Origin of the sequence: Bacillus paralicheniformis, assembly GCF_002993925.1 — a bacterium.
GTDB classification, from domain to species: Bacteria; Bacillota; Bacilli; order Bacillales; family Bacillaceae; genus Bacillus; species Bacillus paralicheniformis.
On the sequence record NZ_CP023665.1, the window covers coordinates 3,081,417 to 3,196,759 of the forward strand.

The 115,343-nt window shown below is 46.3% G+C and carries 111 protein-coding genes, 3 pseudogenes and 2 other annotated features (2 of these 116 cut by a window edge); of the genes and pseudogenes, 24 read left to right on the plus strand and 90 right to left on the minus strand.

The window, feature by feature from the left end; all coding sequences use genetic code 11:
* On the plus strand, positions 1-108 hold the 3' portion of the coding sequence (locus tag CP943_RS15690) for a zinc-dependent metalloprotease (RefSeq protein ID WP_039072906.1). 693 nt of this gene lie to the left of the window's left edge; only the last 108 of its 801 coding nucleotides appear in the window; its start codon lies beyond the left edge, outside the window; the stop codon is at positions 106-108.
* A gap of 81 nt (positions 109-189) precedes the next feature.
* Here CP943_RS15690 and pheT read toward each other — a convergent pair whose 3' ends face one another.
* The 3 genes from pheT to CP943_RS15705 all read right to left on the minus strand — a co-directional run bounded on the left by pheT (position 190) and on the right by CP943_RS15705 (position 4,763).
* Positions 190-2,604, minus strand: a complete 2,415-nt coding sequence (gene pheT, locus CP943_RS15695) for a phenylalanine--tRNA ligase subunit beta (protein ID WP_026579104.1) — start codon at positions 2,602-2,604, stop codon at positions 190-192.
* Positions 2,605-2,619: 15 nt separating this feature from the next.
* On the minus strand, positions 2,620-3,654 hold the full coding sequence (gene pheS / locus CP943_RS15700) for a phenylalanine--tRNA ligase subunit alpha (protein ID WP_003184229.1): 1,035 nt from the start codon (positions 3,652-3,654) through the stop codon (positions 2,620-2,622).
* Positions 3,655-4,016: 362 nt separating this feature from the next.
* Positions 4,017-4,763 (minus strand): TrmH family RNA methyltransferase, encoded by a 747-nt coding sequence (locus CP943_RS15705; RefSeq protein ID WP_023855459.1) that lies wholly within the window; start codon positions 4,761-4,763, stop codon positions 4,017-4,019.
* Between the two features lie 118 nt (positions 4,764-4,881).
* Here CP943_RS15705 and sspI point away from each other — a divergent pair, with 118 nt between their 5' ends.
* On the plus strand, positions 4,882-5,094 hold the full coding sequence (sspI, locus tag CP943_RS15710; protein ID WP_023855460.1) for a small acid-soluble spore protein SspI: 213 nt from the start codon (positions 4,882-4,884) through the stop codon (positions 5,092-5,094).
* A gap of 31 nt (positions 5,095-5,125) precedes the next feature.
* Here the strand turns inward: sspI and cstA are convergent, their stop codons facing one another.
* A complete protein-coding gene (gene cstA / locus CP943_RS15715; RefSeq protein WP_020452513.1) occupies positions 5,126-6,922 on the minus strand; it encodes a carbon starvation protein CstA in 1,797 nt (598 codons plus the stop codon).
* A 199-nt stretch (positions 6,923-7,121) separates the two neighbouring features.
* Here cstA and CP943_RS15720 point away from each other — a divergent pair, with 199 nt between their 5' ends.
* From CP943_RS15720 to CP943_RS15730, 3 genes are read left to right on the plus strand one after another with little or no spacing between them, the layout of a single operon-like run.
* Positions 7,122-7,715, plus strand: coding sequence for a TetR/AcrR family transcriptional regulator (locus CP943_RS15720; protein ID WP_023855462.1), 594 nt, complete (start codon positions 7,122-7,124; stop codon positions 7,713-7,715).
* 10 nt (positions 7,716-7,725) lie between these two features.
* Positions 7,726-8,205, plus strand: a complete 480-nt coding sequence (locus tag CP943_RS15725) for a PH domain-containing protein (protein ID WP_020452515.1) — start codon at positions 7,726-7,728, stop codon at positions 8,203-8,205.
* Complete coding sequence (locus tag CP943_RS15730; RefSeq protein ID WP_105981133.1) at positions 8,192-9,640, plus strand: PH domain-containing protein; 1,449 nt, start codon at positions 8,192-8,194, stop codon at positions 9,638-9,640. The genes CP943_RS15725 and CP943_RS15730 overlap by 14 nt, the downstream gene beginning before the upstream one ends.
* A 126-nt stretch (positions 9,641-9,766) precedes the next feature.
* Here the strand turns inward: CP943_RS15730 and CP943_RS15735 are convergent, their stop codons facing one another.
* From CP943_RS15735 to CP943_RS15785, 11 genes are all read right to left on the minus strand, one after another.
* Positions 9,767-10,045 carry a hypothetical protein gene (locus CP943_RS15735; protein ID WP_020452517.1) on the minus strand — a complete coding sequence of 93 codons (279 nt, stop codon included), beginning with the start codon at positions 10,043-10,045 and terminating at the stop codon, positions 9,767-9,769.
* Between the two features lie 91 nt (positions 10,046-10,136).
* A complete protein-coding gene (gene arfA / locus CP943_RS15740; RefSeq protein WP_105981134.1) occupies positions 10,137-11,645 on the minus strand; it encodes an arabinosylfuranosidase ArfA in 1,509 nt (502 codons plus the stop codon).
* Positions 11,646-11,680: 35 nt separating this feature from the next.
* Positions 11,681-12,523, minus strand: coding sequence for a carbohydrate ABC transporter permease (locus CP943_RS15745; protein WP_020452519.1), 843 nt, complete (start codon positions 12,521-12,523; stop codon positions 11,681-11,683).
* Positions 12,523-13,467 (minus strand): arabinooligosaccharides ABC transporter permease AraP, encoded by a 945-nt coding sequence (locus CP943_RS15750; protein ID WP_020452520.1) that lies wholly within the window; start codon positions 13,465-13,467, stop codon positions 12,523-12,525. The genes CP943_RS15745 and CP943_RS15750 overlap by 1 nt, the downstream gene beginning before the upstream one ends.
* A 30-nt stretch (positions 13,468-13,497) precedes the next feature.
* Entirely contained in the window at positions 13,498-14,775 is a 1,278-nt protein-coding gene (locus tag CP943_RS15755; protein ID WP_105981372.1) for an arabinooligosaccharides ABC transporter substrate-binding protein AraN, read from the minus strand.
* A gap of 23 nt (positions 14,776-14,798) precedes the next feature.
* Complete coding sequence (locus tag CP943_RS15760) at positions 14,799-16,004, minus strand: sn-glycerol-1-phosphate dehydrogenase (RefSeq protein ID WP_095290827.1); 1,206 nt, start codon at positions 16,002-16,004, stop codon at positions 14,799-14,801.
* 16 nt (positions 16,005-16,020) lie between these two features.
* On the minus strand, positions 16,021-16,707 hold the full coding sequence (gene araD / locus CP943_RS15765; RefSeq protein WP_105981135.1) for an L-ribulose-5-phosphate 4-epimerase: 687 nt from the start codon (positions 16,705-16,707) through the stop codon (positions 16,021-16,023).
* 15 nt (positions 16,708-16,722) lie between these two features.
* On the minus strand, positions 16,723-18,414 hold the full coding sequence (gene araB / locus CP943_RS15770; RefSeq protein WP_041817285.1) for a ribulokinase: 1,692 nt from the start codon (positions 18,412-18,414) through the stop codon (positions 16,723-16,725).
* A 14-nt stretch (positions 18,415-18,428) separates the two neighbouring features.
* Positions 18,429-19,910, minus strand: a complete 1,482-nt coding sequence (araA, locus tag CP943_RS15775; RefSeq protein WP_065643641.1) for an L-arabinose isomerase — start codon at positions 19,908-19,910, stop codon at positions 18,429-18,431.
* Between the two features lie 259 nt (positions 19,911-20,169).
* Positions 20,170-21,132, minus strand: coding sequence for an arabinan endo-1,5-alpha-L-arabinosidase AbnA (locus tag CP943_RS15780; protein ID WP_035338196.1), 963 nt, complete (start codon positions 21,130-21,132; stop codon positions 20,170-20,172).
* Positions 21,133-21,283: 151 nt separating this feature from the next.
* Positions 21,284-22,369: a M42 family metallopeptidase gene (locus CP943_RS15785; protein ID WP_020452527.1), complete on the minus strand. Its 1,086-nt coding sequence runs from the start codon at positions 22,367-22,369 to the stop codon at positions 21,284-21,286.
* 173 nt (positions 22,370-22,542) lie between these two features.
* On the opposite strand from CP943_RS15785, the gene CP943_RS15790 reads away from it, so the two are divergent.
* Entirely contained in the window at positions 22,543-22,944 is a 402-nt protein-coding gene (locus CP943_RS15790) for a hypothetical protein (protein ID WP_023855473.1), read from the plus strand.
* Positions 22,945-22,959: 15 nt separating this feature from the next.
* Here CP943_RS15790 and CP943_RS15795 read toward each other — a convergent pair whose 3' ends face one another.
* From CP943_RS15795 to lrgA, 6 genes are all read right to left on the minus strand, one after another.
* Positions 22,960-23,223 carry a DUF1294 domain-containing protein gene (locus CP943_RS15795; RefSeq protein ID WP_105981136.1) on the minus strand — a complete coding sequence of 88 codons (264 nt, stop codon included), beginning with the start codon at positions 23,221-23,223 and terminating at the stop codon, positions 22,960-22,962.
* 123 nt (positions 23,224-23,346) lie between these two features.
* Complete coding sequence (rplT, locus tag CP943_RS15800) at positions 23,347-23,706, minus strand: 50S ribosomal protein L20 (protein ID WP_003184266.1); 360 nt, start codon at positions 23,704-23,706, stop codon at positions 23,347-23,349.
* Between the two features lie 32 nt (positions 23,707-23,738).
* Entirely contained in the window at positions 23,739-23,939 is a 201-nt protein-coding gene (gene rpmI / locus CP943_RS15805; RefSeq protein WP_003184267.1) for a 50S ribosomal protein L35, read from the minus strand.
* A gap of 17 nt (positions 23,940-23,956) precedes the next feature.
* Complete coding sequence (gene infC, locus CP943_RS15810; protein WP_116523372.1) at positions 23,957-24,475, minus strand: translation initiation factor IF-3; 519 nt, start codon at positions 24,473-24,475, stop codon at positions 23,957-23,959.
* 67 nt (positions 24,476-24,542) lie between these two features.
* Positions 24,543-24,675 (minus strand) — a sequence feature (ribosomal protein L20 leader region).
* Between the two features lie 136 nt (positions 24,676-24,811).
* Complete coding sequence (gene lrgB, locus CP943_RS15815; RefSeq protein WP_105981137.1) at positions 24,812-25,495, minus strand: antiholin-like protein LrgB; 684 nt, start codon at positions 25,493-25,495, stop codon at positions 24,812-24,814.
* A 23-nt stretch (positions 25,496-25,518) separates the two neighbouring features.
* Positions 25,519-25,932 carry an antiholin-like murein hydrolase modulator LrgA gene (lrgA, locus tag CP943_RS15820; protein WP_075212767.1) on the minus strand — a complete coding sequence of 138 codons (414 nt, stop codon included), beginning with the start codon at positions 25,930-25,932 and terminating at the stop codon, positions 25,519-25,521.
* A 240-nt stretch (positions 25,933-26,172) separates the two neighbouring features.
* Between lrgA and CP943_RS15825 the strand changes: the two genes are divergently transcribed.
* A complete protein-coding gene (locus CP943_RS15825; RefSeq protein ID WP_105981138.1) occupies positions 26,173-27,723 on the plus strand; it encodes an alkaline phosphatase D family protein in 1,551 nt (516 codons plus the stop codon).
* A gap of 50 nt (positions 27,724-27,773) precedes the next feature.
* On the opposite strand, the gene CP943_RS15830 is transcribed toward CP943_RS15825, so the two are convergent.
* The 3 genes from CP943_RS15830 to CP943_RS15840 form a co-directional block, all read right to left on the minus strand.
* Positions 27,774-28,496 carry a LytR/AlgR family response regulator transcription factor gene (locus CP943_RS15830; protein WP_105981139.1) on the minus strand — a complete coding sequence of 241 codons (723 nt, stop codon included), beginning with the start codon at positions 28,494-28,496 and terminating at the stop codon, positions 27,774-27,776.
* Positions 28,471-30,255 (minus strand): sensor histidine kinase, encoded by a 1,785-nt coding sequence (locus CP943_RS15835; RefSeq protein ID WP_105981140.1) that lies wholly within the window; start codon positions 30,253-30,255, stop codon positions 28,471-28,473. The genes CP943_RS15830 and CP943_RS15835 overlap by 26 nt, the downstream gene beginning before the upstream one ends.
* A 126-nt stretch (positions 30,256-30,381) precedes the next feature.
* Positions 30,382-30,609, minus strand: coding sequence for a DUF3923 family protein (locus CP943_RS15840; protein ID WP_020452536.1), 228 nt, complete (start codon positions 30,607-30,609; stop codon positions 30,382-30,384).
* Between the two features lie 259 nt (positions 30,610-30,868).
* On the opposite strand from CP943_RS15840, the gene CP943_RS15845 reads away from it, so the two are divergent.
* Complete coding sequence (locus CP943_RS15845; protein WP_020452537.1) at positions 30,869-31,681, plus strand: HAD family hydrolase; 813 nt, start codon at positions 30,869-30,871, stop codon at positions 31,679-31,681.
* 31 nt (positions 31,682-31,712) lie between these two features.
* Here the strand turns inward: CP943_RS15845 and thrS are convergent, their stop codons facing one another.
* From thrS to CP943_RS15895, 9 genes are all read right to left on the minus strand, one after another.
* Complete coding sequence (thrS, locus tag CP943_RS15850; protein WP_020452538.1) at positions 31,713-33,644, minus strand: threonine--tRNA ligase; 1,932 nt, start codon at positions 33,642-33,644, stop codon at positions 31,713-31,715.
* Between the two features lie 344 nt (positions 33,645-33,988).
* Complete coding sequence (gene ytxC / locus CP943_RS15855; RefSeq protein WP_050820732.1) at positions 33,989-34,831, minus strand: putative sporulation protein YtxC; 843 nt, start codon at positions 34,829-34,831, stop codon at positions 33,989-33,991.
* 77 nt (positions 34,832-34,908) lie between these two features.
* Positions 34,909-35,541, minus strand: coding sequence for a TVP38/TMEM64 family protein (locus CP943_RS15860; protein ID WP_023855476.1), 633 nt, complete (start codon positions 35,539-35,541; stop codon positions 34,909-34,911).
* Between the two features lie 38 nt (positions 35,542-35,579).
* On the minus strand, positions 35,580-36,512 hold the full coding sequence (gene dnaI, locus CP943_RS15865; RefSeq protein WP_020452541.1) for a primosomal protein DnaI: 933 nt from the start codon (positions 36,510-36,512) through the stop codon (positions 35,580-35,582).
* A gap of 15 nt (positions 36,513-36,527) precedes the next feature.
* The gene (locus CP943_RS15870; protein ID WP_023855478.1) at positions 36,528-37,952 is read right to left on the minus strand and encodes a replicative helicase loading/DNA remodeling protein DnaB; all 1,425 of its coding nucleotides are present in this window, start codon (positions 37,950-37,952) and stop codon (positions 36,528-36,530) included.
* A gap of 116 nt (positions 37,953-38,068) precedes the next feature.
* On the minus strand, positions 38,069-38,527 hold the full coding sequence (gene nrdR, locus CP943_RS15875; protein ID WP_020452543.1) for a transcriptional regulator NrdR: 459 nt from the start codon (positions 38,525-38,527) through the stop codon (positions 38,069-38,071).
* A gap of 16 nt (positions 38,528-38,543) precedes the next feature.
* Positions 38,544-38,936 carry a hypothetical protein gene (locus tag CP943_RS15880; RefSeq protein ID WP_020452544.1) on the minus strand — a complete coding sequence of 131 codons (393 nt, stop codon included), beginning with the start codon at positions 38,934-38,936 and terminating at the stop codon, positions 38,544-38,546.
* A gap of 185 nt (positions 38,937-39,121) precedes the next feature.
* Positions 39,122-39,508: an adenosylmethionine decarboxylase gene (gene speD / locus CP943_RS15890; RefSeq protein ID WP_020452545.1), complete on the minus strand. Its 387-nt coding sequence runs from the start codon at positions 39,506-39,508 to the stop codon at positions 39,122-39,124.
* A 235-nt stretch (positions 39,509-39,743) separates the two neighbouring features.
* Positions 39,744-40,766 (minus strand): glyceraldehyde-3-phosphate dehydrogenase, encoded by a 1,023-nt coding sequence (locus CP943_RS15895; protein WP_020452546.1) that lies wholly within the window; start codon positions 40,764-40,766, stop codon positions 39,744-39,746.
* A gap of 517 nt (positions 40,767-41,283) precedes the next feature.
* On the opposite strand from CP943_RS15895, the gene CP943_RS15900 reads away from it, so the two are divergent.
* Complete coding sequence (locus CP943_RS15900; RefSeq protein WP_234026580.1) at positions 41,284-42,504, plus strand: pectate lyase family protein; 1,221 nt, start codon at positions 41,284-41,286, stop codon at positions 42,502-42,504.
* A gap of 25 nt (positions 42,505-42,529) precedes the next feature.
* Here CP943_RS15900 and coaE read toward each other — a convergent pair whose 3' ends face one another.
* The 9 genes from coaE to citZ all read right to left on the minus strand — a co-directional run bounded on the left by coaE (position 42,530) and on the right by citZ (position 54,079).
* Positions 42,530-43,135 (minus strand): dephospho-CoA kinase, encoded by a 606-nt coding sequence (gene coaE, locus CP943_RS15905; protein WP_035338188.1) that lies wholly within the window; start codon positions 43,133-43,135, stop codon positions 42,530-42,532.
* Between the two features lie 17 nt (positions 43,136-43,152).
* Positions 43,153-43,785: a sporulation membrane protein YtaF gene (gene ytaF, locus CP943_RS15910; RefSeq protein WP_009329359.1), complete on the minus strand. Its 633-nt coding sequence runs from the start codon at positions 43,783-43,785 to the stop codon at positions 43,153-43,155.
* 220 nt (positions 43,786-44,005) lie between these two features.
* Positions 44,006-44,833 carry a DNA-formamidopyrimidine glycosylase gene (gene mutM, locus CP943_RS15915; RefSeq protein ID WP_023855481.1) on the minus strand — a complete coding sequence of 276 codons (828 nt, stop codon included), beginning with the start codon at positions 44,831-44,833 and terminating at the stop codon, positions 44,006-44,008.
* 18 nt (positions 44,834-44,851) lie between these two features.
* Complete coding sequence (polA, locus tag CP943_RS15920) at positions 44,852-47,491, minus strand: DNA polymerase I (protein WP_020452550.1); 2,640 nt, start codon at positions 47,489-47,491, stop codon at positions 44,852-44,854.
* Between the two features lie 255 nt (positions 47,492-47,746).
* Positions 47,747-49,492, minus strand: coding sequence for a two-component system histidine kinase PnpS (gene pnpS / locus CP943_RS15925; RefSeq protein WP_035338186.1), 1,746 nt, complete (start codon positions 49,490-49,492; stop codon positions 47,747-47,749).
* Positions 49,485-50,207, minus strand: a complete 723-nt coding sequence (locus CP943_RS15930) for a response regulator transcription factor (protein WP_020452552.1) — start codon at positions 50,205-50,207, stop codon at positions 49,485-49,487. Before CP943_RS15930 ends, pnpS begins: the two co-directional genes overlap by 8 nt.
* A gap of 329 nt (positions 50,208-50,536) precedes the next feature.
* Entirely contained in the window at positions 50,537-51,475 is a 939-nt protein-coding gene (mdh, locus tag CP943_RS15935; protein ID WP_020452553.1) for a malate dehydrogenase, read from the minus strand.
* A gap of 47 nt (positions 51,476-51,522) precedes the next feature.
* A complete protein-coding gene (icd, locus tag CP943_RS15940) occupies positions 51,523-52,794 on the minus strand; it encodes an NADP-dependent isocitrate dehydrogenase (RefSeq protein ID WP_023855485.1) in 1,272 nt (423 codons plus the stop codon).
* A 166-nt stretch (positions 52,795-52,960) separates the two neighbouring features.
* Positions 52,961-54,079: a citrate synthase gene (gene citZ / locus CP943_RS15945; protein ID WP_020452555.1), complete on the minus strand. Its 1,119-nt coding sequence runs from the start codon at positions 54,077-54,079 to the stop codon at positions 52,961-52,963.
* Positions 54,080-54,705: 626 nt separating this feature from the next.
* On the opposite strand from citZ, the gene bglS reads away from it, so the two are divergent.
* Complete coding sequence (gene bglS, locus CP943_RS15955; RefSeq protein WP_023855487.1) at positions 54,706-55,437, plus strand: beta-glucanase; 732 nt, start codon at positions 54,706-54,708, stop codon at positions 55,435-55,437.
* 256 nt (positions 55,438-55,693) lie between these two features.
* On the opposite strand, the pseudogene CP943_RS15960 reads toward bglS, so the two are convergent.
* Both CP943_RS15960 and CP943_RS15965 read right to left on the minus strand, forming a co-directional pair.
* Positions 55,694-55,841 (minus strand): annotated as a pseudogene (locus CP943_RS15960) (transporter); the annotation flags it as partial.
* A gap of 266 nt (positions 55,842-56,107) precedes the next feature.
* Complete coding sequence (locus CP943_RS15965; protein ID WP_020452557.1) at positions 56,108-56,572, minus strand: DUF441 domain-containing protein; 465 nt, start codon at positions 56,570-56,572, stop codon at positions 56,108-56,110.
* Between the two features lie 101 nt (positions 56,573-56,673).
* Between CP943_RS15965 and ytvI the strand changes: the two genes are divergently transcribed.
* Positions 56,674-57,789 carry a sporulation integral membrane protein YtvI gene (gene ytvI, locus CP943_RS15970; protein ID WP_020452558.1) on the plus strand — a complete coding sequence of 372 codons (1,116 nt, stop codon included), beginning with the start codon at positions 56,674-56,676 and terminating at the stop codon, positions 57,787-57,789.
* 42 nt (positions 57,790-57,831) lie between these two features.
* Here the strand turns inward: ytvI and CP943_RS15975 are convergent, their stop codons facing one another.
* The 7 genes from CP943_RS15975 to dnaE form a co-directional block, all read right to left on the minus strand.
* Positions 57,832-58,218: an FxsA family protein gene (locus CP943_RS15975; RefSeq protein WP_020452559.1), complete on the minus strand. Its 387-nt coding sequence runs from the start codon at positions 58,216-58,218 to the stop codon at positions 57,832-57,834.
* 106 nt (positions 58,219-58,324) lie between these two features.
* Positions 58,325-60,082 (minus strand): pyruvate kinase, encoded by a 1,758-nt coding sequence (pyk, locus tag CP943_RS15980; protein WP_020452560.1) that lies wholly within the window; start codon positions 60,080-60,082, stop codon positions 58,325-58,327.
* Positions 60,083-60,106: 24 nt separating this feature from the next.
* Entirely contained in the window at positions 60,107-61,066 is a 960-nt protein-coding gene (pfkA, locus tag CP943_RS15985; protein ID WP_020452561.1) for a 6-phosphofructokinase, read from the minus strand.
* A gap of 242 nt (positions 61,067-61,308) precedes the next feature.
* Complete coding sequence (gene accA / locus CP943_RS15990) at positions 61,309-62,286, minus strand: acetyl-CoA carboxylase carboxyl transferase subunit alpha (protein ID WP_023855491.1); 978 nt, start codon at positions 62,284-62,286, stop codon at positions 61,309-61,311.
* On the minus strand, positions 62,271-63,146 hold the full coding sequence (gene accD / locus CP943_RS15995; protein WP_020452563.1) for an acetyl-CoA carboxylase, carboxyltransferase subunit beta: 876 nt from the start codon (positions 63,144-63,146) through the stop codon (positions 62,271-62,273). Before accD ends, accA begins: the two co-directional genes overlap by 16 nt.
* Positions 63,147-63,508: 362 nt before the next feature.
* Entirely contained in the window at positions 63,509-64,744 is a 1,236-nt protein-coding gene (locus CP943_RS16000) for an NADP-dependent malic enzyme (protein WP_020452564.1), read from the minus strand.
* 142 nt (positions 64,745-64,886) lie between these two features.
* Entirely contained in the window at positions 64,887-68,231 is a 3,345-nt protein-coding gene (gene dnaE / locus CP943_RS16005) for a DNA polymerase III subunit alpha (protein ID WP_059231775.1), read from the minus strand.
* 139 nt (positions 68,232-68,370) lie between these two features.
* Here dnaE and CP943_RS16010 point away from each other — a divergent pair, with 139 nt between their 5' ends.
* From CP943_RS16010 to CP943_RS16020, 3 genes are all read left to right on the plus strand, one after another.
* Positions 68,371-68,712, plus strand: a complete 342-nt coding sequence (locus tag CP943_RS16010; protein WP_003184343.1) for a sporulation membrane protein YtrH — start codon at positions 68,371-68,373, stop codon at positions 68,710-68,712.
* Positions 68,709-69,212, plus strand: coding sequence for a sporulation membrane protein YtrI (gene ytrI, locus CP943_RS16015; protein ID WP_020452566.1), 504 nt, complete (start codon positions 68,709-68,711; stop codon positions 69,210-69,212). Before CP943_RS16010 ends, ytrI begins: the two co-directional genes overlap by 4 nt.
* 111 nt (positions 69,213-69,323) lie before the next feature.
* On the plus strand, positions 69,324-69,503 hold the full coding sequence (locus tag CP943_RS16020) for a YtzJ family protein (protein WP_020452567.1): 180 nt from the start codon (positions 69,324-69,326) through the stop codon (positions 69,501-69,503).
* Between the two features lie 113 nt (positions 69,504-69,616).
* Here CP943_RS16020 and CP943_RS16025 read toward each other — a convergent pair whose 3' ends face one another.
* Positions 69,617-70,561, minus strand: a complete 945-nt coding sequence (locus CP943_RS16025; RefSeq protein WP_023855493.1) for a DHH family phosphoesterase — start codon at positions 70,559-70,561, stop codon at positions 69,617-69,619.
* A 146-nt stretch (positions 70,562-70,707) separates the two neighbouring features.
* On the opposite strand from CP943_RS16025, the gene CP943_RS16030 reads away from it, so the two are divergent.
* On the plus strand, positions 70,708-71,010 hold the full coding sequence (locus CP943_RS16030) for a YtpI family protein (RefSeq protein ID WP_023855494.1): 303 nt from the start codon (positions 70,708-70,710) through the stop codon (positions 71,008-71,010).
* A 28-nt stretch (positions 71,011-71,038) separates the two neighbouring features.
* Here CP943_RS16030 and CP943_RS16035 read toward each other — a convergent pair whose 3' ends face one another.
* The 15 genes from CP943_RS16035 to sppA form a co-directional block, all read right to left on the minus strand.
* Positions 71,039-72,361: a CBS domain-containing protein gene (locus CP943_RS16035; RefSeq protein ID WP_020452570.1), complete on the minus strand. Its 1,323-nt coding sequence runs from the start codon at positions 72,359-72,361 to the stop codon at positions 71,039-71,041.
* Positions 72,362-72,453: 92 nt separating this feature from the next.
* Positions 72,454-73,011 carry a PadR family transcriptional regulator gene (locus CP943_RS16040; RefSeq protein WP_020452571.1) on the minus strand — a complete coding sequence of 186 codons (558 nt, stop codon included), beginning with the start codon at positions 73,009-73,011 and terminating at the stop codon, positions 72,454-72,456.
* A gap of 117 nt (positions 73,012-73,128) precedes the next feature.
* The gene (locus CP943_RS16045) at positions 73,129-73,815 is read right to left on the minus strand and encodes a metal-dependent hydrolase (protein ID WP_105981142.1); all 687 of its coding nucleotides are present in this window, start codon (positions 73,813-73,815) and stop codon (positions 73,129-73,131) included.
* Between the two features lie 32 nt (positions 73,816-73,847).
* The gene (locus CP943_RS16050; protein ID WP_023855495.1) at positions 73,848-74,609 is read right to left on the minus strand and encodes an SDR family oxidoreductase; all 762 of its coding nucleotides are present in this window, start codon (positions 74,607-74,609) and stop codon (positions 73,848-73,850) included.
* A 165-nt stretch (positions 74,610-74,774) separates the two neighbouring features.
* Positions 74,775-74,918 (minus strand): hypothetical protein, encoded by a 144-nt coding sequence (locus tag CP943_RS22480; RefSeq protein WP_020452574.1) that lies wholly within the window; start codon positions 74,916-74,918, stop codon positions 74,775-74,777.
* 74 nt (positions 74,919-74,992) lie between these two features.
* Positions 74,993-76,372, minus strand: coding sequence for an argininosuccinate lyase (gene argH / locus CP943_RS16055; RefSeq protein WP_020452575.1), 1,380 nt, complete (start codon positions 76,370-76,372; stop codon positions 74,993-74,995).
* Positions 76,369-77,580, minus strand: a complete 1,212-nt coding sequence (locus CP943_RS16060; protein ID WP_020452576.1) for an argininosuccinate synthase — start codon at positions 77,578-77,580, stop codon at positions 76,369-76,371. The genes argH and CP943_RS16060 overlap by 4 nt, the downstream gene beginning before the upstream one ends.
* 194 nt (positions 77,581-77,774) lie before the next feature.
* Complete coding sequence (locus CP943_RS16065; protein ID WP_105981373.1) at positions 77,775-78,293, minus strand: MogA/MoaB family molybdenum cofactor biosynthesis protein; 519 nt, start codon at positions 78,291-78,293, stop codon at positions 77,775-77,777.
* 98 nt (positions 78,294-78,391) lie between these two features.
* Positions 78,392-79,579 carry an acetate kinase gene (locus tag CP943_RS16070; RefSeq protein WP_020452578.1) on the minus strand — a complete coding sequence of 396 codons (1,188 nt, stop codon included), beginning with the start codon at positions 79,577-79,579 and terminating at the stop codon, positions 78,392-78,394.
* A gap of 229 nt (positions 79,580-79,808) precedes the next feature.
* Entirely contained in the window at positions 79,809-80,795 is a 987-nt protein-coding gene (locus tag CP943_RS16075; protein ID WP_105981143.1) for a class I SAM-dependent methyltransferase, read from the minus strand.
* A gap of 85 nt (positions 80,796-80,880) precedes the next feature.
* Positions 80,881-81,384, minus strand: coding sequence for a thiol peroxidase (tpx, locus tag CP943_RS16080; protein ID WP_023855499.1), 504 nt, complete (start codon positions 81,382-81,384; stop codon positions 80,881-80,883).
* Positions 81,385-81,521: 137 nt separating this feature from the next.
* Positions 81,522-81,980 carry a GerW family sporulation protein gene (ytfJ, locus tag CP943_RS16085; protein ID WP_020452581.1) on the minus strand — a complete coding sequence of 153 codons (459 nt, stop codon included), beginning with the start codon at positions 81,978-81,980 and terminating at the stop codon, positions 81,522-81,524.
* A gap of 12 nt (positions 81,981-81,992) precedes the next feature.
* A complete protein-coding gene (locus CP943_RS16090; RefSeq protein ID WP_020452582.1) occupies positions 81,993-82,676 on the minus strand; it encodes a DUF2953 domain-containing protein in 684 nt (227 codons plus the stop codon).
* A gap of 120 nt (positions 82,677-82,796) precedes the next feature.
* A complete protein-coding gene (locus tag CP943_RS16095; protein ID WP_105981144.1) occupies positions 82,797-83,315 on the minus strand; it encodes an RDD family protein in 519 nt (172 codons plus the stop codon).
* A gap of 15 nt (positions 83,316-83,330) precedes the next feature.
* Entirely contained in the window at positions 83,331-84,338 is a 1,008-nt protein-coding gene (gene sppA / locus CP943_RS16100; protein ID WP_026579077.1) for a signal peptide peptidase SppA, read from the minus strand.
* A gap of 193 nt (positions 84,339-84,531) precedes the next feature.
* Between sppA and CP943_RS16105 the strand changes: the two genes are divergently transcribed.
* Positions 84,532-85,329 carry an NAD kinase gene (locus CP943_RS16105; RefSeq protein WP_026579076.1) on the plus strand — a complete coding sequence of 266 codons (798 nt, stop codon included), beginning with the start codon at positions 84,532-84,534 and terminating at the stop codon, positions 85,327-85,329.
* Between the two features lie 272 nt (positions 85,330-85,601).
* On the opposite strand, the gene CP943_RS16110 is transcribed toward CP943_RS16105, so the two are convergent.
* The 5 genes from CP943_RS16110 to CP943_RS16130 all read right to left on the minus strand — a co-directional run bounded on the left by CP943_RS16110 (position 85,602) and on the right by CP943_RS16130 (position 90,470).
* Complete coding sequence (locus CP943_RS16110; protein WP_020452586.1) at positions 85,602-86,030, minus strand: MarR family winged helix-turn-helix transcriptional regulator; 429 nt, start codon at positions 86,028-86,030, stop codon at positions 85,602-85,604.
* Positions 86,031-86,055: 25 nt separating this feature from the next.
* Complete coding sequence (gene mbcS / locus CP943_RS16115; RefSeq protein WP_035339327.1) at positions 86,056-87,654, minus strand: acyl-CoA synthetase MbcS; 1,599 nt, start codon at positions 87,652-87,654, stop codon at positions 86,056-86,058.
* A 133-nt stretch (positions 87,655-87,787) separates the two neighbouring features.
* Positions 87,788-88,000 carry an alpha/beta-type small acid-soluble spore protein gene (locus CP943_RS16120; RefSeq protein ID WP_003184396.1) on the minus strand — a complete coding sequence of 71 codons (213 nt, stop codon included), beginning with the start codon at positions 87,998-88,000 and terminating at the stop codon, positions 87,788-87,790.
* 111 nt (positions 88,001-88,111) lie between these two features.
* Positions 88,112-89,317, minus strand: a complete 1,206-nt coding sequence (gene thiI, locus CP943_RS16125) for a tRNA uracil 4-sulfurtransferase ThiI (RefSeq protein WP_023855502.1) — start codon at positions 89,315-89,317, stop codon at positions 88,112-88,114.
* Between the two features lie 7 nt (positions 89,318-89,324).
* Positions 89,325-90,470 carry a cysteine desulfurase family protein gene (locus CP943_RS16130; protein WP_105981145.1) on the minus strand — a complete coding sequence of 382 codons (1,146 nt, stop codon included), beginning with the start codon at positions 90,468-90,470 and terminating at the stop codon, positions 89,325-89,327.
* 194 nt (positions 90,471-90,664) lie between these two features.
* Here CP943_RS16130 and brnQ point away from each other — a divergent pair, with 194 nt between their 5' ends.
* Positions 90,665-92,002 carry a branched-chain amino acid transport system II carrier protein gene (gene brnQ, locus CP943_RS16135; protein WP_020452590.1) on the plus strand — a complete coding sequence of 446 codons (1,338 nt, stop codon included), beginning with the start codon at positions 90,665-90,667 and terminating at the stop codon, positions 92,000-92,002.
* 107 nt (positions 92,003-92,109) lie between these two features.
* Here brnQ and ezrA read toward each other — a convergent pair whose 3' ends face one another.
* The gene (ezrA, locus tag CP943_RS16140; protein WP_039072913.1) at positions 92,110-93,804 is read right to left on the minus strand and encodes a septation ring formation regulator EzrA; all 1,695 of its coding nucleotides are present in this window, start codon (positions 93,802-93,804) and stop codon (positions 92,110-92,112) included.
* 186 nt (positions 93,805-93,990) lie between these two features.
* Between ezrA and hisJ the strand changes: the two genes are divergently transcribed.
* Positions 93,991-94,803 carry a histidinol-phosphatase HisJ gene (gene hisJ, locus CP943_RS16145; protein ID WP_020452592.1) on the plus strand — a complete coding sequence of 271 codons (813 nt, stop codon included), beginning with the start codon at positions 93,991-93,993 and terminating at the stop codon, positions 94,801-94,803.
* Here hisJ and refZ read toward each other — a convergent pair.
* Positions 94,796-95,434, minus strand: coding sequence for a forespore capture DNA-binding protein RefZ (gene refZ, locus CP943_RS16150; RefSeq protein WP_020452593.1), 639 nt, complete (start codon positions 95,432-95,434; stop codon positions 94,796-94,798). The two genes, hisJ and refZ, sit on opposite strands and share 8 nt — an antisense overlap.
* Before the next feature lie 129 nt (positions 95,435-95,563).
* Here refZ and CP943_RS16155 point away from each other — a divergent pair, with 129 nt between their 5' ends.
* Positions 95,564-96,058: a GAF domain-containing protein gene (locus CP943_RS16155; RefSeq protein WP_020452594.1), complete on the plus strand. Its 495-nt coding sequence runs from the start codon at positions 95,564-95,566 to the stop codon at positions 96,056-96,058.
* A gap of 13 nt (positions 96,059-96,071) precedes the next feature.
* On the opposite strand, the gene CP943_RS16160 is transcribed toward CP943_RS16155, so the two are convergent.
* Positions 96,072-97,772, minus strand: a complete 1,701-nt coding sequence (locus CP943_RS16160; protein WP_023855505.1) for a sensor domain-containing diguanylate cyclase — start codon at positions 97,770-97,772, stop codon at positions 96,072-96,074.
* Between the two features lie 331 nt (positions 97,773-98,103).
* Here CP943_RS16160 and rpsD point away from each other — a divergent pair, with 331 nt between their 5' ends.
* A complete protein-coding gene (rpsD, locus tag CP943_RS16165) occupies positions 98,104-98,706 on the plus strand; it encodes a 30S ribosomal protein S4 (RefSeq protein WP_020452596.1) in 603 nt (200 codons plus the stop codon).
* Between the two features lie 284 nt (positions 98,707-98,990).
* Here rpsD and CP943_RS16170 read toward each other — a convergent pair whose 3' ends face one another.
* Complete coding sequence (locus CP943_RS16170) at positions 98,991-99,422, minus strand: hypothetical protein (protein WP_020452597.1); 432 nt, start codon at positions 99,420-99,422, stop codon at positions 98,991-98,993.
* A gap of 105 nt (positions 99,423-99,527) precedes the next feature.
* A pseudogene (locus tag CP943_RS22725) lies at positions 99,528-100,042 on the minus strand (MBL fold metallo-hydrolase); the annotation flags it as partial.
* Positions 100,043-100,322: 280 nt separating this feature from the next.
* Between CP943_RS22725 and CP943_RS23020 the strand changes: the two are divergent.
* A pseudogene (locus CP943_RS23020) lies at positions 100,323-100,432 on the plus strand (Lrp/AsnC family transcriptional regulator); the annotation flags it as partial.
* Positions 100,433-100,479: 47 nt separating this feature from the next.
* Here CP943_RS23020 and CP943_RS22485 read toward each other — a convergent pair.
* The 3 genes from CP943_RS22485 to acsA all read right to left on the minus strand — a co-directional run bounded on the left by CP943_RS22485 (position 100,480) and on the right by acsA (position 104,084).
* A complete protein-coding gene (locus CP943_RS22485; RefSeq protein ID WP_165395385.1) occupies positions 100,480-100,626 on the minus strand; it encodes a hypothetical protein in 147 nt (48 codons plus the stop codon).
* Positions 100,627-100,757: 131 nt separating this feature from the next.
* On the minus strand, positions 100,758-102,023 hold the full coding sequence (gene tyrS / locus CP943_RS16180) for a tyrosine--tRNA ligase (RefSeq protein ID WP_023855507.1): 1,266 nt from the start codon (positions 102,021-102,023) through the stop codon (positions 100,758-100,760).
* Positions 102,024-102,071: 48 nt separating this feature from the next.
* Positions 102,072-102,312, minus strand: a binding site (T-box leader).
* Between the two features lie 53 nt (positions 102,313-102,365).
* Entirely contained in the window at positions 102,366-104,084 is a 1,719-nt protein-coding gene (acsA, locus tag CP943_RS16185) for an acetate--CoA ligase (RefSeq protein ID WP_105981146.1), read from the minus strand.
* Between the two features lie 155 nt (positions 104,085-104,239).
* Here acsA and CP943_RS16190 point away from each other — a divergent pair, with 155 nt between their 5' ends.
* Genes CP943_RS16190 through CP943_RS16200 form a run of 3 tightly spaced genes read left to right on the plus strand, consistent with a single transcriptional unit; the run spans position 104,240 to position 106,695 of the window.
* Positions 104,240-104,872, plus strand: coding sequence for a GNAT family N-acetyltransferase (locus CP943_RS16190; RefSeq protein ID WP_105981147.1), 633 nt, complete (start codon positions 104,240-104,242; stop codon positions 104,870-104,872).
* Positions 104,873-104,893: 21 nt separating this feature from the next.
* Positions 104,894-105,538, plus strand: coding sequence for an acetoin utilization AcuB family protein (locus CP943_RS16195; protein WP_095323541.1), 645 nt, complete (start codon positions 104,894-104,896; stop codon positions 105,536-105,538).
* Entirely contained in the window at positions 105,535-106,695 is a 1,161-nt protein-coding gene (locus tag CP943_RS16200) for an acetoin utilization protein AcuC (protein ID WP_023855508.1), read from the plus strand. The genes CP943_RS16195 and CP943_RS16200 overlap by 4 nt, the downstream gene beginning before the upstream one ends.
* A gap of 63 nt (positions 106,696-106,758) precedes the next feature.
* Here CP943_RS16200 and motS read toward each other — a convergent pair whose 3' ends face one another.
* From motS to CP943_RS16250, 10 genes are all read right to left on the minus strand, one after another.
* Complete coding sequence (gene motS / locus CP943_RS16205) at positions 106,759-107,451, minus strand: flagellar motor protein MotS (RefSeq protein ID WP_020452603.1); 693 nt, start codon at positions 107,449-107,451, stop codon at positions 106,759-106,761.
* Positions 107,441-108,259: a flagellar motor protein MotP gene (gene motP / locus CP943_RS16210; protein WP_020452604.1), complete on the minus strand. Its 819-nt coding sequence runs from the start codon at positions 108,257-108,259 to the stop codon at positions 107,441-107,443. Before motP ends, motS begins: the two co-directional genes overlap by 11 nt.
* 95 nt (positions 108,260-108,354) lie before the next feature.
* Entirely contained in the window at positions 108,355-109,356 is a 1,002-nt protein-coding gene (gene ccpA, locus CP943_RS16215) for a catabolite control protein A (RefSeq protein WP_020452605.1), read from the minus strand.
* A gap of 315 nt (positions 109,357-109,671) precedes the next feature.
* The gene (locus CP943_RS16220; protein ID WP_003184447.1) at positions 109,672-110,748 is read right to left on the minus strand and encodes a bifunctional 3-deoxy-7-phosphoheptulonate synthase/chorismate mutase; all 1,077 of its coding nucleotides are present in this window, start codon (positions 110,746-110,748) and stop codon (positions 109,672-109,674) included.
* 211 nt (positions 110,749-110,959) lie between these two features.
* On the minus strand, positions 110,960-111,535 hold the full coding sequence (locus CP943_RS22730; protein WP_234026546.1) for a hypothetical protein: 576 nt from the start codon (positions 111,533-111,535) through the stop codon (positions 110,960-110,962).
* 149 nt (positions 111,536-111,684) lie between these two features.
* Positions 111,685-112,011 carry a bacillithiol system redox-active protein YtxJ gene (ytxJ, locus tag CP943_RS16230; RefSeq protein ID WP_020452607.1) on the minus strand — a complete coding sequence of 109 codons (327 nt, stop codon included), beginning with the start codon at positions 112,009-112,011 and terminating at the stop codon, positions 111,685-111,687.
* Positions 112,012-112,031: 20 nt separating this feature from the next.
* Positions 112,032-112,448 carry a YtxH domain-containing protein gene (locus tag CP943_RS16235; RefSeq protein WP_020452608.1) on the minus strand — a complete coding sequence of 139 codons (417 nt, stop codon included), beginning with the start codon at positions 112,446-112,448 and terminating at the stop codon, positions 112,032-112,034.
* Between the two features lie 3 nt (positions 112,449-112,451).
* Positions 112,452-112,874, minus strand: coding sequence for a DUF948 domain-containing protein (locus tag CP943_RS16240; RefSeq protein ID WP_020452609.1), 423 nt, complete (start codon positions 112,872-112,874; stop codon positions 112,452-112,454).
* 167 nt (positions 112,875-113,041) lie between these two features.
* Positions 113,042-114,340, minus strand: a complete 1,299-nt coding sequence (gene murC, locus CP943_RS16245) for a UDP-N-acetylmuramate--L-alanine ligase (protein ID WP_023855512.1) — start codon at positions 114,338-114,340, stop codon at positions 113,042-113,044.
* A gap of 265 nt (positions 114,341-114,605) precedes the next feature.
* Positions 114,606-115,343: the final stretch of a DNA translocase FtsK gene (locus CP943_RS16250; RefSeq protein ID WP_105981148.1), read on the minus strand. Its footprint extends 2,169 nt past the window's final position; 738 of the gene's 2,907 nt are visible here — the last part of the coding sequence; the start codon falls outside the window, past its right edge; its stop codon occupies positions 114,606-114,608.

Here is a 115,343-nt window from a genome sequence, read left to right on the forward strand (position 1 = left end):
GGAAGCGGCATCCGTTGCATTATGAACTACGATTACGCATACACCGTCGATGTCTGGGATGCGGAACACAACAGCCTGATCGAGAAAAATAAAGTTTGGTATCAATAGTTATAAAAAGGCGTCTCCGCATAAAGCGGAGACGCCTTTTTTGTACTGCAGCCGGGCAGCCTCAATTGGGCTGGGAACCGGTTATCCTCTCAATACAGCCTGATACGCATCCTCCAGTGCCTTCAGCACCTGGTCGTGAACTTTTGTCACTTCTTCTTCAGTCAATGTTTGTTCAGGATTCAAATATTGCAGGCTGAAGGCGACAGATTTCTTGCCTTCTTCCATGTGCTCGCCTTCGTAGACGTCAAAGACATGGACTTCTTTGAGCCATTTGCCGCCTGCTGTTTTGATGACGTCCTCAAGCTGACCGGCCGCTGTTTCTTTGTTTACAACAAGCGCGATATCCCGAGTAACAGAAGGATACTTCGGAATTGGTGTATACGTGATCTCCGGTACATCCAATCGAAGGAGCTCGTGCAGGTCCAGTTCAAACACATACGTGTCGCTCAGATCCAGCTCTTTTTCAACTGACGGATGCAGCTGGCCGATGAAGCCGACTAATGAGCCGTTATGCAAAATATTGGCCGTCCGCCCAGGATGAAGCTCTTTTCTTTCAGATTGAGCGAATTCGATGCCTTCGGTGATGCCGAGCTTTTCCAACAGACCCTCGACGATGCCTTTTACGACGAAGAAATCAACCGGCTTTTTCTCGCCCTGCCAGAGGTTTTTATGCCACAGGCCTGTCACGGCTCCGGCGACGTGTTCTTTTTCGACCGGTTTCGTATGTTCTTCGGCTTTCAAGAAAACTGAACCGACCTCATAAAAAGCTGCAGAATCGGACTGCCGTGCCAGGTTGTATGCGACCGAATCAAGCAGATTAGGAAGCAGGCTGTGCCTCAGCACGCTTCTTTCCTCGCTCATCGGCAGCGAAAGGATCGTTTTAAACGATTTTTCCAATGCGTAAGCCGTTGCTTTTTTATCGTTTGTTAGTGAGTATGTGATCGCCTGGGAAAGGCCTGCTCCTTCCAGAAAGCGTCTTACTTTTCTGCGCTTGTCCTGATAAGGTGTCAGTCCGCCCGCAAAGCCTGTTACTTCCGGCAGTGTCGACGGAATGTTGTCATATCCGTACAGTCTTGCGACCTCTTCGATCAAATCTTCTTCAATCGCAATATCGCCTCTTCTTGACGGAACCGTCACGACCAGTTCCCGTTCAGCGTCTTCAACGGCAAAGCCGAGCCTTTCAAAAATGTTGACCATTTCTTCTTTGCTGATGGACATGCCGAGAACCTTCGTCACTTTATCAACAGAAAGGCGGATGACATTCTCTTTGATATCAAGGTGGTTTTCTTCAACCGTACCTTCTAAGACGGTTCCTCCGGCATACCGACTGATCAAATCTGCCGCGCGTTCTGCAGCGAGGCGCACCCGTGCAGGATCGATGCCCTTTTCAAAGCGGACACTTGATTCGCTGCGAAGACCGAGATCCTTTGATGCTTTGCGAACGGTCTGACCGTTAAAATACGCGGCCTCAAGCAGCACTGTCGCCGTATCTTCGCGGACTTCGGAGTCCGCTCCGCCCATTACGCCTGCGACTGCCTGCGGAAGAGAACCGTTTGTGATGACAAGATGCTCAAGCGTCAATGTTCTTTCTTGTTCATCAAGCGTCGTTATCGTTTCATTTTCGTACGCTTTGCGGATGACGACCTCTTTTGAGCCAAAGCGGTCATAGTCAAACGCGTGCAGCGGCTGACCGTATTCGAGCAGAACAAAGTTCGTAATATCGACGACATTGTTGTGCGGTCTGATGCCGGCATTGATCAGCTTCGTCTGCATCCAAAGCGGCGACGGGCCGATTTTGACGTTTTTAATGATTTTTGCCGCGTACAAAGGATTGGCTTCTGTATCTTCAATTTTGACGGAAATATAGTCCGCCGCTTTTTCGGCGCCTGCCTGATAAGCCGTCTCAGGAAGCTTGACTTCGCGGCCGAGAATCGCAGCCACTTCATAGGCAACGCCGAGCATGTTCATGGCGTCGGCGCGGTTTGGCGTCAGTCCCAGTTCGAGAACCGCATCGTCGAGCGCCAGGCTTTGAAGAGCGTCCGCACCGGTTTCTGCATCGCCCGGGAAGACGAAGATGCCTTCCGCATATTCTTTCGGCACAAGCTTGCCTTGAATGCCAAGCTCTTGCAAAGAGCAGATCATGCCGTTAGACACTTCCCCGCGAAGCTTCGCTTTTTTGATTTTAAAATTGCCGGGCAATACCGCACCAACCGTGGCGACGGCTACTTTTTGCCCTCTGTCCACGTTCGGAGCCCCGCAGATGATCTGGACAGGCTCTTCTTCGCCGATATCGACGAGGCATTTATTCAACTTGTCGGCGTTCGGATGCTGTTCGCGCTCCAGCACATGTCCGATGACAACGCCTTTCATTCCTTCTCCCTTATATTCGATGCCTTCCACTTCAATTCCGCTTCTCGTAATCTTTTCAGCGAGAATCTCGGGAGTCATCCCATCTAAATCCACGTATTCCTGCAGCCATTTATATGAAACAAACATCACGCGTCCTCCTCTTTAAGCCTGTTTAAATTGAGATAAAAATCTGACATCGTTCGTATAGAAATGACGAATGTCGTCAATGCCGTATTTCAGCATCGCGATCCGTTCAACACCCATTCCAAATGCAAAACCCTGATATTGTTTGGAATCGAATCCGGCCATTTCAAGCACGTTCGGGTGCACCATTCCGGCGCCGAGAATTTCGATCCAGCCCGTTTGTTTACAAACGGAGCAGCCTTTGCCTCCGCATTTAAAGCAGGAAACATCGACTTCGACAGACGGCTCTGTAAACGGGAAGAAGCTTGGACGCAGTCTGATTTCGCGCTCTTCACCGAACATCTTTTTCGCGACCGTTTCAAGCGTTCCTTTTAAGTCGCTCATGCTGATATCGCGGTCAACGCAGAGACCTTCAATCTGCATAAACTGATGGGAGTGTGTCGCATCATCGTTGTCGCGGCGGTATACCTTGCCGGGGCAGATGATTTTGACAGGGCCTTTGCCTTTATGCTTTTCCATCGTGCGCGTCTGGACGGGAGACGTCTGCGTCCTCATCAGCGTATCTTCCGTAATATAAAAACTGTCTTGCATATCGCGGGCCGGATGCTCTTTCGGAAGGTTGAGCGCTTCGAAGTTATAATAGTCGGTTTCTACTTCAGGACCCTCTTCCACCGAATATCCCATGCTGATAAACAAGTCTTCGATTTCTTCAATAACGATCGTCAGCGGATGCCGCGCTCCTGTTTTTACAGGGCTTCCCGGAAGCGTCACGTCAATCGTCTGTTCTTTCAGCTTCCTTTTCACCTCTTCTTCCTCTAGGCGGGCATTTTTTTCGGCAATCGCCGCGGCGATTTTTTCTCTTACTTCGTTCGCCAAGGCGCCCATTTTCGGCCTTTCTTCAGCGGACAGCTTTCCCATTCCCCGAAGCACTTCCGTGATCGGTCCCTTTTTTCCCAGGTACGCAACGCGGACATCGTTGACTTCTTTTAATGAACCAGCGGCTTCCACTTTTTCAACCGCTTCTTTCTCAAGCCGTTTCAGCTCTTCCTGCATCTTAAAAACTCCTCCTTTTATGTAGCAACCTGTTATTTTAGGCAATAAAAAAAGCCCCTTTCATAATGAAAGGGACGAATCGTGGCCGTGGTACCACCCTTTTTTAAAACAAAGCAAAAAAGCTTTGCTGCTTACTTCATTGGCATAACGGAATGAATCCGGTTCACCTTTACACATCCCTCGAGAGACGCGGTCCCGGTGACAACTCAAGAGGTGAAGCGTTTTTCCGGCCTGCCATAAAAATGCTTGCAGTCTAAGGCATTTTCTCCCTAAATGGCGACATGTGAAAAAACGGAGCCTCTATCACTGTTTTTAAACATATTACATTCATTATAGTGAATTACATGATCCTGTGCAACCGGTTATCCGTGGAGATGATAAAGAAGGACCGCGGTTGCGGCCGCTACATTCAGCGACTCCGCTTTTCCGTAGATCGGAACGTACAGATTTTGGTCGGTCTGTGCGAGGAGAGCCGGATCAACCCCAGATCCTTCGTTTCCGATCAAAAGCGCAAATGACTGCGACGGCTCCGCTTCTCTAAATGGCACGGCATCTTGCAGCGCTGTGCCGTATACCGGGACGCTTTTTCCCTTTAGCTCTTCAATCAGCTCCGAAAGCTCGCGTTTTAAAATCGGAATGTGAAAATGCGAACCTTGAGCCGATCTGAGCGTTTTGGCATTGTAGGGGTCGACAGTGCCTTGTCCGATCACAACGGCATCGATCCCCGCCGCGTCTGCCGTCCGGATGATCGTCCCTAAATTGCCCGGATCTTGCACAGCATCCGCAAGCAGCAGCTTTTCGTATTGAAAAGGTCCGCTTTCAGGCATTCGGCATACAGCGGCGACAGCCTGGGGTGTCTCTGTTTCGGCAATCGCCGAGAAAGCATCGTCGCTCAAAATATAGCGGGCAACAGACTCATCAAGCGCGGCCGGGAAATCCGCTTCGTCTCGGACCATGATTTCTTTCACAACACCCGGTGTCTTCAGCGCTTCCTCAACGAGATGCTCGCCTTCTATTAAGAAAGTATTGGTTTTTGTCCGCTCTTTTTTCGTATGAAGTTTTTTCCAATCCTTCACTTTTTGATTTTTGGCTGATTCAATTCGTTTCAAATCGTTTTGACTCCTTTGTCTCGCAATAGTCACATTATATCTCATCAATGATACATAATAAACCCGAAAGCGAGGCAGAATATAGAAAATCAGATTTGATGAAATGGAGTGAAAAAAGATGGATTTGAATTTGCGCCATGCCGTTATTGCCAATGTATCAGGAAACTCGCAAGAAGAGCTTGAGCACACGATCGTCGATGCGATCCAAAGCGGTGAAGAAAAAATGCTTCCGGGATTAGGTGTGTTGTTCGAGGTCATCTGGCAGCACGCAACTGAATCGGATAAAACTGAAATGCTTGAGACATTGGAACAAGGATTAAAAACGAAATAAACCGGCGGCCTGAAACGGCCCCGGTTTATTTTCATCCTGGAATAGAAGGCTCCATCCGCAATGCCGGATCGCGCCAAATCTCCGTCCACTTTTTAATGGCAGCCGCCATGATCACCAGCCCCAGCAGCAGCATAATAATTGATAAAATGCCGTTTAAAACGCTGAAACCGGCAGCTTCCGCATTAAAATAAACGTTTTTGATCATCCAGTATCCCGCATAGTTGACCGTTACGTACAAATAAGCGAGCGGAATGAGACATGTCAGCATATAACGCCGTTTGTCCGCTATTTTTAAAATGACCGTCGCGCCGATAATTAAACCGACGGATGCCATCAGCTGGTTGGATACGCCAAACAGCGCCCAAATCGAGCTGATGTCGCCTGAATACAGCAAATACCCCCACATGAAACAGGCAACGGCGCTCGCTGCGACCGAACCCGGAAGCCAGTCCGTTTTTTTCAGCGGTTTGTACACTTCTCCGAAAAAGTCTTGAATCAAATAACGCGCCACCCTTGTACCGGCATCGATCGCCGTTAAAATAAAGACGGCTTCAAACATGATGACAAATTGAAAAAAGTAAGAGGCCAAATGGCTGAAAAACGGAATATCCGTAAAAATATAAGCCATGCCGACGGCAAGGGTAACAGCTCCGCCTGTTCTTCCTTCAAGATCGAGACCGATTTCGCGGCTGAGTTCAGGCAGGTGGACGACATTCATGCCAAGCGTCCGAAAGACTTCAGGCGAACTGTTGATGGCAAAATAATCGCCCGGCTGCAATGCCGTTGCCGCGATCAGCGCCATGATGCCGACAAGACACTCAACGAGCATCGCCCCAAAGCCGACGAATTTCATATCGCTCCACTTATCAAGCATTTTCGGCGTCGTGCCTGAACCGACAAACGCATGGAAGCCGGAAATCGCACCGCAGGCGATCGTAATTGAAATAAACGGCCAAACCGGACCAGGTGATACAGGTCCCCCTCCGCCCGTAAACTCGGTAAACGCCGGAAACGGAATCGCCGGATTGACGACGAACACCCCGGCAATCAAAGCGATAAACACCCCGATCTTCATGAAGCTGCTCAAATAATCGCGCGGCGCAAGCAGCAGCCATACAGGGAGCGCAGCTGCAAAAAATGCATAGACAGGAAGTGCGACAGCAAGCGTTTTCGTATCAAGCGTCAAGGCGTCTCCAAGCGGCGTTTCCGCGATGGACGGTCCGATGAAGACACCGGCCATCAGTAAAATAAATCCGCCGGTTGACGCTAATTTTAAGTTGCCTGTCTTTTTATAAAATAAACCAACCCCCATCGCGATCGGAATTGTAATCGCAACGGCGAACGTCCCCCACGGATTGCGTTCAAGCGCATGAAGCACAACCATCGACAGCCCCGCCATCGTGATCGTAATAATAAACAGCATCGCAAGCCCCGTGCAAAATCCCGCAACAGGCCCGAGCTCTTCTTTCGCCACTTCTGAGAGCGACTTTCCCTTCCTCCGCATGGACGCAAATAAAACGACAATATCATGCACGGCTCCCCCGATCACCGCTCCGATCAAGAGCCACAACAGTCCCGGCAAGTAGCCGAACTGCGCCGCCAAGATCGGCCCGACAAGCGGCCCCGCGGCTGCGATGGCCGCAAAGTGGTGGCCGAAAGACACCCATTTGTTCGTCGGCACATAATCTTTGCCGTCTTTCTGGAGATGGGCAGGAGTCGGCTTGTCATCATCAACCTTCAACACTTTCACCATCATAAATGTTCCGTACAAACGATAGGCGATCGCCAAAATACAGATGGAAGCGATCACAATTGTTATTGCATTCATCCAATTCCTCCCCCCTTTGTTTCTTTTTTAACATATCTCATATTTTTTGTAAGCGCAATCATCTTTTTTCGAAAAAAGACACGGCCTCCATCTTCGCTTTTTATGACAGCTTCCTTTTGTTATTGACGAGCACCCGGACCTCTCAGTTTGATTTCATATTCTTATTGACACTTTAGCACGATCGTACTAAAATTGAGTCATGAATACGAAATCACAAAAAAGACGACTGCAAATTATTGAAGACGCTATTCAAGTGCTTGTGGAAGAAGGCTATGCGAATGCCTCGATCGGCAATATCGCAAAAAAGGGGGGAATCAGCAAAGGAGTCGTTACGTATCATTTTCCAAATAAAATGCAGCTTATGAAGGCTGTTGTTGAGTATTGCTACGGACTTGCAGCACCTTATATGGAAAAATTCATGGATGGTTCAGACAGTGCGCCGGCGACACTGCGCGCATACATTGAATCAAATCTCAGATTCATGTATGAACACCGAGCTTACGTGACCGCGATCATTGAGGTGGTATCCAACCTACGAACAGAAACCGGCGAGCTGTTTTACCAGAATGAAGATGAATCAATATATGAGCCGTTAGTTGAAATTTTTAAGTGGGGACAGGAAACAGAAGGGAGTTTCAGGCAGTTTTCCCCGCACATTATGGCCAGAACCGTCCGAAGCGTCATCGATTCTCTTGGGACCAAAATCGCAAATCAAGATATATCAGATAAGGAAGACATGATATCAGAAATTGTCGATACGTTCGATTATGCAACAAGAAAAATAACTAAATAGGGGGGCTATTGTGAACACTGGTGAATTTAAAAAATTGGACGGGAAAATTGTTGCCGTACGGAAGCTTGAAGGTGTGATCACTTTATGTGTGTATGCATCCATGATTCTGGCATTGCTATACTTTACTATCACATTCGGCTGGCCAAAATGGATATTGGCTGTCACATTATGTTTAGCTGTTGCCTCGGTACCGTTTGAACTTTATCTTTTGCCGAAGTGGAAATATCACTTGTGGCGATACCGCCTAAGTGAAGTAAGTATTCAAATCCATAAAGGGATCATTTTCAGACGAAAAGTATTAATTCCTATGGGGAAAGTCCAGCATGTCGAAGCAAAACAAGGTCCTATTTTAAAAAAGTACAATTTATATACAGTGACTTTATCAACGGCAGCCGGCAGCCACGACATTCTGGGATTGGCCGAAGGAACAGCCGATTCGATCCGCAAAGAAATTGAAGCCTATGCGAGGTTAAGCGATGAACAAGTCTGACACATTGATCAAACATCGTCTCCATCCGGTTTCCGTCCTTTACTTTATCGCTACAGCGATCAAAGAATCCTTTTCCTTTATTTGGTTATTCCCACTGCTCGTATTATGTATTCATAAACTGGGCGGTGACATTCCCGCTTTCCTCATCAATATCACTTTAGGCTCATGCCTTATCATGTCGTTTTTCGTGATTGGTGTATTAAAATGGCGGTCATTTACCTACCAAATACATGAGAAAGCGATATATGTTGAATCCGGTTTGCTTGTCGTCAAGAAAAGATGGGTGCAGCCGGATCGTATACAATCAATTGATTCTGCGATTCGTGTATATGATCATTTATTTTCCACCCGGACTTTGACAATTGAACTTGCCGGAGGAGAAGAATCCGGCATCACACTCAGCTGCATTTCAAAAGAAGAAGAACAGCGCATTCGGACGGCTTTAAAAGCAGAAACAAAAGACAGGCCGAGCGAACATGCTGAAGACTCAATGTTTCAATTATCTAAAAGTAACCTCATTTTACACAGTCTGCTATCGCCTAAAGTCGGGATTGTATTTACGCTGTTATTATTCGGATTGCTAAAATATATGGATATATCGAAAGAAGGAGACAGGGACACTTTGTTCACCTCCTTATCCGGCTGGTTCGGCCCCAACTGGATCATGATCACGGTGGTCTTGATGGCTATTCTATCATTCGCGCTTTCGCTATTACTCACATTTGCAAGTGATTTTCAATTCACATTAAGGAAAAATAGCAAAGGAGAAATTGAGATTGAGCAGGGCCTGTTTGAAAAGAAAAAACGAATGATCGGACAAGACCGGATACAGGCCATTCTCATCATTGAGCGTCCGATTCACCGATTCTTGGGGTATGCAGCAATCAAAGCTGTTGTGATTCGCAATCGTTCAAATGAGCAAAGCAGTAAAACCGTCACCCTACTTCCTTTTGTTAAAAAAGAAAAGGCCGAATCCATGCTTGAACCGTTTACCGGTTACCGCAAAGGAGGCCATCTGCAAACGCTCACAAAGGGAGCGAAAATTCACTATATGGTTATGCCATTTATAGCCGGCTGTCTTTTTGCCATACCGATATGGCTGTTTGTACCTTCCGACTATCACAATCTAGCTGCAGTTCTGCCGCTCGGATTATTCAGCCTGGGGTGGATAGGGTATCGGATGATTGGCTGGAATCAAAGCAGCCGTTTTTTAACTTTGCAATACGGAATTTTATCCCGGAAAACGGCAATTATGAAACGCGGACGCATTCAATGGGCATCATTGAGCCAAACATTTATGCAAGAGAGAAAAAACTTAGCGTCAATTAAGCTGGCCGTTGCCTCAGGAAAAGAAAATATGAAGTTTTCGATCAGCCACATTCCAATAGAGAGTGCAGCAGATCTTTATCAACATGTCCTTAAAACAAAGGAATAATTTTCAAAACCACCCAAAACCCAGTTGACTAATAGGAATAATAAGAATAAAATAGACACATGCTTCATCTGCTGCCTTTTTTAAGGCGTAATTGGCGGGTATCATCGGATATCCGCCTTTTTTCTGTCAGCATAACGGAACAATAAAAAAATGAACGGCCATGACTAGACAGAAAGCGGCGATCCCTCCGATTCGATTGATGTTTGTTTTGACAAGTGAAGCTGAGAGATGGTGAGACAGCGAAAAAAACAAAATGGTGCCGATCAAGATGACGCCCGCCTCTAAAAATGAGTGATTGAGAAACCGGGTCCGATCAAGGACCGCCGTGATAAACAGAAGCCAAAGGTATGCTATAAATGCGTACATCAAAAAGCAATATGCAGCCGAAAAAAACGACTTCATCATATCCCCCCTCCTGTTTTATAGTATTCTCCGACATAAATGCGCACACCTTTTCACACCTAAAAAAACCGGCACAGCGGCCGGATTTTTTAGATCATCTTTTTTTCATTCTGATCACATTCCAGGAAAGTTTCGGAAGGTGAGCCGTCAGCCTGCCGTCACATACTTTGGCGTCTCCGCCGCTGTGCGGAACGACGTTGTTGCGGTCTTTTTCATTCGTCGCTTTATGATCTTCGTGTTCCAGAACGATGTGCTCAGAGACACTGTACCCTTCAAAGCTTCTCATATCGGCTTCCATTTCAAGGCCGGCGTCAGTTGCGCGGTTGACGGCAAAAACGGTTAATTCTTCGGCTTCTTCATTGAAAACAGACACGGACTCCAGGTACGGCACATCCGTAAAGTCTTTCGCATCATACTTCGGAGACGATACCGCCGTCTGCAATACCGTTCCTCTGCCGTAGACGGAAGCGTGCATAAACGGATAGAAAATGGTCTGACGCCACGCTTCTCCCCCTTTGTCTGTCATAATCGGCGCGATGACATTGACAAGCTGAGCCAGACAGGCGATTTTCACGCGGTCGGCATGCTTGAGCATCGTAATCAGCATACAGCCGACGAGAAGCGCATCCTCAAAGTTGTAGATGTCTTCAAGAAGGTGCGGCGCTTTCGCCCAGCGTTCAGCTTCTTTGTCTTTTTCATTCGAGTGATACCAGACATTCCACTCATCATATGAAAGGTGAATCGTTTTCTTGCTTTTCTTTTTCGCTTTCATATAGTCGCAGACTGAGATGACCGTTTTGATGAAGTGATCCATATCCAGCGATCTCGCCAAATAGTTTGGAAGATCATTGTCACGGTTGCCGTAATACGAGTGAAGCGAGATGTACTCGACATGTTCGTACGTATGGTCAAGCACGGTCGTTTCCCAGTCGATGAATGTCGGCATTCCGCTTCCCGAACTTCCGCAGGCGACGAGCTCGATCGACGGGTCCGTCCATTTCATCACCTTCGCGGCTTCAGCGGCAAGTCTTCCGTATTCGGCTGCAGTTTTATGGCCGATTTGCCATGGACCGTCCATTTCATTGCCGAGGCACCATGTTTTAATTTTATGCGGTTCCTTATATCCGTGGGATTTTCTCAAGTCGCTGTAGTACGATCCTGACGGATGGTTGCAATATTCTACCAGGTTGCGTGCGGCATCAATTCCTCTCGTTCCGAGGTTGACGGCCATATTCACCTCTGCCCCGACAAGCTTTGCCCAATCCATAAATTCGTTCGTACCGATTAAGTTCGGCTCGGTTGTCGCCCACGCCAAATCAAGTCTTGTCGGCCGCTGTTCGACAGGACCGACCCCGTCCTCCCAGTTATAACCCGAGACAAAATTTCCGCCCGGATACCTGATAAACGGAACCTTCAGTTCACTGACCAATTTAATAACGTCTTTCCGAAAGCCAGATTTGTCAGCTTCAGGATGATCGGGCTCATAAATCCCTTCGTAAACGGCTCTGCCGAGATGCTCGATAAAGGATCCGTAAATTCGCTTATCAACCTCTGCCACCTTATATTCCTTGTCAATCGTCATCTTCGCTTTGTGTGCAGTCATGTTAAATCATTCCTTTCAAGATGATATATAGTGGATCAGCCTTTAATTCCGCCTGCCGTCAAACCTGATATAAAGTACTTCTGGAAGAACAGGAAAATGAGAATCACGGGCAGAATCGCCAGCACAGAACCCGAAATCAACATGTCATAATTGTTCCCGTACGGACTGAGCAAAGCGGACAGTCCGATGGGGAGCGTAAACATTTCTTTCGATCGCAAAACGATCAGCGGCCATAAGAAGTTGTTCCAGCTGTTTAAGGATTGAAGAATGATCATCGCTCCAAATGCCGGCTTCATCAAGGGCGCCATGATCCTGAAGTAAATGCCGAACTCTGTGCAGCCGTCCATTCTCGCGGAATCAAGCAAATCTCTCGGCAGGCCGAGCGCATACTGTCTAAAGAAAAACACGGCGACAGGCGAGACGATAAACGGCAGAATCACACCGGCGTATGTGTCGACAATATGAAGAGAAACCGTCATTTTAAATAAAGGCAGCATGAGAATTTCGATCGGCACCATCATGATCAGGAGCACAGCTACAAACAAGAGATTTTTTCCTTTAAAGTCGTAGACGGCAAGCCCGTATCCGACCATTGAAGAAAACAAGAGCGTCAGCACGGTGGATATCACCACGAGAATCAAGCTGTTCGAAAACCATTGAAAATAAATGCTTCCTCCGTTAAACAAGTATGTGTAATTGTCAAGGCTCAGGATTTCAGGGCTCAGCTTTAAATTCAAGCCGAAGCGCAGCAATTCCGAAGATGGTTTGAGCGAGCCGAGCACAAGGCAGAAAAGCGGAAACACAAACAAAAAGCTTAGTATCGCAAACAGCAGAAACAGAGCAACTTTCGCAATGTTGAGGCCTCTGGCAGGACGCATTAATAGCCCTCCTTTTTAAAAGATCCAGACAGCTTTAATGAAATCAGGCTGCAGATGAAAATGATGATCAAGAGCACGATGCCGAGCGCCGAGCCGTAGCCCATGTTGTTGTAGGCAAGCCCCTGCTGATAAATGTATCCGACCATCGTCAGGCCGATGTTGCCCGGAGAGTTGTTTTGCCACAGCACATAGCTTTCTTCAAACATCCGGAAGCCGCCGATGATGCTGATCGTCAGCACGTAGACGCTGACGGGCTTTAAAAACGGAAGCGTAATATGGTAAAACTTCTTGAACGTGCCTGCGCCGTCGATTTCGGCAGCTTCATATAATTCTTTCGGAACGTTCTGCAAGCCCGCCAAAAAGTACAGGACATTGATTCCCATCCATCTCCAGGATGCGAGCATCACCATTAAAAACATGCCGGTATGTTCGTTGTTCAGCCAGTTGTACGGCGAAGCTCCAAACTTAGCCAATATCGAATTCGCCAGCGATGTATCCATTTCTCCAAAAATCAGCCTGAAAATAATCCCCGCCACAATGGTTGACGTCAGAGCCGGGATGAATAAAGCCGATTTGAACACGTTTTTAAACTTTACGAGTTTAGAATCTAAAAAGACTGCCAGAATAAGAGGAACAGGTATTAAAATCAGCAATGTCCAAAAGGTGTATTTTACGGTGTTGAATAGTGCGGTATAAAATGTAGGATTGTTTAATGCTTGATAGTTCTCCGTCCCGATGAAGCGGACTTCCCCGGGGAGAATGCTTTGAAAGCTCATGATGACGACGCTGATAAGCGGATAAAGAAAAAATATGCAGAAGGAGAGTACAAAAGGTGCTGTGAAAATGTAGGGTGCGGCTTTTGCTGAATATAATAATCGTCTGATCTTTCTTTTTCTGCTCACCGGCGGAAACGAATGCACTGTATCTGTTTTAACAGTCTTCAAGTTATCGCCTCGCTTTACAGTAATGAAAGACTATTGCCCTTTCACTTCAGCTGCTGCTTTGTCCAATGCTTCTTTCGGTGTTTTGCTCTTCGTTTTGAGCGCTTCGTACAGGACGTTTCTGTTGACGAGATCGGAAGTCTTCGCATAATCCTCAGTAAGGTAAAGCGGATTGATCTCATCCTTTATGTCAAGAAGCACGGAAAAGATGTGTTGTCCGTTTTGAAAGTATTCTGTATATTGATTTGGTTTTTTCAATTCGTCCGAGTCCCACACATCCCATCTGAGCGGATCGAATCCGAGCACGGTCCACAGCTTGATGTTGCCTTCTTTCGATGCTTTGGCAAATTTCAAGAAATCCTTGGCCAGATCGACTTCTTTCGTCTGTTTTGGAATCACGGTGGCCGTTCCGCCCATTCCCGCTGAACGGTCTCCCCCTTCTTCCCATGCCGGCAACGGTCTGATCGCGATTTTCCCTTTCAAGTCAGGCATATAATCCAAAAAACGACCCATATACCAGATCGGCATTAAGACAGACGCCGCGCCGCCTTGGTTCATAAACCCGTAGTATTCTTCACTGTGATGATTACCTCCGGGCGTTGTGACGGCAATTTTGTCTTTCTCAATTAAAGTCTTTAAAAATTCGAGCGTTTTTACGTTTGTCTCATTGTTTAATGTCAAACGCCCCTGCTCATCAAAGTAACCGGATCCCTGCTGGGAAACCAGCGGCAGAAATGAATTCGGATCGGTCGTTTCAATCGTTGTCATCGGCTTTCCGAGAGCTTTGACGACCTTTTTGCCCGCTTCCCTGTAATCTTCCCACGTTTTGATGTCGTCAGGATCAACGCCTGCTTTATTCATCATTTCCATGTTGTAATACATCACGGTTGTTCCGACATGTGTGTCAAGTCCGTAAAGCTTGCCGTTCTTGCTGTAGAGCGTCAGCCTCGCTTCAACAAACTTGTCGCGGTCGCCATCCACAAGCGGCGTTAAATCTGTAAGAGGAATGTCAGAGCCCTTCAAAAAGTTCGAATAGCGCCCCAGCTCAACATCGGCAATATCTGGAACCCCTTTCCCGGCTAAAAGCGAGATTGATAAATTGTCATGCATCTGTCCATACGGATACACCACTGTATTTAATTTGATTTTTCGCTCGGGATACTTTTTGTTCCATTCTTTCACCATCTCAGCATAAAACTGTTCATGAAGGCCGTTGAATGTCCAAAATGTCAATTCGGTGCCGTCCGCTTGATCAGAGGCTGGACTTGCCTTGCACCCCGATAAAAGCAGACATGCAGCGACCGTGACCATAAAGATAGATGAAAGGAACCTTTTCACATTTTAACCCCTTTCACGCCTGGTCCTTTGCCTAAAAGCCCCGGCAAAAGGCCGTATTGATTGATGATTTTCAGTCCTGTATACCGGTCTCTGAGCTGATGGGCGTATGCGAGCGCTTCTCTCACCAGCTCTTCTTCAACATCGAGTTCTTTGAAAGATACAGGCCCGCCGATACGCCTCATCCACTCTGCCATTTTCTTACCGTCAGGAAGCTTTTCATAAACGGAGCGAATCGCTTGCTCAGCGTGTTGATCACCCAGGCTTGTACCGATAAGAGATCGGTAAATGTCAGTCAGCATGATGGCGCTGCAGCCGACTTTAGCACCGTGGAGCACTTGCCGCTTATTGTTCTCCAACGCTTTCATTTCAAGGTAGTGGGAAAGATGATGCTCGCCGCCGGAAGCCGGCCTTGAATGGTCGAGAACCAGCATGACAAGACCAGAAAGGATCAGTGATTCCATCAATTTCTTAATCCCATCACGCGTCTTGGCAGCGATGTCATCTTTTCGGTCAAGGCATTGATCAAGCGCTTCCCTCGTGAGCCGGCTGGCGGCCGGGCAATACGGCTCATCGGCAAGCAGGCGGGAAATTTCCCAATCAGCAAGCGACGTCTCCTTGCCGAGCATATCGCCAAAACCTGCGGCTATCATGTTCTGCGGCGCTTGACACAAGAGCTCCAAATCGGCAAAAAGCGCGATCGGCGCTGTCGTTTGAACCGTCTGTTTCTTTCCTTTTAAAATCAGCGGTGCGCCGGCTGAAGTAAAACCGTCAACCGACGGAGCCGTAGGAACTGAAATAAACGGGATGCCGCGCTGATAGGCGCAAAACCTGACGATGTCGTGAATCGTGCCCGCTCCGGCTGCAATTAGTACATCCGCATCAATCGGTACACCGATCAATGCACTCACCAATGTTTGCTCATCCGCCGTCACATCGCCCGCTTCATTAGCTTCCAGCAGAACCTGAACCGTTTCAGCCGTTTCTTCAAGAAGAGCCGCAATCCGCTTACCGGCTATCCGTCCGGTCGTTTCATCATAAATGACAGCGGCTTTTTTATAGGAAGCCGATTTCACGAAAGCGGGCAATTCTTGCTCAACAGCTTTGCCGCCGATCGCGATTTTTTCGACTGTAAGCGGATGATGAACGGCTCCGCATTCGCACGCACCCAAAGTGTCTTTCACATAAGAGATCAAATCTTTCATTGACAGCTTCCCTCCTCTATTGGCCGTAATACGCGTCTGCCCCGTGCTTGCGAAAATAGTGCTTATCCTGCAAAGCGCTCTTAATCGGCTCAAGAGACGGATTCAGCATCAGGGAGCGGTACGCCATCTTCGCGACTTCTTCCAAGACGACAGCATTGTGTACGGCCGCCAAGGCGTCTTTCCCCCAGCAAAACGGCCCGTGATTGTTCACGAGAACGCCGGGCATCGCCAGGGGGTCCAGATGCCGGAACGTCTCGGCAATCACTTTTCCTGTATTCAACTCGTATTGACCTCTGATCTCCTCAGGATTCATTTCTCTTGTACACGGAATGTCACCGTGGTAATAGTCGGCATGAGTCGTTCCGAGTGACGGAATATCCTTCCCTGACTGCGCCCAGCTTGTCGCCCACGGAGAATGCGTATGGACGATCCCGCCGACCGACTGAAACTGCCGGTAAAGATAGAGGTGTGTCGGCGTATCGGAAGACGGCTTCAGATCCCCTTCTACAATCTCGCCGTCCATATTCAGAACCACTAAATCTTCGGCTTTCAAATCGCTGTATTTGACACCGCTCGGTTTGATGACGACCAGCTCATTCTCCCGGTCAATACCGCTGACATTTCCCCATGTAAAGGTGACAAGCCGGTATTCTTCAAGTTGCAAATTCGCTTTTAATACTTGTTCTTTCAAAGATTCCAGCACAGTTTTCTCCTCCCTTTAAGCCATCGCTTTACCGGTGTCAGAACTAATGGACTGGATGTTTTTCAATTTTTTAAGGCGTTTCATCACGTTGTTTTGCTTTCCGAAGTACGTGTAAAGTTCCTTGTATTCCGTATAAAGCCGATCGTATAAGGCAACGTTTTCAGGAATTGGTTTGTACGTTTGATCCTTGATCTTGCCCATATGTGCGACTGCTTCTTCGATATGGTCATAACCGCCGTTCACGCTTCCGGCCGCGAGCGCTCCGAATATCGCGGAACCTAAAGCCGGCGCCTGCGGAGATCCGGATATTTTGATTTCCATGTTGGTGACATCCGCGTAAATCTGCATGATAAACGGATTTTTTTCGGCGATTCCTCCTGCGGCATATAGCTCCTCGATCGGCACGCCGCTTTGTCTAAACGTTTCAATAATGATCCTCGTCCCGTAAGCAGTCGCTTCAACCAATGCACGGTATATCTCTTCAGGCTTAGTGGCAAGCGTCATACCGAGCAGCATGCCTGTCAGATCGGCATCAACGAGTGTTGAACGGTTTCCGTTCCACCAATCCAATGCAAGCAAACCGCTTTCGCCGATTTGGAGACGGTCAGCCTTTTGAGACAGCAGTTCGAATATAGAAATCCCTTCGGCTTCAGCTTCTTTCATATACGCTTCTGGTACAAAGTGTTGAATCAGCCAATGAAAATGGTCGCCGACGCACGATTGGCCCGCTTCATAGCCAACATAGCCTGGCAGAATCCCGTCTTCAACGACGCCGCACATTCCCGGCACCATTCTGACATCTTCACCGAGCAGCATATGGCAGGTAGACGTTCCCATGATCATCAGCATCTTGCCCGGCTCTGTGATGCCGACCGCCGGAACTGACACATGCGCATCAACATTTGCGACAGCGACCGCCGTACCAGCCAGAAGCCCTGTCTTCCCGGCCATTTCTTCAGTCAGTCCGCCCGCTTTTTCACCTACAGAATAAATATCCTCTGTTAATTTTTCGCGAACGATATTTTTCAGCTTCGGATGCAGGCTTGCGAAGAAATCATCGGAAGGATAGCCGCTTTTATTGTTCCAAATCGCTTTATAACCCGCTGTACAATTGTTGCGCTTTCTAGTTCCGCACAGCATATAGACGATCCAGTCGGCCGCTTCCATAATCTCGGCTGCAGCATCATAAATAACAGGCGCTTCTTCCACGATTTGCATCACTTTTGGAACGAGCCACTCGGAAGAAATTTTCCCGCCGTATGTTTGAAGAAAAGGTTCATTTCTTTCTTCCGCGATTTGATTCAAGCGATTCGCCTGCTCCTGTGCAGCATGGTGCTTCCAAAGCTTGACATAGCTGTGCGGTTCTGACGCATACTCTTCCCTCATGCAAAGAGGAGTGCCGTTCTCGTCAACGGGCAAAATCGTGCAAGCCGTGAAATCGATTCCGATGCCGATGATTTCTTTCGGATCCGCTTTCGACTGCTTTAAAAGGCTCGGAATTGTTTCCTCCAGCACTTCAATGTAATCAGCCGGATGCTGGAGCGCCCAGTCCCGCGGAAGTTTCCGCTTTGAGACGGGAAGCTCCCGGTCTATCACCCCGTGTGTGTACTCTTTGACAGCTGTCGCGATTTCCTCACCTGTCCGGACATCGACGAGAACAGCGCGTCCTGACAATGTTCCAAAGTCAACTCCGATTGTGTAAGGGATAAGCCTTCACCCCCTTAAAACTTGCGAAGCCGATATGCAGCTTCACTCCATTTAAGTTCATTGCGAAGATTTAATATCGTCGTATCGCGATTGATCAACACCGCTTCAATGCCTGACATTTCGGCCCAATCGAGCATCTGCTCGGCTGTCAGCTGATACGAAAGGCATGTATGGTGCGCACCGCCAGCCAAAATCCACGCTTCAGCCGATGTTCTCAAAGACGGCTGCGGCTTCCAAAGTACGCGCGCCACCGGAAGATTCGGCATATCATGCGGAACCTTCTCAGCTTCCACTTCATTGATGACAAGCCTGAAACGGCCGCCCAAATCGATGAGAGAGACATTGACCGCAGGGCCTGCAATTCCGTCGAACACGAGCCGCGCCGGATCGTCCTTTGCACCCATTGACAGCGGATGGACTTCAATTCTCGGTTTGTGATCGGCAATCGACGGGCACACTTCAAGCATGTGGGAGCCGAGAATCATTTCATTGCCCGGTTCAAAATGGTACGTGTAATCCTCCATAAATGACGTTTCTTTTCCGCCGGCCATCACTTTCATCATCCTGACGAGCGCAGCCGTTTTCCAATCTCCTTCTCCTCCGAAACCGTAGCCTTCGGCCATCAGGCGCTGAACGGCCAAACCTGGAAGCTGCTTCATACCGTGGAGGTCTTCAAAGGTTGTCGTAAAGGCCGTATAGCCCCCATTCGAAAGAAAGCGCTTTAATCCAAGCTCGATCCGCGCCTGCTCTTTGACGGATTCCCTTGCCTCTTCGCCTTCCGGCCACTCATAAAGCTCCTCATATTCGGAGATGAGCTCGTTCAGACTTTGTTCTGATACAGTATTGATCTCTGTGACGAGGTCGCCGATTCCATATCCGTCGACAGACCAGCCAAGCTGAATCTGCGCTTCAATCTTATCTCCTTCTGTTACCGCCACATTGCGCATGTTGTCCCCAAATCGGGCGACTTTGATATGACGGCTCTCAATATATGCGACCGCTGCGCTCATCCATTTGTCGATCGAGTGTTTGACGTCTCTATCTTCCCAATACCCGGCAATGACTTTTCGCGGAATGCCCAATCTAGCTCCGATAAAGCCGTATTCGCGGTCGCCGTGTGCAGACTGATTAATATTCATGAAATCCATGTCGATTCTATCCCACGGAATGTCCCGGTTAAATTGGGTATGAAAATGGAGCAGCGGCTTATTCAGCTCGGACAGGCCCGGAATCCACATTTTCGCCGGTGAAAACGTATGCATCCAGGTAATGATGCCCGCGCACTCCTCGTCCCGGTTCGCCTCTTCAAACAGTTTTCTGACGCCGTCCAGCGAAGTGGCCACCGCTTTGTACTTGACTTGAAACCTTAAATGTCCGTCATTTAATCCGTTGCAGATTATTTTGGAATGCTCTTCCACCTCTTGTACGGCCTTTTCTCCATATAAATGCTGGCTGCCTGTCACAAACCAAAATACATGCGTCTTTTTTTGAATCAAATAGCTTCCTCCTCTTCTTTAAGGTTTCTGTGTAAAGATTAGCAAACTATTAAAACGCTTACAAAAAAATATGGATATACCTTATTCTCAAACTTATCGCGACTATATGTACGTACAACTAAACTCAAAAACATATTTGTACGAACAACTTCATTATATCATTTTGAAAAAAACTGTCAATTTAATTTCCAGTGTGTTTTTTATTTTTTTTGACAGATTTCAGAACAAAAAAACGGGCGGAAAAATCGCCCGTCATCTGTTAATAAGTCGGCCACCCTTGGGAATCCCAGTACAAGTCGTTGATGAGCAGCTTCGATACACCATTGTCCAACGCGTCATAAGCGTGTCTGACAAGGATCGAGTTGTTCAGAACATCCTGATGTCCCGGCCCTTTCCAGCGGTCATTGCCGGAATCCAGGATCGTCCCTCCGCCGTTCATCATATTTTTGCCGCTTTTATCATAATAGGGTCCCGTAATGCTCGTTGAACGGCCGTACGCTATTTTATATGTGCTGTTCACCCCTTTACAGCAGCTGTCAAACGAGACAAATAAGTAATAGTAGCCGTCTTTGTAGGTAATGTTCGGCGCTTCAACCGCTCCGCCGTTATTCGGCCTTGAGGCGATCGAATACAGACTTCCCGTCGGCTTCATCGTGTTTTTATCAAGCCTTGTCAGCTTGATGCCGGTCCAAAAGGAACCGAATGAGAGCCATGGATTCCCGTCTTTGTCAATAACCAGATCAGGGTCAATGGCATTAAACTGATCACCGGATGTCGATCTGATGACCAGCCCGTCATCCCGCCATTTGCCGGATGAAATCCGGTCTGTCGATGCGAGTCCTATCGCTGATGTGTTTGAACCGAAAGACGATACAGAGTAATACAGCCAATACCGGCCGTTATAGTAGCTGATATCCGGCGCCCACTGATGCGGTTCATGATTTGGTACGTACATCTTCCACCAGGACAATGGAGCTGGAAAAATACTCGGGGCAGCACTCCAGTTTCTGCCGTCGGTTGACTTAATGACACGCAGCCCTGTACCGAGCCCGGTTCCAAATGTATACCACGTATTTCCCTCTTTAATGATGGAAGGGTCATGGATGAAATTGTCCCCCTTTGTGTCCCAAAACGCAGCCTTGCCTGATTCAGGCATCAAAAAAGCCAGCAGCAGTCCGAACATCAATCCTGTCAAAGACATTCTCCGCAACACTTTTTTCATTCAGTTCACACTCCTGTTCTTGTAAATGAAAAAACAATGCCTCCCTTTCTTTGTCAATTTTTCGAACAATGTTTATATATGTAAACGCTGTCTTTGACATTACAAAAAAAGCTGACAGCTTATAAAATAAGCCTGTCAGCCCCATCTTTCATCAGTCAAACGTAATATTTTGAACCGTCTCTTTATCCAATCGTTTAATCACTTCGGTAATTAATTTTACCGCATGTTCATAGTCATCCCGGTGAAGCATGGCCGCGTGCGTATGGATATACCTTGTCGCGATCGTGATCGACAGAGCAGGCACTCCGTTCGCGGTAAGGTGGATCGAGCCCGAATCTGTTCCTCCGCCTGAGAGGGCGTCAAATTGATACGGAATGCCGGCTTCATCTGCTACATTCGTGACAAAGTCGCGAAGCCCTTTATGAGACACCATTGAAGCGTCATAAAGGATGATCTGCGGGCCTTTTCCCATTTTGCTTGTCGACTCTTTTTCCGTAATACCCGGCGTATCACCCGCGATTCCCACGTCAACACCGAAAGCAATATCAGGCTTGATCGTATGCGCGGCGGTTTTCGCGCCTCTCAGTCCGACTTCTTCCTGTACGGTTCCGACGCCGTAGACGACATTCGGGTGATCCGCTCCTTTCAGGTTTTTCAGCACATCGATCGCGATCGCGCAGCCGATACGGTTGTCCCATGCTTTGGCAAGCAGCATTTTTTCATTATTCATCACCGTAAATTCAAAGTAAGGAACGACCTGGTCTCCCGGAAGAACGCCCCACTCCATCGCTTCCTCTCTGTTCGACGCTCCGATATCGATAAACATATCTTTAATATCCACCGATTTTTTTCTTGCCTCCTGAGACAGGACATGAGGAGGTTTTGAACCGATGATACCGGTGATGTCGCCTTTCTTCGTCACGACCGTCACACGCTGCGCCAGCATGACCTGGCTCCACCAGCCTCCAACCGTCTGAAAGCGGAGATAACCCCTGTCATCGATCCGCGTAACCATAAAACCGACCTCATCAAGATGGCCGGCAATCATAATCTTCGGTCCGTCAGCCTGTCCGGTCTTTTTAGCGATTAAGCTTCCCAGTCTGTCTGTCGTAACCTCGTCGGCAAACGGTTCTATGTACGATTTCATGACTTGTCTGGGCTCTTTTTCATTTGCAGGAATTCCTTTTGCATCTGTTAATTCCTTTAGCATCGTCAATGTTTCATCAAGCTTTGCCATCTCTATACAGCCTCCTTAATTAACCCTCATTTACTATTATACAGAAACATCCCTTTTCAATACGACCAATATTCTGTACAGCTTTTTTGGTTAAAAAATGAAACCTTGCGGGAACTGGTTCGTATATATTGGGATATACTCAAAATTACGTTCAAGGGAGGTTCTGTTTTAACATGATTGTCATCATATTGAGACTGGCTTTGCTGGCGCTTTTGGTTTACGTCGTGTACAGGGCCGTTCAATTTTTGGGGAGTCCGGACAGAAGGCTGAAATCAGCACAGGCCAAAAAACACTTTTATTTTTTGGACGAACAGAAAAATGCACGCAAAAATCTCAAGCTGACATTTAAAGGCGTGCTTTTCGAAGGAGAAAAACACATTCCTTCAAAAGACCATCCGCTGTTCATCCATACGATTTTTGTATGGACGGAAGCGCCTGAAGAAAAGCTCAGCTCTTTCACGGAAGAAGACTTCGCAGAATTGGAAGAAAACATTAAAGCCCACTATCCCGATTGCAAAATCGACTGGGATTCGAACATTCAAAAGTGGAGAAACAAAAAAGCAGAAGAGCAATAAGCCTCATCTGCTTTTTTAATTCATCATATAAAAATAGGTCAAAACGGCTTGCACGGCCAGCAAAAAAGGAATGCCAAGCCTGAAGGAAAGGTGTTTTGTCTTATGTCTGAACTGCATCATCCCGAACCAGACGCCTGCGGATCCGAAAGCGGCCGCAACGAGCCAGATGCGGCGCTCAGATACCCTCCATTTCCCAGTGACCGCTTTTTGCTTGTCTGCTTTCATTAAGAAAAAGCCGTATCCGTTTATGAGGATCGCGTAAATCCATATGAGAGTCATATTGTTCATTTCTCCTTGTTTCGCGGTTGGGGCTTGCGGCGGCCGGTCTCACGAACCGTTTCACATCCCGCGCGAGTAGCTTCTAACAACAAAAGAAAAAGGCCGGGTTCCGGCCTTTTTCAATTATTTATTCAATTGCGCTTTAGCAGCGTCTGCAAGCTGATTGAATGCGTTCAAATCATTTACAGCAAGGTCAGCAAGCATTTTGCGGTTTACTTCGATACCGGAAAGCTTAAGACCGTGCATCAAACGGCTGTAAGAAAGACCGTTCATGCGTGCTGCAGCATTGATACGAGTGATCCACAGTTTGCGGAAATCGCGTTTTTTCTGACGACGGTCACGGAAAGCGTAGTTTCCTGATTTCATAACCTGCTGGTTAGCTACTTTATATAATGTATGTTTTGAACCAAAATAACCTTTTGCTAATTTGAGAACCTTTTTACGACGTTTGCGTGTAACAGTTCCGCCTTTTACTCTTGGCATTAGATTTCCCTCCTAATTATACCTTTTCCGAATTACTTAATGTTGGCAAGCTGCTGCTTGATGCGTTTGAAATCGCCAGCGCTTACGACTGCGCTTTTGCGAAGCTTGCGCTTTTGTTTTTGAGATTTATTTGCGAACAAGTGACTTGTATATGCATGAGAACGTTTCAGTTTCCCGGAACCTGTCTTTTTAAAACGTTTCGCAGATCCGCGGTGAGTTTTCATTTTTGGCATGGATGTTTCCTCCTTAATTACTTTTCAGTTTTAGGCGCGAGCACCAAGAACATGCTGCGGCCGTCCATTTTCGGCTTCGTTTCAACAGTCGCCACTTCCGCGCAGGCTTCTGAGAAACGGTCCAGCACGCGCTGTCCGATTTCTTTGTGCGTGATCGCACGGCCTTTAAAGCGGATGGACGCTTTCACTTTGTCCCCTTTTTCCAGGAACTTGATGGCGTTGCGAAGCTTTGTATTGAAATCATGTTCTTCAATACCAGGGCTCAGCCGAACTTCTTTTAAGTTAATGATTTTTTGATTTTTGCGTGCTTCCTTTTCCTTCTTCTGCTGCTCGAATCTGTACTTTCCGTAGTCCATGATCCGGCATACAGGCGGTTTTGCATTCGCTGCAACCAACACAAGGTCAAGATTTGCGCGACCCGCAATTTCCAGTGCTTCCTGGCGGGATTTGATCCCAAGCTGATCGCCATTTTGTCCGATCAAACGAACTTCACGCGCACGGATACCCTCATTAACCAATTGATCTTTGCTAATAATGAGCCACCTCCATAGAATCTTTGAATTGATTTCACAACTCATTTTGACCGTTTCTTTGCATTCCACAGGCAAACAAAAAGTGCGGGCATCGAAACACCCACACTGCGAACATTGCATAGAAAAATAAGAAATGTACGTTTAACCTGCCAACTACAAGAATGTGTCAATCAGGTGAGAAGCGGGTGCTTCTGCTTGTTGATATATATTCAATTCATTATCCATCTTACATAAACAAATCCTGCAAGTCAAGATATAAAATTTATCACAACATTTGCTATTATATCAGGACACATTTGAAATAGCAATGGCTATTTTTTTATTTTTCTTTCACCGGCTCTATCCGCCGATCATTTGGACACATAACGGAACGACAAACACGGTCACGACGCCGACGACGACAACTGCAATACTCGCCATTGCCGCTTCGACTTCCCCCATTTCAATTCCGACGGCGACGCCGAGGGCATGTCCTGATGTTCCGAGCGCCAACCCTTTGGCGATCGGATGCTGCACTTTGAAGATCTTCAAAAAAAGCGCGCCAAGCGCATAGACGATCACTGCGTTAAAGATGACGGCGAAGGCCGTGATATCTTGAATGCCGCCGATTCCTTTTGATAAAGGAAGCGCAATCGCGGTCGTGGCGGCCTGAGGCAGCATGCTTTTCATGACGGCTCCGTCAAGATGGAGCGCGTTTGCGATCAGATAGACGACAGCAACCGAGCAGACAGAGCCCGCAATAATGGCGCCAAGGATTTGCAGCCAATATTTTTTCAAGCTTTCCACCTGTTTGTATAAAGGAATGGCGAACGCAATCGTGGCGGGCTCCAAAAAGAACTTAATGATGTCTCCGCCGCTCTTGTAGTCCTCATATGAAAAACCGCCGATTTTTAAAAATGCAATCCCAAGAATCATCGCGACAAACAGAGGCGTGAACAAGAAAAAACCATTTGATTTTTTAAATAAAAAAATGCCGATGCCAAATGCGGCCAGTGAAACGACGATACCGAAATAAGGTGTCATAGCGTTAATAACCTCCTATTGATTCAAGAAGCTGTTTTTTTGGCTGATTCAACCCGGTTGTCCTGACGGTCCTTTTTGCTTGCAGACAGGATGAACTGTGAAAACAAGCCTGTCGCTGCAAGCAGAATGACGGTGGCCAGGAAAATCACGAGGACGATCGGCAGCCCGTATTTCTCCATGACACCGAGCGAGTTCATCACTGATATACCCGACGGAACGAATAAAAAACCGATCAGCGAAGTGAGCGCCGTGCCAAGCGATTCGACTTGTTCCAGCTTCAGCACGTTCGCACACAGCAATGCAAACAACATCACCAAGCCGATGACAGACGGAGGAATCGGGATGGGCAGAATCGCGGCGATTCCGTTTGAAACAAACATAATAACAGCAAAAATAAATGCCTGAGTTAAAAAGCCATATTCTTTTTTCCCCTTCATTTCGTTCACCTCTTTGGCTGTGTTGGGTTCATTATATAAAAAGGCCCCGGCCAAAAAAGCGTTTTCAAAATAACTTGCCGGATACCGCCCTTCAATTGCAGAAACGGGACGCTGAAATGCAAATTATTCTTCCGGCTTTGCACATTCTTCACAATTATTTAAATTCCAGAATGTGCTAATGGAGCAAAACAGATCGTATAGTGGTTAATGAGAAAACGATTGATGAGGAGGCTCTGACTCATGAACCATTCAAGAGGAGGGCGCTTTGTTCCGGCTGGCGAATTCGCATCTTTAGCAAGACGCGGCCTGATGCCTGAAGACGCTTCGATCGCCGCCGGCGCGCCCCGATTTGCAGATTATCCATTCAAGCTTGGAGTGGCTTCAGGTGACCCGCATCCCGACGGGGTTGTCATTTGGACGAGGCTTGCCCCCGCTCCGCTTGCCGAAGACGGTTTAGGGGGAATGCCCGGCAGAGCCGTCCCTGTTCAGTGGGAAGTAGCCGAAGATGAACATTTCCGCAAAGTGGTGAAGCGCGGGACCGTCTCAGCGCTCGCTGAGCTCGCCCACTCCGTTCATGTTGAAGTGAACGGCTTAAAGCCGGGAAGCTATTATTGGTACCGGTTTAAAGCGGGACGGGAAATCAGCCGGACAGGCCGTACAAAAACAGCGCCTTCCCCGCACGCCGACATCAAGGGAATGTCGTTCGCTCTCGCCTCGTGCCAAGCTTGGTACCACGGATATTTTACAGCTTACCGGCATATGGCCGAAGACCATCCGGACGTTGTTTTTTTCCTCGGAGACTATATTTACGAATATGCCATTAATGCTAAAAATCTTTTCCGCGATGTGACTTTATCTGCTGCCCATAACGCAAAAACCGTCACGCTCAGCCAATACAGACTCAGATATTCTCTTTTTAAGACAGACCCGGACCTCCAGGCCATTCATGCGCTGGCTCCCTGGGTTGTGACGATGGATGACCATGAGGTCGAAAACAATTATGCCGGCATCCATTCCCAATACAACACATCTCCGGACGATTTTCTCCGGCAGCGCGCAGCGGCGTACCAAGCTTTCTACGAAAATATCCCGATCCGCAGCACATCGATTCCAAATGGGCCTGACATGCTGATGTACAGGCGGTTCCGCTATGGAAACCTGGCTGAATTCAATGTTCTGGACACCCGGCAGTACCGCAATAATTTTCCGGCAAATGAGGCCGAACGGCTTGAGCCGTCACGCTCCATACTCGGATTTGACCAGGAGCGCTGGCTTTTTAACGGCTTGAGCCGGTCTGACACGGTGTGGAACTTTTTAGTCCAGCAAGTCGTCCTGGCTCAAATCGACCGCGATACAGGCCCCGGAGTTGAGTACAGCACAGACCAGTGGGACGGTTTTCCCGCTTGCCGCGACAGGCTTTTTTCCGCATACAAGGCATACGGCATCCAAAACCCCGTTGTGCTGACAGGAGATATTCACAGACATGCCGCTGCCGACTTAAAGGAGAACTTCGACGATGCGGGCTCAGCGACAATCGGAACCGAGCTGATCACAACTTCGATATCTTCAGACGCTGACGGCAGCGAGACCGATTCATTGGCGCCGATCTGGCTCGGAAACCCGCATGTCAAACTGTACAATGCGCAGCGCGGCTACGTTCGCTGCCGCTTGACGCCCCGGCAGCTTGAAGCCGACTTTCAGGTTCTTCCTTATATCACACGGCCCGGCGCCCCAGTCTCAACTTATGCCACATTCTCCATAGAAGCGGGACGGCCCGGGCTTCAGCGCTAAAAAACGGCGGTGAATGACGAATTCAGTCTTTCACCGCCGCTGATCATTTTTCACACCATATGCAGCCGTTTTTTCAGCTCTTTCGCGTATGTACGGCTGACAGGAATCGTGGAGCCGTCTTTCATCAGGAGGTTGTATGTCGAATTGAACCAGGGTTTGACTTCTTTAATATGATCCATATTTGCGAGAAAGCTTCTATGCACCCTGATCAACGCCGTCTGTGAAAGCTTTTGTTCGAGAACGACTAATGTATCGTGAACCGTGTATGCCTGATCAAAGGTTCTCACTGTGACGTGTCCGTCTTCTAACCCGGCGTATACGATTTCGTCCGGATCGAGAATGACGATCGCTTCGTCAATGCTGAGAGCCAGCCTGTGGCGGCCCGCAAGCTGCTGCCCCTCCTGATGGCCGGGACGCATCCTTTTATATTTTTGGATCGTCTGTCTGATTCGCTCCTCATCAAACGGCTTTGTCAAATAATCGACCGCATCCACTTCAAATGCTTTCAGCGCATATTCATCATAAGCGGTCGCAAAAACGACAGCCGGAGGCACCGACATTTTTTTCAGCCGCTTCGCAATGTCAAAACCGTTCTCCCCAGACAAATCGATGTCCAAGAAAAGAATATCAGGTTTGTGATCCGCCATTTTGTCAAACGCTTCTTCGATATGTTCAGCTTCATCGACCGCAACCACTTCTTCGGTCTGCTCTAATAAATATTTCAGCTCGTCTCGCGCAAACATTTCATCATCCACGATTAATACCTTGAGCATCTCTGTTCCCCTCTCTTTCGGTTTGAAAAGGAATCTTAAAGGATATCTCTGTTCCTCTATCAGGTTCGCTGGCAAGCTCGAGGGCAGCCTGGTGCCCGAACAAACCGGTAAGCCGCTGATTCACATTGTAAAGCGCCGTCCCGTTCCCTTCTTTTGAAGGTGCGGGCGCCTGTCCCAGCTGTCCAAACAGCTCGGGATCAATTCCCCTGCCGTTGTCTGACACCTTCATCAAAACGCCGTCCTGCTCTCTCACAGCGCATACTTTTACCGTGCATACCTTTTGTTTTCTCGGGAATGCATGGCGAAGCGCGTTTTCAACAAGCAGCTGCAATATAAATGGAGGAATTTCCATGCTTTCAAGACCGTCCTCGATATGAAAATCAATATGATACTTGCCAGGGAACCGGGCCTGCTCCAATGATAAATAGGCTTCCAGGTGGTTCAGCTCTTTTGAGAGCGGAATCATCAGCTGCCTGGCTCCCTGCAGATTGGAACGAAAATAAACGCTCAACTGCAGGAGGAGTTTCCGCGTTTTTTCGGGATCTGTCCTGCACAGAGCAGAAATCGTATGGATGGCATTAAATAAAAAGTGCGGATTGACCTGCGCTTGAAGCGCCTTGATTTCGGCATCTTTCAAAAGCTTGCTTTGCAGCTCAGCCTCACCGAGTTCTAGCTGAGTGGAAAAAAGCATGGCAAGCCCTTCGGCGAGCTCTTCCGTCACACGGTTAAGACCGGATGGATGCTTAAAGTACAGCTTCAGCGTGCCGATTGTTTCGCGGTTGGAGAAGAGCGGCAGTACGATCGCCGCCTGCAGCGGACAGGAACGGTGCGCACACTCGATTTCATCGCGCGACTTCACTTTCATGACCTTTCCGGTTTGAATGACTTTTTTCGATAAACCGGTGATCAGATTTTTCGAAGGAATATGATGATCTGCTCCATCTCCGACATGAGCGAGAATGTTCTCTCTGTCCGTAATCGATACGGCATCCGTCCCCGTCATCCGGTGAATAATGAGAGCGGCGCTTTTGCAGGAATCCTCATTCAGTCCCCGACGGAAAAAAGGAAGCGTCTGATCCGCTATCGAAAACACCTTATGGGTCTGAACGGCCCGCGCCTGTTCCTCTTTGCGGATAATAGACTGAATGATCGATAGAAAAATAAAGCTGCCCGTCCCGTTGACAATCATCATCGGAATGCCGATCATCTGAACAAGCGCAATAGCCTCAGCCTGCGGTTTTGCAAGTACGAGAATCATCAGCATTTGCAGACCCTCCATACAAATACCCGCCAGAGCGGCTACCCTTGGTGTCACCATCTGATGCCGTTTCCTGAAAAAGCTGCCGATATAACCGGCGATGACGCCAGCCAGCAGTGAAGAAACCGCACAGCTCAAAGCTGTCGTCCCTCCCAGTGAAAAACGGTGAATGCCTGACAATAGCCCGACACCCGCTCCGACAAACGGCCCTCCGATCAGACCGCCGATTTCGACACCGAGAATTCTCGTATTGGCAATCGAGCTTGACGGATCGATCGCAAAAATCCAATCATTGTTCAAAATCTTATGTTCCCGGATTTCAATGCCTGTATAGTTGCTGATGATGCTGAACAGGGAAAAAATGAAGATGAGAACCCCTTTTCCCTTATACCCTTCCGGATGCTGGAGGTGCTGACGGAACACCTTCATATGGGCCAACATAAAGCCCAGGATAACGATGATCCCCACTCTCTCCAGCATCATGATCATGAGTTGAATCATGTACTTCCCCTTGCTTTCTTTCTGTATCGGAATTTGCTCTTATTCTATCATACCTCTTTTTATTCACACTTTGACGCGGCATGCTTTACAAAATAAAAAAGGCAGCAAACAATTGCTGCCTTTACCTTATTTGCTGCTACCCGTTTTCAAATTAACAATCAGCCACACAACTTGAATAATGAATGGAAATATAAATGCAATCAATAAAACGATAAACGCTATTAATTTAAGCTCAGGCGTTTGAGTAACACCGGCGCCATCAACATCTCTCAGCCACACGAGAGCCGTCCCCATTACAAAAACGGCCATCCAAAATATGTTGCAAATCCACCAAAATATCCATCGTTTTTTCACAAAACCATTCCTTCCATTTCTACACTGTATCTGCTTCTTCTGTCCGCATGTGAGCCCGTTATCACGAACATAAGATGCATCTTAAAAATCCCCTGCATTTCCAAACAATAGAAATCCGTTTCATTCTATCATATTCGAGAAGCTTTCACACTTTGACACTGCATTACATCACATTCTTAAATTCATTTCTTTCACATCCATTTAATCTATTGTAAAATAAATAAGAGAATTCTATAAATTAATGGCAGAGGAGAAGATCATGAAAGCCGTATTTTTTGATTTAGACGATACATTGCTCTGGGATGAAAAAAGCGTCAGCACAGCATTTTCCAAAACGTGTCTTAAAGCTGAAGAAAAATACGGAATCCATGCGGAAGAATTTGAAGCAGCGGTCCGCGAAGCAGCGCGAAAGCTTTACACGTCTTATGAAACATATCCATACACCGTCATGATCGGCATCAACCCATTTGAAGGCCTGTGGTCAAACTTCAGCGAGCCGATCAGCGAAGGCTTTCAAAAACTGAACAAAATTGTTCCTGAATACAGAAAAAACGCATGGACAAACGGATTGAAGGCGTTTGGCATCGACGATCCCGCCTTCGGGGAAGAACTCGGCGAATATTTCGCCGCAGTGCGCCGAAAGAGCCCTTTCGTGTATGAAGAAACATTTGCCGTTTTAGATGAACTGAAAGGAAAAGTAGAGCTTCTTTTGCTGACAAACGGCGATCCGAGCCTGCAGAAAGAAAAGTTGGCAGGCGTACCGGAACTTGCTCCTTATTTTAATGAAATCGTCATTTCTGGTGAATTCGGAAAAGGAAAGCCTGATCCAAGCATATTTGAACACTGCCTCAGCCTCCTCGGCATGACAAAGGATGATGCCGTGATGGTCGGAGACAACTTGAACACCGACATTCTCGGGGCTTCCAGAGCGGGCATTCAAACCGTCTGGGTCAACCGCAAAGGCAAAAAGAATGAAACTGACCTTACACCCGATCACGAAATCAGCCATTTGAGCGAACTGTTCGATATCCTCCGCGGAAAAACAGCCGACAAACTAAGCAAAAAAGCATGACTCCCGAGCGGGAATCATGCTTTTTTCTCGTTTATTTCTTTGCTTCTGCAACGGCTTTTTTAATGAAGTCTGCAAAGGCAACTGTTTCTGATTTTTGCTCTCCGTATTTGCGGACGTTGACGGCTTCGTTTTCAACTTCCTGGTCGCCGACGACAAGCATGTACGGGATTTTTTGCATCTGTGCTTCACGGATTTTATAGCCGATTTTCTCGTCACGGATATCGACTTCAACGCGAAGTCCTTCACGCTGCAGGCGCTCTTGAACTTTTTTGGCGTAGTCAAGATGCACGGACGGCGATACAGGGATGACCTGGAACTGAACAGGGGCAAGCCATGTCGGCAATGCGCCTTTATGCTCCTCAATTAAGAAAGCGACAAACCGTTCCATTGTGGAAACGACACCTCTGTGAATGACGACCGGACGATGAGGTTTTCCGTCTTCTCCGACATATGTCAGATCAAATTTTTCAGGAAGAAGGAAGTCCAGCTGTACAGTTGACAGTGTTTCCTCTTTTCCGATTGCTGTTTTGACCTGAACGTCAAGCTTCGGTCCGTAGAACGCCGCTTCCCCTTCGGCTTCGTAATAATCGTGGCCGATCTCGTCCATCGCTTCCTTCAGCATCGATTGCGCTCTGTTCCACATTTCATCGTCATCGTAATATTTCTCTGTATCTTCAGGGTCGCGGTAAGACAAGCGGAATGAGTACTGCTCAAGGCCAAAGTCTTCATACACTTCCTGAATCAGGCGGACAGTGCGGATGAACTCTTCCTTAATTTGATCGGGACGGACGAAAATGTGCGCGTCATTCAAAGTCATCCCGCGAACACGCTGCAGACCTGAGAGAGCGCCTGACATTTCGTAGCGGTGCATCGTTCCGAGCTCCGCGATCCGGATCGGCAGTTCACGGTAGCTGTGAATGTCGTTTTTATAAATCATCATATGATGCGGACAGTTCATCGGTCGAAGCGTCAATGTTTCATTGTCCATTTCAATCGGAGGGAACATTGTGTCTTGATAATGATCCCAATGCCCTGACGTTTCGTAAAGTTCTTTGCTGCCAAGGACAGGTGTATACACGTGCTCATAGCCGAGCGCAAGCTCTTTGTCAACGATATAGCGCTCGATGACGCGTCTGATGGTTGCACCCTTTGGCAGCCAAAGCGGCAGCCCTTGCCCTACCTTTTGCGAAATCGCAAACAGCTTCAGTTCTTTTCCGAGCTTTCTATGGTCGCGTTCTTTTGCTTCCTCAAGGAGGCGAAGATGCTCATCAAGCTCCGCTTTTTTGAAGAAAGCCGTACCATAAATGCGCTGGAGCATCTTGTTGTTGCTGTCTCCGCGCCAGTATGCTCCCGCAAGGCTCAGCAGTTTGAACTCCTTGATTTTTCCTGTCGAAGGAACGTGAACACCGCGGCACAGATCGAAGAATTCGCCCTGCTCATAGATCGATACCGTTTCACCTTCCGGAATCGCATCAAGCAGTTCCAATTTCAAATCATCGCCGATTTCGGCAAACCGGGCTCTGGCTTCCTCACGGCTGACTTCTTTTCTTACGATCGGCAGATTTTCGCCAACGATTTTTTTCATTTCCTTCTCAATCTTCGGAAGGTCTTCCGGAGTCAGCGCTTCTTCCATATCCACATCGTAGTAGAAGCCGTTTTCAATGACCGGACCCACGCCGAGCTTCACGTTTTTATACAGGCGCTTGATCGCCTGGGCCATTAAGTGTGCAGTACTGTGGCGCATGATTTCAAGCGCTTCTTCGCTGCCTTCTGTAATGATTTCGATGGCGCCGTCCTCAAGGATCGGTGCGCGCAGATCGATTTCTTTGCCGTTTAATTTCCCCGCTATTGATTTTTTCTTTAAGCCGGGACTGATTGATGCCGCGATATCTTCTGTTGTCGTCGTTTTTGCAAACTCCTTAACCGCTCCGTCAGGAAATTTGATTTTTACCATATCTGACATCCTAGTCACTCCTTTTTTTTTACAAAATAAAAAATCCCCGTCCCCCTATGAAAGGGACGAGGATTAATAAACGGAATTCGTGGTTCCACCCTTTTTCCCGAAAACGCAAAAAACCCGTCGCGCTCTCGGCTTTCGGTTCTGTAACGGGAAGTCCCGTCAGTCATTACTAGACACATTGTCGTTCACAACTGATGTTCAAAGGCGGTAAAAAAATGCTCCTTGGCTTAAGAGACTTTCAGCCGTGGTCTCCCTCTCTGTCAAACCGGTGTTCATCTTTTCATGTCCTTATCGATACATAATATCTTTAAGTTTACATCGTATTATAAATCGTTTTTCACACAAAATCAAGAATGCTCTTCCAAAATGTTTTCTCGCGGATGAAAGGCGTCAAGCGAAAGAATCCGTACGCGCTCCTGAAAAATATTTTGAATGGTCTGAACCATGGCGTGTTCCCGGTCTTCTGTATAGAGGTCTATTTTTTCCGGCGCAATCGATACGAGCGGAGCCAGGAGATGGGAATCAATATACATCGGGTGTTCTCTTACGAACCGCCTGTCTATGTATTTTTTTTGTTCCCGTTCAGAAATATACTTTAATTCCCACAATACAAAATAACCGTCGTGCACAATGTGGACATGGTCAAGCATCGGCTCTTTCGACATGACGTAGTCTCTCAGCGATTGAATGAATGTCTGATATTCCTGTTCCATTTTATACTCGTCGATTGCCGCCTCCACATAAGACCTGAGGCGTTCATAATACCTCCCGAGGCGAAATGTCATAAAGGACCGAATGGAAAAGACGTTTTCCTCAAGACAAATCGTTTGGAGCTCCTGAATGATGTAATGTTCGCGAGGGGTGTCGTCCTTGTTGAGAGGAAGCCCTTCAAGTTCGCCCTCCATAATGCTGTGGGCCAGTTGAAGAATCTGCTGCTGTTCATCCCGGTCCAAAAAGTAATAATCGCCTTCAATAACCGAAAGCATGTATTCGTCTTCTTTGCATTCTGTAAAAAATCTCGTCAGAACCGGCTCAATATAGGCCTGAATACTGACAGAGGAATGGGTCTTTTCAATTCCGATCTTCCCTGGTGCTTCGTGAATCTTGATATGCCGGTTCGCATCCGCATTGCGAAGGAGATGCAAAAACGCGGCTGTATCATAATCATCTTCAAATGTAATTTCAAGCATGTTTGTCCCCCCTAACAACATCTGATACATGTATATGGGGGTGACAAATAAAATAGACGTAAAAAAAGGATGAGCCCTTAATCGAGGAGCGCCTGCACTTTTTTTCTGAACAAAAGAGGCACGGTAATGAATATCAAGTAAATTGCCGCTGCAGCTGCAATTGCTATGATGTCGCCGGTCAAGAGGCTTGACCCGAGCACATTTAAAATAACGGTGCCCGGAATGATGCCCGCAGCCGTCGCCAGGGCAAACGACAGGGGCTTCACTTTTGACACGCCTGCCGCATAGCTAACCGCGTCAAAATGAATCGGCGCGAGCCTCAAGAGCAGAATGCAGAAAAAGCCGTTTTTCCGCAAAAGCGTCCGCAGGCTGTCAAGCTTCAGCGGCATGTGCTGAAGGTTTCCGCCGAGCCTGTATGCAACAGCGAATGACAAAAATGCACCGCCCGCCGCACCGATAAAAGAATACAAAGAGCCAAACAGCGGACCGAATGCGAGGCCCCCGCTGACGGCGAAAACGGAAGCAGGTAGCAGCAAAAACGGCCGGATCATCAATAATCCGATATAGATGAGCGGGGCGAAAATCCCGAAGGATAAGACGCCTTCTCTTATATGAGCGGGGCTCAGATTCAGATATTTCGCATTCAACCATAGTCCGGCCGCCGCGATTACGGCGATAACCGTCCATTTGGCCAAGGTTCTTTTTTGCATCTTCTTCATCTCCGTAATTGAAGCTCGGGATCATGTGATTACTGACGCCGGTTTTTCCCGTCCAGCCGGACAGGCGTCGCTAAATACAGCACCCTCTCCATCAGCCTTGCCGCTTTCACCTCTTCTTTTTCGCCCCTTTGCGAATAGGTGAAATGGTGTTTCAGTTCATCAGGGTCAAAGTTGGAAGAGAAAAACGTCGGCAGCTGATGAGACATTCTGTGCTGAAGGATGGCGCCAAGCACCTCATCCCTCACCCAGCTTGACATGGACTCCGCACCGATATCATCGAGCATTAGAATCGGCGTAGACTTGACCATCTCAAGCTTTTCTTCAAGCGACTGATCGTGTATCGCATTTTTCAGTTCCCTGACAAATTCGGGGACATAGACGAGAATGGATGGATGGTCCTTTGCCGCAAGCTCGTTGGCGATGGCGGCCAGCATAAAGGTTTTTCCGACCCCGAACTTCCCGTAGACGTAGATGCCTTTTCCCTTTCCCGTTTCGTTATAGTCATGCAAAAAGCCCGTCACAAGCTGAAGGACCTTTAATCTGCTCGGATCATCTCCGTCAATATCGGCAAACGTAGCATTCAAGAGATCCTGTTGAATATAGATGCTTTTAATCAGCGACCGCTGTCTTTCCCTCTCGTCCGCTGCCTTTTTTTCCGGACACCTGTCATATTGAACATCGATCGTTTTTCCGTTCATCACAAGCTTTGGATGATAACCTTGAATCAGGTTTTTGCACTCTTTCAGACTCGGGCAGTCTTGGCATGCTTTGCTTTGCTGTGTAAATTCATAAAGCTTGTTTAGGCTCCTGTCGATCATTCCTTGATCCACTTCTGACTGACGGCTGTTTAAAAACTCCTGAACATCCTTGTCAGAGAGCACTTTTTCTTTCATATCTTCAAGGCGTTTTTGAAAATCGGGTCTCGTTGTCACGCCTTGCAAAGCGCGTTTAATCGGCTCCATCATCTTCACCTCACATTAAAGAGCGGAATGGTTTTTCAGTTTTTTTATTTCTTCGAGCAGCTTCTGCTTCTGTTGGTCAAAGCCTTCTCTCGTTACGGAACCGGCCGGCTCTGTTTCGAGCGGTTTGCTGTCGGCTTCGTCACTTTCCCGAAGCCAGTCAGGCAGCTTTTCTTCCCTGATGACTTTCTTGTTCCGGGAAGGCTTTTTCTTCCCTTCCGCCCATTCAAGATATTGGCGGTTTTCTTCTTTCGCAAGCTTCATGGCCTCTCTAACCGTGCGAACGTTTTTTCTGGCCCAGTGAGAAGCTATTTTTTGGGTGTAATTTTTCGAAAGCTTCATATCGGTTTTCAGCATGACATAATAAATCAGAACATTGATGACGCCGGGCTCTAATTTTTGGTCAAGCATTATTTCTTCTATAATTTTCAGATCGGCTTTGGATGGTTCCGCTCCGCCGCCGATATCCTGCAGCAGCTTTTTCGGCGATACCTGCTCAAGCAAAGCAATCAAATTGTCTTCCTTGGCATTCGTTGACGACTGTTGATTCGGCTGTTCGCGGAGATTCATCGGCTGCACTTTGTCGACGAGTTCCGGAAGCGGGCCGCTGCGCTCGATCTGATACCAGTCGCTCGCCGCTTTTCTGAGCGCTTCTGTCGTGATCGTATCGTGCTCATCAACGGCTGACATGACGACGTTTTGCATCTGAAGCGGTTCGATCCCGTAGAGAAAGGCGAGCTTTTTAATCGTTTCCTTCACTTGGTCTGACAGCGCTTTTCTCGGAATAAGCGTGTCGGATAAACCGGCGAGAAACAGTTGAAAGTCAAAGGCGTCGTCTGTGACCGCCGCCGGTTTGCCATTCCCTTCTTTCATCCATTCACGATCTTCGCGAAGCTCCATCGCTTCGATCATATCGTCAGACATCTTCCATTCGCTCGGCTGGACAGATGCAAAAACTTCGTTGAAAGAACGGGTGATATCCCGTGCTTCTTCGGGAACAGACGGGTGGGAAAAGTATTCTTTCAGCTGCTGAAACCTCGCTTTTCCGACGCGGTTGTACAAGAAGACATTCAGCATGCCGTCCTGAAAGAACTCATCCGGTCTGAGCGGCGGAATCAATTCATATATAAACAAACGCTCGTCTTCCGTTTCTTTCATATAAGTTTTCAACAGTCCGATTCCCTCAAGCTTTTCCTTCTCTGAGTGAATCGTCTTCAGGTTGGTCTGCATCGCCGCCATCAGCTGTCTGTGAGTCGAGCTTTTCCCCCAGACTCTGTTTTGCTCCAGTTCCCCCCACAGCGTGAGAAACAAGCTGAATGAAAAAGAGCCGATTAGTGGCTGATACAATAGCGTGACAATTTGCCGGTCCAAGTCCTGAAGCAATCCGCAGCTTTTGACAACGTACGGATCGACAGGAAGCAAGTCTTTCCAATAATTACTCATATCTTTTGTCAACCTTCCACTTTGTTTCTTGTCCTCATTTTACACCTTTTTCAGGCCTTCATGTCACACGACCGTGGTTTTATCATGAGAAAAGAGCTGGATTAATTTACAGCTCTTTACCGTTCTTTCTTTATTAAGTCTTTCAGCTCGTCGATAAATACGTTAATATCTTTAAATTGGCGGTATACTGAAGCAAACCGGACGTATGCGACTTCGTCGATTTTCGCAAGCCGGTCCATCACCATTTCTCCGATCATATCGCTTTTCACTTCAGCAACGCCTTGATTTCTAAGCTCTTTTTCAATTTCAAAGCAAATATCCTCAAGTTGCTTTAAGGCGACAGGGCGTTTTTCGCACGCTTTGATCAAACCGCGGAGCATCTTCTCGCGGCTGAATTCTTCCCGGATTCCTTCTTTTTTTACGACGATGAGCGGAATTTCTTCCACTTTTTCAAATGTAGTAAATCGATAGTTGCATGATTCGCATTCGCGTCTTCTGCGAATCGATCTGCCTTCGTCAACGGGACGGGAGTCCAAAACCCTCGTCCCGTTATGCTGACATGCTGGACATTTCATTTTTTCAGCTCCCTATTCAATTGTTTGAATGTACAGATTTCTGCAGCTTTCCGTCCAGTTCGCTGTATAGCGTCGAGACAAGCCCGCGGCTGTAGCCAAAATCGGTCGGCAAAAACGTTTCCGTTGACACATTAAAATCCACCGCTGTATCAAAAGGGCGAATCGACACGACTGTCGCCACCACAAAAGCTTTTCTCGTTTTTTTCACCTCGGCGCTGATTTCTCCTCTTTCTTCCGACACCGATGTCACCTTACAGCCGTCAAGGCCTTCCAGCACTTCCTTTACAGCATTGAGCGCTTCTTTTGACGCCGCTTTATAATAGCGGCTCTTCAGCTTGTCCGAAGGATGGCGGTCAGACGTTTCGGCGTGTGTAGAAAAAAACCGGTGAATGTTTTGAAAAAGACTCATATCCCCTGTCCCCTTTGTCTTTCTTCTCTATATTTTATTAAAAAAATGGTTGATTTCCAAGGGAAAACAAATTAGGGCAAGAGAATGCCGGGGAGAATATGTTTCGGGGATTGTCGTGAGAGGAAAGAAAAAGGAGCGGATTTTAAAAGCGGTGTCCGCTTTTTCATCCAGCTCCTCTATCGGCATTAAAGTGCCTGTGCTTTGGCGTTGGCCTGTTTCACCTGAACAGGTCCCATGCCTCTCGGTATTTCAATGTTCTCTCTTGTTTCTGCTCTTAATTCTTCTGCGATATAATCGGCAGCTACGTTCGGATCTAAATCTCCGCAAGTATAAACATCAATGCTGGCATATCCGTGTTCAGGAAAACTGTGAATGGTCAAGTGAGATTCAGAAATGATCACAACCCCGCTTACACCTTGAGGTGCAAACTTATGAAAGGCTACCTCACGTACCTCAGCACCTGACTTCAGTGCCGCATTTACAAACGTTTTTTCAATAAAATCCATGTCATTCAGCTTATCAAAATCGCATCCCCACAGTTCGGAGATAACGTGACGCCCCATTGTTTCCATAGCATGGACCCCCCTTAACAAGAATTAGAAAAGTGAATTTCCAAGCAACTGAACCGGTCATTTACCACGGGGGAAAGTTAGTCCGGAGAGGTCCTAACCCTTTAAGTAATGCCGAAGCGCTCACGAACTAGAAGTTCACGAAAAATAGTATACTTTGTTTGAATATTTTTTGCAAGGCGGTTTTATCATTTGATGGTTAAGGGGTATTTATTTTTTATCCGTCCATGCTCTTATTTTATACAGCCGAAGGGTGTTTCATTCTTGAAGCCACGTATCTGATTAAATCGACAACCCTGCACGAATATCCCCATTCGTTGTCATACCATGCGAGCACTTTCACCTTTCTGTTCTCAAGCACCATTGTTGAAAGGCTGTCGATCACCGCCGAGTATGGATTCGTATTAAAATCGGATGAGACAAGCGGTTCATCGCATACATCGAGGATCCCGGACATCGAGCCTGCCGCCGCCATTCGGAACGCTTCATTAATATCTTCTGCCGTCGCATCGCTTTTTAAATCAGCCACAAGGTCAACGAGTGACACATTTGAGACGGGAACGCGCAGGGCCAGGCCGTGCATTCTTCCTTTTAAATGCGGCATGACAAGTGACAGCGCTTTCGCGGCGCCTGTCGTTGTCGGAATGATCGAAGAACCGCAGGCGCGCGCCCTTCTCAAGTCTTTGTGCGGATTATCAATATTTTTTTGATCATTTGTAAATGCGTGAACAGTGGTCACCAGGCCGTTTTCAATGCCAAATGCATCATCAAGCACTTTTGCGACAGGAGCGAGACAATTCGTCGTACAGGAAGCGTTTGAAATAATCGTATGACGCTCCGCATCAAATTCGCGTTCATTGACGCCCATCACGATTGTGATGTCTTCATTTTTCCCCGGCGCTGTCAAAATAACTTTTTTCGCGCCGGCTTCAATATGAGCTTCCGCTTTTTCCTTCGCGTTAAATTTCCCCGTCGCTTCTACGACGATGTCGATCCCGTATTGCGCCCACGGAAGAAGTTTAGGGTCCCTCTGATTGGTCAGCATGACCTTTTTACCGTTAACGAACAGGCAATCGTCTCCAGCGTTTACATCAAGCTCATATCGGCCGTGATTTGTGTCATACTTTATTAAATGAGCGAGCGTTTCCGGAGGGTAGCTCGCATTGATCACTGCAATGTCAATCTGTTCATCAAGCATCGCTTTTCTAAACACCATTCTGCCGATCCGGCCGAATCCGTTTATCGCAACTTTCACTTTCATCAAATATGCACCCCTTATTTTATGTCATTCCACATCATGATTTATTCAAAATAAGTATAACACATTATTTTTAATTAGCCATACCATTTGTTTCTTTTACAGCAAATTTACGCGGTTTTTGTGAAACAATGAACAAAGAACTAGAAAAAATCGGCATTAAAGCATATATTTCAAATACATCTTTAGTGCTACAATTTCCAACGGCGCCAAATTTTCACACGACAGAAGGCAGTGTCTTCAAGAAAGGACAACCATGAAACTGACCAAAAACATATATTTTATCATTTCTTTTTTGGCTGCGGCCGGCATTTATTTTTTTATAGGAACAGCAGCCGCTTCCGCGGCGAACGAAGATTATCCGAAACAGATGATCAGGCTGGAAAGCTTATCAGGCATAAACATCACGCCCGCCGGGAATCAAGATAATGCACCGCTAACAGCAAAACAGATGAGCGGGGAAAAAGCAGAAAGATGGAGGCTGGATACGTCTGACGGCAAACAGTTCAAAATCAGAAATATGGATAACGGCAAAATTATCATCCCTTCCCATTACGCGTTGTCAAACAATAATCCCGCTGTAGTCTACTATGACAATTCACGAAAAGAAGAGTTGTGGAATATTATCGGGGCTGACAAAGACGGAAACGGAGACTTTATCACGTATAAAATCGTCAGTGCGCAAAACAACAGCCTTGCCCTGACACTGGACGGCAACGGAGTGAAGCTTGCCAAATATACAGGCAGCTCCGTCCAAAAGTGGAAGCTTCCAAGCGACGGTCTCGAAGGTTTCGCGGGCTATGCAAAGGAATCGAATGGCAAGCAGAAAACAGGCACAACCGGCGGCCTGTTTGGAAAAGTCGTCTATGTCAACAATCTGGGCGAACTGAAAGCCAATATTGGAGGTTCAACGCCCCGCACCATTGTCGTCTCCAGCAATATCGGCGCTTCAGCCAAAACGGTATTGACGGTGGGTGCCAATAAAACAATCATCGGCTCGTATGAAAAACATAAGCTGAACAACATTTACTTTAAAACAAAAACGGACTCAGGCAACGTGATTTTCAAAAATCTGATCATTGCACATGATGCATTCATAAATGAAAACAACGACATCCCTGTTTACATTACAGATTCGAGGAATTACTGGATTGACCATGTCACATTCCAGGGCCACAGCTATTCAGCAAACGGTCACGATCTCGACAAGCTCTTATACATCGGCGCTAAAGCCGATTACGTCACACTGTCTCACAGCACATTCACAGACCACAGGTACGGCTTGATTCTCGGCTGGCCTCAAGATGACAAGCAATACCACAGTATATATAATGGATATCCGCGGATGACAATCAGCCACAACCGCTTTGAGAATCTCTATGTCAGGGCGCCCGGGTTGATGCGTTACGGCCATTTTCATGTGAAAAACAATTATATCAACAATTACCATCTAGGCTTCACGATAACGACATTGGCCAAAATTTATTCTGAAGCCAATTACTTCGGTACGGGCAGCGAGAAAGGCATACTTGATGATTACGGAGACGGCTCATTTAAAGATGTCGGATCATATCCGGCGATAAAAGGACAGAAATCGCCTGAAACAAGCTGGAAACCTTCATCCAACTACAGCTATCGGACGATGAAGGCAGGCAATGCCAAAGCTTTTGCCGAACGGTATGCAGGTGCACAACGCACCGCGCTGTATTATGCGAATTACAGCCAGTTTAAAAACGACTAATAAAAAAGTGAGCGCAATTTCGCGCTCACTTTTCAATATTTGACCATGTATCAAGCAGCTGATGAAGCTGCCCTTCTGTATCTTTCAGACTGCCGCTGTTATCGATCACCGCGTCTGCCTTTTTCTTTTTTTCGTCAAGAGAATGCTGGGCGTGAATTCTGTTCAGCGCCTCGTCTTCAGTGAGCCGGTTTCTTTTCATCAGCCGCTCAAGCTGAAGCTCCATCGGCACCCAGACGACGATCACTTTATCTGTCAAATGTTCAAGCCCGCTTTCATATAAAAGCGGAATATCGAGAACAACAAACCGTTCACCGGCCCGGATGGCTTCGTCGCGCTGTTTGATCATCATTTTTCTCACTTCCGGATGGACGATCGCATTTAACTGCATCCTCTTTTCTTCGTTAGTAAAAACAATTTCTCCAAGTTTTCTCCGGTCGATACCGCCTGTTTCAAGCAGCACGCCTTGACCAAATGTCTCTGCGATTTTCTGATAAGCGGGCATCCCTTGTTCAACGGCCTCTTTCGCGATCACGTCCGCATCGACGACTGTGATGCCGCACTGCTGGAACATTTGCGCGACAGTACTTTTGCCGCTGGCAATCCCTCCGGTCAACCCGATGACCAATGTCAAAGGCCTGCACCTCCTTCTTACAGTTTCCAGATGCCGATCATAATCAGCAATATACCGGGAAGAAAGGTCAGTTTATCCATCCAGTTCCATTTCGATAAAAATCGCCCCGCCTGTATTCCGCAAAATACGAACAATGAGCTCATGATGCCTACCGTAATGCTCATCGGTACAGGGGAAAAGCCGAGCGCAGCCGCGCCGATCCCTGCTCCGAACGCGTCAATAGAGAGGGCGAAACCGAGAAGGAAAGCTTCTATACCGGTAATGATTCCTGATTTATCAATGTCGGCGCTTGTCGGTTTTCTTAAAATGTGTATCACGATTCCGAGCGATTTCAATTCAAGGTTGATGAGCGTTTTTTCAGAGAAGACGAGATCCTGTTCTTTCTCCGGCCTGAAAAACTGATACAGCACCCATGCGCCGATCCCCATTAATATGACGGCTCCGAGCCTTTCTGTTACGACAACGGGCAGGAATTTCGCCAAAAGGGTTCCGATCATCATGGCAATATACATCACGGCACCAGAGCAAAAAGCAATAATCAAAATCGCTTTAAATGGGATTTTCAACTTTCGCAATCCGTAAGTAAATCCGACTGAAAAACTGTCCAAGCTGACGGCAAATGCCAGCAGCAAGAAAGATGCAAACATCATATCAGGCTCTTCCTTTCTGTTGATGCGAGCAGTTAAGTCATGCAGCCTAAAGGCAGCTTTCTAGGCTTCTTATATATATGAAAGAAGAAAACCATCCGTGTGTTGTTTACCCGAAAAAGAAACATCACACCTTAAAGCTTGCTTTTAACAGCTATATGGAGCGTATGCATCGACAGCTTGAACCATGATACGGCTTGCTGTTGTCACTTTTATGCGATTGTCATTTTTTCTGGCACTTTATGCAAAAATGCGTGCCCCTTCCGCCAACGACTGTTTTTTCAATTGGAGATCCGCACTTTTTACAAGGTTCATCTTTCCGGCCGTAAACGAAAAGTTTGAGCTGGAACATGCCGATTTCACCTTGTGAATTGATGTAAGATCTGACTGTGCTTCCCCCTGCTTCAACAGCTTCCTTTAAGGTTTGAACGATCTCTTCATGAAGAAGAACCGTCTGTTTTTTTGTGAGCTTGTTCGCTGTTGTCTCGGGATGGATACCGGCTCTGAACAAAGCCTCATCGACATAAATATTGCCCAGCCCGACCACTGTCCGCTGATCGAGCAGTGCGGTTTTCACTGAGCGGTTTGTTTTCTTCAGGCGCTCTCTTAAGTAACCGGCTGTAAATTCCTCGCTGAAAGGTTCGGGACCGAGCTGCCTGAGAGGCAGCTCCGTCAGTTCTTCTCCCGGCTTAAACAAATGCATCGTGCCGAACTTTCTGACATCCCGGTAGCGCAGCTCGCTTCCGTCCGTGAACCTGAAAATGACGTGCACATGTTTATCAAGAGGTTCATCGTTTTGATGAAGCCCGTACTTTCCTTCCATTCTCAAATGGGAAACCATGACACAATCATCAAGATGAAACAACAGGAATTTTCCCCTTCTTCCGATCGACTGAATCGTCTGACCGGCCAGGAGCCTTGCGAATTCCTCAGGCTCCTCCGGACGTTTTATGATTTTTGTCCATCTGACATCAACCGCATCGATCGTTTTCCCTCTTACAAGCCCGGCAAGAGTGCGCCGGACCGTTTCGACTTCTGGTAATTCCGGCACATCATCACTTCCTTTTCTCTATTTTGCATCGTACCATGAAGGCCCTGAAGCGCAGTCCACTTTCAGCGGAACATCGAGCTCCAATGCATGTTCCATTACTTCCGGAACCAGTTTTTCAAGCACTTTGATTTCATCTTCAGGCGCTTCAAAAATCAATTCGTCGTGAACCTGCAGCAGCAGTTTGGCTTGGAGATTTTTTTCTTTCAGCTTGTCCGCCATGTCGATCATCGCTTTTTTAATGATATCTGCGGCGCTTCCCTGGATCGGCGTGTTCATTGCCGTCCGTTCGGCAAAGCTGCGCAGATTGAAATTCCGACTCGTCAATTCCGGTATATACCGCCTCCGGCTTAAAAGAGTCGTCACATAGCCCCTCTGTTTCGCTTCTTGAACGGTTTCTTCCATGTATTCTTTAACTCCCTGGAAGCTGTGGAAATAGCGCTCAATAAACGCGGCCGCTTCCTTTCTTGTAATTCCCAGGTTTTGCGACAAGCCGTAGTCGCTGATTCCGTAGACGATTCCGAAATTGACGGCTTTCGCCTGCCTCCTCATCGCAGGGGTGACTTCTTCTTCTGATACATGAAAAACATCCATCGCCGTTTTCGTGTGAACGTCCATATCGTTCGTGAACGCTTCAATCAAATTTTTATCCTTTGAAATGTGGGCGAGAACCCTCAATTCGATTTGGGAGTAATCCGCAGCGAATATGAGCCAGCCTTTTTGCGAAGGGACAAACGCCTGCCGGATTTTGCGGCCTTCCTCAAGACGGATCGGTATATTTTGCAGATTGGGATCGGTTGAGCTGAGCCTTCCCGTCTGTGTTAAAGCTTGATTAAAGCGGGTATGCACTTTATGGCTGTCTTTTTTGATTACTTTTAAAAGTCCTTCGACGTATGTGGACTGGAGCTTGCCGATCTGTCTGTAGTGCAGAATATCTTCGATAATGACGTGTTTGTCGCGCAGTTTTTCAAGCACATCGGCTGAAGTCGAATAGCCCGTTTTTGTTTTTTTGACGGCAGGCAGCCCGAGTTTTTCAAACAAAATCACACCGAGCTGCTTTGGTGAATTGATATTGAACGTTTCACCTGCTGACTCGTGGATTTTCTTCTCGTATTCCGCTAATTTGGCGGACAGTTCTTCCCCCATTTTTTTCAATCTGTCGACATCGACTTGGACACCGATCGATTCCATCTCACCGAGAATGTGGGCGAGGGGCATTTCGAGCGCTTCAAACAGATCGAGCTGCTCGTTTTTCTCCAATTCATCAAGGAGCTTTTCGCGGAGCAGCGATATCGCCTTCGCTTTTCTGGCTAAATGGTCGGCAAGCTCCTTCTCATCCGGCACCGCCTGTTTCGCGCCTTTTCCGTAGACCGCTTCATCTGCCGCGACAATGTGTAATTGGTGTTCTTTCGCAACGCTTGCAACATCGTCGTAAGAGTGTCCCGGATTGATGATATAGGCCGCAAGGAGAACGTCAAATTCTGCGCCTTTCAGTTCGATGCCCCGCCAGCGCAAAGCGACCGCCGCGCGTTTTGCATCAAACACCCATTTCTTTTTCGACTCGTCTTCGGCCCACTCTTTAAAACGGTCCGACTGAACGGCTGTCTCTTCCGGGATGAAGAAAGCGCCATGTTCGTTGACGATCGAAAAACCGAGGATCGGCGCCTCATGATAATTGTCGCCGAGCTGTTCGACAACGAGTGAAGCCGGTGACGCAAACAAATCATCCGTGATGTCTGTTTTGATCGTGACGTTGATCTCTTCAAACTGTTCTTCTTCTTTTTCTCCCGGCTCTTCGCCAATCCTTTCGAGCAAAGAGTTAAAACCGAGATCTTTAAAAATCTTGACGACCGCTTCCCTGTCAAAACCTTCGTATCCGAGGGAATCGAGGGTGACTTCAAGCGGCGCTTCTGTCGTAATTGTCGCAAGCTCTTTGCTCATCAATGCCTGTTCTTTAAATTCTTCAAGCTTTTCTTTCAGTTTTTTTCCGCTGACTTCGTCTATTGACGACAGCAGCTCCTCTACTGTATGGAACTGTTTCAAAAGCTTGATCGCCGTCTTTTCGCCGACGCCCGGCACACCTGGAATGTTGTCTGATGAGTCTCCCATCAGCCCTTTCATGTCAATGATTTGTTCAGGTGTAAGTCCGTACTTTTCCCGGACATGTTCCGGCGTATAGTATTCAACATCTGTAATGCCCTTTTTCGTGATGGCGACCGTCGTTCCTTCTGTAGCCAGCTGTGTCAGGTCTTTGTCGCCTGAAAAAATCTTCACTTCAAATCCGTCTTTTTCCGCTGACTTGGCAAGGGTGCCGATAATATCATCGGCCTCGTAGTTTTCAAGCTCATACCTTGAGATTTGATAGGCGTCGAGGAGCTCGCGGATAAACGGCAGCTGTTCGGACAGCTCGGGCGGCGTTTTTTGTCTGCCGCCTTTATATTCTTTAAACGTTTTATGTCTGAATGTCGTTTTCCCCGCATCAAAAGCAACGAGCATGTGGGTCGGTTTTTCTTCTTCAAGCATCTTCATTAAGATCGTGGTAAAACCGTACACAGCGTTTGTATGTATCCCTTTTTCATTGCTGAGAAGAGGCAGAGCGAAAAACGCGCGGTAAGCCAGGCTGTTTCCGTCAACCAATACTAGTTTTTTTCTTTCAGTCATCTTTATCCTCCTAAGGAGCCGATTCGTCAGCTTCCATTCAACTTCGTGATCATATTTGCTTATTTTATTTTAGCAAAGTTCATTTTGAAAGGAAAATGAGAGTGATTTCGCAGAAAAATAAAAAAAGGGACGCGCTGTTGATCGCGTCCGTCCATATGGCTCCTTGGATGAAGGGGTTCACTAATGATCCTATCAGCCAAGTTTTAACCATATATATAAAAGTTGTTAAGCCTTTGTAAAGTTTGCTAAATGAAGCTACTCGGATGCGCGTTTTAAGCGGACCGTGAATTCGGTGCCTTTCCCCCGCTCGCTTTCGACGTCGATTTCACCGTCGTGGGCTTCGACTAAATGCTTGACGATCGCAAGGCCGAGACCGGTTCCTCCTGAATTTCTGCTCCTGTCTTTATCGATCCGGTAGAAGCGTTCGAATATTCTCGGGATTTCGGACCGCTTGATCCCGATGCCCGTATCCTTCACTTTGACTTGCACTGCATTTTCCAGTACATCAGCCGAAATCGTTACGTTTCCATCTTCAGGCGTATATGTGAGGGCATTGTTCACCAAATTTAAAAAGATCTGCTTTAGTCTGTGCGGATCCCCAGAAGCAACGGCTGGCATCTCCGGCTTTTCCAGGGTCAAGGTGATTCCTTTTTCCTCCGCTTTATTCTTCAAAAGCATCTCAATTTCAGCGAGGATTTCACCAATATTGCAATTTTGAATATTCAAGGTGAAGTTCTGCTGTTCGATTTTCGACAGATCCAACAGGTCCTGGATCAACGTTTGCAGACGGCTGCTCTCTTTTAAGATGATCGATAGAAATTGCAGCAGCGTCTCCCTTTCGTTCATCGCTCCGTCTAAAAGCGTCTCGGTGAACCCTTTGATCGATGTAATCGGCGTTTTCAGCTCATGGGAGACATTGGCGACAAAGTCCTTCCTCATTTCTTCAAGCTGCTTTCTTTCCGTCATATCATGGAACACGAGAACGATGCCTTTCCACTCATCATTGATGCCGATAATTGGAACTCCGTCGACTTCAAAATACCTTCTTTCAATTTTGATCGGCAGTTTAAACATTTTGCGGACCTTTGTTTCCGTCATAAAAATTTCTTCGATGAGATTAATGATTTCTTCGTGTTCGAGCACTTCGTGATAGAAATGGTAAAGAAGCTGATCGGCTTCTACGTGAAATTGCTTTTGATAAGCGCGGTTCACAAGGTGAATATAACCCTTTCCATCGATTAAGATCAGACCGGAGTCGATATTTTCGATGACGGTTTGCAGACGGTCGCGCTGCATTTCCTGTGCTCTTGTCATGTCCTGCAGGTTCTGCGCCAGCATATTGATGGACTGGCTTAGCATCGTTTCATCTTCGTTGAAAGTTCTTGCTTTATAGTTTCCTTTGGCAAGCTCAATCGCTACTTGTGTCGCAGACTCAATCGGATTCGTATATTGAGAGGTTATTCTCGCCCCAAGCCCGGCGATGATTAAAAAGGCCGTTCCAAGGCTCACGCCGAGGAGAATCCAGATCTTTTGATTGATATCTTGCAATGAATCGACAGGAGTGCTGATCAGAATATATCCATTCACATTCCCGTCTTCTTTCAGCGGCTGCACGTAACGGTAAACGGACTCGTCATCTGGATTGATTCTGAAGCCTCCTCCTTCACCGTTTAAATCCGACTCAAGCGCTTCTTTGATAACGGATTGATCTTCTGCACGGCTCCCAAAATGAAAAAGAACCTGACCTTTTGTATCAACCAGCGATACATGACTGTCCAGTTCACGGCTTGCCTTCTCTAAAATGGCTCCTTGCTCCGAAGACTTCATGTTTTCACGATTTGCCAATGAAGCGACCAAAGCGGCTTCTTTTTCAATATGGCTGCTCAGTTTGGCATCGTATGAGGAGTGAAACAAGTGAACGAGCAGAAAACCGAGTGAAGCAAATACGAGAATCAAAAGCGTCAGCAGGGCAGCTAAAAGCCGGGTCCGGAATTTAATCATTCAGCTTCGGCTCCTCCATTTTGTAGCCAAGACCTCTGATTGTTTTAATGTATTCCGGTTTTTTCGTATTTTTTTCGATCTTATCGCGAAGATGGCTGATATGGACATCGACGATGCGCGTATCGCCCGCGAAGTCGTAGTTCCAGACAGCGTTGAGGAGAAGGTCTCTCGTCAGCACCCTCCCTTTATGCCTTCCCAAATATAAAAGGAGTTCGAATTCCTTAGGCGTTAGCTCGAGGCGTTCGTTTTGAAAGTAAACCTCATAATGTTCTGGCAGTATTTTCAATTCGCCTATGATCAGCTCGCCTGCATCCGGTTCTTCCGTCTCCTCCGGATGAACGGACAGCGTCTGTGTTCTTCTTAAAATCGCTTTGACCCTTGCCGTCACCTCTCTCGGGCTGAACGGCTTCGTCATATAGTCATCGGCACCCAGCTCGAGACCGAGCACCTTATCAAATTCATCATCCTTAGCGGTCAGCATCAAAATCGGATACATCAGCTTCTTCTGTCTGAGTTCCTTGCATACTTCAATGCCGTCCATTTTAGGAAGCATCAGATCGAGCACGATCAGATCCGGCTTCTCTTCAATCGCCTTTAATAAGCCGGCCTCTCCGTCCATGGCCGTCACCACATGATAGCCCGACCGTTCAAGGTTATATTTTAGAAGGGTAACAATCGATTCCTCATCATCTACAACTAATATCTTTTTGCTCATGACATGCCTCCAGGCTTCAGATTTCCCCGACATCTCTTTCTCTATCTTTTGTTAAATAAACGTTTTCACTCCTATTTTAACGAAAGCCTATCCGTTCGACAATTTGATTTTTCAGTGTTTTGCATAAAATCTCTCTTTTTCGGCAATAAACCGCTGTTTTAAGCGATGGAATGCTTCCAGAAAAAAGAATGAAAATGTCCGGGCAGATGATTATGATTAGGTATATGCTGACAGCCCGTGTTTATGTCTTGATTTTCATATGGTTTTATGTAAAAAAAGATCGCATTCAAAAACAGGAAGGCTTGTATAAAGCCTTCCTGCTGTTTTCATTATGATAATACTTTCATGACGTTTTTGACTGATTCAACGGATCGATCAAGCTGACTTCTTTCTGTTTCAGTCAGTTCAAGTTCAATGATCTGTTCAAGACCGTTTCCGCCGATAATCGTCGGAACGCCGAGGTAAATGCCTTCATAGCCGTATTCGCCTTCAAGGTAGGCAATAGTCGGCAGCACGCGGCGCTGGTCTTTTAAGATTGCTTCAACCATTTCTGTCAGGGAAGCGGCAGGCGCATAATACGCACTTCCGTTTCCTAACAGGTTGACAATTTCTCCCCCGCCTTTTCTCGTTCTTTCAACAATCGCATCGATCCGGTCTTTCGGAAGAAGCGTTTCAAGCGGAATGCCGCCTGCATAAGAGTAGCGAACGAGCGGAACCATATCGTCCCCGTGTCCGCCCAGTACAAAACCTGTAATGTCTTTGACGGAAAGGTTGAGCTCCTGAGCGACAAACGTTCTGAATCTTGCCGTATCCAAAACTCCCGACTGGCCGATGACCCGCTCTTTCGGGAAGCCCGATTCTTTATAGACGGCGTATGTCATCGCATCCACAGGGTTTGTCAGAACGACGATGATACAATCAGGTGAGTATTTAACAACTTCCTTCGTTACGCTCCTCATGATCTTTTCATTTGTAGCCACGAGGTCGTCCCGGCTCATTCCCGGCTTTCTTGCGATTCCCGCCGTGATGACGACGATATCTGAGCCGGCCGTATCTTCGTAGTTTGCCGTTCCTGTAATATTCGCGTCAAATCCTTGGACAGGGCTCGCTTCCAGCATATCGAGCGCTTTCCCTTTTGTAGGGTTTTCAAGCTGCGGAATGTCGACTAGCACGACGTCAGCCAATTCTTTTTGAGCCGTTAAAAACGCAGTTGTTGCACCTGTAAAGCCCGCTCCGATGACAGATACTTTATTTCGCTTCTTTCCCATGTTTTCTACCCCTTTTAATTGTTGTTGTTTTACCCCAAAACAGCCGTTTAAGACATATTTTTGATAAGCTCATCACCGAATTCAGAGCATTTAACTTCAGTCGCGCCGTCCATCAAACGAGCGAAATCGTATGTGACGACTTTGGATGCGATTGTTTTCTCCATAGATTTAATCACAAGGTCGGCAGCTTCATTCCAGCCCAAATGCTCAAGAAGCAGCACGCCGGATAGGATGACTGAAGACGGGTTTACTTTGTCTAGGCCAGCATATTTTGGAGCTGTACCATGTGTCGCTTCAAAGATGGCGTGTCCTGTCTCATAGTTGATGTTTGCTCCAGGAGCGATGCCGATTCCGCCGACTTGGGCAGCAAGCGCATCTGAAATGTAGTCCCCGTTCAGGTTCATTGTCGCCACAACATCAAACTCGGCAGGGCGGGTCAGGATCTGCTGAAGGAAGATGTCAGCGATGCTGTCTTTGATGATGATTTTGCCGGCCGCTTCAGCTTCGCTTTGCGCTTTGTTTGCAGCGTCTTTGCCGTCTTTTTCAGCGATGCGGTCGTATTCGGCCCATGTGAATACTTTATCGCCGAATTCTTTTTCAGCCACTTCATAGCCCCAGTTTTTAAAGGCGCCTTCCGTGAATTTCATGATGTTTCCTTTATGGACGAGCGTTACAGATTTGCGGCCGTGCTCGATTGCATACTCGATCGCAGCTCTGACAAGCCTTGACGTTCCTTCTTCAGAAACCGGCTTGATACCGATGCCTGATGTTTCAGGGAAACGGATTTTGTTAACGCCAAGCTCGTTTTTCAGGAATGAAATCAGCTTTTGAACTTCTTCAGAGCCTTTCGCGTATTCGATGCCGGCATAGATATCTTCAGTATTTTCGCGGAAGATGACCATATCCGTATCTTCAGGGCGCTTAACCGGTGAAGGAACGCCTGTGAAATAGCGGACAGGACGCAGGCATGTAAACAGGTCAAGCTCTTGTCTTAGCGCTACGTTTAATGAGCGGATTCCGCCGCCTACAGGAGTTGTTAAAGGACCTTTAATCGCGATCAGGTATTCGCGGATCGTATCAAGCGTTTCTTCAGGAAGCCATTCGCCTGTTTTGTTGTACGCTTTTTCCCCGGCGTAGACTTCTTTCCAAGTGATTTCCTTTTCGCCGTTATACGCTTTCTCCACAGCCGCTTCAAGAACCCTTGAAGCCGCTCTCCAAATATCAGGACCTGTTCCGTCCCCTTCAATAAACGGGATAACCGGGTTGTTTGGAACGTTTAATACTCCGCCGGAGACTGTAATTTTTTCGCCTTGTGCCACAATAAAACCTCCCATAATATGTAATTCTTCAATATAGAAAAACATTTGTTTCCCCCGTTTGGCGGGGGACAAACATGTTTTTTCATAGATTCATGAAATCGTTGTTTCCTAAGAAAGCCGTTAAGAGGCCGGCCGAACAAAGCTCGAACAGCCTCCTTTCAAACGGTCAGCTTCTGTCTTCAATCGGAATGAACGTCTGCATGTCAGGGCCGGTGTAATCAGCCCGCGGACGAATCAGTCGGTTATTTTCATACTGTTCGAGAATGTGAGCGAGCCAGCCTGATACCCTGCTGATCGCAAAAATCGGCGTGAACAGATCATGGTCGATTCCTAAGCTATGATAAACCGACGCAGAATAAAAGTCTACGTTTGGCGGCAGCTTTTTCTGAGACGTGACGATTTCCTCAGTCCGCTCTGAAATCTCATACCATTTGCTTTCACCCGTTAAATTCGTCAAACGTCTGCTCATTTCCTTCAAATGTTTTGCGCGGGGATCGCCCTGGCGGTATACGCGGTGGCCGAACCCCATGATCTTTTCTTTCTTTTCAAGCTTGGCGTGAATATATGAATCTACGTTTTCAACCTCGCCAATCTCTGAAAGCATTTTCATAACTGCTTCGTTTGCTCCGCCGTGAAGCGGACCTTTCAAGGCCCCGATTGCGGCCGTGATCCCTGAGTAGACGTCTGAAAGCGTCGCGACGCATACTCTGGCTGTGAACGTAGATGCGTTCAGCTCATGATCCGCATGCAGAATCAAGGCTTTGTCAAACGCTTCCACTTCAACAGGTGAAGGTTCTTTTCCATTCAGCATGTAGAGAAAGTTGGCGGCAAAACCGAGTTCCGGATTCGGCTCAATCGGCTCGAGCCCTTTGCGGATTCTTGAAAAAGCAGCGACAAGCGCAGGCATCTTCGCTTGGAGACGCACCGCTTTTCTGTAGTTTGCTTCCGCATCCATTTGATCTGCTTCTTCGTCAAACAGTCCGAGTAAAGAAACGGCTGTCCGAAGAGCTGCCATCGGGTGGACTTTTCCATTCGAGTAGGATTTGAAATGGTCAATCACTTCTTTGGGGATACCGGCATTTTCAGAAAGCTGTTTTTTAAGCTCTGCGAGCTCCTCTTTGTTCGGCAGCTTTAAATGCCAAAGCAGATAAACAACTTCTTCAAAGCTAGCTTTTTCTGTCAAATCATCGATGTTATACCCTACATATGTAAGAGTATCATCAATAATTGAACTTACTGATGATGTAGTGGCGACTACCCCTTCAAGGCCGCGTGTTGCTGTCATACTCATCTCTCCCTTTTTTTAAAAATTTCCCCTTTTAAAATTAAACCAAAACCTAGGAGCAAAAACAACGCATGTTGTATACATCTTCTTCAACCCAAAAAGAAAATGCTTACATTAAATCGTTTTTCAAATAAAACAATCGTGCGTTTCTATATACCGTTCGATACTCCGATATGCTTAATAAAGATTAAGCATATTTATATTATAAACAATAATCTGATAAATTTGTAGGTTTTTGATCAAAAATGCTTTCAAAGCCTTATAAATCAAGGGTTCGTAGTTATTTATTATCAATCGACAGCTTTGTAGAATCATGTATTCTTCTGTATCTATTTGAGGGAGGTTTTGGGAAGGGATTTTTATTAAAAGTGGACAGACGTATTCCTCCAGTTCTTTCATACTAATCGGTTTATGATTTTCACCTATAATAAATTTATAAACAAAAGAAAAAGAGATAAAATCTTTTACTTGTTACTTTACAGCAAATCCCCTTCATCCGTTTTAAAACAAACGGGGGGAGTTTTTATGAATGAAAAGTTATTATCATTATTTTGACTGATGTTCCCTTTTAAAAGAATCAGGTATGATCGATAAAGAAAACGTTTTCAAAGAAAGGGGAATGCCACATGCCTTATCGTATGAAACGAGTGTTGCTGCTTCTTGTCACCGGATTGTTTTTGAGTTTGTCTGCAGTCACTTCTACTGCCTCGGCTCAAGCAGGCGGATCGTTTTTTGACCCTTTTAACAGCTATAACTCCGGTGTATGGCAGAAAGCAAATGGTTATTCGAATGGAGGTGTGTTCAACTGCACTTGGCGTGCAAATAACGTATCAATGACATCATTAGGTGAAATGCGTTTGGGGCTAACAAGTCCATCTTATAACAAGTTTGACTGCGGGGAAAATCGCTCTGTTCAAACATATGGATATGGACTTTATGAAGTCAGAATGAAACCAGCTAAAAACGTAGGGATCGTTTCATCGTTCTTCACTTACACAGGTCCAACGGATGGAACTCCTTGGGATGAGATTGATATCGAATTTTTAGGAAAAGACACAACAAAGGTTCAGTTTAACTACTATACGAATGGTGTAGGAAACCATGAGAAGCTTGTGGATCTCGGATTTGATGCATCCAATTCCTATCATACGTATGCGTTCGATTGGCAGCCAAACTCGATTAAATGGTATGTCGATGGGCAATTAAAACATACCGCGACGAGCCAAATTCCGACTACGCCAGGAAAGATCATGATGAACTTGTGGAATGGTATTGGTGTCGATGACTGGCTCGGTTCCTACAACGGTGTAACACCTCTATACGCTCATTACGACTGGGTGCGTTATACAAAAAAATAATGTCAAAAATGATAAGAGCCTGCAGCCTCAACCTAAGCAGGCTCTTATGATTGTAATGAGAAGTTGTTGGCATGATTAGTCTTTTATACAATCTTATCGAGATGATGACAGCCCTCTTTCTGGGTTTGCTTTTTTTGCTTCTTTAGTTCTCTTTCTTTTGTGAAAATGACATCTTCATATCCTTCAATTTTTTGATGGTTTCTTCAATTTCTTTCTGTTTTCTAGCAATTTTTCTCTTTCGTTCACTAAAATCACTTGCTGCCGTCCGCGCCGCAATCATATCCGACGTCTCAGTTAGCAGAAAAAATAAACTCTCCGGCACTGAACAGAACTCCCAATTCGACAGCCATCATAATAAAGGATGCGATAACTGATGCAAGCGTTTCAGCCCGAAAGAGACGATAGATCATTTTTTCTTTTTATCCAAGCTTACCTGCTGAAGACTCCACAAATAAAAACCCACAAATTCGAAATAAACGGTCATATTTCCCCACACAGGTTTTTGACAAACTGAGCCCTCTTTTATAGAGGGCCTTATTTTTTTGCACCAGCTGACTTCTATTTACAAATTTTCAGGAGTTTTAACTGCGTTATGTATGTTTATTTTTAGTTGCGAACGTTTTTTTAAAACTAAAAAACCCCCTGAAACAGGGGGAGCTGGCCCGCATTTCTAAGATGTAAAATGCTGGACGGCCTGCATGACAAGATAGGCGATCCCGGCACCGATGAGCGGGCCGACGGCAACACCTTTGAATAAAGCGACCGCTAAAATCGTTCCAAATACAAGAGCGGTGGTGATATGCGGGTCTTCCGCGAGCAATGTGATCCCGTTTTTGGCGATCAATGCTACGAGAATACCCGCCCCGAGTGCGATCCATGCGTAATATGATTTCATCGCTTCGCCAAGCTGTTTAAAGCCGATCTCTCCAGTGGCAATCGGCACAAGGACCGCTATTGTAATAACGGTAACTCCCCAGTTAATCCCTTTGGATTGGATGGCCGGAAACAGCTTTTGATCGAGGCCGGTCAGCTTGATCAAAAGCAGGACGGATACCGCGATGATCAACGACTGATTTTTCGCGATTAATGCGATGGCCAAAAGCAGGATCAAAAATAAATTAGCTTGAGTAAACATGCTGTATTCAACTCCATTTTTTTATGACCTTTCTCATAATAACAGGACTCAAGAATAAAATGAAATAAGGACATGCTTTCTAATATCAGGAGGATGCAGAATTGAATCAATCCTATCTCACAGCTGCGCTTCGGGCAGTGTATGTGCTGTTTTTGACCGCTGCTTGCGGAGCGGTCGGCTACTACTCTTTTCCGTTAACCTATCCTTTTGTGATTGCGCTTATTCTCGCCATCATGATCAACCCTTTTGTGGAATGGCTCGATAAGCGGACCGGGCTCCCGAGAGGCGTTAATGTCGGCATCGTGCTATGCGGCTTTTTGATCGCCGGAGCCGGCTTTTTGACCCTGGTCGTTGCCGAGATTGTCTCTGGAACGGCTCATTTGGCTAAAATACTCCCCGTCCAGTTTAATAAAGCCGCTCTTTATATCGAATCTTTTTTTACGAATCAAATCATGCCGCTGTATAATCAGCTTGCCGCTTTTTTTGACGGGCTCGAAGCCGCCCAGCAGGAATCGATCATTACACAGGTCCAAAATTTGGGCAGTGAACTCGCATCAGGCACCGCTTTGTTTCTTTCAAAAATTCTTGAGATGGTGCCCCTCTTTTTCGCCTTTCTGCCGAATATGGCGGCCGTGCTGATCTTTTCGCTCCTAGCCACTTTTTTTATCAGCAAAGATTTGCATAAAATACAAAACAAGGCGCGGTCTGTTCTTCCTGATCGGCTGATCTCGGGTGCAGCGGCTGTCTATGCGGAATTGAAAAGAGCGCTGGCAGGCTTTGTGAAGGCCCAGCTTACCCTTGTGGCGATGACGATGGTGCTGGTGTTGATCGGGCTTTCTGTGTTGAAGGTTAATCATGCTGTCGCCATCGCTTTTCTCATCGGGCTGGTCGACCTGCTGCCGTATTTGGGAGCGGGGTCTGTATTTGTGCCGTGGATCGTCTATTTAGCAGCATCCAAGCAGCTGCCGCTCGCGATCGGCCTCGGAGTCCTGTACATCGTCGTGCTCGTCTTCAGGCAGCTGGCCGAACCGAAGATTTTGAGCCGGTCAATCGGACTTCACCCTTTGGGAACATTGATCGCGCTGTTTGCCGGTTTCAAATTGTTTGGCTTTCTCGGATTGATCATGGGTCCCGCCCTTCTCGTTCTCATTCAGGCTCTCTTTACAACAGGTATTTTTAAAGACGTATGGCAGTTTATTAAAGGAAATGAAAAATAAGCGGCAGCCTGCTTTTTCCAATGCGGGCCGCCGCTTATCGGGTTATTTGATGATGTTAATCCGCCTGCCTTCAGACATCCTCTTCAGCTTGCGGGATATGAACGGTTTGAAACGGCTGCGCGTTGCCGGCAGCAGCAGCAGTAAACCGATGATATCCGATAAAAAGCCGGGCAGCAAAAGCAGCATGCCGCCTATGAAAATACAAAGCCCGTCCAAAATCGCATCCCCAGGCATTTTTCCGTACTGAAGATCGCGCTGAACTTTGTAGTAAACTTCGATTCCTTGTTTTTTGGCGAGAGCGGCCCCGAGAAATCCCGTCAAGATGATCAGCAAAACGGTCGGCAAGACACCGATCCAATTAGCGGACAAGAGGAACAGACCGATTTCACTCGCTGGAAAAATGACGAGAAATAATAAGAAAAACTTCATTGTCTTCACCTCATAATTCTAATATGGAAGCGAACGGCCGCCCTGTTTTGCTTGTGCCGCCTGCAAAAAAAGAAGGGAAAAGCTTCCCTTCTTCTTCAATAAGCGATTAAAGTACGCTTGCACGTCCTTTGTAAACAGCTCCGCGGGCGGAGTCGACCGTAATGTCTTCTCCCTCTTTGAGAATGGAAGTCGCATTTTCCATTCCGACGATGACAGGGATGCCGAGGCTCAAGCCTACGACTGCCGCGTGGCTGGTTAAACCGCCTTCTTCAGTAATCAGCGCAGCCGCTTTTTCAAGGGACGCCATCATGTCACGATCCGTGCTTTTTGTAACCAAAACGGCGCCATCTTTCATTTTTTTATCCGCTTCTTGTGCATTTTGAGCGATGACCACTTCACCAAACGCGGATTTGCGTCCGATTCCCTGGCCTTTTGCGACCACGTCTCCGACAACATACACTTTCATCAAGTTTGTTGTGCCGGCTTCACCGACAGCTCCGGCCGTGATAACGATCAAGTCGCCGTGGCGTACGATGCCTGTGTCGAGAGATTTTTGCACTGCTTTTTCAAGCATTTCGTCAGTGGAGCTGTGGTTTTGTCCGCTTGTTGCGAAAACACCGAAGACTAGAGACAGTTTTCTTGAAACCGCATCATTTACCGTAACTGCGACAATCGGCGCCTGCGGGCGATATTTGGAAATCATTCTCGCCGTATGACCGCTTTCTGTCGGTGTGACGATGGCATTCACGTCAAGGTTGATTGCCGTATGCGCCACAGACTGGCCGATGGCATCTGTAATTGACATGCTGACTTGCTTGCTTCGTGCAGAAAGGATCTTTTTATGGTTGAGCGCTTCTTCTGAACGGGAAGCGATATTGTGCATCGTCTGAACGGCTTCAACAGGGTAATTTCCCGCAGCAGTTTCACCTGAAAGCATAATCGCGTCAGTTCCGTCAAAGATCGCATTGGCAACGTCGCTCGCTTCCGCGCGTGTCGGACGCGGATTGCGCTGCATGCTGTCGAGCATTTGGGTAGCCGTGATAACAGGCTTGCCAAGCGCATTGCATTTTTTGATCAGTTCTTTTTGAACGAGCGGCACTTCTTCAGCAGGGATTTCAACACCAAGGTCTCCACGTGCGACCATCAGACCGTCTGATACTTCAAGAATGGCATCGATGTTGTCAACGCCTTCCTGGTTTTCGATTTTTGGAATGATTTGAATATCTGCCGCATTGTGCTCTTCAAGAAGTTCGCGGATTTCAAGAACATCCGACGGACGGCGCACAAAAGATGCCGCGATAAAATCAACACCCTGCTCGATACCGAACACAATGTCGTTAGCGTCTTTTTCCGTAATTCCCGGAAGATTGACGCTGACGCCCGGCACATTCACGCCTTTTTTGTTTTTCAGCGTTCCGCTGTTCATTACTTTCGTGACGATTTCACGCTTGTCCTTGTTGACATCTGTGACTTCAAGTCCGATCAGTCCATCGTCAAGCAAAATCGTTGAACCAATTGATACATCGTGAATCAACCCATCATATGTAACTGAGATTTTTTCAGGCGTACCGATGACTTCTTCCATTGACACGATCAGCTGAGAACCCGCTTCCAGTTCGATTGAACCGCCTTCCATTGTGTGCGTGCGGATTTCCGGACCTTTCGTATCAAGAAGGATACCGATATCTTTTCCCAGCTTGCCGGCTGCTTCGCGAATGTTTTTAATTCTTGCGCCGTGCTCTTCGAAATCTCCATGGGAAAAGTTCAAGCGCGCCACGTTCATTCCGGCTTCCATCAGCTGGGTGAGCTTTTCAACAGTTTCGCTGGCCGGCCCAATTGTACAAACTATTTTAGTCTTTCTCATATTGCTTCCTCCTCGGGTTTTACACTAGATTGACAGTTCTTGAGACAAGCGGTACATGCTTTGATCAATTGTATGTTTATGATCGAGTATTTCAATGATATCATGATGCACAAGCTGGTTATTTTGAATTCCGACACAGCGTCCGCCTTTTCCTTCAAGAAGCAGTTCAACCGCAAATGCCCCTAGACGGCTTGCCAATACACGGTCTGCTGCAGTCGGAGAACCGCCGCGCTGGATATGTCCAAGCACCGATACTCTAGTTTCGAGATTTGTGGCTTCTTCAATTCTTTTGCCGAATTCAACGCCGCTTCCGACGCCTTCCGCCACAATGATGATGCTGTGTTTTTTGCCGCGCTCATGCCCTCTTTTCAGCCTCGCAATAATTTCTTCCATATCGTAGTCAGCTTCAGGGATCAAAATGGATTCCGCGCCTCCTGCCAAACCTGACCATAAAGCAATGTCCCCGGCATGGCGGCCCATTACTTCAATCACGTATGTACGTTCGTGGGATGTAGCTGTATCCCTGATTTTATCGATGGCATCGATAACGGTATTTAACGCCGTATCAAATCCGATCGTCAAATCTGTTCCAGGGATGTCATTGTCGATTGTTCCCGGCACTCCGACACAAGGAAAACCGTGTTCTGTCAGCTTTTTCGCTCCCATATAAGAACCGTCTCCGCCAATGACGACTAATCCTTCTATACCATATTTTTTTAAATTCGCTATTCCTTTTTCCCGTCCTTCTACCGTTTTAAACTCAGGACACCTTGCTGTATATAGCTTCGTTCCTCCGCGGTGAATGATATCTCCGACAGAACCGATTTCAAGCTTTTCTATTTTTCCGCTGATTAAACCTGAATACCCGTTGTAAATTCCGTATACTTCTACGTCATGGTAGATCGCTTTCCTGACAACCGCGCGGACCGCCGCGTTCATTCCCGGGGAATCTCCGCCGCTCGTCAATACTCCGATACGTTTCATCTTTTTCACCTCGAAAACATATATAATTTACCTTAACACGTTCATTGCCGCTAAAACAATGAAAAAGGGATGAAAATTTTCCGAAAATCCCTATAAAACCTTACTCATTATACAATTAAACAAAAAGTTTTTAAATAAATTTTAAGCAAACTCTTTGAAAAATCGCGGGTGAAAGACACAATCCTTTCACTTTTCACCTTTATCCATAAAAAATAAACGTGAGCCAAAGGCCTCACGTTTATTTATTTTATCCCAACAAATTGGTTTTCAGTCGAAATTTTTCCAATTGATTTATACTTGTTATATCTTTGTTGAATCAGCTCGTTCTTATCCAGTTTCAGCAAGGATTTAAGCTCGCTTTTCAGCGCTTCATCGATGTAGGCGGCCTGCTGCTCTACATCGCGGTGTGCTCCGCCTCTTACTTCTTTTATAACATGATCTATAATATCCAATTCTTTAAGGTCCGGAGCGGTGATTTTCATTGTTTCTGCCGCTTTTTTCGCGAGTCCTGAATCCTTCCAGAGGATAGCAGCCGCTCCCTCGGGAGAGATTACCGAATAAGTTGAGTTTTCCAGCATCAATAAGCGGTTTGCGACGCCGAGCGCAAGCGCTCCCCCGCTGCCGCCTTCCCCGATGACGATCGAGATGACCGGCACAGAGAGTCCCGCCATTTCAAAAAGATTCTTGGCAATTGCTTCGCTTTGCCCCCGCTCTTCAGCTGCTTTTCCAGGGTATGCTCCTTTTGTATCAATAAAGCAGATGATCGGCCTGTTAAATTTATCGGCCTGCTTCATCAGCCTGAGCGCTTTGCGGTAGCCTTCCGGATGCGGCATTCCGAAGTTGCGGCGGATGTTTTCTTTTGTATCCTTGCCGCGCTGTTGGCCGATCACTGTCACAGGAAGGCCCCGGAACTTGGCAATTCCGCCGACAATCGCTTCATCATCACCGAAATATCGATCTCCGTGGCATTCAAAAAAATCGGTAAAAAGATGTTCGATATAATCGAGCGTTGTCGGACGGTTCGGATGCCTTGCAATCTGGACTCTGTCCCAGGCTTTCAGATTTGTATAAATGTCTTCTTCAAGCCTTTCAAGACGAGCTTCAAGCTTCGTAATTTCAGAGCTTAAATCCATATCGGAATCCTGTGTGAACCTTTTCAATTCGGCGATCTTTTCACGCAGTTCGACCACCGGTTTTTCAAATTCTAATTCTCCAGCCACTCGAGATCACCTCCAGTTTGGTGCATTTTCAAAATGCTGCCGAGCGTTTTTTTCATGTCTGCTCTGTGAACGACGGAATCAAGCTGTCCGTGCTTTAACAGAAATTCCGCAGTCTGAAAATCCTCAGGCAGTTCTTCACGGATGGTTTGTTCGATAATTCTTCTTCCGGCAAAGCCAATCAGCGCGCCCGGCTCGGCAAGGTTGTAATCGCCGAGAGATGCAAAGCTTGCGGATACACCGCCTGTTGTCGGATGTGTCATCACCGAAATGATCAAGCCCTGCTCTTCACTGAACAGCTTTAAAGCGGAGCTTGTTTTAGCCATTTGCATCAAGCTGAGAAGGCCTTCCTGCATTCTCGCACCGCCTGATGCGGTAAAAATAATGAAAGGCACTTTTTCTTCTCTTGCCTTTTCGATCGCCAGCGTAATTTTTTCACCTACGACAGACCCCATGCTTCCCATTCTGAAAGATGAATCCATCACGGCAACGACTGCCGGAGATCCGTCAACCGTCCCTTTTCCGGTGACAACCGCTTCATTCAGCGATGTTTTTTCCCGGTCTTTTTGCAGTTTCTCAAGGTATCCTGGGAATTCCAGCGGGTTTTCAGACATCATATCCTGATTGAATTCTTCAAAGGAGCCATCGTCCAGCAGGCTTTTTATACGCTGCTTCGCGTTCATTTGAAGATGGTAACCGCAGTTCATGCAGACCCTTAAGTTTTTATCCAGCTCTTTTGTGAGCATGATTTTTTTGCAATCCGGGCATTTTGTCATGATCCCTTCCGGTACATCTTGCTTTGCTGATTCCGCGGGAACGGAAGCGTATTTTTTTTTCTTTTTGCTGAATATATCTTTTAACAAAAGATTACCTCCCTTTTCTGAAGGGTTTTCTTCATGTATGCCTGTCCTGTTTATAGACTAGAACATCACTATACCGAAACTATTGTACTTTTTTTGTCAAACGGTGTCATCCTCAATTCGACATTTTTGACCGTCAAACAGCCGAATCGCACTTGATGCGGTTAGAGACTGACAAATTGATATATCAGCCTTGAGAGCGGATACAAAAGTCTGGAAAAGCGATTTGAAAAAATTTTTTACAGCCCGCATATTCCCTTACAAGTGTCCCCAATAAGAGGAAAAACTGTACATCATATTCGAGAAACAGCGCGTGACGGCTCTTTAGGCCAGAGCAATCACGCGCTGATCACAAAAATGGAGTTTTATTTTCCTTCAATTACTGCAAGCTTTCTTGTCTTTTCAGCGACTTCTTCAGGATCGACATCGATTCGTGCAACACCTGTTTCCATCGCGGCTTTCGCTACCGCTTTGGCAACGGCCGGTGCGACCCTTGGATCGAACGGAGCCGGAATGACATATTCGGGGCTCAGCTCTTCGTCGGAAACGAGTGATGCGATCGCCTCAACCGCGGCGATTTTCATTTCTTCGTTAATATGTGTCGCGCGGACGTCGAGCGCCCCGCGGAAGATGCCGGGGAATGCGAGAACGTTGTTCACTTGGTTAGGGAAGTCAGAGCGTCCCGTTCCAACGACGCTTGCTCCGGCTTCATGCGCTTCAGCAGGCATGATTTCTGGATTTGGATTCGCCATGGCGAAGATGATCGGTTTGTCAGCCATGCTTTCAACCATTTCTTTTGTCAAAGCGCCTTCGACGGAAACTCCGATAAAGACATCGGCGTCTTTGATCACATCTTTGAGCGATCCGTCTATGCGGTTTTTGTTCGTATATTTTGCGACTTCATCTTTAACAGCGTTCATGCCGTTCGGACGGCCTTCGTAAATCGCACCTTTCGTGTCGCACATGATGATATCGCGCACGCCGAAATGATAAAGAAGCTTGATAATGGCAATTCCCGCTGCCCCGGCGCCGTTTGCCACGACTTTGACGGAAGACATCGATTTGCCGGACAGCTTAAGCGCATTGACGAGACCGGCTACCGTAACGATTGCAGTACCGTGCTGGTCATCGTGAAACACCGGGATTTTTGTTTCTTTTTTGAGGCGTTCTTCAATGACAAAACAGTTCGGCGCTGCAATGTCTTCAAGATTGACGCCGCCGAATGTCGGCTCAAGCAGCTTGACCGTCTCAACAATTTTGTCGACATCAGATGTATTTAAACAGATTGGGAATGCGTCCACACCGGCAAAGCTTTTGAAAAGAACCGCTTTTCCTTCCATAACCGGAAGGGCGGCTTCAGGGCCGATATTGCCGAGGCCGAGCACTGCCGTTCCGTCCGAGACGACTGCTACCATGTTTCCCTTCATTGTATAATCGTATACTTTGCTGTTATCATCGTAAATCGCTTTGCAGGGCTCAGCCACACCCGGAGAATATGCAAGGCTTAAATCATCCGCATTGCGAACCTGCACTTTTGATTTTGATTCCAATTTGCCCTGGTTTACTTTGTGCATATGCAGCGCTTTTTCTTTCAATGACATGTTAACAAACACTCCTTCAAGGGAATTTTGCCAAAAACTTTGCTTCGTTTTCTGCTTAAGATTCTTGTAAGACGAACCCTAGAATCTTAAAAATGATAACACAATTGACCGCTTTTTTGATCAATAATGCTCAAAATACCTGCTATCTGAGCACGACATTTTTCTCACCTACAACGCTTTTCAGCCTGTAGAGGGCAGCGTGGTCAGCCTTGATGTTGTAGCTTTCCGGCAGCTGCATCGTTTGTTTCCGTTTTTCATAATAGACGCAGACCGGCGTTTCCCCTTTGTGTTCAAGCAGGATGCTGCTGATTTTCTTAAAGATATCGTGGGTGTGCTGACTTTCCTCCACTTTAATATAGACGGACGGCTGCTTTTTAGCATGAAGCGATTCGACAAGCGATGCCCCGGCGATGATCAGCTGGCGCTTTTCATTCCTTGTCTCAAGACGTCCTTCTGCAAAAAGCGATACGCCTTCTTCCAGGATCGGGGAAAGCTGTCTGAACTGTTCAGGAAAAACAACCGCTTCGATTTCCCCGCTTTCATCGCTCAGCTCCAGAAAAGCCATCGTCTGTCCCGTTTTTGTACGGATCGTCTTCATCTTCGTCAAAAGTCCGCCCAAAGCCGCCTTTTTACGGCTGGAGGCGAGCAGCTGAATAATCGGCAGCGCACCTGCACGGTCCAGCTTCTTGCGGTGAACGCTCAGCGGATGGTCAGAAAAGTAAATGCCGAGCGTCTCCTTCTCGTGTGCCAGCAGGTCGACGAGCGGCATTTCTTCCGTCTCGGCGTACTTCGGCTTAATTGTCAAGCCTTCATCGAGAAAGAAGCCGAGCTGATCATTGTCTCCTGCAAACAATTCGGCATGCTCCAGCGCGACATCGACAGAAGCGAGCAAAGTGGCCCGGTTTTCACCGAATTCATCCATTGCTCCGGCAAAAATTAAAGCTTCAATCGTTTTCCGGTTCACGCTTTTCACAGAAGTCCTGACACAAAAGTCAAACAAATCTGCGAACGGCTTTTCTTTTCTCGCCCTGTAGATTTCTTTCACAGCCGAAATACCGACGCCTTTAACAGCCCTTAAACTGTAGCGCAGCGCCCCGTTTTCCACGACGAACGGATAGCCGCTCTTATTAATGGAAGGACCTAAAACATGCAGCCCTTTCCCTTTCGCTTCATAGATGTACTGAGCAAGCTTTTCCTCATTTCCGATCGCACTCGTCAAGAGGCCGCACATAAAGTAGAGGGGGTAATGCGCTTTTAAATAAGCGAGCTGGTAGCCGATCATGCTGTATGCAACCGCATGACTCCGGTTAAAACCGTAATTGGCGAATTTTACAATCAGATCGTATACTTCATTAGCCGCTTGTACGGAATACCCTTTTTTCAAGCATCCACTAATAAAATGATTTCTCTCTGTATCGAGAATTTCCTTGTTTTTTTTGCCGACCGCCCTTCGCAAAAGATCGGCTTCTCCAAGCCTGAAACCCGCCATCCGCGATGCGATCATCATGATCTGTTCCTGATAAACGATCACGCCGTATGTATCTTTCAAAATCTCGGCCAAATCCTCGTGCGGATAAGACACGGCAACCCGTCCGTGCTTTCGTTCGATATACAGCGGGATATTTTCCATCGGGCCCGGGCGGTACAAGGCATTGACAGCGACAATGTCTTCAAGGCTTGATGGCTTGAGCCTTTTTAAAACGTTTCTCATGCCGGCTGATTCGAGCTGGAAAATACCTGTCGTATCTCCTTCTGACAGCAGCTTAAACGTCTGTTCATCTTCATAGGGAATCGCCGAAAAATCGATGGTGACCCGCTCGCTTTTTTCGATCAGCGTTTTGATCGATTCAATGAGCGTTAAATTGCGCAAGCCGAGAAAATCCATTTTCAATAGTCCCAAGTCTTCGAGATAGCCCATCGAATATTGCGTTAAATATACACCGTCATGTCCTTCCTGTATCGGTATGATATTCGTCAGCGGCTCCTCGCTCAACACGACGCCCGCCGCATGAATGGACGTATGCCGCGGAAGCCCTTCGATTTTCTGAGCCGTTTTAAATATGTCCTGAAGCTTCTTGGACCCGTTCAAGCGCTTGTCCAGTTCAACAGAAAGAGCTCTCGCCTCTTTCAGCGTCACTCCAGGTTTGGACGGAATCAATTTCGCCAGCTGGTCGGCTTCTTTCGGACTGATGCCCATCACCCTGCCGACGTCCCGGAGCGCCGCTTTTGCGGCCAATGTACCAAACGTGATAATTTGCGCTACGTGCAGTGCCCCGTATTTATTTTTCACGTATTGGATGACTTCATCCCTTCTCGTATCGGGAAAATCGATATCGATATCGGGCATGCTGATGCGCTCCGGATTTAAAAACCGTTCAAACAGCAATTTGTGCTTGATCGGATCGACATCTGTGATAAACAGCGTATAAGCGACGAGAGAGCCGGCCGCCGACCCCCGCCCCGGCCCTGTGATAATGCCGTTGTCGTGGGCGAACTTCATGAAATCCCAGACGATCAAAAAATAGTCGCTGAACGCCATGTCGCGAATCACTTTCAGCTCATACTCAAGCCGTTCGACATACTCCCTCGGAGCGGCATCGAACCGTTTTTCCAGTCCGAGAAAGCAAAGCTCAGCCAAATAATCGTCAGCATTCTTGCCGGAAGGCGCCGGATATTTCGGCAGGCGCGTCTGGCCAAGGCTCAGGTCCACCTGGCACAGATCCGCGATTTTGACTGTATTCTCCAACGCGTCCGGACGATCCCTGTAAATGTCAAGCATTTCAGCGGGCGGCTTGAGCTCAAGATGCAGATCTCCTTTGGCCTTCATGTCTTCGTTCAGCTTCTCGCCCGCTTTAATCGCTTTTAAACACGTATAAGCTGCCGCATCCTCTTTTTCGATGTAGCGTACATCGCCGGTTGCGGCAATCGGAATTCCCGTATGTTCGCTGAGCTCCAGAATGCGTTCAGAAAGAAGCGGGTCGCCCTTGTACGGCTGATACGACAAATAAAAGCTGCCCTCTCCGAAGATCGAAAGACAGCGGAGGGCGGCGTTCTTCGCCTCTTCGATCAGCCCTTCTTTCAACAGCGCTTCAACATGGCTTGTCCCGCCCGTTGTCAGCGCAATGAGCCCTTCATGATAACTTTTGAGCCATTTTTCTTTGATGCCGGTTTTTGATTTCGACTGCAACACGCTGCTGATTTTCAGCAGGTTTTGGTAGCCTTTGTTTGTTTTCGCCAAAAGAACGAGCGGATATGAAAGCTGTTCTTTTTCATCTGTTAAAACTGAGGCTGTAAGCCCGATAATCGGCTTGATGCCGCGTTTTTTGCATGATTTATAAAATTCCACCGCCCCGTACATGACCTCATCATCCGTCAGCGCCATTGCGCTGTAGCCCAGCTCTTTGGCTTTGGCCGTGAGGTCCTCTACGGAAGCGGCGCTGTTTAATAAGCTGTAACCGCTGTGTACTTGCAGGTGAACAAAAGGCATTTCTGTCACCCCTTCCTTTTTCGAGCCGTCTCTTTTCATTATATGATGGGATCGAATGAGAAACAAATGTTCTTTCTTTGATCAACAATCATACTTGTCTTTCTTTATCCATATAGTGTGATAAGGTGAGGTGATCGGAATGGATCCTGAACAGCCCTTTTTTCCAAACTTTATCAGCTGTTATTTTATTGCGCTAGGAGTGCTTCTCGGCGGTTGCTTAATCGGAGGGATCGGCGCCTATCTGTCGGGACAGCCGCCTTTAACGATTATTACAAGCCTCGCAAACCGTCTAAAAATCTGGGCGCTGGTTGCGGCAATCGGCGGCACGTTTGACGCGGTCTACAGCTTTGAAAGGGGCATTATCGAAGGCAATACGAGAGACATCGTAAAACAGCTTCTCCTGATTCTTTCGGCGATGGGAGGAGCGCAGACCGGTTATCTGATCATCAATTGGCTCACACAGGAGCATATTTCCTCATGAGAATCCCTCCTTATTATAAAAAACCGGGTTGGCAGCGTTTTTTTGCGGGAATGATGTGCGGAGCCATCATCAGCTGGGTCGTGTTCCTGTTTACATACGGCACCTTTCAGGAGAAGCAGGTCGTCTTGATAAGAGAACAGAAAGAGCGCATCAATGATTTAAATGACCAGATCACCATTTACCGGGAGGACCTTCATAAGCTGAATGAAGACAATAAAAGAAAACTGCTGATTCAAAGCGTCGACGTCAAGCTGATCAACGGCAAGCAATACAAATTGTCACAGCCCGACATGATGAACTTTGAAGAGCGTATCCGGGATAATATTTCGGATGTCATCACAAAGGATATCGAAAGCGTCTACCGGACGAAGGAGCTTTTAAAGCGGACGATTGAAAATAAAGAGTATACGATAAACGATAAAACGTACAAAGCGAAAGTCACCGAACTGACGATTTATACACGGCTTTCCGTTGAAATCAAAATCTCTTTTTCCGAATAAAATTATGGATTTTTTTTTACGATTTACATGCATTCGTCGCTTTTTTCCATATTTTAATTTAAACTGACAGTAAGCGATATGTAAGTTTTTTTAAAAAGGGAGGAAAGCAGAATGTACATTTACAGTTACCATCAGCTGGCAAGAGATAAAGTCAACCGGATCAAGCTGGGCTACTCGGCTTATGCGGAAACCGAAAGTCTCGCGTCCCTTATCAAAAGAGAGTTAAGAGCCCAAAACATCCATGTTTATGAGGATGTAACAGATATCGGATCATGGTTTATACCTGAATAAGCAGCAGCTGTGATGCGTAAAATGATCTGCTTACACTTTGCTGCTTACTTTTTCGCAAAATATAATGCAAACGCTTGCAGTTGAACTGCACAAAAAAAGAGGGACTTCCCCTCTTATTTGTTTTCTTTGCATATGCGCTCCAAGTCAGCGATGACAAGATCGGTGTCTTTCCAGTCATAGATGGAAGCACCGGCTGCGAGCGGATGGCCTCCGCCGTTGTATTTTTTAGCGACTTCATTGACAATCGGTCCCTTTGAACGAAGCCTAACCCTGATCTGGTCGGCTTCCTCCACAAAAAACACCCATGCTTTGATTCCTGAAATATTGCCGAGCGTGCTGACAAGCTGTGAAGCTTCAGACGGCGTAATATTGTATTGATGCAAAATGTCACGGGTGATGAATACCGACGCCACACCGTTTTCGGACAGAGAAACATTCTGGTAAATGTAACCATTCAGCCGCACAACATTTAATTTCGTCTCATACAATTGATTAAAAAGCGCCTGAGAATTAAAAGGATACTCAATCAGCTCTCCGGCATATTTCAATGTCTTTTTTGTCGTGTTCGGAAATAAGAAGCGCCCTGTATCCCCCACAATGCCGGCATAGATCAGTTCGGCACCCTTTGTCGGAAGCGTCCATCCCGCTTGTTCTTTACCCGCTAAATACAGTTCGTAAATCATCTCGCTCGTCGAGCTCGCATTCGTATCCACCCATAAAAGGTCGCCGTATTGGTCTTCATTCGGATGATGGTCGATTTTGATCAGCTTGTCGCCCATGTTGTAGCGCGAATCGGAAATTCTCGCTTGATTGGCCGTGTCACAGACGATGACAAGTGCATTTTCATACACCGGGTCTTCAATCACATCCGGGGTGTACAAAAAAGCGAGGGAAGGCTCGGGCGTTCCGACCGCGAAAATATTTTTTTCAGGATAGGTTGCCCTCAGGATTTCCGCAAGGCCGCATTGGGATCCGTAGGCATCGGGATCCGGTCTCACATGTCTATGTATAATGATCGTGTCATATAATGATATGGTTCTGATGATTTCTTTTTTCATGACGCGCCCCTTCTTTACTTTGTTTTTAACCATTAAATCATAATCTGTTGTTGGTGGAAAGTGAAAGTTATGACTTTTTATTGTAGAAAGCGAACCCGATTATGTATACAATGGGTTTGTAAAACTTACAATGGAGGATGTCGATTATGCCGTTTTTTGTTTTTTTCATTGTGGTTTCAGCGATAGCTTATGGGTACTTCAAAGTAAGGTATGTGCGCACCAAAAAAGCGATTGAACGGGAATACTATTCGGCCAAGTCAAGCATGAGTCTGGGCCTGTTTATCATGTTCTTCGGCGCCAATCAGCTGCTTTTAAACCGCGGCACGCTTGCTGTCGTCATCGGCGTTATTTTTATGCTGACCGGGCTCGGGAGCATGTGGGCCGGCTACAGAGCCTATAAGCACTATGTCCCTTTGCTTGCGAAAGAAAACGAACGGGAAAACGCATAAGCGAAAAGAGGGACACTGGCCGCGTCCCTTAGCTTCTTTCCATCAGCTGAACCATCATCATCGCTTTGCCGACGAGAGCACCCTGGTGAAAAACTTCTATATCCATTTTTCCGAACTTTCTCCCGGCTTCGAGAATGTTCGGTTTTATTTCAATGACAGACTCCATTTGCACAGGCTTTAAAAAATAAATCGTCATGCTCTCTATCACGAGTTCGCCTTTTTTGTGCGACCGCAAAAAACGGTTTGCAGCTTCGGTCAAAATCGTCGTAAACACGCCGTAGGAAATCGTTCCCAAGTGGTTTGTCATTTGCGGCGTTACTTCGTATTGATAAACCGGATCCGGCTTGTTTTTGTCATTGTCCGATTCTTTGAAACCGCCTGTCACAATGTCATCGAGTTTTTCGCCGACCTGAGGCTGCTTCTGAATCATTTGAAGCGCCTTTAATACGTCCTGCCTGCTGATCATGCCGATCAGCTTTTGCCGCTCGTCAACGACGGGAAGCACTTCGATTCCTTCCCAGACCATCATCTGCGCCGCTGAAGCGACTGACGTTTTGCCGATTACTGTAATCGGGTTTTTCGTCATGACTTTTTCAATCAATACAGAGCGGTCATATCCGGCAACATCTTTTGAAGTTAAAATGCCGTGGATTTTCATCTGCTCGTCAACGATGGGAAAACGTCCGTGCCCCGTTTCAAAGTTTTTCTCATACCATCTTTCGAGCTTTTCATGAGGGGATAAGCAGACCGTTTTTTCCAAAGGGGTCAAAATATCCTCGACAAGCACGACCTCTTTTTTGATGAGCTGGTCATAAATCGCCCTGTTGATCATCGCGGCTACAGTAAACGTGTCATAGCTTGTAGAAATGACCGGGAGCTCGAGCCTGTCGGCAAGCTCAATAATCTCCGGCTCCGTATCAAAACCGCCGGTCACCAGCACGGCAGCACCCGCTTCCAAAGCCTGGCGGTGCGCATCGATTCGGTTGCCGACAATCAGCAGGTTGCCCGCCCCGGTATATCTCATCATCGCATCAAGCTTCATCGCTCCGATGACGAATTTGTTGAGCGTTTTATGAAGCCCTGCTTTTCCGCCAAGCACATGGCCGTCAATGACATTGACCACTTCAGCGTATGTCAGTTTTTCAATATTCTCTTTTTTCTTTTGCTCGATCCTGATCGTTCCGACCCTTTCGATCGTGCTGACAAACCCTTTATTCTCGGCTTCTTTTATCGCTCTGTAAGCAGTTCCTTCACTGACTTTCATTTCCTTCGCAATCCGCCTGACGGAGATTTTTTCGCCGACGGACAAAGAATCAATATATTTTAAAATCTGTTCGTGTTTTGTCGCCAATCGTTTCACCTTCATCCTCTGACTGCTAGATATATTTATTATAAATGGTTGTGCAATTGAACCGCAATCCGCCTTCGCAACATCATGTCCGTCTAAGAGCGATCATTCTCCATCAGAAGAAGCGCTTTTTCAAGCCATGAGCAATAGCCGTTTTCCCGCTCCAGCGCCCGGGTCAATACAAGGTAATGGCCGAAATGAGGCGAGCGGAAAGTTATCGATTCACCCGCTTCGCGCTTCAATTCTTCGAGCTTATTTTTTAAAAAAACGGCTTTCTCCTCCCGCTTTTGAAGCTGATCGGCAAAAAGCCTTTTCGCTTCATCACGTTCCATCGAAGAGATAAAATAAGCTTTCAGCATAAATTCATCTTTTACCGTATCGGGGACCGGTTTGAATTCCGTAAGCCATCCGTGAAGTTCACGCTTTCCGGCCTCTGTGATGGAATACATTTTCTTTTCTAATTTTGAGCCTTGGATCACCGTTTCATATTCGATAAATCCTTCATCCGTCAGCTTTTTCAGCTCGGGATAAATCTGACTGTGCTTGGCGCTCCAAAATTGGCCCAATTCGGCTTTAAAGCGGCTTGTCATATCGTAGCCGCTCAAACTCCCGTGATCAAGGAGCCCCAAAATCGCGTATTTCAATACCCTCATAATATCCTCCCAAGAACAATCCGATTCCTATATTATATCATCATTAACATGTTTTGATAGACATATAACCGGTTCAACCGAAAAAAGGACCCGGATTCGGGTCCTCTAAAAACAAGTTTATTTAAATTCGATTGACTCACCGACCTCAAGCACTTTTCCGACGCCGCCGGGAAGGCTGTCCGCAAATGCATGCGGGTCCTGTTCGATGACGGGGAACGTCGAGTAGTGAACCGGTACAACCTGTTTCGCCCTGAGCCATTCTGCGGCCAGTTTGGCGTCCTCCGGGCCCATCGTAAAATTATCGCCGATCGGCAGGAAAGCGAGGTCGATATGATTTAATTCACCGATCAGCTTCATATCTGAGAAAAGCCCGGTGTCTCCTGCATGAAAAATCGTCCTTCCTTCCACAGTCAAGAGGATCCCCGCCGGCATGCCGGTATAGACGATCTTTTGGCTGTCTTCTTCCGTATAAGCCGATCCGTGGAAAGCCTGCGTCAGCTTGACTTGGCCAAAATCGAACTGATGGGAGCCGCCGATATGCATCGGATGGACATTCAGGCCTTTCCATCCCAGATAGACCGCGAGTTCATTCGGAGCTACAACGAGCGAATGATTTCGCTTGGCGATTTCGACGGTATCGCCGACATGATCGTTATGACCGTGGGTCAGCAAAATAACATCCGCTTTAACCTCTTCCGGCTTTATATCGGTTAAAGAATTTCCTGTAATAAACGGATCGAAGATCAACTGATGATTTCCCGTTTCAACTGTTACCACTGAATGACCATGATATGTCACTTTCATCATATCCACCCCTGTTTTTTAATTTCGCACGTCTAAAGAGAATGACGGTTAATCACATTCAAGCCGCCTGTCGCTTCAATGACTGTTCCCGTAATGTAGTCGGAATGTTCATCGCATAGAAAAGTGATGATCCTTGCGATATCTTCACCGGTTCCCGACCTGCCGATCGGCGTTTCCTCATCAAGTGACGCCCTCGCTTCTGAAATCGAGGCCTCTTTCATATCCCCGACGATGTTGCCTGGACAAACCATGTTGGCTGTGATGCCGGAGCCCGCTTCTTCAATGGCGATCGTTTTTGTTAAAGAAGCCAGCCCCACTTTCGCCGCTCCAAAAGCGGAACGATGCAGCCAGCCCGGCGCATGGTCGGCCCCCTGAAATCCGTATGTGATGATGCGGCCGAACCGCTGGCGCCTCATCACCGGAACAACCGCTTTAAACAGATGGAAGACAGAGCTTAAGTTGCCTTCAAGCATGTCATACCATTCATCATCAGTATAATCTGCAAGCTTTTTTCGTTCAAATATGTATGGGCCGGCATTATTGATCAGAAGATCAATTTTTCCAAATCGCTCAAGTGCGGCATTCACCATCCGGAGCAGGTCTTCTTTCTTGGTGACATCTCCCTTTACAAACTGTAAACGGTCAAGGGATGACCGCCATTTTTCTTTGAGGCGGCTGACAGCTTCTTCGTCCTGCCTGTAATTCACCGTCACTGAGTAGCCTTTTTCAAGCAGGGCTTCCGTCACTTTACGCCCCAAACCTTTTGAACCGGCAGTAATTAACGCATGGCGCACATCTTTCCCTCCCAGGCATTGGTTCTCGGTATTCGCAAATGATTGCATGTATCTACCTATACTTTACTACAAAAGCCAGAGTATATCACATGTGGAGCATCGGGAAATTTGCAATCGCCGCTGGACAGAAGAAAGCTGAAGCCCGCTGTTACGGGCTCCAGCTTTCTATTGTTTATCTGCATCAGCTAACGGCTGTGCGTCATCGTGCGCGACAAATCCGCTGAAATAGGCATCAGAGATTTGCTGAACGGTTTCTTTATCGCCGTCGGCATCATACATGTATGCGTGTTTTGACTGATCTTGTTTCATTGCCACACCCCTTTTCGATTCACAAATCTATTTTGCGTATGAAGCCGCACAGTTATGAATCGAATCGGGAAGTGTTAAAAATTGTTCAAACAATGCTTCGCCTTTTGAATGGCTTCTTCCACCTTTTTGAATCCCGTCCCGCCTTCACTCATCCTTTTTTCGACGGCATGGTGCGGGTCGAGCACGATGTAGACGTCTTCTTCAAACAGTTCGCTTGCCTTTTCGAACTCTTCAAACGGCAGGCCGCTGAGATAAATGCCTTTTTCGATACAAGTGTAGACAAGCTTTCCGACGACTTCGTGCGCCTCTCTGAACGGCATGCCCTTTTTAGCCAGATAGTCGGCAAGTTCGGTGGCATTTGAAAAATCCTGCTCCGTTGCTTTTTTCATCATATTTTTGTTCACTGTCATCGTTTTCGTCATGCCGGCAAAAATCTCAAGGCTTCCTTCGACCGTTTTCACAGTATCAAACATACCTTCTTTGTCTTCCTGCAAATCTTTATTGTACGCTAACGGGAGCCCTTTCATAATCGTCAGGAGGCCGATCAGATCACCGTATACGCGTCCGGTTTTCCCGCGGATAAGCTCTGCCATGTCCGGGTTTTTCTTTTGCGGCATCATGCTGCTCCCCGTAGCATAAGTGTCATCAAGCTCAATGAATTTAAATTCCTGCGAACACCAAAGAATGATTTCTTCGGAGAATCTTGACAGATGCATCATCAAAATGCTGCTCGCGCTTAAAAATTCAAGGATGAAATCCCTGTCGCTGACGCCGTCCAAGCTGTTTTCATATATCGAGTCAAACCCGAGCAGACCTGCTGAATATTCTCGGTCGATCGGAAATGTCGTTCCGGCGAGCGCCCCGCATCCAAGGGGGGACTTGTTAATCCGCTTGAATGAATCATGATAGCGTTCTTTATCGCGCTCAAGCATCCAGAAGTAAGCGAGCAAATGATGCGCGAACGAGATCGGCTGCGCCCGCTGCAGATGGGTGTATCCCGGCAGTATCGTCTCCACATGTTCTTCCGCTTTTTCGATAAGCACGTGTTGAAAAGCCGTAATCAGCTCGATGATATGCTCTGTGTGCCCTTTTAAATACAGGTGCATATCCGTCGCCACCTGGTCGTTTCGGCTTCTGGCCGTATGAAGCTTTCCGCCGAGCGGCCCGATTTCGTCAATGAGCATTTTTTCAAGGTTGAGGTGAATGTCTTCGTAATCGACTGAAAAATCGAGTTCGTTTTTTTCCGCTTTGTGCAAAAGGGATGTCAGGCCTTCTTTTATTTTGACCGCTTCTGCTTCGGTTAAAATGCCGCATTTTTCAAGCATGGAAGCATGAGCGAGAGACCCTGCGATATCTTCTTTCACGAGCGTTTTGTCAAAGTGGATCGATGCTCCGAACTCATCGACCCATTTTTCCGGTGTTTTTTGGAACCGGCCTCCCCACAGCTTTTTCATGCTTTAATCTGCTCCTTTTTTTGGACGATGCTGTTTACTTTCGTCGGCAGTCCCCACAGCTCGATAAAGCCGACGGCAGCGTGATGATCGAACGCATCGTCTTTTGTATACGTCGCCAGTTTTTCATCATACAGGGAGTATTCGGATTTACGCCCTTCAACGATCGCATGGCCTTTGAACAGCTTGACGCGGACGACGCCCGTGACATGCTTCTGCGTTTCTTTCAGGAAACCGGAAAGCGCGTCTTTAAGCGGAGAAAACCACAGGCCGTTATAGATCACTTCAGCCATTTTTTGTTCGATCAGAGGTTTGAAATGCGCCACTTCTTTTACTAATGTCAAATCTTCAAGCTCTTTGTGCGCCTTAATCAAAGTCATCGCGCCCGGGCATTCGTACACTTCGCGTGATTTGATGCCGACAAGGCGGTTTTCAACATGGTCGATGCGCCCCACTCCATGCGCGCCCGCCAGTTCATTCAGCTTTAAAATCAAGTCTGACAGTGAGTAATGAGCGCCGTCAATGGAAACCGGAATGCCCTCTTCAAAAGCGATTTCGATCACATCGGGGGTATCCGGTGTTTTTTCAAGCGGCTTCGTCAAATCATAAGCCCCTTCAGGAGGCGCCGCCCATGGATCTTCCAGAACTCCGCATTCATTGCTTCTGCCCCACAGGTTCTGGTCAATTGAATACGGGCTGTCAAGATTGATCGGAATCGGAATGCCGTGCTTTTCTGCATACGCGATCTCTTCGTCGCGCGACCATTTCCATTCGCGGACAGGTGCCAGCACCTCTAAATCCGGATTGAGCGATTTAATGGACACCTCGAAGCGCACTTGGTCATTTCCTTTGCCTGTGCAGCCGTGAGCCACGGCTTGGGCGTTCTCTTTTTCAGCCACTTCGACCAGCTTTTTGGCGATCAGCGGTCTGGACAGAGCTGATACAAGCGGGTACTTTCCTTCATAAAGCGTATGGGCCTGGAGGGCGGTCAGTGCAAACTCTTTCGCAAATTCTTCTTTTGCATCGATAACATATGAATTAGAAGCCCCGACTTGAAGCGCTTTTTGCTGAACAAATGCGAGATCTTTTCCCTCCCCGACGTCAAGGCAGCAAGCCACTACATCATATCCCTGTTCCTGCAGCCATTTTATCGCGACAGAAGTATCAAGTCCTCCTGAATATGCTAAAACCACTTTTTTCTTTTGCGTCATTTTGAAAAACTCCTCTCATCTCGGTGCTCTTTTTTGTATAAAAATAAGTTTTATTTAATAAAAATACATTTAATATGTATACACTTTAACAAGGAAGTCTGGTTTTTTCAACCTTTTTATAAAAAAAACTTCATTCATTTTTTATGAATGAAGTTCAGTGCATATTCAGCGTTCAGCCGGAGGGCTTTCCGGCTTTATTTTTTCATATCTTTTCTCAGTTCTCTGATGACATGGGCAAGCTCAGGCACAATCAGCTTTGACATTGCAAGCTTAACCGCCCCGCTTGAACCCGGTGTTGCAAACACGGCTTTGTTTTGAATAACACCCGCTGCAGCTCTTGAAAGGATCGCAGCCGCTCCGATATCCTCTGTATAACTCAGCATGCGGAATATCTCCCCAAATCCCGGAATTTCTTTCGAAAAAAGAGGAACGATCGACTCGATTGTTACATCTCTAGAGGCAATGCCCGTCCCTCCGTTTAATAGGATGGCATCGATCCGGTCATCAAGACAGCCTTCCAGCACAGCTTTTTGAATCATTTCCTTTTCATCCTTTACAATCTCATAGGAAACGATCTCATGACCGTCTTCCGCTAAAAACTCTTTCGTAAGCCGGCCGCTTTTATCTGTGTCTTCCGTTCTTGTATCGCTGACAGTAATAACTTTGCAGTTGACGCGGTCCGGCGCTTCTTTTTTATGTTCCTCAACACTCATGGCTAAATAGCCTCCTTTATACAGTCTTTTTTCATTATAAAGGGGAAGATGCATAAAAAAACAGCCTTCCTTGTAAAGAGAAGGCTGTTTTTTTATTTTTAGTGAGCCAGTCTAACGACGTCTCTTGCAATCATCACTTCTTCATTCGTCGGGATGACGAGGACTTTTACAGGTGAATGCGGATAGCTGATAAACGCTTCTTTTCCACGGACGTTATTCAACGCAGGATCCCAATAGACACCCATGAATTCCAAACCATGAAGAACGCGCTCTCTGACTTCAACGCTGTTTTCCCCGATGCCGGCAGTGAAAATGATCGCGTCTACTCCGCTCATTCTCGCTGCATAAGAACCGATGTATTTATGAATTCTGCTTGCGAATACTTCAAGGGCTGTTTCCGCACGTTCATTGCCTTCTTTAGTTGCTTCGACAATATCGCGCAAATCGCTTGAGAATCCGGAAATACCTAAAAGACCGCTCTTTTTATTGAGTGTGTTCAGGACTTCGTCGGCTGTTTGACCCGTTTTTTCCATAATGAACGGGATAAGCGCAGGATCGATGTTTCCTGAACGCGTACCCATCGCCACACCTGCAAGCGGTGTGAAGCCCATTGATGTATCGATTGATTTGCCGCCTTCAACAGCTGCGATGCTCGCGCCGTTTCCAAGGTGGCAGGAAATCAGGCGAAGTTCTTCAATCGGACGGCCGAGCAGCTCTGCCGCGCGTTCAGTCACATATTTATGAGATGTGCCATGGAAACCGTATTTACGGATGCCGAATTTCTCATAGTATTCGTATGGCAGACTGTACAGATAAGATTGTTCCGGCATTGTTTGGTGGAATGCCGTATCAAAAACAGCCACGGCAGGAACATTTGGAAGTACTTCTTTAAACGCTTTAATTCCGACAATATTAGCCGGGTTATGAAGCGGTGCGAGTTCTGAAATCTCCTCGATCTCATGGATCATTTCATCCGTCAATAAAACGGAGTCGCTGAACTTTTCGCCGCCGTGTACGACGCGGTGTCCGATTCCGTCGATTTCATTTAAATCTTTGATAATGCCGAATTTTGTAAGTTTATCCAGCAGCATTTTTACGGCTACGGAGTGGTCCGGGATATCTGTTGTTTCGGTCTTTTTTTCGTCGTTGACGGAAATCGTGAAGATGCCGTTATCCAGCCCGATTCGCTCAACAAGGCCTTTTGTTAGTACTTTTTCGCTGGGCATTTCGAACAGTTGAAATTTCAATGATGAGCTTCCAGCATTGATTGCAATAATTTTGGACATAAAATGACGCTCCTTTTTACCTATAGTCCGGTGACATTATGTTCAACCCGGATCATAAAAAATATGTATAAAATCGTTCTTAGTAAATTCAAAAAATATCTGCCTTTCTCATTTAAACACTCAAAAGAGTGCATTTCAAGTCACGATCCGACATGTTAACGCTTTCACAAAGAAATTATTATTTTCTGAATATAAAAACAGATCAGAGAATATATCTTCTCTGATCTGCTTATCTTTTTTCAGCTTGAAACCAGTTGTCGAGTTTGGCTGTCATTTTCAGCATCGCATCCTGATTGGCGAATGACGGAACTTGTGCAAGCAGAACTTGTTTAGGCGCTTTCGCCTGTTCGCCATGCTTTTGTAAAACCAAAATGCTCTTCGCGTGTGCCTCATCTTTGAAAATCGACAGCGGAAGCTGAAGCACTGCATTAATATACGCATTGTCCTTTAAAAAGGTACGCAGCTTTTCGCTTTGGCTGCTTTCGAACAATTGGTTGGGAATCATAAAAAATAAATAGCCGCCCGGTTTCGTATAGGTCAAGCTTTGTTCAATAAACAAATGGTGTGAAAAAGAATGGCCTTCATCTGCCTTTAATTCGAAAGCGCGCGCGCTATCGTCATCAGGATAATATCCGACGGGAAGATCGCAAATGACCGCATCGGCAGGCTCCATAAAAATCGGCTGCAGGCTGTCCTGGTTAAAAAGCTCGATTTCCTTTTCCTGCAGGTTTGCCTGGACATAGGCGAGCTTGATCAGAACGTCATCAATCTCTGAGCCGAACGCTTTTCCGGCTTCACCGGCCAGCTGGTTCAAGACGGCAAGCAGCAGGTTTCCAGTGCCGACCGCCGGATCAAACAGCGTCAATTCTTTTTTGGGTCCGATGAATTTGTTCACCAGATATCCGATAAATAAACCGATTGTATCGGGCGTCATCTGCCGGTTCGGATGGGGAATATCTTTCTGGCCTTTCAGGATGGCAAGCTGGAAGGCTTTTCGGATCGCCTCATGGCTGCATTCTGAAAAACGCGCACGGCCGAGCAGATCCTTCACCTTTTGTTCGGCTTTTTCGGAAAGCCCGCGGTCCGCGGACCCTGTAAAGAATGCCTCTCCTGCTTCCGCCAATCCTTCTATGTAAGGGATCTGCAGGTCACGTGCGATGATTTCCGCTCCTTTGTCAAGCCATTCATAAATCGTTTCGACTGGATAGTTTTGCATGATGATGTCTCTCCTTATCAAAAAATCAAAGCCATGAAAAGAGCTCCGGCAAGATGATCACCTGGAGCCCTTTTATGAGTTGAATTTACTTAACGAGTGATTTGGCAGCTTCGATGGCTTTGTCATAGTCCGGGTGGTTTGTCGCTTCGCTGACGTATTCAGTGTAGACGACTTTTCCGTTTTCATCTAACACAAATACGGCGCGGGCAAGCAATCTCAATTCTTTAATGTAAAGCCCGAATGCTTCCCCAAAAGACATTTCCCTATGATCTGACAATGTTTCCACATTTTCAATTCCGTTTGCTCCGCACCAGCGAGCCTGTGCAAACGGCAGATCCGCGCTGATCGTATACACTTTCACTGAACCGAGGCCTGCGGCTTCTTCGTTAAAGCGGCGGGTCTGCGCGTCACAAACACCTGTATCGATAGACGGAATCACCGAAATAACGGCTGGTTTGCCTTTAATGTCTTGAAGCGTGACTTCCTCAAGCGAATTGGACAAAACAGTGAAATCAGGCGCCTGGTCTCCGACTTTCACTTCTGAACCTACCAGTGTCACCGGGTTTCCTTTAAATGTAATTGAAGCCATCATCATTCCTCCTTCATTTATGTATGACTCTACTATAAAAGAGTTTAGGACAAACTGCAAAGCTTAAGTCCGGCCGAGACAAAAAAAGTTAACTGCTGCAGGAACAGTTAACTTCTGTGGCCGGAAAGCCGAAGCTTTTAAAATGGAGGCGTCTGGTTTTGGCGGTTCATATTTTGCTTTTGCTTATCGTTTTTCTTAAACATATGCTGAATCCGTTCGATCGTTTGCGGGGCTGCGTCTAAAATCTTATCGATGACGTGCGTGTTTTCATCCAAATGCAGGATTTTAACGCCTGATGATCCGACAATCAAAAAAGCAATCGGCGTAATCGATACGCCTCCCCCGCTTCCCCCGCCAAACGGGAGCTTCGATTCTTTTCGTTCACGATCTCCATCGCTCGCTTTGGATTCGGCCGGTTTATTTCCGCCGAACTCGCTTCCGCCAGCCGCAAAACCGAATCCCACTCTGGAGACGGTTAGGATGACGCTGCCGTCAGGTGTTTCTACAGGATCTCCGATAATGGTATTGACATCGATCATTTCCTTTAAATTTTCCATTGCGGTTTTCATCAAACCTTGAATTGGATGTTCAGCCATATTCCATTCCTCCTATACTGATGAATCATTCTTTGTTGAACCTGACAGATTTTTTGGCAGCTTAAATAAGCCGCGCATTTTCCCTTTCCAGTTCATCACGATTCTAAATGCTGCGGTTATAGCATGGCCAACGCGAAAATGGAATATACATGTCAGATGCGTTTTAGAGGAGCGGCTGTTAAAGACTGGAATCACTTCGTATTCCGGCTGGCTGTCAAAGCAAAAAATCTGATGCAAGAGAGCCATCGTGCCGGCTTTCAGAGACCAGGCGCCTCCCGTGACGATTCCGGTTAAAGCGGCATCAGGAAAGCCGAGGACTGAGGTCCATTCGAGCTTCGTGATGTGAATCCGCTTCATAAATCGGCGGATAAGCGGCTGCAGATTGATGACCTGTTCCACCAATTTTTTGATTTGCTTCGTATTATCGAACACTTCCCGATAGCCGACTTTTCTCCTCTTTTTATCGTTTTTTAGAGCCGTATTCGTCTGTTCTTTTACATCAACGGTCATATCCTGCTGATTGATTTTAATCACCGGAATTTCCTTTTTGAAGCGCAGAAGCCCAAAACCTGTTCGAACTTTAAAGGTCAGCCGGTCGTCATCGTCTGTATGAAGATATTCGATCGCGATGCGGATTTTCATCATCATTAACGCTGCCAAAAGAAGGAATACTCCCGCAATCCATATGTAAATCATGATTTCACTTCCTCTTATACTAATCATTATAGGAAGAAATTTGAAAAAATAAACATAGACGGAGCTTATTCCAGGCAGCAAAAAAACCCGGCTGTCTTTCAGCAGCCGGGTTTGATACACTCAGTCTTTTTTTCGATACAGCTTTTCATGAATAACCGCCGTGTCCGCAAAGAAATCGTGAATCCCCTGTTTCTTTGGCGAAAATGCAGCAACGAGATACGTAATATACAAACTGTTGATATAGCGGCCGATAAGCTCCCTAAACAAGATCACATCCCATGTCAGCCCTTTTTCCGGGGCAAGCGACACGACCTTCAGTCCGAATACCATCTTGCCCAACGTCTGTCTGAAATACTTCGTCATCAGGACGAAATAAGCGAAAAATACTGCCGCCGTTACAAAAGAATAAAGCGAAAAGGTGAAAAACCCTGATTCTTTAGGGAGATTCAGCAGGCTGAAAACAGGTGAAACCGCTAATTTGTTGATGCTGCCGACAACAATCCCGTCGAGCAGAAAGGCAAACAGCCTGATCCAAAAACCGGCATATGCATGCTCTACATGCGGGGCCGATTCTTCCCTGGAAACACCGGCGTCCGGTGATAATTCATTATGATCCTTTCCATCATAAGTCACATCCATTTTTTCGGTCCCCTCCTATTTAGCGTATAAATACATGAGTCTCGGTGCGCCGGATTGAGAAATTGCTTCTTTAATGTTTAAGAAATCGGCTTCGCTTTTAAACATCTTATTTGCAGTCATCGAAAAGAGCGACGCAAGGCCGGCCGATTCTTCATAGCTGACAACAGACGCTCCGGCAAGGTTTTTGTGGTCTTTTTTCATCGCTTTGACCGCATCCTCATAGTAGCCGAGCTCATCAATGAGATGGTTCTGTTTCGCCTGGCGGCCGTCATAAACGCGTCCGTCGGCAATTTTTTTCACGTCATTTTCGGACATGCTGCGTCCTTCGGCTATAACATCGACAAATCCTTCGTACGCGTCATCGACCATTGACTGCATGATTTCTCTTTCTTTTTTCGTCATATCGCGCGTCGGTGACATGATGTCTTTAAACTCACCGCTTTTGATCGTTTCCGTTTTCAATCCAAGCTTTTCTGCAAGCTTGCTGTAGTTAAGGCTTTCCATGATGACCCCTAGTGAACCCGTCAGCGTGTCCGGCGCTGCAAAGATTTTGTCGGCAGGCGTTGAAATGTAATAGCCTCCAGATGCAGCCATCGAGCCCATTGATACGTAAATCGGTTTTTTCGTATCTTTTTTGATCTCTTCAAGCTTCTTATGTATTTCGGCGCTTTCGTATACTCCGCCACCCGGAGAATTGACGCGCAGAATAATGCCCTTTACAGCAGAGTCGTCTTTTGCTTTTTCAAGCATTTGCAAAAACGATCTGTGGTTATAGCCTTCAGAGCTGAACAAGCCAGAAGCGCCGCCATTGTCGGAAATCGTTCCGTTCACTTCAAGCACGGCGATTTTTCTTGAGCTGTTTCCTTCTTCAAGCACCGTTTCTTCCTGGGTGTCATTAAGGCCAAACTGCATCTTTCCGTCATTCCCCATCGTGTCAAATACTGCTAGCAAAAGGCTCACCACCGCAGATAACGCAAAAACGCCCAGCGCGATGACAAGTGCGATCCATCTTTTCGCATTCATTTTGTCTGTTCTCCTCCTTTGAATAAAAAAAGCTGCATGTCTTAGTACGTATATGAAGAGAAAAAGTTCAGTATGATGCCGCTTCATATACAAGAAGTTTTTGGACATGGTAAACTAAGGGTCACAGGTCATTTTAACATACATGTTAGATGGCAGAAAAATCTAAACTTAACAGACAAAGGGGAGAATGATTGTGACAGACCGCCGGAACATTTATTTCTTTTACAAAAAAAGCGAAGAAACCGACGAGCAGTGCAAAAAACTGAAACACCTTGCAGAAGAACACGGATTTCGCGTCGTTCACCATCACAATGAAGCCAATATTATCGCAAGCATCGGCGGCGACGGGACATTTTTGCAGGCGGTTCGAAAGACGAATTTCAGGGATGACTGCCTGTACGTAGGCGTGGCCAAAAAGGGGAAAGCTCATTTGTATGCGGATTTTAATATACATGATACCGATAAAATGATTGAAGCGACAAACTCTGAACAAATCGAGGTCAGAAAATATCCGCTGATCGATGTAACCGTTGACGGGACAAGCTTTCGATGTCTGAATGAGGTATCCATCCGTTCAAGCATTATTAAAACATTTGTGATGGACGTCTATATTGATGATCTTCACTTTGAAACATTCCGCGGGGACGGAATGATCGTGTCCACTCCGACCGGAAGCACCGCGTATAACAAATCGGTTGAAGGGGCAGTCGTTGATCCGCTGCTTCCATGCATACAGGTGACAGAGCTCGCTTCATTGAACAACAACACATACAGAACACTCGGATCTCCGTTTATTTTAAGTGCGGATCGAAAGCTGACATTAAAAATCGTCCAAGACGGGAACGACTATCCGATCATCGGCCTTGATAACGAAGCCTTCAGTACGATGCATGTAAAAGAAGTCGAAGTCAGCCTCTCGGGCAAGATGATCAAAACCATTAAATTAAAAGACAATTCATTTTGGGAAAAAGTAAGGCGCACATTTCTATAATTTTGAAAACCCTTTCATTAAAAAGAGCGGGATGTTCCTCCTGCTCTTTTTTGCGGATGCTTATCACGAAATTTTCACTTCCGCATTCATGCCGGGCAGCAAGCACTTTGGCGGACGAATTTAATATCGACACATCGGATTGCCTCAAAAGTGCTCCTCCTTCCGGTTTTTATATATCGTATTACAAGTTGTATTACGCATCCTTTTTTCTATAAATCAACAGATTAAAAAGAAAAAGGCTGGTGATCGTCTGACCAACAGCCTTTAGCCGATTATTTGCTCCACTTTTTAAAATCCTGATTCAGTCTGATCAAATGAGTTTCCAATGTGCTCAGTTCTTCTTTTGTCCAGTCTTGAAGAACCTCCGTGTATACATGATAGCGAGCCTTTTGCACTTTTTTCAGAGTATCAATGCCCTCCGAAGTCATTTCTACAAGGCTGATCCGGCCGTTGTTGGGATCGGGAAAACGCCTGATGAGCTTTTTCCGTTCCAATGCTGCAACCTGTCTGCTCGCTGTCGAAAGATTCAGCATTAAGGTTTCAGCCAGCGAGTTGATGGCAAGAGGACTTTGCTTATCAAGCTCGCTTAACAGCAGATATTCCGAGCGGTCCAGACTTCCGAACCGCGGACTGTAGGCCGTCGTCAGACGGACTAAAAGCGCGATTTCCTTCTCGATGTTTCGGAGTGAGTCATGCCCCAAAGGATATTCCCCCCCTCTTGTGTGGTTATTCAGCTTTTGTTTTAAGAACGATTTCCCGTTGTCTTAGTTCAAAGCGCTTAATTTTCGCCGATGGCGTTTTCGGCAGTTCTTCGATGAATTCTATCTCCCGGGGGTATTTATAAGGGGCCGTCATGGCTTTTACATGGTTTTGCAATTCCTTTGTCAGTTGTTCATTTCCGCGGGATCGATCCTTTAAGACAACATATGCTTTCACGATCGATCCCCTGATTTCGTCAGGGCTTGCCACCACAGCACATTCTTTGACCTCAGGATGCTTGATCAGTGCATCTTCAACTTCAAACGGGCCGATTGTATATCCTGAACTGATGATCACATCGTCATTGCGGCTTTCAAACCAGAAATAGCCGTCTTCATCCTTTCGCGCCTTATCCCCTGTTATAAAGTAATCTCCTCTTCTTTGGCGGAGCGTTCGTTCTTGATCTTTGTAATATTCTTTAAAGAGTGCCGGCGTGCTTAAGTGGACGGCGATATCGCCCGTTACGCCCGGCGGACAGCTCTTTCCATTCCCGTCTATAATATCAACCAGGTTTCCAGGCGTCGGTTTTCCCATGCTTCCAGGCTTGATTTTCATTCCTTTTAAAATCCCCACCAACAGCGTGCTTTCCGTTTGTCCGTATCCGTCCCGCACATCAATATGAAAATGCTTTTTAAATGTATCAATGACTTCCCTGTTCAACGGCTCCCCGGCCGAAACAGCGCTGTGCAGAGAAGACAGGTCAAAGCGGGACAAATCATTTACTTTCGCCATGAATCGATATTCTGTCGGCGTACAGCATAGCACATTGATTTGATGGCGCTCAATCAGCTGCAAATACGTTTCCGGCGTAAATTTCCCGTGATAGATAAAGCCGGCTGCACCGCTGCCGAGCACTGCTAAAAACGGGCTCCATACCCATTTTTGCCAGCCCGGCCCCGCTGTTGCCCAGACGAGATCCCCTTCTGAAATGTCAAGCCATGCGGAAGCTGTCGTTCTTAAGTGAGCATAAGCCCAGCCGTGTGTATGTACAACTCCTTTTGGCTGACCGGTCGTGCCTGATGTGTAAGATAAAAATGCGATGTCATCGCGAGAGGTATCAGCCGCTTGAAAATCCGCGGCAACGGCCTGATTCATTTCTTCAAGCAGGTTGATCCACCCTTCTCTGCTTTCTCCGACGGCAAATAACGACAGCTCATCTTTTGCTTGAACATCTAGAAAAGCATCAAGAAATGCTGAATATACGACGGCTCCTTTGACGCCGGCATGCTTGATCCTGTAATCCAAGTCTTTCGCCCGGAGCATTTCGGAACATGGGATGACCACCATTCCGGCTTTTAAAATGGCCATGTAGACGGCATACGTCTCCGGGATCCGCGGCATCATCACGATAAGCTTGTCACCTTTTTTCAGTCCAGAACGGGTCAATATGCTGCCGATTTTGTAAGCCCTTTCAATTAATTTTTCATAAGTCCAAGACACTTGACGTCCTGATTCATCTTCCCAGATCAAAGCGGTTTTATCACGGGAAGATTTAAATTTTTCAATTTCATCAACCGCGTTATACTTCTCCGGCGCAATCAAATCTTCTCTTCTCAACCCATCCATCTCCTTGTCTTGTGCCATCTTTTTATTATACATAATCCTTTCATACAATTGTATTCCGAAATGCCTATTTTGCAGAACATAAAAAAGAGTGGGGATTAAACCCCACCCATTATCCATTGCTTTTTAATTTTAATTATTGTTGTGTTCCACCCATTTGCTGTTGAGCGAAAGAAACTAAACGCTTAGTGATTTCTCCTCCAACTGAACCGTTTGCACGAGAAGTAGTTTCTGCTCCAAGGTTAACGCCAAATTCAGAAGCGATTTCGAATTTCATTTGGTCGATAGCTTGAGCAGCACCAGGAACCAATAGTTGGTTAGAACTGCTTTGTCTGTTGTTTTGAGCCATGTGTTCTCACCTCCTTGTGAGTATAGATTGTGTAAAAACACATGACTTCATACAAAGAATGTTTGGTAATTGTATGCAAAAACAGACAAAGGCGTTTGATCGAATATTCCTTTAGAAAAAGTCCGCAAATTGATCTTTCGTTTCCGCTTTGCTGCTCAAAACAATCGTTTCTGTGTTCTCTACAGCTTCGTTGATGAGCGGTTCGAAATCTGTGTAGCTTTCAAAGTGTTCGATTTTTTCTTTTTTCGGACGCGTTTTCGGCGCAGAAGGCGTGAAGATCGTGCAGCAGTCTTCGTACGGACGTATGCTGATATCGTACGTATCGATTTCCTTCGCTTTTTCGATGATTTCCGTCTTATCCATGCCGATTAAAGGGCGCAAAACCGGCGTGCTCGTGACCGCGTTGATGGCATACATGCTTTCGAGCGTCTGGCTTGCCACCTGGCCGAGGCTTTCTCCTGTAAAAACGGCAAGCGCGTTATGTCGTTCGCGCAGTTTGTCGGCGATCTGCAGCATCAGCCTTCTGGTCGCCGTCATGGAATAGTTTTCGGGAATCTGCTTTTGAATGAGCTCTTGGGTTTTCGTAAACGGAACGATATGAAGCTTGATGTCTCCGCCGAAAGCCGTAAGGCGTTTAGTGAGATCAATCACTTTTTGCTTGGCCCGTTCGCTTGTATATGGCGGGCTGAAAAAGTGAACAGCTTCGATCTCAAGCCCGCGCTTCATGGCATAGAACCCGGCAACAGGGCTGTCAATTCCGCCGGATATCATAAGCATCGCTTTTCCTCCGCTTCCGACCGGCAGTCCGCCCGCACCTTTTTCATCCCGGAATGTCAAATACGTAGCATCTTCCCGAATTTCGATCCGCAAATGGATGTCCGGGGAATGAACGTCAACGGTAAGATCATCGGTGTTGCGCAAAATGTGTCCGCCGATTTCGGCATTCATCTCATTTGTATTTAATTCAAACTGCTTGTAAGCCCTTTTCGTCGATACTTTAAAGGTATCTCCGGGCTTGTATTGTTCTTGAACAGACGCGAGCGCCGTCTCTTTAATGCTTTCCAGATCTGTCCGGCACTTCACGGCAAGACTGAACGATTGGATGCCGAAAACGTTTTTCAGACGGGCCATTACGGCTTCCGCGTCTTCTCCGTTTAATACGAGAGTCATTCTGTCACGTGTTGACTCATAACGGACGTTGCGGAAATCGCGCAAGACCATTTTGATATTTCTTTTCAGGCGATCGACAAAAAGCTTTCTGTTCTTTCCTTTTGTTGAAATTTCGCCAAATCTGATTAAAATATAGTCTTCATTCATTGTGTCTCTACCTCATAATTCCTTTTAGTTTGTGTAAACTTTCTTTTAAGGCCGTCATAAACGGGTCGACAATCTCCTGATTGTCCCGGTATGTCATACTGATTCTGATGCTGCTTGCCGCTGCATCTTCACCTTTTCCCATTGCTAAAAGCACCTTGCTCGGCTTATGCTGTTTTGAAGAGCATGCTGATGTCGTCGATACGAAAATACCCCGCTCTTCTAGCATATGCAAAAGGACCTCGGCCTTCAATCCCGGCACGGAAAAATTAATGATATGCGGCGCGCTGTTTTCTTCCGGCGTATTTAATATAACACCTTTTAGCTCTTTTAGCTCCTTGATAAAAGCCAATTTTGCCGCCTTTATTTCTTCTATATAATGGTTATAATCCTGTTTTGACATATTGATCGCTTTTGCAAGCGTAACAGCGCCGGCGGTATTTTCAGTTCCGGCACGCCTGTTGTTCTGCTGTTCTCCTCCGGAAATCAAAGGAAAAAGCGAAATCCGTTCGTTCAGAATGAGCGCTCCTGTTCCTTTTAAGCCGTGAAATTTATGGCCCGATATCGTACAAAGGTCAATGTCCGCCCCGGAGATGTCCAGCGGAACCTTGTTAATGCCTTGAACGTGATCAACGTGAAAGTATGCCCTTGTGTTTTCTTTTACGATTTTGCCGATGTCTTCCACAGGCTGGATGACACCTGTTTCATTGTTGACGTGCATGATGCTCACCAGAATCGTGTCTTTGCGGAACGCTTGTTTCAGATCTTCAAGCGAAACAAATCCGCGGCTGTCGACAGGAAGATATGTAACCTCAAAGCCGAAGGCTGTCTTCAGCTGCTCCAAAGATTCCGTCACAGACGGGTGTTCAATGGAGGAAGCAATAATATGTTTTCCTTTTTGCATATGTGCCAAAGCAATGCCTTTCAGCGCCATGTTGTTGGCTTCTGAAGCCCCGGACGTAAACACGATATCATGACTTTTTAGCGAAAGCGCCGTTTTGATCTGTTTCCTTGCTTCTGAAAGCAATTGATCCGCTTCAATGCCGTGGCGGTGCAACGACGAAGGGTTGCCGAAGAAGCGCTGATTTACTTGTTCATAAATTTGTAATAATTCAGGATATGGTTTTGTTGTTGAACTATTATCAAGATAAATCATGATCTACTCCTTTAAAAATGAACGTTCTTTTTCATGACTGTATATGTTATCATATCAACTTGTAATTGAAAATTAAAAATAAATGTTTGACTTCTCTGATTTTTAAAATATAATAGTCTTTGGACTTTTGTCATATTATATCACGAAAATAAATTGACAGAAAATTTAAACAACAAACCAGGAGGTTCTTTTTAATGAAAACTTCACTATCCGCTAAGGAAACGACGGCGATTGGACTTATGCTGTTCGCCCTCTTTTTCGGAGCGGGAAATATGATTTTTCCTCCCCAGCTCGGTCAAGCTGCCGGAGAGAATGTTTGGCCGGCTATCATCGGATTCTTGCTGACAGGCGTCGGTCTTCCGCTGCTCGGCGTCATCGCGGTTGCTCTAAAAGGGAGTGCAAAAGGCCTAGCTGACAAAGCCCATCCGGTCTTCGGCACGATATTAATCGTCAGCATTTATTTGACGATCGGACCTTTGTTTGCTATTCCAAGGACAGGAAATGTTTCATACGTGATAGCGGTGGAGCCGTTTTTAGGGAAACATTCATCAAGTCTTTATCTGTTTATCTTTACCCTGATATTTTTCGGAATCACTTATTTCCTGGCTTTAAACCCAAGCAAGCTTGTTGACCGCATCGGTAAAATTTTAACACCGATATTATTGACTGTAATCGCAATATTAGTCATCAAAGCGTTTATCACCCCGATGGGCAGCATCGGCTCTGTGACAGAGGCCTATCAATCCGCACCTCTGTTTGTCGGATTTTTAGAAGGATATAAAACGATGGATGCGATCGCTTCAATCGTATTTGGAATTGTCGTTATTACCGCGATTAAAGACCGCGGCGTTACAAATCCAAAGTCAATCGCCGCTTCATGCATCAAAGCGGGGATCGTCGCTGCAGTCGGTCTCGGACTCGTTTATGTTTCTCTCGCTTATTTAGGGGCGACAAGTGTTGAAACCGTCGGTTCGCTCAACAACGGCGGCGAAATATTGTCCAAAGCTTCCGCGTATTTATTCGGCTCGCTTGGAAATGCCGTGCTCGGTATCGCGATCTTGTTCGCCTGCCTGACGACGAGCGTCGGACTCGTTTCCTCTTGCGGAGAGTATTTTTCAAAGCTGATTCCGAAGCTCTCTTACAAAGCTGTTGTCATCATCGTGACGCTTTTCAGCCTTGTGATTGCCAATTTCGGACTGACAGAAATCATCTCGTTTTCAGTTCCGATTCTGTCGGCGATTTATCCGCTTGCGATCGTCGTCGTTTTGCTCTCTTTCATTGACAAGCTGTTTGCTGAACGACGCGAAGTCTATATCGGTGCCCTTATCCCGACTGGAATTTTAAGCATCATCGACGGATTAAACGCGGCGAAAATTCCGCTGGGTCCGGTAAACGATATCTTAAAAGCGAACATCCCGCTGTTCAGCATGGGTGTCGGCTGGGTCATTCCGGCTGTTATCGGCGCGGTGATCGGTTACATTGTGACATTTTTCATCGCTTCGCCGAAAGACAAATTAAAGAAAGTCAGCTGATCTTTGAAAAACCGGCTCTGTTTTTAAACAGGGCCGGTTTTTTTATTTTTCATTGCAGCTATAGACAAAAAAACCCGACACGCCTTTTCACGTGCCGGGTTTTTGCTCTATTCAGGCTGCTTCGCGTCCGCTGCAAGCCGGGCAACTGCTCCCGGCGACGCTTTTTCGACCGCTCTGGCGGCAATGTCGTAAGCCTCTTCATACTGATATGCATAAAAACTTTTCTCTGCTTCTTTGAGCTGTTCGGAAAGAATCCGGTCCTGGCTTCTGAAGCGGTTGCCATATTGGATGATGCGTTCGATCAGCAAAACCAGTTCAACCAGTTCATCCGTCTTTGTTTTCACTTCTGTGACAAGCTGTTCCGCCTCTTGAAGGCGTTCGTTCACCGCATCCATGTTCAGCGGCAGCTCATTCAGCTGTTCTGTCACTTTCTGCACAGTCGTCTGCGACTGCCGGATCTTTTCGGTTATGGCTTCCGGAATCCCTGGAACATTGCTTTTCTCCAGGCTCCGCGCCGTATCCTTGATCGTCTGCTTTAATTGCTTGAGAAGCTCTCTTGCCTGAAGCTCTTCTTTTCTCAGCATTTGCAGCATGTCTCTGTATTCGTCATGCTCCCGTTGAGCGGCTTCCATCTGCTTTTCGATATCCGCAAGCTCTTCTTTTAACAGCGAGTAGGCGACATGTTTCTGATCAAGCCTTTCTTTCACTTGTTCGAACTGCTTTTCGATCATTTCAAGGCGTTTTTCGTATGACTGCTGTTTCTCCAGTTCTCCGGTTGTCAGTCTGTAGCCTTTCTTGACGAGTTCGGTTTCAGCTTCGGTATCCTTTTTGGAGGCTTCAAGCTTTTCCAATGCAGCGGCAAGCTCAGGCACTTTCCCCAAAATTTCCTGCCCTGCTTCGACTTCATGCTCCAGCTGGTTATACAGCGTCTGGATCGTTTCATCAATCATCTGCACGATTGCGGCGGCTTCTTCTAAATCAAGTTCGTCCAAAAGCGCACCTTCAGCACGCTTCAATTCTTTCAAAAGGTTTTCGAGCTCCTTCTCCACTTGAATATGATCGAGCTTGTACCCTTTATCGATCATTTCCTGATAGCCGGCTTTCAATTTGGCGAGTTCCTGCGGAACGGTCTGCTTGCAGCTTGCAAGCAGTTTCGGCACATCGTCTATGTATGATTGAAGCTCTTCAAGCAAACGGTCTTGGGCGAGCAGCACCTTTCTGGCTTCTATATAATTTCCGCCTTCTGTTTCCTCTTCAAACTGTTTAATGCCTTCCCACACGGTATCGAGGTCGGTTTCAATTTTCTCATAGAGGTCTCCGTACAGGTGACTGTATGCCAAAAGGTTTTTCCGCACTTTTGTATACCGTTCTTTTACCTCTTCGATTTCTTTGCGGTTCTGCTCTTCGCTCGAGACAAGATCGGCGATTTCCTTTAAGATGTCTTCAATGTTGGATTCAGCCGCTGATAAAAGATTCTCAATATGCGCGAGCACCTGTTTCGATTTTTGAAAACGGTATTTGTCGGCGCAATCCTCGGCTTCAAACAGAAGCTCTTCGACTTTGGGCATATGCGAGGTGACGATTTCATCCCATTCCCGGCGCCACCTTTCAAAGAATTCCTCAGTCTGCCCCGTCATTTTCAGATGCTTGATTTTTGACATCTCTTCCACGATCGATCGGTTCATGATTTCGATTTTCCAAGCTTCTAAACGGTCGATCTCTTTATATATATTTTTTCTGAATAAGTAGCCCGTAGCGAATAAGATTAAAAATAACGCCAGTAAGCCAATGACAAACTCCATAATGAGCCCCCTTGCTGTTTATCTGTTCTGTCAGGGTATGTATTTGAAATTGTTATGTAAAAATGAAGTTAAACTATCGTTTTCATTGTTCTTATGATACCATGTAACCAACATTTTTTGAGCAGAATTTTTAATTTTTTTACATCAAAGTGACAACATCTGACTATTTTTTTACGGGGTGACATCATGCTGAAACGAGACGGTCATGTTCATTCTCCCTTTTGTCCGCACGGATCAAAAGACGAATTCAGATATTATATAGAAGAATTATGCAAAAAAGGCTTCCGATCCGTATCCTTCACCGAGCATGCGCCGCTTCCGCCTTCATTCATGGATCCGACCCCGGAGAAAGACAGCGCCATGCCGATCTCCGAGCTGGACCGCTATATTGAACGGCTGACCGAACTGAAGGAAGAGTACAAAGGACAGCTCGACGTTTTAATCGGTCTTGAAGTCGATTATATCCGCACCTTTGAACACGAAACGAAAGCTTTTCTCGATCAATACGGCACGCATCTTGACGACAGCATTCTTTCCGTTCATTTTTTGCCGGCCGGATCATCGCACATCTGCCTTGACTACGATGAAAAAGCGTTTCAGCAGCTGATCGGCTGCTACGGCAGCACAGAACAGGTCTATCTCGCCTATTATGACGAAATTTATTCTTCCATTGTATCACCGCTGGGAGCATTTAAGCCAAAACGAATCGGCCACATTACGCTTGCGAAAAAATTTGTGAAGCTGTTTCCGTATTCGATGTCAGAAAGCGTCAGAAAATCGGTCTCCTCCTGTTTGGATGAAGCCGCAAAGCGCGGATACGAACTTGACTTTAATACGTCCGGCCTCCGCAAGCCTTATGCAGGCGACGTCTATATGGAAGAATGGATGATAAAAGAAGCGGAACAAAAAAACATCCCGCTTGTCTTTGGGTCTGATGCCCACCAAGCAGAGGATGCCGGATTTGGTTACGAACATTTTGAGAGCCGCTTGGCTAAATAACGGCGGCTTGCCGACCTTCTCTGTACAACAGACTGAGAAGCCATGTTTTGACTTCCTTGTAATACGCCTGATAAAAGTACGGCTCGTGCGGCTGTACATACAGCACTTCTGAAATATATTGAGGCTGCAGATAAGGCATCATTAAAAGCGACTTCAGCTGAATCATAAAATGGGAAAGGGGAAAACGGGAAAATTCATTGTCCTCATTTCCCTTTTCAATGATCAGGTGGAGAATGTACTTTTCTTTTGTTAAATATGTCGACATCACTTCGCGATTCAGTGTGGAATCAATCGTGACTTCGCGATAAACAAACCGAGTTAATTGACGGTGCTCATGCTGATACGATAGAATATCAAAAACCAATTGAAGAAGGCAATCCGTTGCACCTGCATCCGGAAGGCGTTCATAACCCTTTTCAAGGACTCTTAAATAGCCTTCATAAAAACGGGATATCAAATGCTCCATTAAACCGCCTTTTCCATTAAAATAATAGGAGATGTGGGCGACATTGACATTGGCTGCTCGGGCAATTTCGCGGACGGATGTTCCTGAAAAACCTTTTTGGTTGAACAGCTCCACGGCAGATTCGATGATCCTGTCCTTCGTGGTTGAAATAGCGTTTGATCCCATCTTGTTTCACCCCTTCTTACTTAAAACAATTCCACTTCAAGCGGAATTGTTCCTGTAAAAAGTGCTCGACAAATAGCATCACGGCAAGCGTGTTTTTGCCATTTCAAAGAAAAAGCGAGGGAAATTATCATGTTTCATGTCGAAAAAACAGAAGGCAGCAAAGAAAAAAAATACGAGCTTCTCCTCAAACAGATCGATGCGCTGACAGAAGGCGAACCTGATATGATCGCCAATACAGCAAACGCCTCCGCTCTTTTATATCAATCATTGGAAGACATCAACTGGGCGGGTTTCTATTTTGCCAAAGACGGCGAGCTTGTGCTCGGGCCGTTCCAGGGACTTCCTGCATGCGTAAGAATCCCGTTCGGGAAAGGCGTCTGCGGCACCGCTTATACAAACGGCCGGGTCGAGCGCGTTGAAGATGTGAACGCGTTCCCCGGACACATTGCGTGTGATGCGGCATCCCAATCCGAAATCGTAGTTCCGCTTGAAGTGGACGGGAACATCATCGGAGTGCTCGATATCGACAGCCCGATTAAAAACCGCTTCGATGAAACAGATGAGTATTATTTGAAAAAGTTCACAGAGATGCTTGGAGAGCGTTTAAGCGAAAAGAGCCGGTAAATCCGGCTCTTTTTTAATGTGTCATAAACCTGTTTTTCCCGTTTCGCTTTGCATTGTACAGCGCGACATCCGCCTCTTTAAAAAGGCAGGTTAAAGATTTCGGACGATCTTGAGACCAATTGGATACCCCGCACGAAATCGTCACCTTTGGATCAGTGCATTCCCTGACAAGCGTAATCAGCCTCTCAGCAAGCATTTCACCGGTGTTCAGCCCTGCTTTCGGCAAGTATACCGCAAGCTCTTCTCCTCCCCACCTTGCTGCGACGTCCTGGTCGCGGATGTTTCGCTGGATCACCCTGGCGACTTGAATGAGAATATCATCGCCTTTCTGATGGCCGTACGTATCGTTAATCTGTTTAAAATCATCGATATCAATCAATACGAGTACGCCGCTCTCATCCGCTTTCATACTGTACCCGATTTTTTCATCGAAATAGCTTCTCGAGTAAAGCTCTGTCAAACGGTCTGTTTGAACAAGATACTTCAGCCGGTCACGCAGCATCAAATTCGACACGGCGAGCGTGGAATGCCTGATCAGCGTCTGAAACAACTTAAACATTTCAAATGAAAAAGAGCAGACGTTTTTTTTCAATACGATGACAAATCCTTTGTTTTCATTATTCTCCAGCATCGGAACGCCCATTAATGAAGCATAACCTTCATTTCCAAAAAACGAAGAACCGTTTCCGACAAATACCCCGTTTTCCTCTGAAATCTTTTCTTTAACATAGCGGATGTATAGAAGGGCCGCATCCGTCTGAAAAAAACCTGTGCTTCCCGGCAGCAGGGTTTCCTCGTCCAAATGATTTTTATAAAAAAAGCCCACCTCTTCGGCGCCAAATGAACTGATCAGCCTTTCGGACAAACTCTTCATCATATCAGGGAGGCGTTTCGTCCGGTTCAGCTGATGCGATGTTTCATTAATCAGCTCCAAATTTGAAATCATATTCTGCGACTGTTCGTAAAGCCGGGAATTTTCAAATGCTTTCCCTGCCGCATTCGAAATAATGCATATATCCGCTGCCGTATCGGCAGCCCCTGGTCCAAAAGCCTTCAAAACGCCATACGTTCCCTGCCGGCCTTTAATCGGAATGTAAACTTCCGATTCATTTTTGCTCTTCGCCTGTCCTGATAAGTATGCCTCTAAGGCGAAAGAATCGGTCGATTCGCTTTGCACATCTAACTCTATCGCAGGAAGGCTGATGTATTGGTCCTCGTCGTATGACAAGAAAAGACAATATGCCAAAAAAGGAAAAACATCCCTCAAACTTTCAACCATTGTCTTGAGCACCTGCTCCTGATCCATCAGCTCATGCAGCAGCGCCGTCTTTTCATAAATCTTTGTTTTATTGAGCTCCTCATGAAATAATGCATCAAGTTTCAGACAATGCATTAAAAATAGGAGGATGGATTCAGCAAGACGTTCTGGTACTTTATGATTCTTTTGACACAAAAGTTCTATATATTTGCTGTTTTCTTCTATTGTTATAATGATATAATAATCATTAACTCGGCTGATCTGGCCGCTTTGGCCGTTCGCTCCCTGCGGACTTGAAGAAGGACGCAATGTAAGAGATATAAACGAAAAAAATGACTCTGCTGCCGCTTTTAGCCAGGCAACAGAGTCATCGTACGAGACGGCCGGCTTTTTTAAAAGAAATTGGAACAGCTTCTGATGAAAAGACAGATATAGGTCTTCAGTTTGTTTGTTCATGGTCATCACCTTAAAAAAATCCGTTTTATGTATTTTATTTTCCTGATTATATCATAAAAAACAGGACTTTATACTTATTAACGATTCAGGCTCTTTGGGACAGTCCATGAATGGTTGACTTTGCACAGCGGACATTATATAATCTTCTTTGTGTGAAATAATGCAGCCTTTTTGTTCTGCTTCTGTGTTTCATTTTGTTCCTTATCTATTAAGGTGTATCGTGTAACTCTTTGCTGCTGGAGCGAGGATACATGAAAACAAAATGGACATGGCTGAATTGAACAGATGGGTTTTATTTTCACAAAAATAAAACCAAAGGAGGAGTCACATTATGGCTCGCTATACAGGTCCAAGCTGGAAATTATCCCGCCGTTTAGGCATCTCTTTGAGCGGTACGGGTAAAGAATTAGAAAAACGTCCTTACGCACCAGGTCCTCACGGTCCGGGACAGCGTAAAAAACTATCAGAATATGGTTTGCAATTGCAAGAAAAGCAAAAGCTTCGCCATATGTACGGTGTGAACGAACGCCAATTCCGCAACCTTTTTGACAAAGCTGCGAAAATGGCTGGTAAACACGGTGAAAACTTCATGATTCTTCTTGAAGCACGTCTTGACAACATCGTTTACCGTCTTGGCCTAGCGCGCACTCGCCGCCAAGCACGCCAATTGGTAAACCACGGTCACATTCTTGTTGACGGAAGCCGCGTTGACATTCCGTCTTACCAAGTTAAACCTGGCCAAACGATTTCACTTCGTGAAAAATCTCAAAACCTTTCTGCAGTTAAAGAAGCGGTTGAAGTGAACAACTTCGTTCCTGAATACCTGACTTTTGACGCTGAAAAGCTTGAAGGTTCACTAACTCGCCTTCCAGAGCGTTCTGAGCTTCCTGCTGAGATCAACGAAGCATTGATCGTTGAGTTCTACTCTCGTTAATAGAAAATGCTCTTTGAAGAGCATTTCTCGAAACCCAAGAAACGTTGTTTTCTTGGGTTTTTTATACCTGCTGCAATACAGTGTTTTAGCTCCTGCTTTTTAGTCTCCGGGGATTTTAAGTTAAAGAAGGTATGAAAAAGTGAAGAAGCTTTTAAAAAGCCAGACCAAGGAGGAAGAAACAAACACATAAAGATCTTTTTAATGTAGAGTTACAGCTCAAAAGAGGAGTAACCGTTAACTGTCAAAAAATAAAGCTCTCCTTTTATAAGAGAGCCTTACTTAACTTATCGAGTCCACTTGCTTGAATACACTGTTTGCATTAATTCTGAATGCTTCCAATTATTATAAAGTTTAACCTTTACCCGGGTAGAGGCAGACTTTTTGGCGATATTCGAAAATGTAACGTTTAGTTTTTTACCATATTCTGCATCACCAGAAGCGGTATCAATCGTTTTCCAAGAGCCACCTGTGTAGCGTTGCAGATATAATTTGCAATATGCTGCAGTACCCCAAGTGCCAACTCTACCTAACTCAACTGTAGCATATACGTTTATATAATTTTCAGATGTATGGATATAAGACTTTGCATCCCCAATACCCGAATGATATGTAAAGCTCGTTGTTTTGCTTACAGCCTCTGCCGTCTTGCCAGTTCCCATAAAAATAAATCCAAATACCATGATACCGACAAAAGCTAATAACGTAATTTTTTTCATAAATGTACCCCTCCATTAAATATAAATATTGTAAAATAAAAGATATATATCCATCCTAAACCATCGAAACTACTATTTCAAGGGTTATATTTTGATTGTCTCCTGTACTATGATGTCCGGCTGATGTGCAGCGATTTTTTCCAGGACACCTTCACACCAAACCGTACCCCCCTTTTACAAACAGCGTTTTCTCTTTTGAGTGCTTAAAGACAACGCCGCACACTTCTCCGGCAAATTTAATATCTCTCCTCTCCCATGCTTGCCTTTTGCCTTCTTGAATCGATCAAACACTGTTCTTTTGTTAGAACCTCTATATTTTGAAAACCGGCTTTTCTCACTTCCTCAGCATCTGCTTCATTTCAGACAAACAGTTTAATTTCTATCGGCAACAGATCCTAGATCTTTGGCAGCATCGTCAAAGTGATCTAAATGCAGATAAGGGACGATAACTGCGTCTGTATTCTTGGACGAGTTCGTCGGTTGGCACAGGCAGAGTGACCAAAGTGTGGTTTTGATCTTGTTTTGCTGAATCCGGAAAAGGAGGGCAAATGCCTTTCTCAGCCCAACATCAGAGCTATTAGTAATGTTTTGCCGGTTATACCTTTCCTTTTATTTACGATCAGTTTATACTATGACCGATCATCATTTAAATAGATATAATCAAGTATTTTTAGCGTTTGATTTGAAAAACATCAAGAGGATTTAGGGTAATCTGTAAATATAGGAAAATAATAGAGATGATTCAAGAACAACCGGATAACCATGAAAGAGTGATTGAAGGTATACCATAAGAGGATGAATCAAGTTAAACTCGAGTGTTTTATTCACGCTTTTTTTAATATCTATACAAAAGGCGCTTATCATAACGTCCTGTCATTCAAAACTAGAAAATCAGCGGGGACTCTCGAATGCAAGTTTCCTTCAAATCAACTGTTGGATCAATTTTTACAATTTTAAACCATCATGCAAATTATAAACTGTCGATCGTGACTCATCAAACGGACGTGTGAAGAATTTGCCGTCCGCTTTTTTATAAAAAAAGGGCCCTAAAGACCCTCTACTTCAGCCACTTTGCTGCATTTTCCGTCTGATTCAATTGATTGTATCCGTCAGCTGACTGCTGCGCCTCTTGTTTTCGTTCCGTTTCCAGCTGCTTGTTGTAATCTTCCATAAACTTTTCTTTCGCCGCAATGAACAGGTTCATGCTACATTCCTCCCTCTTCAACGATGAAAATGCTCTACCTATTACATCTATATTTTTGACATTTCCTGAATGAACATACATGAAACATACGGACACAAAAAAACCCTTGCCGTTTGGCAAGAGCTTTTTGATTATTTATAAGTCAGCAGGAAGTATTTCTTTTTACCGCGGCGAATGACGGTAAACTGTCCTTCGATGCGGTCGTCGCCGGTGAGGACGTCCGCAACATCGGTGCGGCGCTCGCCGTTAACGTATACCGCGCCGTTTGTGATATCTTCGCGCGCCTGGCGTTTAGACGGAGACAGCTTGGATTGGACGAGCACCTCAACAAGAGGCAGTTCATCCGCTTTCTCAAGTTCCATGGAAGGAACCCCTTTAAAGCCGACCTTCACTTCTTCAGCAGTCAGCTGTTTAATATCTCCGCTGAAGAGTGCTTTTGAGATGTTGACAGCCTGCTCAAACGCTTCACGGCCGTGTACAAGAACGGTCACTTCTTCGGCGAGGCGCTTTTGCGCTTCGCGTTTTTCAGGCGCCGTCTCTGCTTTTTCAGCGAGATCTTCAATTTCTTCTTTGGACAAGAAAGTGAAGTATTTTAAGTATTTCACGACATCCCTGTCGTCGGTATTGATCCAGAACTGATAAAACTCATATGCCGATGTCTTCTCTTTATCAAGCCAGATCGCGCCGCCTTCCGTTTTTCCGAACTTCGTGCCGTCTGCTTTTGTCACAAGGGGAATCGTCAATCCGAAAGCTTTTGCATTCTCTTCAGATTTGCGGATAAGCTCGAGGCCTGACGTGATATTGCCCCACTGGTCGCTTCCGCCGATCTGCAGCTTGCATTCCTGGTTTCTGTACAAATTCAAGAAATCGAGAGACTGTAGGATCATGTAGCTGAATTCAGTATAAGATATGCCCGTCTCGATTCTGGAGCTTACCGTATCTTTGGCAAGCATGTAATTGATTCCAAAGTTTTTGCCGACATCGCGCAGGAAATCAATGACGTTCATTTTGCCGATCCAGTCATAGTTGTTCGCCATAATCGCCGGATTTTTTTCAGCTTCAAAATCCAGGAAACGCGAAAGCTGGTTTTTGATTTTCTGCGACCATTCGCGGACGATTTCTTCATTGTTCAGCGTGCGCTCCGCTTTCTTTCCGCTCGGATCGCCGATCAGGCCCGTCGCTCCGCCTACGAGCGCAATCGGACGATGTCCGGCCAGCTGAAAGCGGCGAAGCATTAAAATCGGCAACAGGTGTCCGATATGCAGACTGTCAGCTGTCGGATCAAATCCGGAGTATAAGCTGATTTTTTCTTTATCCAGCAGTTCTCTCAAGCCTGCTTCATCGGTTTGCTGCTGAATCAGTCCCCTGAAGGACAAATCATCAAGTAAGTGTGTCATCATCATTTAGCTCCTTTTTTCCAAAAATAAAACGCCCCTTCGCAAAAACGAAGGGACGATAAAAATCGCGGTACCACCCTGCTTAAAAGAACGCATGGCCGCGCTCTTTTCACTCTCAATGATAACGGAAAAGCTTCCGTTCTTCTGCTACACAAAGCCCGGGAGGCTTTTTTCGCAAAAGCGGTTCGTGAGTGTAATTCAAACCATCCATATGTGCTGATTTTCACCGGCCATCAGCTCTCTAAGACAGGGAAGGATGCGTTTTACTGATCTCAGTCTTCACCTTTTGAATATTCGACTAAATCTTTTTTAACATAATATTTTTGCATTGTCAATGAGACATCAGTCTTCCATCGATGAGAGATCGCCTGCCGGAAGGTTCAGCTCCCAAGCTTTCAGGACGCGTCTCATGATCTTTCCGCTTCTTGTTTTCGGCAGTTTATCCTTGAATTCGATTTCCCTTGGCGCGGCGTGTGCGGCCAAACCTTGTTTCACGAACTGCCTGATTTCTTCTTTTAACGAATCTGACGGTTCATAACCGTCCCTCAAGGCGATAAATGCTTTAATAATTTCACCGCGGACGGGATCCGGTTTACCGATGACGCCTGCTTCAGCGACAGCTTGATGTTCAACAAGCTTGCTTTCGACTTCAAACGGGCCGACGCGCTCGCCCGATGTCATGATGACATCGTCGATCCTTCCCTGGAACCAGAAGTATCCGTCTTCATCCATGTAGGCGGAATCTCCTGACACATACCAATCCCCCGGCATAAAATAGGAGCTGTATTTTTCAGGATTGTTCCAGATTGAATGCATCATCGACGGCCAGCCTTTTTTAATGGCGAGATTTCCCATTCTGTAAGGAGGCAGTTCATTTCCCTGGTGATCGACGATTGCAGCCTCTACGCCTGGAATCGGCTTGCCCATCGATCCCGGTTTAATTTCCATGCACGGGTAATTGCAGATGAGCTGCGCTCCTGTTTCGGTCATCCACCATGTATCATGAATCCGGTTGCTGAAGACTTTATGCCCCCATCTGATGACTTCAGGATTTAACGGCTCCCCTACGCTTAAAATATGCCGTAATGAGCTCAGATTATATTTGTTTACGAGATCGTCGCCAGCACCCATCAGCATCCGAAAAGCCGTTGGCGCGCTGTACCATACCGTCACTTCCATTTTTTCAATCGTTTCGTACCATGCTTCGGGACTGAATCTGCCGCCTACGACAACATTCGTTGCTCCATTCAGCCACGGACCGAAGATCCCGTAGACCGTTCCGGTAACCCAGCCTGGATCAGCCGTGCACCAATAAATGTCATCGTCGTGCAGATCAAGAACCCATTTGGCTGTTTGATAATGCTGAATCATTGCTTTGTGGACGTGGAGAACCCCTTTTGGCGCGCCGGTCGAACCCGATGTATAGTGAAGCAGCATCCCGTCTTCCTGATCCATCCATTCAATCTCAAGATCAGTATCTGCTTCAGCCGCTTTCGCGTAATAATCGATGACAGCCCCTTCTTCCTTTACGCCTTCTCCAACGACAATGATTGATTCAAGATCCGGAAGTTCGCCGGCCGGCACCCGTTCAAGCAATTCCGGCGTCGTCACGATAACCTTCGCTCCGCTGTTTAAAAGCCTGTCTTTGACAGCGCCTTCCATAAATGCTTCAAACAACGGCCCGACGATCGCTCCCAATTTGACAGCGCCGAGAAGAATAAAATAAAGCTCGGGTGATCTCGGCATAAAAACAAACACACGGTCTCCCTTTCCCACATTGGCATGCTGCTTTAAGACATTCCCGGCTTTATTCGTTTCATTTTTCATCTCTCTGAAGGTGTACTTTTCTTCGCGGACCAGATCTTTGTAGTAAAATGCCACTTTATTTTTCAAATTTGACTCAGCGTGGCGGTCGATCGCTTCATAAGCTGCATTGATTTTTCCCGTTTTGTGCCATGAAAAATGTTTTTCGGCATCCTTCCAGTCAAATGTCCGGTATGCTTCATCATAGTCTTTCAAGTTGTAGTTTCCCTTTTCTGCTGGCAACGCTTTCAATTCCATGCCCATCCCCCTTTGTTCGCTCATCAAAATATATTATAGTATAGATTTTTTATTTTCTCAATTTTTAAAAAATACTCTTCCATCCTATGAAAACGCTTAATATTTTGGTATGTTATGTATAAAAGACTTCAACTAAGATGTAAGGCGGTGGATACGTGGAGCATCACAAAACTTATCATGACAAAGAATTGCAGACCGAGAAAGGCTCCGTGCTGATAGAGGGCCCTATCAGTCCCGAAAAACTCGCACAATATGAATTTCACAACGAGCTTACAGCCTTTCGCCCATCTCAAAAACAACATGAAGCATTAATCGAAATCGCAGGGCTTCCCGAAGGACGGATCATCATCGCCCGTTTCCGGCAAACCATTGTCGGCTATGTGACATATGTTTATCCAGACCCGCTTGAAAGATGGTCTGAAGGAAACATGGAAAATTTAATTGAGCTTGGAGCCATCGAAGTCATTCCGGCGTTCAGGGGTCACTCTGTCGGGAAGACGCTGCTTGCGGTCAGCATGATGGATCCACAGATGGAAAAATATATCATCATCACGACTGAATATTACTGGCATTGGGATCTAAAGGGGACTAATAAAGATGTTTGGGAATACAGAAAGATGATGGAGAAAATGATGAATGCCGGAGGGCTTGTCTGGTTTGCGACAGACGATCCGGAAATCAGCTCCCATCCCGCCAACTGTTTAATGGCCCGCATCGGAAAAGAGGTCAGTCAGGAGTCGATCGAGCGTTTTGACAGACTCAGATTCCACAATCGTTTTATGTATTAAGGGAGCAAAGGGGACCTGAATATGATTGTTGAAAAAATCATGAAACGGGATGTTGTGACACTTTCCAGAACGGATACGATTGAAGAAGCGATCAAACGCATGCGAACATTTCATATTAAACACCTTCCCGTCATCAATGAACGGGGAACGGTCATAGGCATTGTCACGGACAGGGACGTCAAAACAGCAAGTCCGAGTATTTTTGCCCAAAACAGATCTCACGAAGATTTAAAAAAGCCGGTGGAACTGATTATGTCAAAAGAAGTGATCACCGGTCACCCGCTTGATTTTGCCGAAGAAATATCAGCTGTTTTTTTCGAACACGAAATCGGCTGCCTCCCGATCGTAAAAAACGGGAAGCTTGTCGGCATTGTGACAAAATCCGATTTGCTGCATACGTTCGTCCAGCTGACAGGAGCCCATTTTCCAGGCTCCCAAATCGAAATCAAAACCGATCATATCGCCCGTAGCCTCGCTGATATCAGCGCCATTTTCAGCAGGCGCCAAATCGCCATATTGAGCGTGCTCGTATATCCCGGTGATGAAGATGATTCGAAAATACTCGTGTTTCGCGTTCAAACGATGAATCCCGCCTCTATCATCAAAGACGTGAAGTCCAAAGGGTATCAGGTTCTTTGGCCGGCTGTTCAAAGGGATTTGCCATGAAGGACAGCGTATTTATTTTTTCTCCCTCTTACCAAACCTATCAATTTCATCAAGATCACCCGTTTAATCAGCTGCGAGTCTATGTAACATACGATCTTTTGAATACGGTCGGCGCATTTGAACCGGGAGAAACGATTGCTCCGCGCATAGCGACAGAAGCCGAGCTCGGCCTTGTTCACACAGGCGATTATATCAAGGCTGTCCAGCTTGCAGGGGCGGGAAAACTCCTGGCAGCCGAAAGCGAAAACTACGGGCTTGGAACAGAAGATACCCCTGTCTTTGCCGGGATGCACGAAGCCGCCTCCCTTTTGGTGGGCGGAACACTGACAGCTGCAGACTATGTCATGACGGGCAAAGCAAGACACGCCCTCAATCTCGGAGGCGGGCTTCACCACGGATTCAGAGGAAGAGCTTCAGGATTTTGCGTCTATAACGACAGTTCAGTTGTGATACGATATTTGCAGAAAAAATATCATGCGAAGGTTTTATATATTGATACGGACGCCCATCACGGCGACGGGGTGCAGTTTACGTTCTATGATGATCCTTCCGTGTGTACCGTCTCGATTCATGAAACCGGCCGCTACCTTTTCCCGGGAACGGGGCAAGTACAGGAAAGAGGCCATGGCGAAGGCTACGGCTACGCTTTTAATATCCCGCTCGATGCCTTCACAGAAGATGAGTCTTTTCTTGAATCCTACCGGACGGCTGTTTCTGAAATAGCTGAGTTTTTCAAACCGGACGTTATTTTGTCGCAAAACGGAGCTGACGCGCATTACTACGATCCTCTGACACACTTGTGCACGACGATGAAGATTTACGAAGAGATTCCAAAGCTCGCTCACGAACTTGCACACACCTATTGCAACGGAAGATGGATTGCTGTCGGGGGAGGAGGGTACGACATTTGGCGCGTCGTACCGAGGGCATGGGCAAGAATCTGGCTTGAAATGAAAGGGATGAAACCTGAGGATAAGATGCCTGAAAAATGGCTGAAAAAGTGGGGGAAGCAGGCATCTGTCCGGCTTCCTGCCAACTGGTCCGACCCGGCAGATTTGTATCCTTCGATCCCAAGAAAATCCGAAATAACGGAGAAAAACGCCCAAACCGTTGCCAAAGCTCTTTATCCGATTCGCTCTGCCAAGCGCGCCACTTAATACGAAAAATCCCGGCGTACAGAAAAGGCCTTGCTTTTATGCAAGACCTTGCTTTCTTCTCACTTATTTTTTTGCGATGACAATTTCGACGCGCCTGTTTTCCTTCATATGGCTCTCTGTGCGGTTGTCCTTGACCGGTTTTGTATCGGCATAACCGATGGCAAGAAAACGTGAAGAGTCGAGCTTTTCTTTCGACGTAAAGTAGCCGATCACAGTGCTCGCCCTTGCCGCAGAAAGCTCCCAATTGGATGGAAAACGGTAAGTCGAAATCGGGCGGCTGTCCGTATGCCCCTCCACACGGATCGGGTTGGACACTGATTTGAGAAGGACGGCGATTTTATGCAAAAGCGGGTGAGCCTGGTCTTTCAGATCCGCTTTTCCCGAATCAAACAAAACCGCTTCCTGAAGGACGAGGATGATGCCCCGTTCATCACGCTTGGCCGCTATCAAACTTGACAGTTCATTTTTTTCAATATAGTCGTTGATTTTCTTTAATAAATCTTCTTGGCTTTTAGCCGTTTTTTCAGCCTTCTGATCGTCCGCGTTTTCTTTTTTCAGCTCTGCGGCGGATTTGCCGTCGGCCCTGTCTTGAAATGAACCGACTGCTGCTTTAAATTTGTTTAAATCGATTTGCGACATCGAAAACAGTAAAATAAAGAACACGAGGATAAGCGTAATCAAATCCGAAAACGTGATGATCCAGTTTGACGATTTGCGACCCTGCTCGCGCTTTCTTCGTTCATGTCTAAGCTTCATGAGCCCTGTCCTTTTGTTTTATATGATCCGCCCGCTTTTTTGCCCATTCTTCTTTTGAACTGAAAACGACAAGCTGGCTTTCCAGATTTCGCGGATTTCTTCCCGACTGGATGCCGATGATGCCTTCGATCATGACCTGCTTCTTAAAGATTTCATTCTCAGTCTTTTCTTCAAGCTTTGCGGCGATCGGTATAAACAGCATGTTGGCTAAAAGGGATCCGTAAAGCGTCGTCAAAAGGGCGATCGCCATATTCGGACCGAGCGTTTCCGGCTTGTTCAGGTTTTTGAGCATCATGACGAGTCCGACAAGGGTTCCGATCATTCCCCATGCAGGGGCAAATTCCCCCGCTTTTTCAAAGATTCTTCTTCCCTTTCTGTGCCTTTCTTCCATCGCGGCGATTTCCGAGTTCATCACATTGCGGATCGTCTCCTCGTCCCATCCGTCGATGGCAAGAAGCAGACCTTTTTTCAAAAACGGGTCTTTCATTTCATTGATATTGGCGTCCAATGATAAAATTCCTTGTTTGCGCGCCTGTTCAGACAGGCTGACAAAGGTTTTGACCAAGTCGCGTACATCGTCTTCTTCCGAAATAAAGACCTGCTTCAGCACAGCCGGCGCTCTTTTTAAATCTTTCGGGGAAAAGCTGATGAAAACAGCTGCACACAATCCGCCCGTCACGATAAAGAAAGACGTCAAATCGATAAACGAATAAAAACCGGAAAGCCCCGCTCCAGAGACAACGCCGATTACTAAAATGAAAATACCCAAAATCAAACCGACCGGTGTCAGATAATCAAATCGTTTCATTTTTTCATAATCTCTCCAGCTCAAGGAAAAGAAAGCAAGCAATTCACGAAAAAAGCTGTGAACACTTGCTTTCTTTCTCGTTTATTTAATCATGATCATTTTGTTGATTGTCTGAGTTCAATGCGATGCGGCAGCTGGACAATATGCTCTTCGACTTCCTCTTTGTTCATCAGCTTTGTCAGAAGTCTCATCGCTACGGCACCGATATCATACGTCGGCTGGACGACAGTCGACAGCTGCGGTCGAACCATTAATGAAAGCCTTGTATTGTCAAAGCCGATCACTTCAAGGTCATCCGGAATAGCCAGTCCTTTATCCTGTGCTGCGTGAATAACGCCGAGTGCCATTTCGTCTGTCGCTGACAGGACGGCCGTCGGTTTTTCATCCAGCTTCATTAGCGCCTCCAGCGCTTCCATTCCTGAATCGTACGTATAATCGCCTTCTGCGACATACTCTTCTTTAAATGTCAGCCCCTTATCCTCAAGCGCTCTTTTAAAGCCTTGAAGTTTTTTCGCTTGATTGACCGGCTCAGTCATAGGTCCTGATACAAACGCAAGGCGCTTATGGCCTTTTTCAATCAGCATGGTAGCCGCATCATAAATCGCCTGTTCATAATCGATCGCAACCGACGGCGTTTCCCCTTTTTCTTCAACAGATGCCGCAAGCACGATCGGAACTGGTGACCGCTTAAACTCCTCCACATGCTCTTCAGTGACATTTCCGCTCATAAAGACGATACCGTCAACTTGTTTTCCCAGCATCGTATTCAAAAGATGAAGTTCTTTGTCCATATTCTGGTCGGAGTTGCTCAAAATAATATTGTACTTGTACATCGTTGCGATATCTTCGATTCCCCTCGCCAGCTCTGAATAAAAGATGCTGGAAATATCGGGAATGATCACGCCGACAGTCGTCGTCTTTTTGCTTGCAAGGCCCCTTGCCACGGCATTTGGACGATAGCCAAGACGCTCGATGGCTTCAAGCACCTTCTTTCTCGTCGTCGGCTTGACGTTCGGATTTCCGTTCACAACCCTGGAAACGGTTGCCATACTTACATTTGCTTCGCGTGCTACATCATATATTGTCACATTACTCATTTTTACCACTCCTTCAACTGGGTACACTTTTCTTTTCCTATAGCATAAACATTTTCATGTAGAGAAATGTCAAAATGTAAAACTTTATGTAAAATAAACAGAACTCAAGTTTACATTATTTTTCATAACCTGCCAAAACAAAAGGGGCTCTCTGAAATTATACACGGTTTTACCTAATATGAAAACGTTCCCTTTATTTTTATAATTAATTTAAATAAGAATAAACAGCTTTTTAATTAAAAATAAGACATTTTTTCGACAATTTTTGATGACAACTAAAAAAAGGACCGCTCGAAAGCGGTCCATAAACGAATCTTATGCTTTTACTTGAACGAGCGGCTTCAGTTCATTTAACCATTTTTCAAATGTCGGGATATCCATTTGCTGAGCAGAGTCGGAAAGCGCGACAGAAGGATCAGGGTGAACTTCGGCCATGACGCCGTCAGCTCCGATCGCAAGCGCTGCTTTTGCTGTCGGAAGCAGCAAGTCGCGGCGTCCGGTAGAATGAGTGACATCCACGAATACAGGAAGGTGAGTTTCCTGCTTCAGGATCGGCACAGCTGAGATATCAAGCGTATTTCTAGTCGCTGTCTCATACGTTCTGATTCCGCGTTCGCAAAGGATGATTTGATCATTGCCCTGTGACATGATGTACTCCGCTGCATTGATGAATTCCTTCAGCGTTGCGGCAAGTCCGCGCTTTAGCAGAACCGGCTTCTTCACTGAACCGGCGGCTTTTAAGAGCTCGAAGTTTTGCATGTTGCGGGCGCCGATTTGGATAACATCAATGTAATCAATGGCTTCTTCAATATGCTGCGGATTCACGATCTCACTGATGACGGCAAGATCATACTCATCAGCAACACGCTTTAAGATTTGCAGGCCTTCAACACCGAGGCCTTGGAAGTCGTACGGGCTTGTACGGGGTTTGAAGGCTCCGCCGCGAAGCAGTTTCAAGCCTTGCTTTTTAGCTGCGGCTGCAACTTCGGCTACTTGCTCATAGCTTTCAACTGCACACGGACCGACGATAAATCTTTGTTCTCCGTCGCCGATCTTTTCGCCTTTCAAATCAACGATCGTATTTTCAGGCTTTTTCTTGCGGGAAACGAGCAGTGCTTTGCTGTGATCGTCTTCCTGAAGCTCAAGTCCAGCTTTGAAAATCTCTTTGAAAATATGCTGGATCGTCGAGTTTTCAAACGGTCCGTCATTATTTTCAATAATTTCGTTCAGCATCGCTCTTTCTCTGACTGGATCGTAGCGGTTGATGCCTTGCGCTTCCTTCGCTTTTCCAATCTCCTGAACGATTCTTCCTCGCTCATTAATCAGCTTTAATATTTGCAAGTTTAATTCATTCGCCTGCTGCCTCAGCAAATCAAGTTCAGTGTTGCTCATGTTATCCATCCTTTCTTTTTAACTTCACCCTCTATGAGAATAAGAATGATTCAATTGATTAGGGTTTATTATAAACAATGTTTCTTAAAATGTCACGAAAAAATTCTTTATTACCAAAACGCTTTTAAGCGATAAAGCATTATATGCAGTTTATCCCTTGCTGTGCGGGTGTTTGTCGGAAGAATAAAAAAAAAGAATCTTGTTTGATTCTTTAACTTGATAACCTGTATATTCTCTGTATTGCGGTTTCGACGCTAAAAACCCTGTCATTCAAGGCAGCCGCCTTATCATCGGCATGTTCGACAATGTTCTCCGTAAATTGTCCGATGTTCTCGATGATCGTTTTCGGGAGCCTCTCCTGTCCTCTTTTCAGTTCATCTATATCTGTTTCAAGCCGATTCAGCCGCTTGTCCATTGCGTTTAAGCGGTTTTCTACTTTGTTTAAGCGCCCGTCTATTTCTTTGAAGCGCTTGTCGATTGCGTTAAAACGCTTATCTACTCCAACGAAGCGTGCGTCCACTTCATCGAAGCGCTTGTCTATCTCAACGAAGCGTGCGTCCACTTCATCGAAGCGCTTGTCGATCTCAGCGAAGCGTGCATCCACTTCATCGAAGCGCTTGTCGATCTCAGCGAAGCGTGCATCCACTTCATCGAAGCGCTTGTCGACCTCAACGAAGCGTGCGTCGATTTTGTCTAAGCGCTTGTCGATTCCATCAAGACGCTGATTGATCGGACTCAATTCTTCTTTTAGAACGGATTGAAGCATGTCCTTTAATTCAGTGTTCAACTCATCACCTCCTGTTTTATTAATTATAACGTACAACCATGGATCAAACGATACATTTTCCTAAAAAGGCATTTCCATGAGGCAAAAGCATCATAACAACATAGAAAACGGCCAAAACGCTATACGTCTTGGCCGTTTTTACCTGCGGATTATCTGCTGTTTTCCGCAAGTGCTTGAGCTGTAATTTGCGAATGGGAGGCGTGCCATTTCACGTTCCCGTTTGTAAAAATGAAGGCTTGAGGACTTTCGTGTTTAATTCCGTACTGCTCAGCGATATAGTTTGACAGCGGTCGGCTTTCCTGCACTTTTAAATAATAAGCCGGTATGTCTTCATGCTGATTGGCGAATGATTCAAATTCTTCAAACGCGCGCCTGCTGATCGGGCATGTCACACTATGTTTCAAAAAGATAAATGTATCGTTGTTTTCTGCAAGCTTTTTAAATTCATCCTCTGTTTGAATGAGCTGTTTCGACACGGTGATCTCCCTTTCCTCCATTATTTCTGGACGGTATCCGCTGTTTCCCTTGCTTCATCTTCTATTTCATTTTTGGCTTCTTCAGCCTGTTCTTCGATTTTAGTCGATGCTTCTTCCTTTAGTTCATCAGCTTTTTCAGCACCTTTGTTTCGCAAGTCTTTGACTTTATCCATGATCTGTGAAGACTGGTCGGCAACAAGCTGTGAAATCGAAGATGTCTTCTCTTTGGCGATGCTGACGTACTCAGAACCTCTCTCCCTCGCTTCGCTTGTGAGCTTTCCGGTCTTATCTTTTAAAACGACAGCCTGATTTCCGAGGTCATCGCGAAGCTCTTTCCCTGACTTCGGTGCTAAAAATAAAGCTGCGGCTGCCCCGATGATTCCGCCTACAAATGTGCCGATTAAAAAATCTTTAGTATTCATTCCATCTTTACTCATAAATTATTCCTCCTTCATCTTCTTTTGTTTCCATCTATTCCAAATTTCCAAAGCTGCATTGCTCCAGCTGACAACTTGAGAAATTTTTTCACGGTTTTGCTCTGCGGCTGATGTGACGGACTCTGAAACCTGCTGAATGGAGCTGTTAAACTGCCTGACCGATGTGCCGACTTCCTGAACGGCATCCACGACCGTATTCAGCTTCAAAGATTTTTCCTGAATATCATCAGCTAGCCGGTTCGTCTTATTCAGGAGCTCCGTTGTTTCAGCTGTGATGCCTTTCATTTGTCCTTCAACACCTTCCAGCGTTGCGGCAACATGATTGAGTGTGACTTGAAGCGATTTTAATGTTTTTGATAAATAGATAACCAGAATAAGAAAGCTGACAGCAATGAGTGCGGCGCTTAAATATAGAATAATAATCATCTTATCCTCCTCGAGCTAAGGTCTTACAATTGATGTATACCCAATTGTTTAAATCGTAAACCTTTATATTTACTTTTTCTACACGCACAGGAAAATTCCTTTAACAGAAACTCCCGGCTCCATATGTACAAAAAAGCAGCGGATTGACTCACACTGCCTTTTTCTCATTATGCTAATACATTTTCATATGCTTTTAAATACTTTTGAATGTCACCTGCGCCCATGAAAATTAACACTGCATTTTCATGCTCCTTTAAAATCGATGTGTCATTTTCATCGATCAGCTTCGCCTGCGGGATTTTCTCCTGCAAATCGCCGATCGTCAGCTTTCCTGCATTTTCCCGGGCAGATCCGAATATATCGCAAAGATATACGTAATCGGCTTTCTTGAGGCTTTCGGCAAACTCATTCAGGAACGACTGCGTACGCGTAAATGTATGCGGTTGAAATACTGCGACAATGTCCCGTTCCGGATACTTCTGTCTGGCTGCTTCAATCGTCACCGTGATTTCAGTCGGATGATGGGCATAATCGTCAATCAACACTTGGCTGCCGGCATGTTTTTCGTTAAATCTGCGTTTAACGCCGCCAAAGGTTTGCAATCCTTCTTTAATGATATCGACATCGACCTGTTCATAATGGCAGAGTGCAATAACGGCCAAAGCGTTCAGAACGTTATGGCTGCCGTATGCCGGTATATAGAAGGTATCGTAGAATGTGTTCCTGACGAAAACATCGAACGTTGTGCCCTCGGTATTTTTGATGACATTTCTCGCCTGAAAATCGTTTTCCTCGGCAAAGCCGTAGTATACGACTGGAACGTTCGCATGGATTTTCATCAAATATTCGTCGTCGCCGCATGCGATAATTCCCTTGTTCACCTGTAATGCCATCGTTTGAAATGCGTCAAATACATCATCGATATTCGCGAAATAATCGGGATGATCAAAATCAATATTTGTCATGATCGCATAATCAGGCTGATAGCTCAGAAAATGCCTTCTGTATTCACAGGCTTCAAGCACAAAGTACTCGCTGTTTTCGCAGCCTTTTCCAGTCCCGTCTCCAATCAGATAAGATGTCGGTTTTGCTTTCTGGATGACATGGGATAAAAGACCCGTCGTTGACGTTTTGCCATGTGCCCCTGTCACGGCAATACTCGTAAATTTCTTCAGATAGTCACCGAGGAATTTATGATACCGCACGACTTGCAGGCCTTCGGCTCGCGCTTTTTCAATTTCAGGATGGGTGTCGGGAAAAGCATTTCCGGCAATAACAATCATTCCCGGCTTGATATTTTCCGGATCAAACGGATATATCGGGATATTTCTCTCCTCTAAAGCGGTTTGTGTAAAAATGTACTTTTCGATATCCGATCCTTGGACATTATATCCATTATCATGGAGAATTTGGGCAAGCGGACTCATACCTGTCCCTTTTATTCCGACAAAATGATAAACAGTCATAATTGTACCTCCAACAAACGTCTATCTGCTTCCCAGTATATGACGCTTATTTCAATTTGCAACCTAAGCTCGGCCGCATCGTTTTCTTCAAAGTCATCATTATATTCAGTATCAGACATTTTCAAGAGTGAATAAACCTCCTGCGTAAAGGATTTTTTTGAACCCTTTCACGGAAGTGCTCTTAAAAACGGATTAAAACGCCGCTGCCGGCGCTTTAATATGCGGCGCTCTAAAAAAAACACGCCCATCTGCTATCATACCATGTTTAGCCGAAAAGTGAACTACTTTCTATTAACTGTTCCAGCTCGGCCTTTGTAATCAGGACTTCTCTCGGCTTACTTCCTTTCGCCTCAGAAATCATGCCTTCCCTTTCCATCATATCGATTAATCTGGCAGCTCTGTTATAGCCGATGCGAAAGCGTCGCTGCAGGCTTGAAGTGCTGGCGCTGTTTTGTTCCACGGCAAATTCGCACGCTTCCAGAAACAGTTCATCCTGATCAAATCCGGCCGGATTTTGTCTGACCAATTGTTCTTGTTCAAATAAATAGTTCGGCTCCTGCTGCCGTCTGACATGTGAAACGACACGGTCAATCTCCCGGTCGGAAACAAAGTTACCCTGCAGGCGGACCGGTTTGCCTGAACCGTTCTCCAGGAACAGCATATCCCCTTTTCCAAGCAGCTTTTCAGCTCCCGCCATATCGATAATCGTTCTTGAATCGACGGCGCTTGATACAGAAAACGCTATTCTTGTTGGTATATTGGCTTTAATCAAGCCGGTAATGACATCAACTGAAGGCCGCTGCGTCGCGATCAGAAGATGGATGCCGCACGCTCTTGCTTTTTGTGCGATTCGGCAGATGCTTTCTTCCACTTCATTCGGAGCGACCATCATTAAGTCGGCAAGTTCATCAATCACGACAACAAGATAAGGAAGTTTTTCACCCATGTTCTGTTCCCGGACTTTTTCATTAAATCGTTCAATTTCCCGAACACCGGAATGGGC

Bases quoted from the DNA above. Each gene is read 5' to 3' on its own strand.
- pheT (WP_026579104.1), bottom strand. From the start codon at position 2,604: ATGTTTGTTTCATATAAATGGCTGCAGGAATACGTGGATTTAGATGGG.
- pheS (WP_003184229.1), bottom strand. From the start codon at position 3,654: ATGCAGGAAGAGCTGAAACGGCTTGAGAAAGAAGCGGTTGAAAAAGTG.
- sspI (WP_023855460.1), top strand. From the start codon at position 4,882: ATGGATTTGAATTTGCGCCATGCCGTTATTGCCAATGTATCAGGAAAC.
- cstA (WP_020452513.1), bottom strand. From the start codon at position 6,922: ATGAATGCAATAACAATTGTGATCGCTTCCATCTGTATTTTGGCGATC.
- CP943_RS15720 (WP_023855462.1), top strand. From the start codon at position 7,122: ATGAATACGAAATCACAAAAAAGACGACTGCAAATTATTGAAGACGCT.
- CP943_RS15730 (WP_105981133.1), top strand. From the start codon at position 8,192: ATGAACAAGTCTGACACATTGATCAAACATCGTCTCCATCCGGTTTCC.
- CP943_RS15735 (WP_020452517.1), bottom strand. From the start codon at position 10,045: ATGATGAAGTCGTTTTTTTCGGCTGCATATTGCTTTTTGATGTACGCA.
- arfA (WP_105981134.1), bottom strand. From the start codon at position 11,645: ATGACTGCACACAAAGCGAAGATGACGATTGACAAGGAATATAAGGTG.
- CP943_RS15745 (WP_020452519.1), bottom strand. From the start codon at position 12,523: ATGCGTCCTGCCAGAGGCCTCAACATTGCGAAAGTTGCTCTGTTTCTG.
- CP943_RS15755 (WP_105981372.1), bottom strand. From the start codon at position 14,775: ATGGTCACGGTCGCTGCATGTCTGCTTTTATCGGGGTGCAAGGCAAGT.
- CP943_RS15760 (WP_095290827.1), bottom strand. From the start codon at position 16,004: ATGAAAGATTTGATCTCTTATGTGAAAGACACTTTGGGTGCGTGCGAA.
- CP943_RS15780 (WP_035338196.1), bottom strand. From the start codon at position 21,132: ATGAAAAAAGTGTTGCGGAGAATGTCTTTGACAGGATTGATGTTCGGA.
- CP943_RS15785 (WP_020452527.1), bottom strand. From the start codon at position 22,369: ATGGCAAAGCTTGATGAAACATTGACGATGCTAAAGGAATTAACAGAT.
- CP943_RS15790 (WP_023855473.1), top strand. From the start codon at position 22,543: ATGATTGTCATCATATTGAGACTGGCTTTGCTGGCGCTTTTGGTTTAC.
- CP943_RS15795 (WP_105981136.1), bottom strand. From the start codon at position 23,223: ATGACTCTCATATGGATTTACGCGATCCTCATAAACGGATACGGCTTT.
- rplT (WP_003184266.1), bottom strand. From the start codon at position 23,706: ATGCCAAGAGTAAAAGGCGGAACTGTTACACGCAAACGTCGTAAAAAG.
- rpmI (WP_003184267.1), bottom strand. From the start codon at position 23,939: ATGCCAAAAATGAAAACTCACCGCGGATCTGCGAAACGTTTTAAAAAG.
- lrgB (WP_105981137.1), bottom strand. From the start codon at position 25,495: ATGACACCTTATTTCGGTATCGTCGTTTCACTGGCCGCATTTGGCATC.
- lrgA (WP_075212767.1), bottom strand. From the start codon at position 25,932: ATGAAGGGGAAAAAAGAATATGGCTTTTTAACTCAGGCATTTATTTTT.
- CP943_RS15825 (WP_105981138.1), top strand. From the start codon at position 26,173: ATGAACCATTCAAGAGGAGGGCGCTTTGTTCCGGCTGGCGAATTCGCA.
- CP943_RS15830 (WP_105981139.1), bottom strand. From the start codon at position 28,496: ATGCTCAAGGTATTAATCGTGGATGATGAAATGTTTGCGCGAGACGAG.
- CP943_RS15835 (WP_105981140.1), bottom strand. From the start codon at position 30,255: ATGATTCAACTCATGATCATGATGCTGGAGAGAGTGGGGATCATCGTT.
- CP943_RS15845 (WP_020452537.1), top strand. From the start codon at position 30,869: ATGAAAGCCGTATTTTTTGATTTAGACGATACATTGCTCTGGGATGAA.
- thrS (WP_020452538.1), bottom strand. From the start codon at position 33,644: ATGTCAGATATGGTAAAAATCAAATTTCCTGACGGAGCGGTTAAGGAG.
- ytxC (WP_050820732.1), bottom strand. From the start codon at position 34,831: ATGCTTGAAATTACATTTGAAGATGATTATGATACAGCCGCGTTTTTG.
- CP943_RS15860 (WP_023855476.1), bottom strand. From the start codon at position 35,541: ATGCAAAAAAGAACCTTGGCCAAATGGACGGTTATCGCCGTAATCGCG.
- dnaI (WP_020452541.1), bottom strand. From the start codon at position 36,512: ATGGAGCCGATTAAACGCGCTTTGCAAGGCGTGACAACGAGACCCGAT.
- CP943_RS15870 (WP_023855478.1), bottom strand. From the start codon at position 37,952: ATGAGTAATTATTGGAAAGACTTGCTTCCTGTCGATCCGTACGTTGTC.
- nrdR (WP_020452543.1), bottom strand. From the start codon at position 38,527: ATGAAATGTCCAGCATGTCAGCATAACGGGACGAGGGTTTTGGACTCC.
- CP943_RS15880 (WP_020452544.1), bottom strand. From the start codon at position 38,936: ATGAGTCTTTTTCAAAACATTCACCGGTTTTTTTCTACACACGCCGAA.
- speD (WP_020452545.1), bottom strand. From the start codon at position 39,508: ATGGAAACAATGGGGCGTCACGTTATCTCCGAACTGTGGGGATGCGAT.
- CP943_RS15895 (WP_020452546.1), bottom strand. From the start codon at position 40,766: ATGAAAGTGAAAGTTGCGATAAACGGATTCGGCCGGATCGGCAGAATG.
- CP943_RS15900 (WP_234026580.1), top strand. From the start codon at position 41,284: ATGGATAACGGCAAAATTATCATCCCTTCCCATTACGCGTTGTCAAAC.
- ytaF (WP_009329359.1), bottom strand. From the start codon at position 43,785: ATGATGTTTGCATCTTTCTTGCTGCTGGCATTTGCCGTCAGCTTGGAC.
- polA (WP_020452550.1), bottom strand. From the start codon at position 47,491: ATGACTGAAAGAAAAAAACTAGTATTGGTTGACGGAAACAGCCTGGCT.
- pnpS (WP_035338186.1), bottom strand. From the start codon at position 49,492: ATGATTAAATTCCGGACCCGGCTTTTAGCTGCCCTGCTGACGCTTTTG.
- CP943_RS15930 (WP_020452552.1), bottom strand. From the start codon at position 50,207: ATGAGCAAAAAGATATTAGTTGTAGATGATGAGGAATCGATTGTTACC.
- mdh (WP_020452553.1), bottom strand. From the start codon at position 51,475: ATGGGAAAGAAGCGAAATAAAGTATCTGTCATCGGAGCGGGCTTTACA.
- citZ (WP_020452555.1), bottom strand. From the start codon at position 54,079: ATGACAGCAACACGCGGCCTTGAAGGGGTAGTCGCCACTACATCATCA.
- bglS (WP_023855487.1), top strand. From the start codon at position 54,706: ATGCCTTATCGTATGAAACGAGTGTTGCTGCTTCTTGTCACCGGATTG.
- CP943_RS15965 (WP_020452557.1), bottom strand. From the start codon at position 56,572: ATGTTTACTCAAGCTAATTTATTTTTGATCCTGCTTTTGGCCATCGCA.
- CP943_RS15975 (WP_020452559.1), bottom strand. From the start codon at position 58,218: ATGAAGTTTTTCTTATTATTTCTCGTCATTTTTCCAGCGAGTGAAATC.
- pyk (WP_020452560.1), bottom strand. From the start codon at position 60,082: ATGAGAAAGACTAAAATAGTTTGTACAATTGGGCCGGCCAGCGAAACT.
- pfkA (WP_020452561.1), bottom strand. From the start codon at position 61,066: ATGAAACGTATCGGAGTATTGACGAGCGGCGGAGATTCCCCGGGAATG.
- CP943_RS16000 (WP_020452564.1), bottom strand. From the start codon at position 64,744: ATGTCATTGAAAGAAAAAGCGCTGCATATGCACAAAGTAAACCAGGGC.
- dnaE (WP_059231775.1), bottom strand. From the start codon at position 68,231: ATGCCTTTTGTTCACCTGCAAGTACACAGCGGTTACAGCTTATTAAAC.
- CP943_RS16010 (WP_003184343.1), top strand. From the start codon at position 68,371: ATGGATCCTGAACAGCCCTTTTTTCCAAACTTTATCAGCTGTTATTTT.
- ytrI (WP_020452566.1), top strand. From the start codon at position 68,709: ATGAGAATCCCTCCTTATTATAAAAAACCGGGTTGGCAGCGTTTTTTT.
- CP943_RS16020 (WP_020452567.1), top strand. From the start codon at position 69,324: ATGTACATTTACAGTTACCATCAGCTGGCAAGAGATAAAGTCAACCGG.
- CP943_RS16025 (WP_023855493.1), bottom strand. From the start codon at position 70,561: ATGAAAAAAGAAATCATCAGAACCATATCATTATATGACACGATCATT.
- CP943_RS16030 (WP_023855494.1), top strand. From the start codon at position 70,708: ATGCCGTTTTTTGTTTTTTTCATTGTGGTTTCAGCGATAGCTTATGGG.
- CP943_RS16040 (WP_020452571.1), bottom strand. From the start codon at position 73,011: ATGAGGGTATTGAAATACGCGATTTTGGGGCTCCTTGATCACGGGAGT.
- CP943_RS16045 (WP_105981142.1), bottom strand. From the start codon at position 73,815: ATGAAAGTGACATATCATGGTCATTCAGTGGTAACAGTTGAAACGGGA.
- CP943_RS22480 (WP_020452574.1), bottom strand. From the start codon at position 74,918: ATGAAACAAGATCAGTCAAAACACGCATACATGTATGATGCCGACGGC.
- argH (WP_020452575.1), bottom strand. From the start codon at position 76,372: ATGAAAAAGCTGTGGGGAGGCCGGTTCCAAAAAACACCGGAAAAATGG.
- CP943_RS16060 (WP_020452576.1), bottom strand. From the start codon at position 77,580: ATGACGCAAAAGAAAAAAGTGGTTTTAGCATATTCAGGAGGACTTGAT.
- CP943_RS16065 (WP_105981373.1), bottom strand. From the start codon at position 78,293: ATGAGTGTTGAGGAACATAAAAAAGAAGCGCCGGACCGCGTCAACTGC.
- CP943_RS16070 (WP_020452578.1), bottom strand. From the start codon at position 79,579: ATGTCCAAAATTATTGCAATCAATGCTGGAAGCTCATCATTGAAATTT.
- CP943_RS16075 (WP_105981143.1), bottom strand. From the start codon at position 80,795: ATGCAAAACTATCCAGTCGAAACGATTTATGAATGGCTTGACAAAGGA.
- tpx (WP_023855499.1), bottom strand. From the start codon at position 81,384: ATGGCTTCAATTACATTTAAAGGAAACCCGGTGACACTGGTAGGTTCA.
- ytfJ (WP_020452581.1), bottom strand. From the start codon at position 81,980: ATGGCTGAACATCCAATTCAAGGTTTGATGAAAACCGCAATGGAAAAT.
- CP943_RS16090 (WP_020452582.1), bottom strand. From the start codon at position 82,676: ATGATTTACATATGGATTGCGGGAGTATTCCTTCTTTTGGCAGCGTTA.
- CP943_RS16095 (WP_105981144.1), bottom strand. From the start codon at position 83,315: ATGGATGTGACTTATGATGGAAAGGATCATAATGAATTATCACCGGAC.
- sppA (WP_026579077.1), bottom strand. From the start codon at position 84,338: ATGAATGCGAAAAGATGGATCGCACTTGTCATCGCGCTGGGCGTTTTT.
- mbcS (WP_035339327.1), bottom strand. From the start codon at position 87,654: ATGGATGGGTTGAGAAGAGAAGATTTGATTGCGCCGGAGAAGTATAAC.
- CP943_RS16120 (WP_003184396.1), bottom strand. From the start codon at position 88,000: ATGGCTCAAAACAACAGACAAAGCAGTTCTAACCAACTATTGGTTCCT.
- thiI (WP_023855502.1), bottom strand. From the start codon at position 89,317: ATGAATGAAGACTATATTTTAATCAGATTTGGCGAAATTTCAACAAAA.
- CP943_RS16130 (WP_105981145.1), bottom strand. From the start codon at position 90,470: ATGATTTATCTTGATAATAGTTCAACAACAAAACCATATCCTGAATTA.
- brnQ (WP_020452590.1), top strand. From the start codon at position 90,665: ATGAAAACTTCACTATCCGCTAAGGAAACGACGGCGATTGGACTTATG.
- ezrA (WP_039072913.1), bottom strand. From the start codon at position 93,804: ATGGAGTTTGTCATTGGCTTACTGGCGTTATTTTTAATCTTATTCGCT.
- hisJ (WP_020452592.1), top strand. From the start codon at position 93,991: ATGCTGAAACGAGACGGTCATGTTCATTCTCCCTTTTGTCCGCACGGA.
- refZ (WP_020452593.1), bottom strand. From the start codon at position 95,434: ATGGGATCAAACGCTATTTCAACCACGAAGGACAGGATCATCGAATCT.
- CP943_RS16155 (WP_020452594.1), top strand. From the start codon at position 95,564: ATGTTTCATGTCGAAAAAACAGAAGGCAGCAAAGAAAAAAAATACGAG.
- CP943_RS16160 (WP_023855505.1), bottom strand. From the start codon at position 97,772: ATGAACAAACAAACTGAAGACCTATATCTGTCTTTTCATCAGAAGCTG.
- rpsD (WP_020452596.1), top strand. From the start codon at position 98,104: ATGGCTCGCTATACAGGTCCAAGCTGGAAATTATCCCGCCGTTTAGGC.
- CP943_RS16170 (WP_020452597.1), bottom strand. From the start codon at position 99,422: ATGAAAAAAATTACGTTATTAGCTTTTGTCGGTATCATGGTATTTGGA.
- CP943_RS22485 (WP_165395385.1), bottom strand. From the start codon at position 100,626: ATGAACCTGTTCATTGCGGCGAAAGAAAAGTTTATGGAAGATTACAAC.
- tyrS (WP_023855507.1), bottom strand. From the start codon at position 102,023: ATGACACACTTACTTGATGATTTGTCCTTCAGGGGACTGATTCAGCAG.
- acsA (WP_105981146.1), bottom strand. From the start codon at position 104,084: ATGGAATTGAAAGCGTTGCCAGCAGAAAAGGGAAACTACAACTTGAAA.
- CP943_RS16195 (WP_095323541.1), top strand. From the start codon at position 104,894: ATGATTGTTGAAAAAATCATGAAACGGGATGTTGTGACACTTTCCAGA.
- CP943_RS16200 (WP_023855508.1), top strand. From the start codon at position 105,535: ATGAAGGACAGCGTATTTATTTTTTCTCCCTCTTACCAAACCTATCAA.
- motS (WP_020452603.1), bottom strand. From the start codon at position 107,451: ATGAAGCTTAGACATGAACGAAGAAAGCGCGAGCAGGGTCGCAAATCG.
- motP (WP_020452604.1), bottom strand. From the start codon at position 108,259: ATGAAACGATTTGATTATCTGACACCGGTCGGTTTGATTTTGGGTATT.
- ccpA (WP_020452605.1), bottom strand. From the start codon at position 109,356: ATGAGTAATGTGACAATATATGATGTAGCACGCGAAGCAAATGTAAGT.
- CP943_RS16220 (WP_003184447.1), bottom strand. From the start codon at position 110,748: ATGAGCAACACTGAACTTGATTTGCTGAGGCAGCAGGCGAATGAATTA.
- CP943_RS16235 (WP_020452608.1), bottom strand. From the start codon at position 112,448: ATGAGTAAAGATGGAATGAATACTAAAGATTTTTTAATCGGCACATTT.
- CP943_RS16240 (WP_020452609.1), bottom strand. From the start codon at position 112,874: ATGATTATTATTCTATATTTAAGCGCCGCACTCATTGCTGTCAGCTTT.
- murC (WP_023855512.1), bottom strand. From the start codon at position 114,340: ATGACTGTTTATCATTTTGTCGGAATAAAAGGGACAGGTATGAGTCCG.